Origin of the sequence: Xanthobacter autotrophicus ATCC 700552, assembly GCF_043194565.1 — a bacterium.
Lineage (GTDB): Bacteria > Pseudomonadota > Alphaproteobacteria > Rhizobiales > Xanthobacteraceae > Xanthobacter > Xanthobacter autotrophicus_F.
Map to the genome: position 1 here is coordinate 1 of NZ_JBAFVS010000001.1, position 110,711 is coordinate 110,711.

The 110,711-nt window shown below is 68.1% G+C and carries 107 protein-coding genes, 1 tRNA gene and 1 riboswitch (1 of these 109 running past the window's edge); of the genes, 45 read left to right on the plus strand and 63 right to left on the minus strand.

Features of this window, described 5'->3' with window-relative positions; genetic code table 11:
* Window positions 1-543: 543 nt before the first annotated feature.
* Window positions 544-1,269, plus strand: a complete 726-nt coding sequence (locus tag V5F48_RS00005) for a type 1 glutamine amidotransferase (protein ID WP_394038810.1) — start codon at window positions 544-546, stop codon at window positions 1,267-1,269.
* A gap of 72 nt (window positions 1,270-1,341) precedes the next feature.
* Here the strand turns inward: V5F48_RS00005 and V5F48_RS00010 are convergent, their stop codons facing one another.
* The 7 genes from V5F48_RS00010 to V5F48_RS00040 all read right to left on the minus strand — a co-directional run bounded on the left by V5F48_RS00010 (window position 1,342) and on the right by V5F48_RS00040 (window position 9,291).
* The gene (locus V5F48_RS00010; RefSeq protein ID WP_394038812.1) at window positions 1,342-3,579 is read right to left on the minus strand and encodes a TonB-dependent receptor; all 2,238 of its coding nucleotides are present in this window, start codon (window positions 3,577-3,579) and stop codon (window positions 1,342-1,344) included.
* Between the two features lie 131 nt (window positions 3,580-3,710).
* A complete protein-coding gene (locus tag V5F48_RS00015) occupies window positions 3,711-4,112 on the minus strand; it encodes a DUF2946 family protein (RefSeq protein ID WP_394038814.1) in 402 nt (133 codons plus the stop codon).
* Window positions 4,113-4,336: 224 nt separating this feature from the next.
* Window positions 4,337-5,014 (minus strand): energy-coupling factor ABC transporter permease, encoded by a 678-nt coding sequence (locus tag V5F48_RS00020; protein ID WP_394038816.1) that lies wholly within the window; start codon window positions 5,012-5,014, stop codon window positions 4,337-4,339.
* A gap of 36 nt (window positions 5,015-5,050) precedes the next feature.
* Window positions 5,051-5,281, minus strand: a riboswitch (cobalamin riboswitch).
* 169 nt (window positions 5,282-5,450) lie between these two features.
* Window positions 5,451-6,008, minus strand: coding sequence for a copper chaperone PCu(A)C (locus V5F48_RS00025; protein ID WP_394038818.1), 558 nt, complete (start codon window positions 6,006-6,008; stop codon window positions 5,451-5,453).
* A 695-nt stretch (window positions 6,009-6,703) separates the two neighbouring features.
* The gene (locus tag V5F48_RS00030; protein WP_394038820.1) at window positions 6,704-7,366 is read right to left on the minus strand and encodes a response regulator; all 663 of its coding nucleotides are present in this window, start codon (window positions 7,364-7,366) and stop codon (window positions 6,704-6,706) included.
* A 6-nt stretch (window positions 7,367-7,372) separates the two neighbouring features.
* On the minus strand, window positions 7,373-8,911 hold the full coding sequence (locus tag V5F48_RS00035; protein WP_394038822.1) for an ATP-binding protein: 1,539 nt from the start codon (window positions 8,909-8,911) through the stop codon (window positions 7,373-7,375).
* Window positions 8,908-9,291 (minus strand): hypothetical protein, encoded by a 384-nt coding sequence (locus V5F48_RS00040; RefSeq protein ID WP_394038824.1) that lies wholly within the window; start codon window positions 9,289-9,291, stop codon window positions 8,908-8,910. The genes V5F48_RS00035 and V5F48_RS00040 overlap by 4 nt, the downstream gene beginning before the upstream one ends.
* Window positions 9,292-10,168: 877 nt before the next feature.
* Between V5F48_RS00040 and V5F48_RS00045 the strand changes: the two genes are divergently transcribed.
* The 13 genes from V5F48_RS00045 (at window position 10,169) to V5F48_RS00105 (ending at window position 22,005) form a co-directional block, all read left to right on the plus strand.
* Window positions 10,169-12,055: a methanol/ethanol family PQQ-dependent dehydrogenase gene (locus tag V5F48_RS00045; protein ID WP_394038825.1), complete on the plus strand. Its 1,887-nt coding sequence runs from the start codon at window positions 10,169-10,171 to the stop codon at window positions 12,053-12,055.
* A gap of 189 nt (window positions 12,056-12,244) precedes the next feature.
* Window positions 12,245-13,192: a methanol oxidation system protein MoxJ gene (moxJ, locus tag V5F48_RS00050; protein WP_394038827.1), complete on the plus strand. Its 948-nt coding sequence runs from the start codon at window positions 12,245-12,247 to the stop codon at window positions 13,190-13,192.
* Between the two features lie 50 nt (window positions 13,193-13,242).
* Window positions 13,243-13,845: a cytochrome c(L), periplasmic gene (moxG, locus tag V5F48_RS00055; RefSeq protein WP_394038829.1), complete on the plus strand. Its 603-nt coding sequence runs from the start codon at window positions 13,243-13,245 to the stop codon at window positions 13,843-13,845.
* 17 nt (window positions 13,846-13,862) lie between these two features.
* The gene (locus V5F48_RS00060) at window positions 13,863-14,183 is read left to right on the plus strand and encodes a methanol dehydrogenase (RefSeq protein ID WP_394038831.1); all 321 of its coding nucleotides are present in this window, start codon (window positions 13,863-13,865) and stop codon (window positions 14,181-14,183) included.
* A 187-nt stretch (window positions 14,184-14,370) separates the two neighbouring features.
* Complete coding sequence (locus tag V5F48_RS00065; protein ID WP_394038833.1) at window positions 14,371-15,414, plus strand: AAA family ATPase; 1,044 nt, start codon at window positions 14,371-14,373, stop codon at window positions 15,412-15,414.
* Window positions 15,411-16,280, plus strand: a complete 870-nt coding sequence (locus tag V5F48_RS00070) for a DUF58 domain-containing protein (RefSeq protein WP_394038835.1) — start codon at window positions 15,411-15,413, stop codon at window positions 16,278-16,280. The genes V5F48_RS00065 and V5F48_RS00070 overlap by 4 nt, the downstream gene beginning before the upstream one ends.
* Window positions 16,249-17,229, plus strand: coding sequence for a nonribosomal peptide synthetase MxaA (locus V5F48_RS00075; protein ID WP_394038837.1), 981 nt, complete (start codon window positions 16,249-16,251; stop codon window positions 17,227-17,229). The genes V5F48_RS00070 and V5F48_RS00075 overlap by 32 nt, the downstream gene beginning before the upstream one ends.
* Window positions 17,226-18,284, plus strand: a complete 1,059-nt coding sequence (locus V5F48_RS00080) for a vWA domain-containing protein (protein WP_394038839.1) — start codon at window positions 17,226-17,228, stop codon at window positions 18,282-18,284. The genes V5F48_RS00075 and V5F48_RS00080 overlap by 4 nt, the downstream gene beginning before the upstream one ends.
* On the plus strand, window positions 18,281-18,874 hold the full coding sequence (locus tag V5F48_RS00085) for a hypothetical protein (RefSeq protein ID WP_394038841.1): 594 nt from the start codon (window positions 18,281-18,283) through the stop codon (window positions 18,872-18,874). The genes V5F48_RS00080 and V5F48_RS00085 overlap by 4 nt, the downstream gene beginning before the upstream one ends.
* Window positions 18,874-19,851, plus strand: coding sequence for a vWA domain-containing protein (locus tag V5F48_RS00090; RefSeq protein ID WP_394038843.1), 978 nt, complete (start codon window positions 18,874-18,876; stop codon window positions 19,849-19,851). Before V5F48_RS00085 ends, V5F48_RS00090 begins: the two co-directional genes overlap by 1 nt.
* The gene (locus V5F48_RS00095; RefSeq protein ID WP_394038845.1) at window positions 19,848-20,405 is read left to right on the plus strand and encodes an SRPBCC family protein; all 558 of its coding nucleotides are present in this window, start codon (window positions 19,848-19,850) and stop codon (window positions 20,403-20,405) included. Before V5F48_RS00090 ends, V5F48_RS00095 begins: the two co-directional genes overlap by 4 nt.
* Window positions 20,402-21,391: a YncE family protein gene (locus V5F48_RS00100; RefSeq protein WP_394038847.1), complete on the plus strand. Its 990-nt coding sequence runs from the start codon at window positions 20,402-20,404 to the stop codon at window positions 21,389-21,391. The genes V5F48_RS00095 and V5F48_RS00100 overlap by 4 nt, the downstream gene beginning before the upstream one ends.
* Before the next feature lie 203 nt (window positions 21,392-21,594).
* On the plus strand, window positions 21,595-22,005 hold the full coding sequence (locus V5F48_RS00105) for a DUF983 domain-containing protein (RefSeq protein WP_394038849.1): 411 nt from the start codon (window positions 21,595-21,597) through the stop codon (window positions 22,003-22,005).
* 63 nt (window positions 22,006-22,068) lie between these two features.
* Here V5F48_RS00105 and V5F48_RS00110 read toward each other — a convergent pair whose 3' ends face one another.
* A complete protein-coding gene (locus tag V5F48_RS00110) occupies window positions 22,069-23,451 on the minus strand; it encodes an aminotransferase-like domain-containing protein (protein ID WP_394038851.1) in 1,383 nt (460 codons plus the stop codon).
* A 627-nt stretch (window positions 23,452-24,078) separates the two neighbouring features.
* Between V5F48_RS00110 and V5F48_RS00115 the strand changes: the two genes are divergently transcribed.
* The gene (locus tag V5F48_RS00115; RefSeq protein WP_394038853.1) at window positions 24,079-25,752 is read left to right on the plus strand and encodes an ankyrin repeat domain-containing protein; all 1,674 of its coding nucleotides are present in this window, start codon (window positions 24,079-24,081) and stop codon (window positions 25,750-25,752) included.
* Window positions 25,749-26,039: a hypothetical protein gene (locus tag V5F48_RS00120; protein WP_394039504.1), complete on the plus strand. Its 291-nt coding sequence runs from the start codon at window positions 25,749-25,751 to the stop codon at window positions 26,037-26,039. The genes V5F48_RS00115 and V5F48_RS00120 overlap by 4 nt, the downstream gene beginning before the upstream one ends.
* A gap of 145 nt (window positions 26,040-26,184) precedes the next feature.
* On the opposite strand, the gene V5F48_RS00125 is transcribed toward V5F48_RS00120, so the two are convergent.
* The 3 genes from V5F48_RS00125 to V5F48_RS00135 form a co-directional block, all read right to left on the minus strand.
* Window positions 26,185-26,274 (minus strand) — tRNA-Ser (locus V5F48_RS00125).
* 462 nt (window positions 26,275-26,736) lie between these two features.
* Window positions 26,737-27,594, minus strand: coding sequence for a 2,3,4,5-tetrahydropyridine-2,6-dicarboxylate N-succinyltransferase (gene dapD / locus V5F48_RS00130; protein ID WP_394038855.1), 858 nt, complete (start codon window positions 27,592-27,594; stop codon window positions 26,737-26,739).
* A 67-nt stretch (window positions 27,595-27,661) separates the two neighbouring features.
* Entirely contained in the window at window positions 27,662-29,266 is a 1,605-nt protein-coding gene (locus V5F48_RS00135) for a peptide chain release factor 3 (RefSeq protein WP_394038857.1), read from the minus strand.
* A gap of 57 nt (window positions 29,267-29,323) precedes the next feature.
* Between V5F48_RS00135 and V5F48_RS00140 the strand changes: the two genes are divergently transcribed.
* Entirely contained in the window at window positions 29,324-29,773 is a 450-nt protein-coding gene (locus V5F48_RS00140) for a hypothetical protein (protein WP_394038859.1), read from the plus strand.
* Window positions 29,774-29,941: 168 nt separating this feature from the next.
* Window positions 29,942-31,030 carry a hypothetical protein gene (locus V5F48_RS00145; protein ID WP_394038861.1) on the plus strand — a complete coding sequence of 363 codons (1,089 nt, stop codon included), beginning with the start codon at window positions 29,942-29,944 and terminating at the stop codon, window positions 31,028-31,030.
* Between the two features lie 196 nt (window positions 31,031-31,226).
* On the opposite strand, the gene fdxA is transcribed toward V5F48_RS00145, so the two are convergent.
* The 3 genes from fdxA to V5F48_RS00160 all read right to left on the minus strand — a co-directional run bounded on the left by fdxA (window position 31,227) and on the right by V5F48_RS00160 (window position 35,365).
* Window positions 31,227-31,562 (minus strand): ferredoxin FdxA, encoded by a 336-nt coding sequence (fdxA, locus tag V5F48_RS00150; RefSeq protein WP_394038863.1) that lies wholly within the window; start codon window positions 31,560-31,562, stop codon window positions 31,227-31,229.
* An 82-nt stretch (window positions 31,563-31,644) separates the two neighbouring features.
* Window positions 31,645-31,932 carry an RNA-binding S4 domain-containing protein gene (locus tag V5F48_RS00155; protein ID WP_394038865.1) on the minus strand — a complete coding sequence of 96 codons (288 nt, stop codon included), beginning with the start codon at window positions 31,930-31,932 and terminating at the stop codon, window positions 31,645-31,647.
* A 31-nt stretch (window positions 31,933-31,963) separates the two neighbouring features.
* A complete protein-coding gene (locus tag V5F48_RS00160; protein ID WP_394038867.1) occupies window positions 31,964-35,365 on the minus strand; it encodes a helicase-related protein in 3,402 nt (1,133 codons plus the stop codon).
* A 479-nt stretch (window positions 35,366-35,844) separates the two neighbouring features.
* Here V5F48_RS00160 and V5F48_RS00165 point away from each other — a divergent pair, with 479 nt between their 5' ends.
* Entirely contained in the window at window positions 35,845-36,639 is a 795-nt protein-coding gene (locus V5F48_RS00165; RefSeq protein ID WP_394038869.1) for a creatininase family protein, read from the plus strand.
* 171 nt (window positions 36,640-36,810) lie between these two features.
* Here the strand turns inward: V5F48_RS00165 and V5F48_RS00170 are convergent, their stop codons facing one another.
* From V5F48_RS00170 to V5F48_RS00210, 9 genes are all read right to left on the minus strand, one after another.
* Window positions 36,811-37,461 (minus strand): NUDIX domain-containing protein, encoded by a 651-nt coding sequence (locus V5F48_RS00170; RefSeq protein WP_394038871.1) that lies wholly within the window; start codon window positions 37,459-37,461, stop codon window positions 36,811-36,813.
* The gene (locus tag V5F48_RS00175) at window positions 37,458-39,101 is read right to left on the minus strand and encodes an ABC transporter ATP-binding protein (protein WP_394038873.1); all 1,644 of its coding nucleotides are present in this window, start codon (window positions 39,099-39,101) and stop codon (window positions 37,458-37,460) included. The genes V5F48_RS00170 and V5F48_RS00175 overlap by 4 nt, the downstream gene beginning before the upstream one ends.
* Entirely contained in the window at window positions 39,098-39,547 is a 450-nt protein-coding gene (locus V5F48_RS00180) for a type II toxin-antitoxin system VapC family toxin (protein WP_394038875.1), read from the minus strand. Before V5F48_RS00180 ends, V5F48_RS00175 begins: the two co-directional genes overlap by 4 nt.
* A 6-nt stretch (window positions 39,548-39,553) precedes the next feature.
* A complete protein-coding gene (locus tag V5F48_RS00185) occupies window positions 39,554-39,820 on the minus strand; it encodes a hypothetical protein (RefSeq protein WP_394038877.1) in 267 nt (88 codons plus the stop codon).
* A 39-nt stretch (window positions 39,821-39,859) separates the two neighbouring features.
* On the minus strand, window positions 39,860-41,068 hold the full coding sequence (locus V5F48_RS00190) for an ABC transporter permease (RefSeq protein WP_394038879.1): 1,209 nt from the start codon (window positions 41,066-41,068) through the stop codon (window positions 39,860-39,862).
* A 3-nt stretch (window positions 41,069-41,071) separates the two neighbouring features.
* Window positions 41,072-42,187, minus strand: a complete 1,116-nt coding sequence (locus V5F48_RS00195; RefSeq protein WP_394038881.1) for a microcin C ABC transporter permease YejB — start codon at window positions 42,185-42,187, stop codon at window positions 41,072-41,074.
* Window positions 42,188-42,276: 89 nt separating this feature from the next.
* Window positions 42,277-44,166, minus strand: a complete 1,890-nt coding sequence (locus tag V5F48_RS00200; RefSeq protein WP_394038883.1) for an extracellular solute-binding protein — start codon at window positions 44,164-44,166, stop codon at window positions 42,277-42,279.
* Window positions 44,163-46,085: an extracellular solute-binding protein gene (locus V5F48_RS00205; RefSeq protein ID WP_394038885.1), complete on the minus strand. Its 1,923-nt coding sequence runs from the start codon at window positions 46,083-46,085 to the stop codon at window positions 44,163-44,165. Before V5F48_RS00205 ends, V5F48_RS00200 begins: the two co-directional genes overlap by 4 nt.
* 287 nt (window positions 46,086-46,372) lie before the next feature.
* Complete coding sequence (locus V5F48_RS00210; protein WP_394038887.1) at window positions 46,373-46,918, minus strand: c-type cytochrome; 546 nt, start codon at window positions 46,916-46,918, stop codon at window positions 46,373-46,375.
* Between the two features lie 224 nt (window positions 46,919-47,142).
* Between V5F48_RS00210 and V5F48_RS00215 the strand changes: the two genes are divergently transcribed.
* Both V5F48_RS00215 and V5F48_RS00220 read left to right on the plus strand, forming a co-directional pair.
* Entirely contained in the window at window positions 47,143-47,946 is an 804-nt protein-coding gene (locus V5F48_RS00215) for a 3-deoxy-manno-octulosonate cytidylyltransferase (protein WP_394038889.1), read from the plus strand.
* The gene (locus tag V5F48_RS00220; RefSeq protein ID WP_394038891.1) at window positions 47,943-48,803 is read left to right on the plus strand and encodes a prephenate dehydratase; all 861 of its coding nucleotides are present in this window, start codon (window positions 47,943-47,945) and stop codon (window positions 48,801-48,803) included. Before V5F48_RS00215 ends, V5F48_RS00220 begins: the two co-directional genes overlap by 4 nt.
* Before the next feature lie 36 nt (window positions 48,804-48,839).
* Here the strand turns inward: V5F48_RS00220 and V5F48_RS00225 are convergent, their stop codons facing one another.
* The 3 genes from V5F48_RS00225 to V5F48_RS00235 form a co-directional block, all read right to left on the minus strand.
* On the minus strand, window positions 48,840-50,636 hold the full coding sequence (locus V5F48_RS00225; RefSeq protein WP_394038893.1) for a solute carrier family 23 protein: 1,797 nt from the start codon (window positions 50,634-50,636) through the stop codon (window positions 48,840-48,842).
* Entirely contained in the window at window positions 50,629-51,576 is a 948-nt protein-coding gene (gene nudC, locus V5F48_RS00230) for an NAD(+) diphosphatase (protein WP_394038895.1), read from the minus strand. Before nudC ends, V5F48_RS00225 begins: the two co-directional genes overlap by 8 nt.
* A 104-nt stretch (window positions 51,577-51,680) precedes the next feature.
* The gene (locus V5F48_RS00235) at window positions 51,681-52,103 is read right to left on the minus strand and encodes an HIT domain-containing protein (protein WP_394038897.1); all 423 of its coding nucleotides are present in this window, start codon (window positions 52,101-52,103) and stop codon (window positions 51,681-51,683) included.
* 471 nt (window positions 52,104-52,574) lie between these two features.
* On the opposite strand from V5F48_RS00235, the gene V5F48_RS00240 reads away from it, so the two are divergent.
* The 5 genes from V5F48_RS00240 (at window position 52,575) to V5F48_RS00260 (ending at window position 60,295) form a co-directional block, all read left to right on the plus strand.
* Window positions 52,575-53,834, plus strand: a complete 1,260-nt coding sequence (locus tag V5F48_RS00240) for an aspartate kinase (RefSeq protein ID WP_394038899.1) — start codon at window positions 52,575-52,577, stop codon at window positions 53,832-53,834.
* Window positions 53,835-53,914: 80 nt separating this feature from the next.
* Entirely contained in the window at window positions 53,915-56,182 is a 2,268-nt protein-coding gene (ptsP, locus tag V5F48_RS00245) for a phosphoenolpyruvate--protein phosphotransferase (RefSeq protein WP_394038901.1), read from the plus strand.
* A 179-nt stretch (window positions 56,183-56,361) separates the two neighbouring features.
* Complete coding sequence (gene prfA / locus V5F48_RS00250; protein WP_394038903.1) at window positions 56,362-57,444, plus strand: peptide chain release factor 1; 1,083 nt, start codon at window positions 56,362-56,364, stop codon at window positions 57,442-57,444.
* Window positions 57,445-57,511: 67 nt separating this feature from the next.
* Entirely contained in the window at window positions 57,512-58,372 is an 861-nt protein-coding gene (prmC, locus tag V5F48_RS00255) for a peptide chain release factor N(5)-glutamine methyltransferase (RefSeq protein ID WP_394038905.1), read from the plus strand.
* A gap of 666 nt (window positions 58,373-59,038) precedes the next feature.
* Window positions 59,039-60,295: a DUF4167 domain-containing protein gene (locus tag V5F48_RS00260; RefSeq protein ID WP_394038907.1), complete on the plus strand. Its 1,257-nt coding sequence runs from the start codon at window positions 59,039-59,041 to the stop codon at window positions 60,293-60,295.
* A gap of 122 nt (window positions 60,296-60,417) precedes the next feature.
* Here the strand turns inward: V5F48_RS00260 and cynS are convergent, their stop codons facing one another.
* The 9 genes from cynS to V5F48_RS00305 all read right to left on the minus strand — a co-directional run bounded on the left by cynS (window position 60,418) and on the right by V5F48_RS00305 (window position 68,788).
* The gene (cynS, locus tag V5F48_RS00265) at window positions 60,418-60,906 is read right to left on the minus strand and encodes a cyanase (RefSeq protein ID WP_394038909.1); all 489 of its coding nucleotides are present in this window, start codon (window positions 60,904-60,906) and stop codon (window positions 60,418-60,420) included.
* Window positions 60,907-60,949: 43 nt separating this feature from the next.
* A complete protein-coding gene (locus V5F48_RS00270; protein ID WP_394038911.1) occupies window positions 60,950-61,885 on the minus strand; it encodes an ABC transporter ATP-binding protein in 936 nt (311 codons plus the stop codon).
* Between the two features lie 5 nt (window positions 61,886-61,890).
* A complete protein-coding gene (gene ntrB, locus V5F48_RS00275; RefSeq protein ID WP_394038913.1) occupies window positions 61,891-62,730 on the minus strand; it encodes a nitrate ABC transporter permease in 840 nt (279 codons plus the stop codon).
* 3 nt (window positions 62,731-62,733) lie between these two features.
* Entirely contained in the window at window positions 62,734-64,098 is a 1,365-nt protein-coding gene (locus V5F48_RS00280) for a CmpA/NrtA family ABC transporter substrate-binding protein (RefSeq protein WP_394038915.1), read from the minus strand.
* Window positions 64,099-64,203: 105 nt separating this feature from the next.
* A complete protein-coding gene (locus tag V5F48_RS00285) occupies window positions 64,204-65,382 on the minus strand; it encodes an NAD(P)/FAD-dependent oxidoreductase (RefSeq protein ID WP_394038917.1) in 1,179 nt (392 codons plus the stop codon).
* A complete protein-coding gene (locus V5F48_RS00290) occupies window positions 65,379-65,993 on the minus strand; it encodes a 2-hydroxychromene-2-carboxylate isomerase (protein ID WP_394038919.1) in 615 nt (204 codons plus the stop codon). The genes V5F48_RS00285 and V5F48_RS00290 overlap by 4 nt, the downstream gene beginning before the upstream one ends.
* Window positions 65,994-66,011: 18 nt before the next feature.
* Window positions 66,012-66,875 (minus strand): sulfurtransferase, encoded by an 864-nt coding sequence (locus V5F48_RS00295; RefSeq protein WP_394038921.1) that lies wholly within the window; start codon window positions 66,873-66,875, stop codon window positions 66,012-66,014.
* Between the two features lie 142 nt (window positions 66,876-67,017).
* Window positions 67,018-68,139 (minus strand): acyl-CoA dehydrogenase, encoded by a 1,122-nt coding sequence (locus tag V5F48_RS00300; RefSeq protein ID WP_394038923.1) that lies wholly within the window; start codon window positions 68,137-68,139, stop codon window positions 67,018-67,020.
* 82 nt (window positions 68,140-68,221) lie between these two features.
* Entirely contained in the window at window positions 68,222-68,788 is a 567-nt protein-coding gene (locus V5F48_RS00305) for an OsmC family protein (protein WP_394038925.1), read from the minus strand.
* A gap of 219 nt (window positions 68,789-69,007) precedes the next feature.
* On the opposite strand from V5F48_RS00305, the gene V5F48_RS00310 reads away from it, so the two are divergent.
* The 3 genes from V5F48_RS00310 to V5F48_RS00320 all read left to right on the plus strand — a co-directional run bounded on the left by V5F48_RS00310 (window position 69,008) and on the right by V5F48_RS00320 (window position 71,314).
* Window positions 69,008-69,727, plus strand: coding sequence for a TetR/AcrR family transcriptional regulator (locus tag V5F48_RS00310; protein ID WP_394038927.1), 720 nt, complete (start codon window positions 69,008-69,010; stop codon window positions 69,725-69,727).
* Between the two features lie 201 nt (window positions 69,728-69,928).
* Window positions 69,929-71,056, plus strand: coding sequence for a zinc-dependent alcohol dehydrogenase family protein (locus V5F48_RS00315; protein WP_394038929.1), 1,128 nt, complete (start codon window positions 69,929-69,931; stop codon window positions 71,054-71,056).
* Between the two features lie 132 nt (window positions 71,057-71,188).
* Window positions 71,189-71,314: a hypothetical protein gene (locus V5F48_RS00320; RefSeq protein ID WP_269149865.1), complete on the plus strand. Its 126-nt coding sequence runs from the start codon at window positions 71,189-71,191 to the stop codon at window positions 71,312-71,314.
* 42 nt (window positions 71,315-71,356) lie between these two features.
* Here V5F48_RS00320 and V5F48_RS00325 read toward each other — a convergent pair whose 3' ends face one another.
* A complete protein-coding gene (locus V5F48_RS00325) occupies window positions 71,357-72,424 on the minus strand; it encodes a c-type cytochrome (protein ID WP_394038931.1) in 1,068 nt (355 codons plus the stop codon).
* A gap of 201 nt (window positions 72,425-72,625) precedes the next feature.
* Between V5F48_RS00325 and V5F48_RS00330 the strand changes: the two genes are divergently transcribed.
* From V5F48_RS00330 to V5F48_RS00355, 6 genes are all read left to right on the plus strand, one after another.
* Window positions 72,626-73,237 (plus strand): 50S ribosomal protein L25/general stress protein Ctc, encoded by a 612-nt coding sequence (locus tag V5F48_RS00330; RefSeq protein ID WP_394038933.1) that lies wholly within the window; start codon window positions 72,626-72,628, stop codon window positions 73,235-73,237.
* 141 nt (window positions 73,238-73,378) lie between these two features.
* Window positions 73,379-73,987 carry an aminoacyl-tRNA hydrolase gene (pth, locus tag V5F48_RS00335; RefSeq protein ID WP_394038935.1) on the plus strand — a complete coding sequence of 203 codons (609 nt, stop codon included), beginning with the start codon at window positions 73,379-73,381 and terminating at the stop codon, window positions 73,985-73,987.
* 154 nt (window positions 73,988-74,141) lie between these two features.
* The gene (gene ychF, locus V5F48_RS00340; protein ID WP_394038937.1) at window positions 74,142-75,239 is read left to right on the plus strand and encodes a redox-regulated ATPase YchF; all 1,098 of its coding nucleotides are present in this window, start codon (window positions 74,142-74,144) and stop codon (window positions 75,237-75,239) included.
* Between the two features lie 147 nt (window positions 75,240-75,386).
* Entirely contained in the window at window positions 75,387-75,842 is a 456-nt protein-coding gene (locus V5F48_RS00345; protein WP_394038939.1) for a MaoC/PaaZ C-terminal domain-containing protein, read from the plus strand.
* Between the two features lie 111 nt (window positions 75,843-75,953).
* Entirely contained in the window at window positions 75,954-76,418 is a 465-nt protein-coding gene (locus V5F48_RS00350; protein WP_394038941.1) for a MaoC family dehydratase, read from the plus strand.
* The gene (locus V5F48_RS00355; protein ID WP_394038943.1) at window positions 76,415-76,888 is read left to right on the plus strand and encodes a MaoC family dehydratase; all 474 of its coding nucleotides are present in this window, start codon (window positions 76,415-76,417) and stop codon (window positions 76,886-76,888) included. Before V5F48_RS00350 ends, V5F48_RS00355 begins: the two co-directional genes overlap by 4 nt.
* Before the next feature lie 158 nt (window positions 76,889-77,046).
* On the opposite strand, the gene V5F48_RS00360 is transcribed toward V5F48_RS00355, so the two are convergent.
* Both V5F48_RS00360 and V5F48_RS00365 read right to left on the minus strand, forming a co-directional pair.
* Window positions 77,047-78,879, minus strand: a complete 1,833-nt coding sequence (locus V5F48_RS00360) for an ABC-F family ATP-binding cassette domain-containing protein (protein WP_394038945.1) — start codon at window positions 78,877-78,879, stop codon at window positions 77,047-77,049.
* 133 nt (window positions 78,880-79,012) lie between these two features.
* On the minus strand, window positions 79,013-79,192 hold the full coding sequence (locus tag V5F48_RS00365) for a YdcH family protein (RefSeq protein WP_012114619.1): 180 nt from the start codon (window positions 79,190-79,192) through the stop codon (window positions 79,013-79,015).
* A 303-nt stretch (window positions 79,193-79,495) separates the two neighbouring features.
* Between V5F48_RS00365 and V5F48_RS00370 the strand changes: the two genes are divergently transcribed.
* Window positions 79,496-79,702: a YdcH family protein gene (locus V5F48_RS00370; RefSeq protein WP_394038947.1), complete on the plus strand. Its 207-nt coding sequence runs from the start codon at window positions 79,496-79,498 to the stop codon at window positions 79,700-79,702.
* 96 nt (window positions 79,703-79,798) lie between these two features.
* Here the strand turns inward: V5F48_RS00370 and V5F48_RS00375 are convergent, their stop codons facing one another.
* A complete protein-coding gene (locus V5F48_RS00375) occupies window positions 79,799-80,284 on the minus strand; it encodes a peroxiredoxin (protein WP_394038949.1) in 486 nt (161 codons plus the stop codon).
* A 117-nt stretch (window positions 80,285-80,401) separates the two neighbouring features.
* Window positions 80,402-81,223, minus strand: a complete 822-nt coding sequence (locus V5F48_RS00380; RefSeq protein WP_394038951.1) for a protein-disulfide reductase DsbD domain-containing protein — start codon at window positions 81,221-81,223, stop codon at window positions 80,402-80,404.
* Between the two features lie 194 nt (window positions 81,224-81,417).
* On the opposite strand from V5F48_RS00380, the gene V5F48_RS00385 reads away from it, so the two are divergent.
* Complete coding sequence (locus V5F48_RS00385; protein WP_394039486.1) at window positions 81,418-82,035, plus strand: YqgE/AlgH family protein; 618 nt, start codon at window positions 81,418-81,420, stop codon at window positions 82,033-82,035.
* A gap of 100 nt (window positions 82,036-82,135) precedes the next feature.
* Here the strand turns inward: V5F48_RS00385 and V5F48_RS00390 are convergent, their stop codons facing one another.
* From V5F48_RS00390 to V5F48_RS00400, 3 genes are all read right to left on the minus strand, one after another.
* Window positions 82,136-83,434 carry a cell wall hydrolase gene (locus V5F48_RS00390; protein ID WP_394038953.1) on the minus strand — a complete coding sequence of 433 codons (1,299 nt, stop codon included), beginning with the start codon at window positions 83,432-83,434 and terminating at the stop codon, window positions 82,136-82,138.
* A gap of 83 nt (window positions 83,435-83,517) precedes the next feature.
* Window positions 83,518-84,477 (minus strand): methylmalonyl Co-A mutase-associated GTPase MeaB, encoded by a 960-nt coding sequence (gene meaB / locus V5F48_RS00395; RefSeq protein ID WP_394038955.1) that lies wholly within the window; start codon window positions 84,475-84,477, stop codon window positions 83,518-83,520.
* A 218-nt stretch (window positions 84,478-84,695) separates the two neighbouring features.
* Window positions 84,696-85,010, minus strand: coding sequence for a glycine zipper domain-containing protein (locus tag V5F48_RS00400; protein WP_394038957.1), 315 nt, complete (start codon window positions 85,008-85,010; stop codon window positions 84,696-84,698).
* A 306-nt stretch (window positions 85,011-85,316) separates the two neighbouring features.
* On the opposite strand from V5F48_RS00400, the gene V5F48_RS00405 reads away from it, so the two are divergent.
* Window positions 85,317-85,658 carry a rhodanese-like domain-containing protein gene (locus V5F48_RS00405; protein WP_394038959.1) on the plus strand — a complete coding sequence of 114 codons (342 nt, stop codon included), beginning with the start codon at window positions 85,317-85,319 and terminating at the stop codon, window positions 85,656-85,658.
* Between the two features lie 90 nt (window positions 85,659-85,748).
* Here the strand turns inward: V5F48_RS00405 and leuB are convergent, their stop codons facing one another.
* From leuB to argJ, 7 genes are all read right to left on the minus strand, one after another.
* Entirely contained in the window at window positions 85,749-86,861 is a 1,113-nt protein-coding gene (gene leuB, locus V5F48_RS00410) for a 3-isopropylmalate dehydrogenase (RefSeq protein ID WP_394038961.1), read from the minus strand.
* A gap of 180 nt (window positions 86,862-87,041) precedes the next feature.
* Window positions 87,042-87,893 (minus strand): SDR family NAD(P)-dependent oxidoreductase, encoded by an 852-nt coding sequence (locus V5F48_RS00415; RefSeq protein WP_394039488.1) that lies wholly within the window; start codon window positions 87,891-87,893, stop codon window positions 87,042-87,044.
* 44 nt (window positions 87,894-87,937) lie between these two features.
* Window positions 87,938-88,792 carry an aromatic amino acid exporter YddG gene (yddG, locus tag V5F48_RS00420; protein ID WP_394038963.1) on the minus strand — a complete coding sequence of 285 codons (855 nt, stop codon included), beginning with the start codon at window positions 88,790-88,792 and terminating at the stop codon, window positions 87,938-87,940.
* Between the two features lie 24 nt (window positions 88,793-88,816).
* A complete protein-coding gene (locus tag V5F48_RS00425) occupies window positions 88,817-89,254 on the minus strand; it encodes a (deoxy)nucleoside triphosphate pyrophosphohydrolase (RefSeq protein ID WP_394038965.1) in 438 nt (145 codons plus the stop codon).
* A complete protein-coding gene (locus tag V5F48_RS00430) occupies window positions 89,251-89,583 on the minus strand; it encodes a type II toxin-antitoxin system PemK/MazF family toxin (protein WP_394038967.1) in 333 nt (110 codons plus the stop codon). Before V5F48_RS00430 ends, V5F48_RS00425 begins: the two co-directional genes overlap by 4 nt.
* Window positions 89,583-89,876, minus strand: coding sequence for an AbrB/MazE/SpoVT family DNA-binding domain-containing protein (locus V5F48_RS00435; RefSeq protein WP_394038969.1), 294 nt, complete (start codon window positions 89,874-89,876; stop codon window positions 89,583-89,585). Before V5F48_RS00435 ends, V5F48_RS00430 begins: the two co-directional genes overlap by 1 nt.
* A 53-nt stretch (window positions 89,877-89,929) precedes the next feature.
* Window positions 89,930-91,171, minus strand: a complete 1,242-nt coding sequence (gene argJ / locus V5F48_RS00440; RefSeq protein ID WP_394038971.1) for a bifunctional glutamate N-acetyltransferase/amino-acid acetyltransferase ArgJ — start codon at window positions 91,169-91,171, stop codon at window positions 89,930-89,932.
* Between the two features lie 199 nt (window positions 91,172-91,370).
* Here argJ and V5F48_RS00445 point away from each other — a divergent pair, with 199 nt between their 5' ends.
* Window positions 91,371-91,793 carry a YciI family protein gene (locus V5F48_RS00445; protein ID WP_394038973.1) on the plus strand — a complete coding sequence of 141 codons (423 nt, stop codon included), beginning with the start codon at window positions 91,371-91,373 and terminating at the stop codon, window positions 91,791-91,793.
* 42 nt (window positions 91,794-91,835) lie between these two features.
* On the opposite strand, the gene V5F48_RS00450 is transcribed toward V5F48_RS00445, so the two are convergent.
* On the minus strand, window positions 91,836-92,795 hold the full coding sequence (locus V5F48_RS00450) for a 2-hydroxyacid dehydrogenase (RefSeq protein WP_394038974.1): 960 nt from the start codon (window positions 92,793-92,795) through the stop codon (window positions 91,836-91,838).
* A gap of 253 nt (window positions 92,796-93,048) precedes the next feature.
* Here V5F48_RS00450 and V5F48_RS00455 point away from each other — a divergent pair, with 253 nt between their 5' ends.
* Window positions 93,049-93,447 (plus strand): response regulator, encoded by a 399-nt coding sequence (locus V5F48_RS00455; protein ID WP_394038976.1) that lies wholly within the window; start codon window positions 93,049-93,051, stop codon window positions 93,445-93,447.
* Entirely contained in the window at window positions 93,447-93,854 is a 408-nt protein-coding gene (locus V5F48_RS00460) for a response regulator transcription factor (protein WP_394038978.1), read from the plus strand. Before V5F48_RS00455 ends, V5F48_RS00460 begins: the two co-directional genes overlap by 1 nt.
* A 28-nt stretch (window positions 93,855-93,882) precedes the next feature.
* On the opposite strand, the gene V5F48_RS00465 is transcribed toward V5F48_RS00460, so the two are convergent.
* Window positions 93,883-94,593 carry an outer membrane protein gene (locus V5F48_RS00465; protein ID WP_394038980.1) on the minus strand — a complete coding sequence of 237 codons (711 nt, stop codon included), beginning with the start codon at window positions 94,591-94,593 and terminating at the stop codon, window positions 93,883-93,885.
* A 94-nt stretch (window positions 94,594-94,687) separates the two neighbouring features.
* Window positions 94,688-96,031, minus strand: coding sequence for a phosphoglucosamine mutase (glmM, locus tag V5F48_RS00470; RefSeq protein WP_394038982.1), 1,344 nt, complete (start codon window positions 96,029-96,031; stop codon window positions 94,688-94,690).
* 316 nt (window positions 96,032-96,347) lie between these two features.
* Here glmM and V5F48_RS00475 point away from each other — a divergent pair, with 316 nt between their 5' ends.
* Together V5F48_RS00475 and V5F48_RS00480 are read left to right on the plus strand one after the other, a co-directional pair.
* Window positions 96,348-97,349, plus strand: a complete 1,002-nt coding sequence (locus V5F48_RS00475; protein ID WP_394038984.1) for an adenosine kinase — start codon at window positions 96,348-96,350, stop codon at window positions 97,347-97,349.
* Window positions 97,346-98,650, plus strand: a complete 1,305-nt coding sequence (locus V5F48_RS00480) for an ATP-dependent DNA helicase (RefSeq protein ID WP_394038986.1) — start codon at window positions 97,346-97,348, stop codon at window positions 98,648-98,650. The genes V5F48_RS00475 and V5F48_RS00480 overlap by 4 nt, the downstream gene beginning before the upstream one ends.
* Window positions 98,651-98,716: 66 nt before the next feature.
* Here the strand turns inward: V5F48_RS00480 and V5F48_RS00485 are convergent, their stop codons facing one another.
* From V5F48_RS00485 to V5F48_RS00505, 5 genes are all read right to left on the minus strand, one after another.
* Entirely contained in the window at window positions 98,717-100,054 is a 1,338-nt protein-coding gene (locus tag V5F48_RS00485; RefSeq protein WP_394038988.1) for an anti-phage deoxyguanosine triphosphatase, read from the minus strand.
* Between the two features lie 235 nt (window positions 100,055-100,289).
* Window positions 100,290-101,159 (minus strand): tRNA nucleotidyltransferase, encoded by an 870-nt coding sequence (locus tag V5F48_RS00490; protein ID WP_394038990.1) that lies wholly within the window; start codon window positions 101,157-101,159, stop codon window positions 100,290-100,292.
* Window positions 101,160-101,246: 87 nt separating this feature from the next.
* Window positions 101,247-102,635, minus strand: coding sequence for an ATP-binding protein (locus tag V5F48_RS00495; RefSeq protein WP_394038992.1), 1,389 nt, complete (start codon window positions 102,633-102,635; stop codon window positions 101,247-101,249).
* On the minus strand, window positions 102,632-103,360 hold the full coding sequence (locus V5F48_RS00500; RefSeq protein WP_394038994.1) for a response regulator: 729 nt from the start codon (window positions 103,358-103,360) through the stop codon (window positions 102,632-102,634). Before V5F48_RS00500 ends, V5F48_RS00495 begins: the two co-directional genes overlap by 4 nt.
* A 122-nt stretch (window positions 103,361-103,482) precedes the next feature.
* Entirely contained in the window at window positions 103,483-104,034 is a 552-nt protein-coding gene (locus V5F48_RS00505) for a MarR family winged helix-turn-helix transcriptional regulator (protein ID WP_394038996.1), read from the minus strand.
* 208 nt (window positions 104,035-104,242) lie between these two features.
* Here V5F48_RS00505 and V5F48_RS00510 point away from each other — a divergent pair, with 208 nt between their 5' ends.
* The gene (locus tag V5F48_RS00510; RefSeq protein WP_394038998.1) at window positions 104,243-105,136 is read left to right on the plus strand and encodes a branched-chain amino acid aminotransferase; all 894 of its coding nucleotides are present in this window, start codon (window positions 104,243-104,245) and stop codon (window positions 105,134-105,136) included.
* Window positions 105,137-105,405: 269 nt separating this feature from the next.
* A complete protein-coding gene (locus tag V5F48_RS00515; RefSeq protein WP_394039000.1) occupies window positions 105,406-106,101 on the plus strand; it encodes a phosphatase PAP2 family protein in 696 nt (231 codons plus the stop codon).
* Between the two features lie 222 nt (window positions 106,102-106,323).
* On the opposite strand, the gene V5F48_RS00520 is transcribed toward V5F48_RS00515, so the two are convergent.
* The 5 genes from V5F48_RS00520 to pgeF all read right to left on the minus strand — a co-directional run.
* On the minus strand, window positions 106,324-107,151 hold the full coding sequence (locus V5F48_RS00520; RefSeq protein ID WP_394039001.1) for a class I SAM-dependent methyltransferase: 828 nt from the start codon (window positions 107,149-107,151) through the stop codon (window positions 106,324-106,326).
* A 147-nt stretch (window positions 107,152-107,298) separates the two neighbouring features.
* Window positions 107,299-108,252: a ribose-phosphate pyrophosphokinase gene (locus tag V5F48_RS00525; RefSeq protein WP_282642106.1), complete on the minus strand. Its 954-nt coding sequence runs from the start codon at window positions 108,250-108,252 to the stop codon at window positions 107,299-107,301.
* Window positions 108,253-108,480: 228 nt separating this feature from the next.
* Window positions 108,481-109,206 carry a hypothetical protein gene (locus V5F48_RS00530; protein WP_394039004.1) on the minus strand — a complete coding sequence of 242 codons (726 nt, stop codon included), beginning with the start codon at window positions 109,204-109,206 and terminating at the stop codon, window positions 108,481-108,483.
* Between the two features lie 188 nt (window positions 109,207-109,394).
* Window positions 109,395-109,946, minus strand: coding sequence for an RBBP9/YdeN family alpha/beta hydrolase (locus V5F48_RS00535; protein WP_394039006.1), 552 nt, complete (start codon window positions 109,944-109,946; stop codon window positions 109,395-109,397).
* Between the two features lie 48 nt (window positions 109,947-109,994).
* Window positions 109,995-110,711 carry the 3' portion of a peptidoglycan editing factor PgeF gene (gene pgeF / locus V5F48_RS00540; protein WP_394039008.1) on the minus strand. It continues 51 nt past the right edge of the window, so the window shows 717 of its 768 coding nt (coding positions 52-768); its start codon lies off the right edge, out of view; the stop codon is at window positions 109,995-109,997.

The window sequence follows — 110,711 nt, forward strand, 5'->3', positions numbered from 1 at the left end:
TCAGATCTGTCAACGACGATCTGCGGGAAAAATGAAAATCCGGGTTCGACTGTCATCGGGGCGTTGTGAATCGGCGCCTAAATCGAGTTTTCCAACAATGCTTTAAGCCGAAGCTGGGCTGGGGATAAGCGGTAGCGCCGTCCGCTCCCCTTGGGGCCGATTGGAGCCGCAAGCGATGCTCCCGGCTCCCTGCGACGCGATTTTCTCCTGAACATGCGCCGGGCAAGCCGCCGCGAAGCACCCCCGCTCTCCACCCCGTGCCGGCCAACTCCCTCTCCCGCTCGCGAGGGAGGGTTACCGGACGCATCTGGAGCGTTTTCGAGCGAAGTGGATACCGGTTCGCGTAAAAAAACGTGTAAACTCAATGACCTATAGCATTTCCACGATTCAGTGAAACGGGGAAATGCTCTGGTCGGAGCCGCAGATTTTCAAACCGAGACACCGCGCCGGGGCGGGTTGCGCGGGGAATTTCATGTGTCGCAGTTTCTTTGCGCGCGCCCGTCCCTACCTAAAGGGAGACCTGCGCAAGCTGAGGACCGCGGCATGAAGATCGGCATCCTGCAAACCGGGCGCGCGCCGGATGACCTGCACGAGCGGCACGGCGACTACGACGCCATGTTCCGGCGCCTGCTCGCCGGGCGGGGGTTCGAGTTCGTCACCTATCCGGTGCTCGACGGCGTCTTTCCTGACAGCGTGAATGATGCCGAGGGCTGGCTGATCACCGGCTCGCGGTTCGGCGTCTACGAGCCCCATCCGTGGATCGCGCCCCTGGAAGACTTCCTGCGCCGTGCCTATGCCGCGGGCGTGCCGTTGGTCGGCATCTGCTTCGGCCACCAGATCCTGGCGCAGGCCCTGGGCGGGAAGGTGGAGAAATTCGCCGACGGCTGGTCCGTGGGCGTCGAGCGCTATGCGGTGGAGGGCCTGCTGGACGACGCCCGCCTGGTAGCGTGGCATCAGGATCAGGTGGTGGAAAAGCCGGCCGACGCCGAGGTCATCGCCACCTCGCCCTTCTGCCGGTTCGCGGCGCTCGCCTATGGTGAGAAGGCGCTGTCGTTCCAGCCCCACCCGGAATTCACCCCGGCCTTCGGCGCCGATCTCCTGAAGGCGCGCGGCAAGGCGTTGCCGGAGGATCTCGCGGCAAGGGCGGCGCAGAGCCTTGAGGGCGACACCTCCGCGCCGGCCATCGCCGACATGATCGAATCCTTCCTGCGGCGCGGACAGGCCGGCAAGGCCGCGCCGCCCGAGCCTGCCGCGCAGACCAACGGCTGACGCGCTTGCCTCAACGGCCGTTGGTCTGAAGCGCCTCCCGCCGGTTCGCGAACAGGACCGGAGGGATGCGCTCTAGAATTTCACCGTCACCCGCGTGTTGAAGGAGCGGCCCACGCCGGCCACCGGGTAGCCCCACGCGGCGGACGATCCCATCATGCTGGTCACCTGGTAGTTCACCAGATTGGCGCCGCCCAGGGGCAGGTCGTAGTTGGTGTCGAAAATGTTATCGACGCCGAAATCCACCTTGACCATATCCAGCTCATAGCTGGTGCGGAAGTTGAGCAAGGCATAGGCCGAGGTCTCAAGCTCGTTGCGCACCTGGCTCACCAGCGTCTTCGACGACACCAGCTGCAGTTCGAGGCTGGAGGACCAGTGGCCGAGCGTATGGTCGATGGCCACGACGCCGTTCAGCGGCATCATGTGGTAGAGGTTGACGCCATCGGTCCTCTGGCCCTGCACGAAGTTCAGGCTGCCGCGGAACGCACCCTGGCCGTAGGTGATGTCATCCCACAGCGCCAGCTTGCCGTCCATGTTGACGCCGTAGAGCCAGGCGTCGTGATTGGCGAACTGCAGATAGACGAAATTGTTGGTGGTGGTCAGGTTGCCGGGCAGGTTGGGGCAGGTGGACAGCGCGCAGCGGTCGGCATCGATATAGTCCAGCACATAGCTGTAATAGGGCGAGACCCGCAGCTCCCACACCTTCTTCGCCGGATCGTGCCAGGTGGCGGTGAAGCTCACCGTATGCGCCGCCTCCGGCACCAGGTCGAGATTGCCCACGTAGCCGTTGCCGTCGCCGAACCAGCCGATCATGCTCATGGCCATGGCGTTGGTGGACCAGGCATAGCGCTCGTAGAAGTTGGGCGAGCGCGTCTTGCGGGCAAGGCCCAGCTCGTAGAGGCTGGAGGCGTTGGCCTCGTAGCGCAGGATCGCCGAGGCATCCACATTGAAATCCGTACGGGCGTGGTCCTGCGCGTTGAAGAGCGCGGCGTTCTGCCCGTACATCATGTCATTGTAGCCCTGCACGTCGCCGGTGTTCATCCAGACGATGTCGTTGCGCAGGCCGAACACCGCCGTCCACTTGTCATCGATGTGGCGTTCCCACTCGCCGAAGGTGCCGAGGCGCAGCCGCTGGCCATTGTTGATGTTGATGAAGGTGTCCGGCCCCATCATCATGGACCCGTCCACCGGCGGCCACCAGTCGTCGAGGTTGTTGTAGTAAAGCTCGTTGCCGAGGCGGACGATATCGTGGGCCGACACCCCGAACGTCCCCTTCAGCGCATAGCCGAGGTCGGTGCTGCGGGTGTCCATGGGCATGTCGCCGTCCTTGTCCGGCTCGATGAAACCCATGGTGTGCCGCACGCGGTTGGCGAACACGGTCGCCTCCAGCTTGCCCCAGTCGAACAGGCCCTCGTAGCGAGCGTTGCCGAAGATGCTCTTGTTCTCCACCAGGTCCATGTACTGGTTGACATAGCCCTCCGAGGGGATGAACTGCCCACCGATCTGGAAGGTGAAAAGCTGTTCCTGCACCTTTTTCGAGATGCTCAGGGCATGGTTCTGCGTCTCATACATGGTGGACTTGATGGTGGTGCCATCGCCCGCCGTATAGTCGTTGGCGCGCGCCCAGCCGCCGGTATAGGTGACGCTGGTGTCCTCGTTGGACACGGTCACGTTGGCATCGACGCCGTAGCCCTCGCCGTTGCTGCGGTAGAAGCCGGAGACGCTGCCGTGGGTGGTCAGGGCCTGCCCCGGCGTGAACTGCGCCGGCGCCACCACCACATCCACCTTCGCGCCCGTGTAGTCGCCGCCGACGCTCACCGGCGCGGTCCCCATGTAGACCCGCGCGCTGGCGATCATCGCCGGGTTGACGAAGGACATGGGCGGATTCATCTCGTTCGGGCAGGCGAGGCCGAACAGCATGCCGTTGATGGAGACCTGGACCCGGTCCGCCCCCATGCCGTTGACCGCCGGCAGGCTCGACACGCCGCCGGCGCCCCAGGCCGCGCCGCCCGGAATCCGGCTGATCAGCGATCCGGAATCGCTGGTGGAGAGGGTCGCGCCCTGCGCCTGCGCCCCCGAGATGGTGGCGGTGTCGGCCGGGGTGAACGGGCCGTCGGCGAGGCCGCTGACGGTTGTAGACGGAATCGCGGGACGGACCACGACGGTGGGCAGTTCTACCGCGGTCTGTGCGGCGGCGGGCAGGTGCGGTGCCAGGCACAAGGGAGCCACGCACAAGACGGCGAACGAGGGCCGCACCAGCGCGCTGGTCAGATTGAGGGCGCGGCGCAGGATGTTTCGGGAGTGAATCGGCATGATCGTGTCCAGGTGCCGACGGTCGGACGTGCGCCGCACCGGCTGCAATGAGCCGCGCACGCGCAACCGTCTTCAGACGTCTTCGGCGATACAGGGATGAGGGTGTTTTGCGCGCGGCGCGCGCGGCGTTCCTAAGCCAGCGCCGGTGGCGCGCGGGGCTGGAACGGGTGGGCGAAATACAGGCCCTGAAGCGAACTGCGCAGAACCGCCCGGAAGTGCAGCTCGATGGCGACGCGATCAATCACCGCCGCCATGACCGGAGGCGGCAGCACCGCGACATCCGCCCGGGACAGGCAGAGCGGACAGTGAACGATGGATTTCGAGGTGTCGCCGCCGTCGTCCGATTGCGCGCCGGATGAGGCGCTGGGAAGGCAGAGCGGGGTCATGGCAAGCGGGGTCATGGCATCGGCGCCCGCGGGCGAGAAAGATGCCATCAGGGCACTGGTCAGGACAATCTGGAAGACAAGCGCATAGGCCGCCGCAAACGCAGCGATCCAGCCGATCCCCCATCTATGATCCCGCCGCCCGACCATGAGTCCCTTCCCCAATGGGAAGATCTAACATGACACCTGCGGAAAGGAAACGACGAGACCCGCGACCGATGCGCAGCCCATGGCCAATCTCACGACGGTGGCGGGATGGTCCACCCCTTTCGAGCATCGCGTTTTCCACGCGCCATCGGGCATCGGCCGCCCCTGAAAACGCAAGGCGGCGGCATCCCGGAAGATGCCGCCGCCCCATGGGATAACAAAAGCGATCAGGCCGCCTCGAAGAGCCGGCGCTCGAACAGGGCGCTGCCCTTCCAGCGATTGAGCGCCTTGGCCGCCGCCAGCACGGCGAGATCCACCAGCGGCTCGATGATGATCACGAGGAGGTAGGCGCCGCCGAACGCGCTGATCGAGGCGGCATTCTCGGCGGTGAAGCCCTGGCCGTAGAACGCCCAGAACGCCACCCAGGCGACGATGCCGGCCTGGTAGGTGGTGGAGAGCGCGAGGGCCTGGCGATACTTCAGGTCCACATAGGGCGTGTTCGGCGCGATGACCCGGGGTGCAAGCGCCGTGAGCGCGAACAGCGGCACCAGCAGGGTGGTCACGTTCATGCCGAACTGCGGCAGGTCGAAGGGCGCGAAGAACAGGCCCTGCACCAGCAGGCCGAGGGCAAGGCCGATGGCGGCGGGCGCGGCCCCGAGGATCAGGAACAGCGTCGAGCCCAGGATGAGGTGCACTTCCGAGACACCCACCGGATAATGCGGCAGGACCTCGAAGAAGGAGAAGACCAGAGCGGTCGCGGCGGCACTGCGCGACAGCAGGGACACAGCGCCGCGCTCGCGCAGGGCGTCGAAGGCGAGCTTGAACGTGTAGCCGCCGGCACCGGCGGCCGTCACATAGCTCAGCCAGATCTTTCCGCTGTCCACAAGGCCAGGTTCGATATGCATGGAAGACTCCGGTGCCGTCTCACCCGACGGCGTGAGGGTGAACACATGCCCATGGTCGGTCTCCTGACTTGCGGGTCGTCGCAACCATCCGCCTTCCCGGACCCCGCCTCGATTGAGGCGTTGATCCAGTGGCATCGTGGAAGGCCACTCGCCGCTCACAGTCGCGGGGGCGGTCGGGGCTTCGGGCGGTCAGGCCCTTCCCCATTCCCAATTCCACCGGAACGCGTCGCCGCGCGCCGATGGAAAACCATGTGCAAGTGCAGCAGCGGGCAATCGGTGGTTCCTGTCAAGGGCGATCGCAGCTTCGGACCCGCTCGCGCGGCCCTCCGCGCCCGCTGCCGGAGCACGCGCCGATCAGCCTGCAGGGCAAGCTGATCGGATAACGCGGTCTCGCTTTTTCACGCACATCGTCGCACTCGGCTGCACATTTGGCCGGTCATTTGGCCGGGTGGGAATGGTCGGGGCCGCTGCCCGCGGCAGCGATGGCGTCCACATTGTATTTCACCGCGACGGTTCCGGCCTTCTCGAAGGTCAGGGTGCCGTCGATCACCGCCCCTTGCTTCAGCGGCTGCTTCAGGCCGAGGAACATGATGTGATACGAGCCCGGCTTGAGCGCGACGCTGCCCCCGGCGGGGATGGCGAGGCCGTCCGGCAGGGGACGCATGGTCATGACGCCGTTGGTTACGGCCATCTCGTGGATCTCCACGCGCGCGGCCACATCGGACGTCGCCGAAACCAGGCGATCCGGGGCGGCGCCGGTGTTCTTCAACGTGAAATAGCCGGCTCCCACCGTGGCGCCGCCCGGTGTCGCCCGCGACCACGGGTGGTCGATCTCGATGGCGCCGGCCTTGAACTCGTGCGCCATCAGAGACTGCACCGAAAGCACCAGGACCAGGACGGCGAAGGCCGATGCGGCGAGAATTTCCTCCCCATAGGGACGATAGGGCGTGCGCGGACGGGCGCTACCCTTGAAAAAGCGCGTGAGGCTGAACATGGCAAAGCTCCATTGGACGACGCCGCCTCCCGGGGACCGGGAGCGGAAATGCGGACGGGAAACGGATTGAAAGCCTGCCGGGGCAGGAGGTTCAGATCGTGCCGGGTGGCGCCCTGGGAAGACCGGGCGACGACCCGTGCACCGACCGCCGGACCGCGCCGGGCCAGACGGGGACTGTCCCGGCCACCCTATTCACGGCATGCCGCACGATGCTCCAGGGCACCGGCGGCGGAGCGGCCCCCGGTCCGAACATGGGGCATCCGAGCACGCAGCACCCCGGACTCGGGAGCGATGACGGATGGCCATCGTCCGGCAGCGCCGTTCCACCCGGGACGGACGGACCGCAAATGACCGTGGTGGCAAGATCGGGGGTGATCGGAGCGGCATGGGCGCCGGCAGCCATCCCCGTGACCAGTACCTGCAAGGCGAGCAGATAGGCCGCGGCGACAGCGGTCCAGGCTCTCCAGGCAGAATACCGCATAATCACGAACCCATGGCCCTCATGCGCGGGGCGGCACGCCATCCTGCCACCGACGGCGCACCTTGCAGGGCGCGCGCACACCATCTTGCGATGCGCCGCGCAGCCACACAAGAGTGCGCTGACACGCTGCGGAACAGTCGGCTACGGGCGGCCACGGGCGGCGCTGTCCCCGCCCCCTTCGGCGCGCCGGCGGCAGCGCGCCGCGCCCGGCGGCCTATGCGATGCCGCTGTTCTTGCCTGCGGCGGGAGACCCGGCCACATACTGGATCGCGCGATGGATCAGCTCGGCAAGGGTGGTGGCGCCGAGCTTGGTCTTGAGATGGGAACAGGTGTTCGCCACCGTCTTGTAGCTCACGCCCAGCTCTTCGGCGATCTGGCCGTAGGCCTTCCCCTCGGCCAGGAGCGCCAGCGCTTGCAGCTCGCGCTGGGTCAGGTCGGCGAGCATGCCGGTCCGCCCGCGCGTGCCCAGAAGCGCCACCTCCAGCGCCAGGTCGTGGCTGATGTAGGACTGGCCGCGCCGCACTTTCTCGAAGGCATCGATGAGATCGGCCGCCGACGTGTCCTTGACCAGATAGCCGGTGGCGCCGGCCTCCAGGGCACGGCTCGCGATCACCGGATCGGCATGCATGCTGAACACCAGGATCGGCATGGGCGTGGCATGCACCCGCAGCCGCCGCACCAGCGAGAGGCCGGCCAGCCCGTTGCCGTTCAGCGCCAGGTCCACGATCACCATATCCGGCCGTTGGCGGCGGAACTGCCGATAGCCTGCGACGGCGGTCTGCGCTTCGATCAGTTCGCACGCCCCCGTGTCCTCCAGCAGGTGCCGGCAGCCCTGGAGCACGATGGGGTGATCGTCGATGATGAGGACACGGGTCATTCTTCTCTATTCACCTTCCTGCAAGATGGGGGGCGGCACGGGAATCTCCGCCACGAAGCGGCCCCCACCCTCGGGACCACGCTCGAAGCGGCAGGTGCCGCCGAGGGCCCGCACCCGCTCGCGCATGCCGGCGAGGCCCAGCCCCTCGACGATGCGATCCGGCGGACCGCGGCCATCATCGGTGACGCCGAGGCGCAGCATCCTCGCCCCTTCATACGCAGGCCCCGTCCCTTCGCGCGCAGCCCCCGGGTCGACCTCGCCGATTTCGACCCGGATGGTGCGCGCATCTCCATGCTTCAGGGCATTGGTAACCGCCTCCTGGATGCAGCGGTAGAGCGTCGCGTCGCGGGCGACGCAATAATGGGCGGCAAGGGGGCCGGCAGCCAGCAGGAATGTGCGCGCCGGATCGTGCTGGCGGAAATCGGCGAGGAGGCTCGAAATGGCGTCCCCGAGCGACAGCAGATCGAGGGCGGCGGGGCGGATGCGCCGCAGGAGCCGGCGGTTCGTCGCCTGCATCCGCTCGACGATGCCGACGAGGCCCTGGGTCCGCTCGGCGATCCGCGCCCTGGCCGGCCCTTCCGCCTCCGCGGCGGCGCGAGCCAGCGATTCGGCACCGGCCTTGAGGCCGAACATCAGCGGCCCGAGTTCGTCATGCAGTTCGCTCGCGATCTGCCGCCGCTCGTCCTCCTGCAGGGTGACGAGGTGGGCGTTGAGCCGGTTGTTCTCGGCGCGGGCGGCGGCCAGCGCCGCCGCAAGCTCATTGAAGCGTTCCGCCACTTCCGCCAGTTCGCGGGTGCGCGGCAGGTCCACCCGGCATGAGAAACGGCTCTGTTCCAGTTCACCGAGCGCACTGTGGAAGCCGGCAAGGTCGGAGCGCACGCGGCCCAGAGCAAGATAAAGCGCAAGCAGGATGGCCGCGTTCACCGCGATGGCGACGACGGCGAAATCGCTCACGTCCTCCCAGACTTCATCCACCTCATCGTCGGGCACGCCGGCGATGCGCACGCGCCCGAACAGCGCGCCGTTGGTGTGCACCTCCACGTCCCGCGCCACCTCCTTCACGCCCACGAGATGGGCGAACCACAAGGGTGCCCCGCCGTCGGCGTCCTTTTGCTCCGTCGACCGGGGGGGCTTGAGCGGGACCGGGCGCCCCTGCGCGTCTTCAATGACGATACGCACATGGCGCAGGTGCCGCAGGTGCACCGGCCACCCGGCCGGATCGCTGGCCGGATCGCCGGCCGAGTCGCCGGCCGCGGCGCCTGCGGTCCCGGAAGTCTCCGCCATCCGCTCCGCGGTTTCCTGCACCATGCGCTCGGCCATCTCCACGGAGGCCATCATCTCCCGTTCGGCCGCCACCCGCGCGTTGTGGACCACCACCGCGCCGGCCACCACCGCCGCCGCCGCATTGATGGCGAGGACGACACCGAGCACCCGGAGCCGCAGCGACGCCCGCCGCCCGATGGCCGAACGCGGTTGCAGCGGCAGCCCGTGGCGCGGCACCGGACGGGGCTGGAGCGAGGACGGCAGTGCACCCGGCAAGCTCATGGCGCGCGGCTCCCCTGACCGGCCCGCGCCAACGCCAGCGCCTCCAGCGCGGCGACACGGCCGAGCCCCGACGCCCTGAGGTTGAAATAATGCTGGCAGAGGTCGCCGAAACCGAATCGGCCACGGGTGCCGCCATCTTCGCGGGCGAGGCGGATGAAGTCTTCGAGCAGGTCCTGCGGCGGTTCCGCCACGCCCTTCTCGGCCAGCATGCCCTGGAGCTGTGCGGTGCGGTTGGCCAGCATGCGCGGGGTTTCGTCGAACAGGGCGTCGGCCTCCTTCAGGAGCCCCGCCATGCGCGCGGGATCTGCCGGCGGAACGGAACGGGCCGCGAGCCACACCTCGGGCGGCACCGTATCGGTCCGCTCCAGCCAGTCGCGCATGGGCCGGGCCGGGCCGGGCGGACCCGCCGGAGCCGATGCTCCTGGCGTGCTTTCCACCGCTGCCACGGGCTTGCGCGCGGGCGCATCGTCTTCTCCGCAGGCACAAAGCACGACGAGGCTGGAGCCAAGGAGCGCGATGGCGCCGCGCCCACGGCGCCATCGCCGCGCCAGACCGCACTGCACACCTTGGCCTGCGCCCGGTCTGCGCCCTGAGAAACTTCTTATGGTCTTTTGCATGTGGCGCCCTGAACTCTCTACGCGCCGATTATACGTCGCGAAATCTAGATCAGAACCTGCAGTCCGAGCGCTGACCGACATCTCCCCGACCTCCGTCAAAAATCTCTTTTATTGTTTTTATCCAACAACATAGGACTATCTCCCGGGCAATTTTACCAAAAGTTCCCGCATCAAATTGCACAAATACCGCGAGACAAGACACACCGAAAGCCGTCATCTGTATAAACCAAGATCAATGATCTTATAGAAAAATAAGAATTACGGCATTCAGGTCGCTATCGGAGGACGACCGGCACCATCCATTTGATCACCGACGCGCGGGCGCGCGCGCCTTCTTGTCAGCCGCAAGAGTACGCGCCGACCAGATTGTTTCAATCTGATCGGATCGCGCTCTTGAGCGCGGCCGGCTGAAGGCCACGCCCGACGGGATCCCCCGTCGGCCGCCCGACGCACGCCGGTCAGCCCCCATCGGGGCGGCGCGGCGGCCGGCGCCGGGACCCCCATGAGAGCGGGAACACCGCTCCGAAGGTGCGCGGACATCCGCGCCACCTCGGCGAAAGGGTCCGCCGAACCTCGTCCAAGACCAAAGCTTTGCAAGACCAAAGCCTTGAACGTGAGGAAAACCCCGAGGAAGCGCCAAATGACAAGACTGTTTTCTTCCGTGTCCCTGTGTGCCGTGACCCTCGCCCTGGCAGCGGGTTCCGCCGCCTTGTCCGTGCCGGCCAACGCCAACGACAAGCTCGTCGAAATCGCCAAGAGCGATGAAAACTGGCCCATGACGGGCAAGAACTACGACGCAAACAACTTCAGCCCGCAAAAGCAGATCAACAAGCAGAACGTCAAAGACCTGAAGGCTGCCTGGTCGTTCTCCACCGGCGTGCTTTCGGGCCACGAGGGCACCCCCCTCGTCGTCAACAACGTCATGTATATCCACTCGCCGTTCCCCAACACCACCTTCGCCGTCGGGCTGGACGACCCCGGCCGCATCCTGTGGCAGCACAAGCCCAAGCAGAACCCCACCGCCCGCTCGGTGGCGTGCTGCGACGTGGTCAACCGCGGCCTTGCCTACTGGCCCGGCGACGGCAAGACCCCGCCCCTTATCCTCAAGACCCAGCTCGACGGCCACATCGTCGCGCTGAAGGCGGATAGCGGCGAGGAACTCTGGAAGCTCGAGAATTCCGACATCAAGGTCGGCTCCACCCTCACCATCGCCCCCTATGTGGTGAAGGACACGGTGCTGGTGGGCTCCTCGGGCGCCGAGCTGGGCGTGCGCGGCTACGTGACCGCCTACGACGTGAAGACCGGCGTCCAGAAGTGGCGCGCCTACGCCACCGGTCCCGACGACCAGGTGAAGCTCGCCGACGACTTCAACAAGGCCAACCCGCACTACGGCCAGAAGGGCCTCGGCACCCAGACCTGGGAAGGCGACGCCTGGAAGATCGGCGGCGGCACCAACTGGGGCTGGTACGCCTTCGATCCGACCACCAACATGGTCTATTACGGCTCCGGCAACCCGGCGCCGTGGAACGAGACCATGCGTCCCGGCGACAACAAGTGGACCATGACCATCTGGGGTCGCGACATCGACACCGGCGAGGCCAAGTTCGGCTATCAGAAGACCCCCCATGACGAATGGGACTATGCCGGCGTCAACGTGATGATGCTGTCCGAACAGGTGGACAAGACGGGCAAGATGCGCAAGCTTCTGACCCATCCGGACCGCAACGGCATCGTCTACTCCCTCGATCGCACCGACGGCACCCTGGTCTCCGCCGACAAGATCGACGACACGGTCAACTGGGTGAAGCAGGTGGACCTGAAGACCGGTCTGCCGCGGCGCGATCCGGAATTCGGCACCCGCATGGATCACGTCGGCCGCGACATCTGTCCCTCGGCCATGGGCTACCACAACCAGGGCCACGACAGCTACGACCCGGAGCGCAAGTCGTTCTTCATGGGCATCAACCACATCTGCATGGATTGGGAGCCCTTCATGCTGCCCTACCGGGCAGGTCAGTTCTTCGTTGGTGCGACGCTGAACATGTATCCCGGCCCCAAGGGTGACCGGCAGAACTATGTCGGCCTCGGCCAGGTGAAGGCCTATGACGCCATCAACAACAAGTTCAAGTGGGAAGTGATGGAGCGTTTCGCGGCCTGGGGCGGCACGCTTGCCACCGCCGGCGGCGTGATGTTCTACGGAACGCTGGACGGCTTTATCAAGGCCCGCGACAGCGACACTGGCCAGTTACTCTGGAAGTTCAAGCTGCCGTCCGGCGTCATCGGCCATCCCATGACCTATACCCACAAGGGCGTGCAGTACGTCGCCATCTACTATGGCGTCGGCGGCTGGCCGGGCGTGGGCCTGGTGTTCGACCTGAATGATCCCACCGCCGGCCTCGGTGCCGTGGGCGCGTTCAAGCAGCTCCAGCACTACACCCAGCAGGGCGGCGGCGTGATGGTCTTCTCCCTCGACGGGAAGGGTCCTTACGAAGATCCCAACGTGGGCGAATTCGCCTCGGGCGGCTGATCGCCCTCTAAACTTAAAGAAAGAGAACGCGTTATCCGATCATCTTGCGATGCAATCTGATCGGCGCGTGCTCCAGCCTGGGGCGGATGACCTCCGACACTCGCCCCCCACCGGCCGCCGCACTACCGCGCGGCGGCCGGCCCTTTCCCGCATCGCCCGCAGCGCGGGCCTTCCCATCGGGAGCGCAGGATGACCCATTCCGGACCCACCACCCGCCGGCTGCTTCTCGCCAGCCTCCTCCTGTCGCTTGGCGCCGTGCCGGCCATGGCCCAGACGCCCGCCGCGCAGGCTAAGGACGCGGCCCAGAACACGGCCCCGAACACGGCCCAAGGCGCGGCAACCACAGCCGCAGCGCCGGCCGACCCCGGCGTGCTGCGCGTGTGCGCCTCCGAGGTGGAAGCACCCTTCTCCCAGAAGCCGGGCAAGCCGGGCGAAAAGGCCGGCTTCGAAAACCGCATCGCCAAGGTGCTCGCGGACGCCATGGGCCGCAAGGTGCAGTTCGTCTGGACCTCCAAGCCCGCCATCTACCAGGTGCGCGACCAGCTTGACCCCAAGCTCTGCGACGTGGTCATGGGCGTTGATACGGGGGATGCGCGCCTGCTCACCTCCAGGCCCTATTACCGCACGTCCTACGTGCTGGTGACGCGGGCCGACCGCAATATCACCGCTGCCGACTGGCAGGACCCCCAGGTGGCCGCGCTCGGCCGCTTCGCCATCCGCTTCTATTCCCCCGGCGAGACCATGCTGAAACGGCTCGGCAAGTATGAGGACAATGCGTCCTATCTCTATGGTCTCGTGAACTTCAAGTCGCCGCGCAACCAGTATGTGCAGATCCCCGGCGAGCGCATCGTTGCCGAGGTGGCCAACGGGGAGGCGGACATCGCCTTCGCCTTCGCGCCGGAAGTCGCGCGCTATGTGAAGGCCTCGCAGGTGCCGCTGCGCATGTCGCTGGCCGGAACCTCCATCACCCGCTTCGACGGCACGGTCGTGCCGCTGCATTACGACCAGTCGGTGGGCGTGCGCCGCGACGATGCCGCCCTGCTCGCCGAAGTCGACACGGCGCTCGTGAAGGCACGGCCGCAGATCGACGAGATCCTCGTCGAGGAAGGCATTCCCCTCCTCAAGCCCAACAGCTGAGCCCCGCGCATTCGCGCTTTATTGCCAAACGAACATTCCGGCAGGTCCTGATGAAGAAGAGTTTCCGTTCGCGCGCCCTGAAGGGTCTCGCCGCCATTGCCCTCGCTTCCAGCTTCGCGCTGGCGGCCCATGCGGCGCTGACCTTCACGAACACCGTTACGGGCCAGCCGCTCGACCTGTCCGAGGCCATGGAAGAGGGGCGCGACACCGAGGCGGTGAAGAAGTTCCTCGCCACCGGGGTCAACCTCTACGTGGAAAATCCCACCTGCCTGCCCAAGGGCATGGACCTGTTCATGTCCATGTGCTCGGGCTGCCACGGCCATTACGGCGAGGGCAAGATCGGCCCCGGCCTCAACGACTCCTACTGGACCTACCCGAAGAACATGACCGACCAGGGCCTGTTCGAGACCATCTTCGGCGGCGCGCAGGGGCAGATGGGGCCCATGTACAGCGCCCTCACCCTCGACGACATGCTCCTCGTGATGGCCTGGATCCGCCACATCTACAAGGATGACCCGAAGGACGCCGTGTGGCTGACCCCGGCCCAGCGCGCCGCCTTCAAGCCCTTCCGCGAGAAGGAGGATCACACGCCGCCTGTGGATCAGGCGCCGGTGTGCAAGGTGTCGACCGCCAGTGCGGCCGGCCTCAAGTGAACATGGGAGGAAACCATATGACCCGTTATGACCGCACCCGCCGCCGGATCGCCCCGTTTGCCGCCGCTGCCGTTGCAGCCGCCGGCCTTCTCGCTGCCACCGGCGCCCTCGCCTATGACGGCACCAACTGCCGCGCCCCGGGCAATTGCTGGGAGCCGAAGCCGGGATTCCCGGCCCAGGTGGCCGGCTCCAAGTTCGACCCGAAGCACAATCCGGCGGAGGTCGCCAAACAGTCCCTGTCCATCACCGCGATGGAAGAGCGCAACCAGAAGCGCGTCGCGTATTTCCAGAAGACCGGCCAGTTCGTCTATGACGTGAGCAAGATTCCGTCCAACTGACGACAGCCTCACCCGATCCCACCAGCAGGGCAGAACTCTAAACTTTTCTGCCGGGCAATCCTCCGATGGATGGTGGGCCAACTGGCGCGGCCTGCCGGGATGCGACGGAGCCCTTGCAAAGGCCTCCCTGCACCGGCCGGCTGCGCCCTTCTTCAGCACCATTGGTGCAGAATCAGGACGCCACCCCATGCAGGTCCTCGCCGGCTCGGACCCAATGCTCGCGGACTGGCTCGCGGACTGGCGCACCCGCGCCCGCGTCTTCGAACACGAGGTGGCCAAGGTGGTGCTGGGGCAGGAGCGGGTCATCCGCCTGCTCACCATCGCCGTGTTCGCGCGCGGCCATGTGCTGCTGGAAGGCGACGTGGGCGTGGGCAAGACCACCCTGCTGCGGGCCATGGCCCGCGCCATCGGCGGCACCTACGAGCGGGTGGAGGGCACCATCGACCTGATGCCCACCGACCTCGTCTACGACGCGCGTATCGGCGACGACGGCCGCCCCCGTGTGGACCCCGGCCCGCTGCTGCGGCGCGGCAACGACCTCTCCATCTTCTTCTTCAACGAGATCAACCGCGCGCGCCCTCAGGTCCATGCGCTGCTGCTGCGCCTGATGGCCGAGGGCACCGTCGCCGCCTTCGGGCGCGAGCACCATTTCCCCCATCTCCAGGTGTTCGCGGATCGCAACCGCGTGGAGCGCGAAGAGACCTTCGAACTGCCGGCCGCCGCCCGCGACCGCTTCTTCATGGAAGTGCAGGTGAAGGCGCCCGCCGACGCGGCGAGCCGGCGGGCCCTCATCTTCGATCCGCGCTTCCACCACATGGATCAATTGATCGCGGGCGTCGCCACGGACGTGCTCGATCACACCTGCCTCGATCAGGTCGCCCGCGCCATTCAGAACGGCGTCCATGCGAGCGATGCCATCGCCGCCTACACCGTCGCCTTGTGGGATGCCGTGCGTGCCCCCGACGCCGCCGGCATCGTCCTGCCCGGCGTGCGCATGGATCGGCTGGTGCAGGGCGGGGCGAGCCCGCGCGGCATGTCCTTCCTGGTGCGGGCGGCGCGCGTGCGGGCGTGGCTCGAAGGCCGCGACATGATCGTGCCCGAAGACCTGCGCGCCGTGTTCCCGGAAGTGATGGCCCACCGCATCTTCTTCGATCCGGTCTACGAGATGCGGCGCGAGGAGATCGCCGGCGCCCTCTGCCGCGCCGCCTTCGAGACGGTCCCGGCGCCATGACCGCCCGCGCGGAACCGGAGCTGCCCCCCGACGCACCGGCCGCCCTGCCCTATCGCCTGCGCTGGCGCCCGCGCGGCGAGCGGCCAGGCGCCCATCCGGCGCGCGGCGAAGGTGGGGACGGCACGTTTCGGGGCCTCCTGCCCCTCATCGCCCGGCCCGATCCCCGCCGCATCGACCTGCGGGCGTCCCTGCGCGACCCGTTCGAGGCGATCCATGTGCGCACCTTCGCGCCCCGCCGCGCCATGACCGTGGCGGTGCTGGCGGACGTGTCTGCCTCCATGGCGTTCGACGGCGTGCGCGAGGCCACCGCCGAACTGGCCGCGACCCTGGCCGCGTCCGCGGTGGCCGGCGGAGATGCCTTCGCCCTGCTTGCCGCCGACGCCGAGGCGCGGGACGACATCGACCTGCCCGCGTCGCGCCGCCGGGGCATGGCGCAGGAGGTGCGCGCGCGTCTTCTGTCCGCGCCCTTCACCGGGCGTTCGGCGGGCGGGCTGGGGGATGCGGCCGCACGGCTGCCGCAACGCCGCTGCCTCGTCTTCCTCGTGTCCGACTTCCTGCTGCCGGCCGACGATCTGACCGCGCTGCTCGATACCCTGTGGCGCCACGATGTGGTTCCGGTGGTGCTGCGCGACAGCCGTGCCGAAGGCGATCTGCCCGCCTTCGGGCTGATCGAGGCGCGGGACGCGGAAACCGGCGGGCGCCGCCTCGTTTTCATGCGCCCTTCCCTGCGCGAGCGCTGGCGGGTGGAGGCGCGCAACCGCATCACCACGCTCGAAGATCTGTTCGCCGGGCGCGGCCTCGGCGCCTTTCATCTCTCCGACCGGTTTGATGCCGATGCCCTCGCGGATTTTCTGGCGCACCGTTAGGTGCCGCCTTCTTACGGCGTTCCTGCTCGGCGCGGCCCTGTGCGCCGCCGCGCCGGTGCGGGCGGCGACGGTGGAGCTGTTCGCCCCGCGCCCGTTCGGCTATTTCCTGGGCGACGTGATCACCCTCGAAGCCGTGGTCACCCTCGATCCCGGTTTCCGGCTGGAGCCGGGCAGCCTGCCCCGCCCGCGCCCGGTGACCTACTGGCTCGACCTGCGCCGCGCCGAGCTTGCCGATCTGCCGCAGGTGAATGGCGCCCGGCGTTATCGCCTCACCCTCACCTACCAGACCTTCTACGCGCCGCTGGAGACACGCGGGCTCGATATTCCCTCCGTCGCGCTCACGGCCCGCGACGGCGACCATGTGCTGAACCTCACGGTGCCGGCGTGGAGCTTCGCGTCATCGCCCCTGCGCTCGCTCATCGCCGGCGGCGCCAATCCCATGGCACTCCAGCCGGACATTGTGCCCCGACCCCATCCCCTTCGCGCCGACCTGAGGCGGGCTGGCGGCGCTGCCGCACTGGCTCTGGCGAGCGTCCTGGGCCTTGCGGTCCTGCGCGGCTGGGGGCCATTCGGCCGGCGGCGTCCGCCGTTTTCGGCGGCCGCACGGGATATGAGGCGGATGCTCGCGGTACCGCCGGCAGCGGAGGCCTATTCCAAGGCCCTGCTGCGCCTCCACCGCGCCTTCGATGCCGCCGCAGGCCGCCGCCTGCTCGCCGATGATGTGCCGGATTTCCTGGCCAAGGCCCCCCACCTCGCCACCGAGGCGGACACCATCGCGCACTTCTTCCACGCCTCGCGGGTCGCCTTCTTCGGCCAGGGGCCGGGCTTGGCCATGGGGGAGATGACGCCGGAAGCGCTCCTGTCCCTCGCCCGGCGGCTCGCCGTGGCCGAGCGCAAGGGCGCAGTGCGGCCGGCGGCTGCCTCCGCCCCCCGGGGAGCGACGGCATGAGCATGGATGTCGATCACCCCGCGCTGCTCGCCCTCCTGGTCTTTTGCCTGCTGCCCCTTGTGGCGCGGACGCTATCCGGCACGGCGGTGCCGGCGCTTCTCGCGGTCCCCCGCGATGGCTTCTCCCGCGCCCTCGATGTCGGGCTGAAGACTGCGGGCGTCGTCGCCATCGCGGCGCTGGTGCTCGGCCTCGCGGGCCTCCACCTCACCTCGCAGACCGTGGAGCGCGTGGGCTCCGGCGCGCATCTGGTGCTGCTGTTCGACCGTTCTGCGAGCATGGACAATACGTTTGCCGACCGCCAGCCGGGACAGGGGGAGGAATCCAAATCCGCCGCCGCCAAGCGGCTCGTCACCGATTTCCTGGCCCGCCGGCCGCGCGACCGCATGGGCGTCGCCGCCTTCTCCACCTCGCCCATGCCGGTGCTGCCGCTGACCGACCATCACCATGCAGTGGCGGCGGCGGTAGCGGCCATCGACCGGCCCGGCCTCGCGCTCACCGATGTGGGCCGCGGGCTGGTGCTGGCTTTTTCCACCTTCGACCGGGACGGCACCGGCGCGGCGCGCGCGGTGCTGCTGGTCTCCGACGGGGCGGCGGTCATCGACCTCCGGGTCCAGGCGGCCTTGCGGGACGCGGTGAAGCGCAGCCCGGTGCGGATCTACTGGCTGTTCCTGCGCACCGCCGGGTCGGCCGGCATCTTCGACAAACCGCGCGCGCCGGGCGAGGACACCCCGCAGGCCATGCCGGAGCGCCACCTGAACCTGTTCCTTGCCAGCCTGGGCGTCCCCTACCGCGCCTTCGAGGCGGGGAGCCCGCAGGCGGTGGCCGACGCCATCGCCGAGATCGACCGGCAGGAGACGGCGCCCCTCACCTATCTGGAGCGCATCCCGCGCCGCAATCTCGCGCGCCCCGCCTATGGCATCGCCGCCCTGGCGATGGCGCTGCTCCTCCTTGCCCGCCTCGCCGAGCGCGGGCTCGGGGCGAGGCCGGCTTCCCGCGCGCAGGCCGCCGCCAAGGCCGCCGCGCACGACACCGCCCAGTTCGGGAAAGCAGCATGAGGCCCCGCCCCCATCCGCGGCCCACCATCTGGCCCCTGCGCCGGCTCGCCGATGCGGCGCTGGTGACCCTCGGCATCGCCGCGCTCGGCGTGCTTATCGCCCTCGGCGCCCGCATCGGCTGGCACGCCATGGAGAACCGCACCATCGCCGCCCTCGCCGAAGGTCGCGACGTGCCGGTGGCACAGACCGCGGCGCCCCGGCTGCTGCTGGCGCGGGCGCATTTCCTGATGGTGCGCGACCGCCTCGACGAAGCCCAGCCCCTTGTGGATCGCCTCGCCCGCGTGGACGAGACGGAGCTGGCCGTCGCCGCCCTCTATGATCTGGCCAATGCGCGCCTTGCCCGCGCCATCGGCCATCTGGAGCAGACGCAGATCGATCCCGCCATTCCCCTGGTGCGGCTGGCCAAGGCCGGCTACCGCGCCGCCCTGGTCCGCGATCCGGCATTCTGGGACGCGAAATACAATCTCGACATCGCCATGCGGCTCATCCGCGATTTCCCGCTGATCGAGCAGGAGGAGCAGGACGACGCGCAGGAGACCCCGAAGCGGCTGTGGACCGATCTGCCCGGCCTGCCGAGGGGCCTGCCGTGATGCGCCGTCCCCGTCCGCGCACCCTGCTGCTGGCGGCGGCTTTGGTGCTGGCCCTCGCCGCCGCGCTGGCGCCACGGCTGGCGACGCGCGACACCGCCTTCCGCCTTCTGGCGGTGGTGGATGTGACCGGCTCCATGAATGTGCGCGACTACACGCAAGACGGCCGGCCCGTCTCCCGCCTCGATGAGGTGAAGACGACGCTGCGCGCACTGGCGGCCCGCCTGCCCTGCGGCTCGGAACTCGGCCTCGCCATCTTCACCGAGCGGCGCAGCTTCCTGCTGTTCGAGCCGGTGGCGGTGTGCGCGGATTTCGCCCCCCTCGACGGCGCCATCGCCAATCTCGACTGGCGCATGGCCTGGGAGGGCGACAGCTACATCGCCTTTGGACTTTATTCCGGCATCGCCCTCGCCGGCCCCCTCGGTGCCGACCTCCTCTTCTTCACCGATGGGCAGGAGGCGCCGCCCCTGCCCGCGTCCGGCATCCCGCCCTTCGAGGGCGATGCGGGGGCGGTGCGCGGGCTCATCGTCGGCGTCGGCGGCACCACGCCGGTGCCGATCCCCAAATTCGATCGCGATGGCCGGGAAGTCGGCTTCTACGGCATGGACGACGTGCCCCAGGAGAACCGCCACGGGCTGCCGCCCACGAACTCGGAGCTGCGCGAGGGCTTCCACGCGCGCAATGCGCCGTGGGGCGGCGAGGCCGCCAGCGACGAAGAGCACCTGAGCGCGGTCCGAACCGACCACCTGGAGGCGCTCGCCGCGAAGACCGGCCTTGCCTACGTCCCCCTCGCCGACGCGGCGGCCCTGGCCGGCTCGGTCGCGGCCCACGCCCGCCCGCGCCCCGTGCCGGGCACATGGGACAGCGCCCCCCTCCCCGCCGCCCTCGCCCTGGCGTTGCTCATGGCCTTCTTCGCGGCCGAGGCGCTGCGTGCCCGCCGGCCCCATCCGCATCCCACCACAAGGACCCGCGTTTCATGAGAGTGCATCTCGCCCTTGCCGTCGCCGCCCTTGCCCTCTTCGCCTGCCCGGCCACCGCCCACGGGCCGACGCCGCAGAAGGCCGAGGTGCGCACCACCATCGCCGCGTCCCCCGATGCGGTCTGGAAGCTGGCGGGGGACTTCGCCGGCATCGGCGCCTGGCATCCCCTGGTGAAGGCGGTGAAGGCCACCGGCGGCAACGCACCCGGCGCCGAGCGGGTTCTGGTGCTGGAAAAGGGCGAGATCACCGACGGCCTCGACACCTACGACACGGCGACCCGCAGCCTCAGCTGGCGCCTCAATGCCGAGAATGTGGAGGCGCTGCCGGTGAGCTTCTACACCACCACCCTCACCGTCTCGGGTGCCGGCGCCGGCAGCGAGGTGGTCTGGGATGCCCGCTTCTATCGCGGCGACACCAGCAACTTCCCGCCCGACGAGCTGAATGACGAGGCCGCCGTCGCCGCCATGACCGCTTTCTTCGAAACCGGCCTGAAGGGCCTCAAGGCCAAGGTGGAGGCCCTGAAGGGCCTCAAGGCCAAGGTGGAGGGCAAGTGAAAAGCGGGCCGGCGCAGGGCTGGCCGGGGAGGCTCGCGCGGGCGCTCCTGCCCGGCGCGCTCCTGCCCGGCGCCCTGCTGCTGGCCCAGATGGTTGGCGCGCCGGCTGGTGCGGCGAGCCTGTTCGTGGTCTGCCAGGCCGGCGCCGAGATCAGCGTCGTCGACACGGAACGCGGCACGGTGGAGCGCATCGGCGTGGCCAAGGCGCCCGCTGGCATCGCCCTGTCGCCGGACGGAAGGACGGCCTACGTCACCCATCCCGACGCCAGCCTCCTCACCCGCATCGACACGGCAGCGCGGCGGGTGATCGACACAACGCCGGTGGGCGGCCAGCCGTTCGCCGTGGTGGCGGACCCCGCCGACGGCGCGCTCTATGTGAGCGACTGGTCGGCCGACACGGTCTACCGGCTCGACCCGGCCACGCTGGCACGGACCGGGGCCTTGAAGGTGGGGCGTTCGCCGGCGGGCCTCGCCCTCGATGCTCGCGCGCGCCGGCTCTACAGCGCCGACCGCGAGAGCAACGCCGTCAGCGTCATCGATCTTGCGACCTTCTCCCGCCTTGCCTCGGTGCCGGTGGGACAGGCGCCGTACGCCTTCGACGCCGGCAACGACCCGCGCTTCATCGCCGTGGCGAACGTGCGCAGCGGAGATGTCTCGCTCATCGACAAGGCCGATCACTCGGTTGCGCGCGTCGCCGCCGGGCGGATGCCCTACGGCCTCGCCATCGTGCCCGGCACCGGCGCCATCCTGGTGGCCAACCAGCAGTCGGGCACGGTGAGCCGGCTCGACCCGGCTGCGGGCCGCGAGACCGGCTCCCTCCGCCTCGGCGGCTCGCCGGAGAGCGTGGTCGTCAGCCCCGATGGTCGGCACGCCTACGTCACCGAGTGGTTCGCGGACGCGGTGGCGGTGCTCGACCTTGAGGGGCTGGCGGTGATCGCCCGCATCCCGGTCGGTACCGGTCCGCGCACCATGGCGCTGGTGCCGTGACATGACATGACGTGACGCGCCGTGACGTCGCGGTCCATCGCATGGAGCGCCGGACTGACCCAGCAGCCCACCAGGACCCGCGCCGGACCAGACCATCCCGAGGCAGAGCCAAACGCATACCAGGCATGTACGCATACAATATTGATATTGTATGCGTGACGCGATAGGGTCCGTCGATCCTCATGGACGAAACGAGCCCTGTCATGTCCGGCGCGCCCTGGCCCCCGCTCTCTCCGCTTCAGACCGGCCTTCATGGCCGCTGCCCCCGCTGCGGCCAGGGGCATCTGTTCGACGGCTTCCTCACCCTGCGCCCCTCCTGCGCGGCGTGCGGCCTGGATTACGGCTTTGCCGATCCCGCGGACGGCCCTGCCTTCTTCGTGATGATGTTCGTCTGCATCCCGGCGGTGATCTTCGGCCTGTGGCTGGAAATGGCCTATGAGCCGCCCATGTGGGTGCATTTCGTCACCACCCTGCCGCTCATCCTGCTGAGCTGCATCCCGCCCCTGCGGCCGCTGAAGGGCTGGCTCGTGGCCTCGCAATTCTTCTACAAGGCGGAAGAAGGGCGGCGCGTGACCACCCAGGACGAGGCGGTCGTGCCCCGGCCGCTCGCCTGACAGATTCGTCAGCAGGACAGGCTCAGGCGCTGCGCAAGCTGGGCCGATGGCCGGCGGGAGGCCTCACACCACGTCGTCCGGGTAGCGGGCCTGCATCGCATTCATCAGGGAAGCCAGCTTCTCCAGCGCCGCCGCCAGCCGCGCCCGATCCGGAACGCCGCCGATGGAGATCCGCACCGCATCCGGGGCGGGGGCCGCGACGCTGAAGGCATCCGATGCCGTAACCCCCAGCCCCTCGCGCCGGGCCGCCTCCACCAGGCGGTAGCGGTCCCAGTGCGCCGGCAGGGGCTGCCAGAGGTGCAATCCGTTGCGATGCGACCGGGCCGCGGGAAACAGGCGCCGGGCCAGGTCCTGCCGCGCGGCGGCCTCCTCGCGCACCCCGTTGAGCAGCCGGGCGGCCTCGCCGCTGCGAATCCAGTCCGTCGCCAGCGCCGTCATGAGGGGGGCCGGCATCAGCACATGGGCCCTCAGGGCGCTGACCAAAGCGTCCGGCGCGGTGCCGGACGGCACCACCACGAAGGCCGTGCGCAACCCCGGCGTCAGCACCTTCGACAAGGTGGAGACGTAGAAGGTGCGCTCCGGCGCCAGCGTGGCGATGGGCGGCGGCGCCTCCGGCGCCAGCAGGGCATAGGGGTCGTCCTCGATGATCGTGAGACCGAGCCCGGCCGCCATGCGGGCGAGGGCCATGCGCCGCGCCAGGGGCACGGTCACCGCGGTGGGGTTCTGGATGGTGGGCGTCAGGCACAACAGGCGTGCCCCATGGGTCCGCGCCGCCTGTTCCAGGGCGTCCGGCAGCGGGCCGTCGTCGTCCGTGGCCACCGCAACGGGGCGCACCTGCCAGTGCCGCGCGGCCGCCAGCAGGCCGGGATAGGCGAGCGGTTCCGTCAGGATGACACCCTCCCGCCCGACGAGGCTTCCCATGAGGGCGGAAAGCGCGGACTGGGCGCCGGGGGCGACCACCAGCCGCTGCGGATCCACCGGACCCAGCAGCGGTTCGAGCCACGCGGCGGCGGCCATCCGGTCGGCGAGGGAGCCCGCGCCCACATGATAGCTCATGAGCAGGTTGGAATCGGCGCGCGCGAGCACCGAGGTGATCCCCCGCTGCATGAGGTCCGCAAGCCGGATCCCCTTGGGGGCCGGCGGGATGTTCATGCTGAGGTCCATCAGCGGCCCGCCCGGCTCCCGCCGGACCGCGATGAAGGAGCCGCGCCCGGTCACCGCGTCGATCAGGTTGCGCCGCCGCGCCTCCGCATAGGCGCGCGTGACGGTGGTCAGGTCCACGCCCAGTTGGTCGGCCAGCTTGCGCTGCGGCGGCAGGCGATCGCCCGGCCGCAGCCGTCCGGTCGCCACGGCCTCGGCAACGAGATCGGCGATCTGCAGATAGCGCAGCCCCCCGGCGGGATCGAGCGGCCGGATCCACGGCGCCGTCCTGTCTCCCCCCGCCATGCCGTCCAGCCCTCTCAAGCCATACAATTTGTAATATTGTCCGCAAACAATACCGCCTGCCGACGGGATGGAGCAAGAGTATCCCTCTGCACCGGCACCGCCTTGAGATCAGCCGTGGTTGCGCTGGAGTGTCGGCTCGGGTGGTTGGCCGACCGGCAGCTTTCCAGTTACGGCCAACGACCGCTGCCGTCTTGCCAAGCAAACCCCTATGGCGCTGGCGGGCCTGCGGGCGCTGGGCGAAGCGCAACCCGGCACGCTCGAGATCACCTCCGATCAGGCACGCTTTGGCCGCAGCGCTGGACGGGCGCACCGCCGAACGGCTCGGTCTGCCGCCGGTGGTGGACCTGACCCTGCGCACCGATGTGGACGGCTTGGTGGGCTCTGCGCCATAGCGCTACGATGATTGCCATCGTTGATGGCACCAGAGGGATCTGCGCGCACATCGCCAGCCACATTGACAAGTGGCACCCGCCCGCCAATGGTCGGTATAGAGCGCATCTGGAGCGCCTCCTGTCCGCGGCAAGGGAGATCCTCCCATCCAGTCATAGCGATATGATCTACGATCTTACGAATCCTTCTTCCGGCCTTTCGTAAGCGGACGTCAGGCGATGGGAAGGTAGGTTGAAGATGACCCGCGTCCTCACGCCCCGAACCTCTGTCGAAACCCTCCGCAAGGATGCCAAGCGTTGGCTCAAGGCGCTGCGCGCCGCCGAGCCGGATGCAAAACGCCGTCTGACGGCAGCGTGGTATACCGCACCTGCCGAACCCGGACTGCGTGACGTCCAGCACGCACTTGCCCGCGAATATGGCTGCGAAAACTGGATGGTGCTCAAGGCGGCGATCGCGGAGATGGCGCTGACCGGCAGCAATCGCGCAGACCGCCTCGACCGCCTGCTGCGCCACGGCTGGGACGGCGACACCAGGATCGCCCGGCGCATCCTCGATCTCTACCCCGACATCGCCCGGCACAGCCTGTTCACCGCCGTCACCTGCGGCGACCTGGCCGAAGTCAAGCGGCGGCTCGCGCGCGATCCCAAAGCCGCGACCCGGACCGGGGGGCGGCTCAATTGGACTGCGCTCGCCCATGTCGCCTATGGCCGCCTCGACGCCGACAATGCCGTGGCCATCGCACGCCTGCTGCTCGGCGCCGGCGCCGATCCCAATTTCCAGTTCGACGATGGCTGGGGCAGCCCGTTCAAAATCCTGACCGGCGTAATCTGGCTCGGCGAGCAGCACAGGCCGAGCCATCCCCAGGCCGAGGCGCTCGTCGACGTGCTGGTCGCGGCCGGCGCCGATCCTTTCGATCTTCAGGCCTTGTACAATATCGCCTGCGACCCCGGCGACGCCCGCTGGTACGAAAAGCTCTGGCGCCTGTGCGAGGCGCAGGGCACCGCGCATAAATGGAGCGACCCGGCGGCCGGACGGCCGGGCGGGAATCTGGAAATCAGCACGCTCGATTTCCTGCTCGGCAGCGCGGCGGGCCAGAACCATCTCGCGCGCGCCGAATGGCTGCTCGCCCATGGCGCCAATCCCGACACGATCCAGCCCTATCGCCACCAGTCGGTCCATGCGCTCGCCCAGATGTCGGGCTTTCTGGAGATGCTCGCCCTGCTCGAACGACATGGCGCGCAGCCTGCCGCGCTTGAGGGCATCCAGGCCTTCCAGGCGGCCAGTCTCGCGGGCGACGAAGACAGGGTCCGCGCGATGCTCGCCGCCGATCCGACCTTGATCGAGGATCCGTTGCCGTTGATCGCTGCCGGCGAGTTCGGCAATGCCCGCGCCGTCGCGCTGCTGCTGTCGCTCGGCGCCCCGGTCCACAATCTCGGCGAGGATGGGATCAGCCCGCTTCACCGGGCGGCGCAATCAGGGGCTATAGAGGCAGTCGACCTGCTCGTCGCGGCGGGCGGCGATGTCGATCTGCAGGAGCAGCGCTGGGGCGGGACGCCGCTGAGCTGGGCGGTCATGATGGGCCAGCCGCAGATCGCTGAACGCCTCGCTCCACTCAGCCGCGATCCTCGGACGCTGAGCTATATGGGGCAGACCGAAAGGCTCGAAACGATCCTGCGTGAGGACCCCGCAAGGGCCAACCTTGCCCTGCCCGATCCCGAGGGTCCGACGCCGCTGTTCATCCTTCCGCCCGACGATCCCGATCGCGCGGCCGCGGTCGCCCGCATCCTTCTCGCGCATGGAGCCGACGCTGGCTGGCGTAACGCCAGCGGCCGGACACCGATCGACTTCGCGCGCGATCAGGATTACCACGAGGCGGCAGCGCTGATGGAAGCAAGCATCGCTTCCAGTTGACCGTCGAGATTCGGCCAGCCGAGCGCTCCGTCGCCGGCCTGTGGGACGCAATTGGAAGACTCATCGACCGCTTCACGCCCCAGGAATGCCAAAACCTCTTCCACGCCGCAGGTTACCAACCAATTTGCTCGGATCGCCCTCTAAACTTAAGGAAAGAGAACGCGTTATCCGATCAGATTGCGATGCGATCTGATCGGCGCGTGCTCTCGCCACGGCGGTTGTTCCTGCCGCAGGACAAGGCCGCGCTCGCTGCAAAGATCCTCAACCGGGTGTGGGAGGCGGCCTAACGGTCGCGTCCCACCCGATCCCGCCTGATCCCGGCAAATCGCGCTTCGGTCCACCACGGACCACGACGAGCTAACGCACGTGCTGGGACAAGATCCGCAGCGCGAGGAAAGGTATATGTATTTTCAATTACTTATGCCTGATAGCTGGCGGAGAGAGAGGGATTCGAACCCTCGATACGGTTTCCCGTATACACGCGTTCCAGGCGTGCGCCTTCAACCACTCGGCCACCTCTCCAGCCGCGCGCGCCGAGACGCACGCAGAACCCTTCGCGGAAGGCGACCGCTGAAGGCAGGAGTGCTGCCCCAATCATCGGCCACTTCTCCGCACCGGGAGGGAACCCGGCCGCCGGACCTTGCGTCATCGCTTTCCAGGGGAACTCGAAGACCGGCAACACTTATACAGCGCTGCATACCGGCGAGGCGGCGGAATATAGCCGCTTGTTGCCATCTGGCAAGCCGTTATCGCACCGCTGCCCACAGGCCAGACCGCCGCACGCGGCGGGATACCCCGCGCGGCGCCAGGCCTGCACGCGGCGAAGGCTGAACTTGGCCAAAACGGAACTCGGCCAAGACGGAGCACTGCCAAGCCTGAACGCAATGAAGCCCGAGCGCAACGAAGCCGGAACGCGGTGAAGGCTGGCCGGGCGATCACGCCGCGCCGGAGCGAAGCCGTTCCGAATGCCCGGCCAATCCGCGCTCAATCGCGCAGCAGGTCGTTGATGGAGGTCTTGGAACGGGTCTGCGCGTCCACCCGCTTCACGATCACCGCGCAATAGAGCGAGGGGCCGGGCTGGCCGTTGGGCAGGGGCTTGCCGGGCAGCGCGCCGGGCACCACCACCGAATAGGCCGGCACCTCGCCCACGAAGATCTCGCCGGTCTCCCGGTCCACGATCTTGGTGGAAGCACTGATGAAGACGCCCATGGAGAGCACCGAGCCGGTGCGCACCACCACGCCCTCCACCACTTCCGAGCGGGCGCCGATGAAGCAGTCGTCCTCAATGATCACGGGACCGGCCTGCAGCGGCTCCAGCACGCCGCCGATGCCCACGCCGCCGGACAGGTGCACGTTCCGCCCGATCTGGGCGCAGGAGCCCACGGTCGCCCAGGTGTCCACCATGGTGCCCTCGCCCACATGGGCGCCGAGATTCACGAAGGACGGCATCAGCACCACGTTGGGCGCGATGAAGGCCGAGCGGCGCACGATGGCGCCCGGCACGGCGCGGAAGCCGCTCGCGCGGAAGTCCTTCTCGGTCCAGGACAGGAACTTGGAGGGCACCTTGTCCCACCAGTGGGCGCCGCCGGGGCCGCCGCCGATGGGCTCCATGTCGTTGAGCCGGAAGGAGAGCAGCACCGCCTTCTTCAGCCACTGGTTCACCGTCCAGTCGCCGTCGGCGCCCTTTTCGGCCACGCGGGCGGCGCCGCTGTCGAGGAGGGACAACGCCTCGTCGACGGCGAGACGCACCTCCCCCATGGTGGAGAAACCGATCTCGGCGCGCGCCTCGAAGGCGTCGTCGATAATGCGGGAAAGCGCGGCAAGGCGGGCGGCGTCGGCCATGGGGAGTTCTCCAGGTCGGCCGCACTCCCGCGCGGCCGGGCATGTCAATTCAGGGCGGGTTGAAAGGTCAGCCGCGTTCCTTCACGGCGACGAACTTGAGCTTGGGCCATTCCTCGATGGCGCGGTCCAGCACCCACTGGCTGCGGGCGAGATAGACCGGGGCCTCGTCGCGGTCGCGGGCGGTGGAGGACCGGTTGGCCTCCATGAAGCGCTCCACCTCGGTGCGCTCGCCCACGATCCAGCGGGCGGTGACGAAGGACACCGCCTCGTAGCGGATGGGCACGCCGTATTCCTTCTCCAGCCGGGCCGAGAGCACGTCGAGCTGGAGGGTGCCCACCACACCCACGATGGGCGCCGGATCGGAGACCGGCTTGATGACCTGAACCACGCCCTCCTCCGCCATGTCCTGCAGCGCCTTCTGCAGCTGCTTGGCCTTCATGGGGTCGGAGAGCAGCACCCGGCGCAGGATTTCGGGGGCGAAGTCCGGCAGGCCGTCGAAGCGGATGGTCTCGCCCTCGGAGAGGGTGTCGCCCACCCGCAGCATGCCGTGGTTGGGAATGCCGATGATGTCGCCGGCCACCGCCTCGTCCACCGTCTCGCGCTCCTGGGCGAAGAAGAAGATGGGGTTGGCGATGGCCATCTGGCGCTTCTCGCGCGGGTTGAACAGCTTCATGCCGCGCTTGAAGCGGCCGGAGCACAGGCGCACGAAGGCCACGCGGTCCCGGTGGTTCGGGTCCATGTTGGCCTGCACCTTGAAGACGAAGCCGGAGACGAGATCTTCCGCCGGCTCCACGGTGCGGCCGCGGGCGGAGCGCGGCAGCGGGCTCGGACCCACGTCGGCGAGGCCGAACAGCAGCTCGGCGACCCCCGCCTCCTTCAGCGCGCTGCCGAAATAGACCGGGGACAGGTGGCCCTCGCGGAACGAGGCCAGCTCGAACGGCGGCAGCACGCCGAGCGCCAGGGTCAGGCTTTCCACCGCCTCGTTGATGATGCGCTCCTCCACCCCTTCGAGGTCGATGAGGTCCTCCGGCGTCTCGAACGGCACCTCGCGCACCAGCGGGCCGCCGCGCTCGGTGGCGAGCAGGGCGCGCTTGTTGGCGATGTCGATGAGGCCGCGGAAGTCCACGCCCATGCCGATGGGCCAGGTGAGCGGGGTGAGGTCGAGGGCGAGGGTGGAAGAGACCTCGTCCATCAGGGCGATGGGGTCGAGGCTTTCGCGATCCACCTTGTTGACGAAGGTGAAGATGGGAATGTCGCGCAGGCGGCACACCTCGAACAGCTTGCGTGTCTGGCTCTCGATGCCCTTGGCCGCGTCGATCACCATCACCGCCGCATCCACGGCGGAGAGGGTGCGGTAGGTGTCTTCGGAGAAGTCCGAGTGGCCGGGCGTGTCGAGCAGGTTGAAGACGATGCCGTCGCGCTCGAAGGTCATCACCGAGGAGGTGACCGAGATGCCGCGCTGCTGCTCGATCTCCATCCAGTCGGAGCGGGTGCGGCGGCGCTCGCCGCGCGCCTTCACGTGGCCGGCCATGCGGATGGCGCCGGAGGCAAGCAGCAGCTTTTCCGTCAGCGTCGTCTTACCGGCGTCCGGATGGGAGATGATGGCGAAGGTACGCCGGCGGGCGAAATCCGGCAGGGACGCCGCCGCCGTGGAATGGGTCTCGTCGAGCATCGGGGCTATATAAGGCGAAACCGGATTTCGACAAACCGGGATGGCGGGGAGAGCGCGATGAATGACTGGTCAGGCAGAGGCACGGGCGGTGCCGGCAGTCGGCGGGCACCTCTGCGGGGCGCGGGGCTGCTGGTTGCGGCGCTGGTCGCCGGCTGGTGCGGGCCGGCGATGGCGCTGATGCCGCCTTATGTCTACGAGACGGCGCGGCGCGATGCGGCCAGCGTCATCGTCATCGCGGTCCGGAAGGTGACGCCGCCGCAGGAGAGCTACGGCGCCTGCACGGTCACCGGCACCGTCGCCCGGGTGGAGCGGGGCACGGCCTACAAGGCGGGGCAGGCGGTGTCCATCGCGGTGCCGTGCGCCCGGGCCGGCGCTTCCCCGCCCATCGGCGGCACCATGTGGCAACCGGTGGAGAGCCTCGAAAAAGCGCGGTTCGGCCGCGCCTACCTCGATGCGGCGGGACAGGTGGTGCTCTCCCAGTATGAGCAGCTGGCAGCGGCCCCCTGACGGCGCCGCCCGGCGGCCGGGGCATGCTTTGTGCTTGGTGGGGGGGTGTGAGGACCCTTGGGTGGAAACCCGCCAACAGCACGGCAGTCATGCCGGGGCGGAGGACCGACGACCAGTGATCCGTCCTCTGTGGCGCCACAAAGGCCACAACGCCCGGAGGAACACGACATGACCTCGCTTGCCCCGGAGGTCCGCTGCGACCCGACGCCCGACGTAAGGCCCGACTTCGCCCCCCTCGATTATCCCGCGCTGGACGCGGCCTATGTGTCGCCCACCTATCTCAGGACCCCGCTGCGGGAATTCCTGCTGACCACCGATCGCGGGCTCTACTGGCTCCGGGCGCCCGCCGGCATCGGCAAGACCCTGTTCGTGCGCGGCATCATCGCCCGGCGCCCGGGGCGCGACCCTGCCGTCCTCGAGGGCATCGACAGCACCATTGCCAGCGACATCAAGGCCATCGGCATCCATGTGCAGGGACCGCTGACGCCGCAGGCGCTGGCGGCGGCGCTCAGGGATGCGGTCACGGCGGAATTCGGCGTCGTGCTGGCGGAAGGCTCAGGCGCGGAGCCGACGCAAGCGGATGTTCTCGCCCTGCTGGGCGCGGCGCGCGAGCATGTGACGACCACCGGCGCCAAGCGGCTGCTGGTGGCCATCGACGGCCTGGACATGATCGGGGACGCGGGCGCCATCGCGGTGCTCCCCGCCGCCGCGGCCATGCCGCCGGGGGTGGTCCTGCTCCTGACCTCGCGGCCCGCCGCGGAGTGGCCGCAGGATGTGTTCGCGGCGACCGCGGCGCAGGTGGGCGGCGGGGCGGTGGTCCGGGACGTGGGCTATGAGGACAGCGTCTATACCGACATGCTGCGCGGCTATTTCAAGAACCAGATCCGCCCCCTGATGCGCAGCCGCGCCGTGGCGCACCTCACGCACCTGCTGGAGACCAAGGCCTCCTTCGAGCGCGGCGGGCGGGACAACCGGCTGACCAATGATCCCGTGCTGCGGGATGCCCTGAAGGACGACTGGAAGAAGCTGACCAACAAGTATCCGCGCTATTCCGGTATCCAACTGCCGGTGGTGCCGCTGGCGGAGTTGCTGGACCAGTTCGACCAGCTGTGGGTGGACCTCATGGACCGGTCGGACCACCGCTTCGACGACCTCTCCGCGATGATCCGCGCCCTGGCGGCCGGCTCGCTCCAGGTCGAGGAGGTGGCTGGATTGCCCAAGGGGGTGGACCTGCGCGCCCGCCTCGGGACAGTGTAGGTCCGGTCCGCGTCATGACTCCGCGTCATGACATTTGAGTGTACCGACGGGCGACGAGGCAAGCCTGCGCTGCTCTCGACGCCGGTCAAGACCCTGGCCCGCCGGAATCAACCGGCGCGGGCCAGCTTTACGCGCGGCTTGCCACCTGCAGGCGGAAGGCCCTGCGCCTGCGGGTTCGCAAGCCGCGTCTCGCAGATCAATCGCCCTGGCCGGGCTCCGGCGAAAACAGCTCTTCCTTGCCCGGCTTGCCGTCCCACTCCTTGGCGTCGGCCGGCGGGTCACGCTTGAGCGTGATGTTCGGCCACGCCTGGGCGTATTCGGCGTTGAGCGCGAGCCACTTCTCGAGACCCGGCTCGGCATCCGGCTTGATGGCCTCGGCCGGGCATTCCGGCTCGCAGACCCCGCAGTCGATGCATTCGTCGGGGTGGATGACGAGCATGTTCTCGCCCTCGTAGAAACAGTCCACCGGGCACACGGACACGCAATCCATGTACTTGCAGCGGATGCAGTTCTCGGTGACGACGTAAGTCATGGACAATCCCTTTCGAGGGCCTCGGTTAGCGCAGGCCGGCGCGCCGTTCAAGCGCATGCAAGGCCGCAGCCACCATTACCCGTCACGCTTCTGTTATTTCATCGAAAAGCGCGCGTGCCGATGTAGCATCTCCCCGCCGCTGCGAAAAGCCAGTGATTCGCAACACGCGCACGGTCCGGTCGAGCGCGATGGTGAGCACCTGCCCGGCCCGGGCCTGTTGGGACGGGCTGGTGACCCGCGCGCCGTCGAGCCGGACGTGACCGGCGCGCACCAGATCAGCCGCGGCTTCCCGGGTGCGCACCACGCGGGCATGCCAGATCCAGCGGTCGAGCCTCTGCCGCTCCGCCGGATCCGTCACCTCACCCGTCACCTCACTTGCCCGCGCTTCACTTGCCCGCGCTTCACTTGCCCTTCTTCTCCGCCTCCATGCGCGCCTTCAGCGCGGCCAGGGCGGCAAACGGGCTGTCCGGATCCGCCGGCTTGTCGCGCCGGCGCTCCTGCTGCGGCGGACGCTGGTCCGCACGCTGATCGGCGCGATGCTCGGGACGCGGGCCGCGATTGCCCTCGCCCTCCCGCGGGCCGCGGAAGGGACGGTCGCCCCGGGGCGGACGCGGCGCGCGCTCGCCCTCGACGCTGGGCGCTCCGGCCGGCGCGGCGGGTGCCTCGACAGGACGGCGATGGGGCGGACGGCCGTCGCGCCGCTCGCCGCGGCGCTCATTGTCCTTGCCACCCTCGCGGCGTTCCCCGTCCTTGCGCTCGCCGCCGAAACGGCGACCTTCGCCGGCCGGACGCTCGCGACGGGGCGCGCCCGGCGGACGGCCGGGACGCCACACCTCGATCATCTCGGGCTCGGCAGGCGCGCCTTCCACCGTCTCCGGACCACCGGGCACGGCAGGTGCGCTGACCTCGGCCGCCACCTCGGCGGTGGTGGGGTCGCCGGTTTCCTCAAGGACCTCAACCGCCGCTTCCGCCTCGATCTCGTCGGCGATGACGGCGTCCGCCTCTTCCGGCTCGGAAACATCCGGCTCGGAAACGTCGGATTCGGAAACCGCGGATTCGGAAACGTCGGACTCGGTCACCTCGGGGGCAGCCTCGGCCGCGACCGCCTCGGAGGCCGGGGCCTCCAGCTCGACAGCCTCGATCTCGACTGGCTCAATCTCGACTGGTTCGATCTCGACCGCCTCGACCTCAGCAGCCTCAACCTCGGCCTCCTCCACGGGCGTGGCCTCCGCAGGCGGCGCGTCGAACAGCAGGTCGGCCTCGATGGCCCCTTCCGGCAGGGGCGCGAACTCAACCGGCGCCGGTGCCGCGGCGGGGGCCTCTGCCTCCGGCGGCGGCGGCAGGCGGCGCTCCATGCGGTAGCCCAGCGACTTCAGGATGGAGGCGAAATCCTCCCCCGAGCAGCCGGCCAGCGAGGTCATGCCCACGGTCACGGTGAAGCCGCGCCCGTCCACCGCGCCCGCAGGCTTGGGGCCGGCAGAGCCCGGCCGCCACGCCAGCGCCGGGCGGATGAGGTCGGCCAAACGCTCCAGGATGTCCACGCGCACGGCGCGCTCGCCGCAGACGCGGAAGCCCACGGCGCGGTAGAGCCCCTTCTGGACCTCGTGGTCCACCGGGATGGAGGTGCGCCCGGACGCTGCAAGGTGCGGCAGCTCGTCGAGGCCCTTCTGGGCGAGGCCGCCGTGCTTCAGCGCATAAAGCTCGGCCGCGAGCGAACGCGGGGCGGGCTTCAGCAGCGCCGGCAGATAGATGTGATGGGCGCCGAAGCGCACGCCATAGCCGCGCAGGGTGGCGCGGGCGGCCTGGTCGAGCCCCTTCACCTCCTCGGACACCCGGGCGCGCTCCAGCACGCCGAGGCTCTCGACGATCTGGAAGGCGATGCCACGGGCGATGCCGGTGATGTCCTCCGCCGTGCCGAGCTTGGTCAGAGCGCCGAGCAGCTTTTCGATGTGGGCCGAAAGCCACAGGGCGATGCGCGCATCCACCTGGTCGCGGACCGTGCCGGTGAGATGCTCGTCGGCGATGATCTTGAAGCGCGGCTTCAGCACCTCATCGCCGGGGATGAGCTTGGCCACCGCCTCCCCCGTCCAGCGGACGGTGCCGTCGAACGTGAGCACGAAGGCCTCGTCCACCGCCTGGGCGACGCGGGCGGCGCGCTGCTCGATCTCGCCCGCCAGCGCCTTCTGGGCAGCGGCGCGCAGGGCCTTGGCCTCCTCCCCGCCCGCCGCCGGATCCGGGGCGAACTGGAAGCCATGGAGATGGCCGATGACATGGCCTTCAACGGTAACGTCACCGGTCTTGCTGATTTCAGTTTCGAGCATCGTGTTCTCTCGCAGGCGCCGCATGAGCACGCTGGTTCGCCGGTCCACGAAACGCTGGGCCAGCCTTTCGTGCAGTGCGTCCGACAGCTTGTCTTCGACCCCTCTCGTGACGCCTTGCCAGTGCCCCGGATCCTTGAGCCAGTCGGGCCGGTTGGCCACGAAGGTAAGGGTTCTCACCTGCGCGATCCGGTTCGACAACGTGTCGATGTCGCCTTCTTGGCGATCGGTCAAGGCGATTTGACGCGCGAACCACGTATCGGGGATAAATCCGCCCCCCGAAAGGTGCCCGAAAAGCGTTGCCACCAGCTCCGCATGGGCTCCCGGAGACACCTTGCGATAATCCGGTACCTGGCACGCGTCCCACAGCCTTTCCACATCGGAAGGCGAGGCGAGGCGGGCTGTCACCTCCGTGTCGCGGCTCATGATTTCGAGCACGGCCACGTCGTCGGCGACCGGCGCGCGGGTCAGCCCCTCCTCCCTGGGAAGCAGGGAGAGGCTGGCGAGAAGCGCCGTGGCGGAGCGGAAATCCGGGACGGCGTTGCGCCATTGCAACACCTTCGCGGTGTCGAACACATGCTCTTCCAGCCGGCCCACCAACTCCTCGTCGAAGGGCGGGCAGCGCCCGGTGGTGCCGAAGGTGCCGTCGCGCGTCGCCCGCCCGGCGCGGCCGGCGATCTGCGCCATCTCGGAGGCATTGAGCTTGCGGAACTGCCAGCCGTCGAACTTGCGGTCCGAGGCGAAAGCCACATGGTCCACGTCGAGGTTGAGGCCCATGCCGATGGCATCGGTGGCGACGAGGTAATCCACGTCGCCGCTCTGGTAGAGCTCGACCTGGGCATTGCGGGTGCGGGGCGAGAGTGATCCCATCACCACCGCCGCCCCGCCGCGCTGGCGGCGAATGAATTCGGCGATGGAATAGACCTCCTCCGCCGAGAAGGCGACGATGGCCGAGCGCCGGGGCAGGCGGGAAATCTTCTTCTCGCCGGCGAAGGTGAGGGTGGACAGGCGCGGACGCACCACGATGCTCACGCCCGGCAGCAGCTTCTCGATCAGCGGGCGCATGGTGGCCGAGCCGAGCAGCAGCGTCTCGTGCCGGCCACGCCGGTTCAGCATCCGCTCGGTGAAGACATGGCCGCGGTCCAGGTCGGTGGCGAGCTGGATCTCGTCGATGGCGACGAAGGACACGTCCAGGTCCCGCGGCATGGCCTCCACCGTGGAGACCCAGTAGCGCGGGCTTTTAGGCTTGATCTTCTCTTCGCCGGTGACGAGGGCCACCTTGTCCGCTCCCACCCGCTCGACGATGCGCTGGTAGACCTCACGCGCGAGCAGGCGCAGCGGCAGGCCGATGATGCCGCTCTCGTGGCCCAGCATGCGCTCGATGGCGAGATGGGTCTTGCCCGTATTGGTGGGGCCGAGAACCGCGCTCACCCCCCGCGCCCTCACGTTGCGCGGCAGCACGGCCCATTGGGTGACATCATCCATCGGCTGAATTTCGGTCCACTCGGGTGTCGGGGTTCTGTAGCATATCGGGACAGGGCGACCATGGCGAAAGGGGGGCCGTGAACATTTGCGAACGCAAGGGGAGCGAATCGCCCGCGGCCGCCTGTTCACGCCGCGTTCCCAACCGCTCTGCGTGGCGGCGCGATGGGGTCAGCATGCGCAGGGGCGGCCGGCTGTCCCGGATCGGGACGAGCAGCGTCGCCGGCGCGAACAAAAAGGAAACGAAAGCCGCGCGAATCACAGGCTGTGGAAAAGCCCCTTTTGTTCCACTCCCGGCGACGGCGGGACGGGCCGGCCCACCTGCCTGCCCCAAGGCGGCACGAGCAGGCGGCACGGTCGGCCGGGACCGCCAGCCGGGGGACGGCCACCGCTAAGCTATCGTCAGACCCTTGACTTCATGCGCCTTTTCGGCCCCATGAAAAAACGTCGTAGACGGACGGCGACACCTCAGGAGGCGGCTGGTGTTTCTCACGTGGGCAGAACTTTCCTCCCCGGCCATTGCCGCCCTGGACAAGACGCGCCTCGTCGCCGTCCTGCCTGTGGCTGCCGTTGAGCAGCACGGCCCGCATCTGCCGCTGGGAACCGACCTGTTCATCGCCGAAGGCTATATCGAGCGCATTGCCGCCCAGGTCCCGCGCGATCTGGATGCCGTGTTCCTCCCGGTGCAGGCGGTGGGCAAGTCCGACGAGCACATCACCTTTGCCGGCACCCTCACCCTGTCGCCCGCCACCGCGCTCGCCGCGTGGGTGGAACTGGGAGAGAGCCTTGCGCGCGCCGGGGTGCGGCGGCTGGTGCTCATGAATACCCACGGCGGCAACGTGCCGGTCATCGACCTCGTGGCCCGCACCCTGCGCGTGAAGCATCGCATGCTCGCCGTCACCTGCTCCATGCACCGGTTCGGCTATCCGGTGGGCCTGTTCACCGAGCATGAGCGCGCCCACGGCATCCATGGCGGCGAAATCGAGACCTCGCTCATGCTCGCCTACCGCCCCGAGCTGGTGGACATGACCCATGCGGGCGACTTCACCCCCTACAGCGTGGCCATGGAGAGCGAATTTGCGCGGCTTCGGGCCAACCACCCGGTGGGCTTCGGCTGGCTCGCCGAGGATTTGAGCGCCGATGGCGCCATGGGCGACGCGCGCGGCGCCACCGCCCTCAAGGGCGAGGCGGCAACGGAATTCGGCGCGCGGGCCTTCGTGGAGCTGCTGAAGGACGTGGCAGCCTTCGATCTGGAGCGCTTCGACCACCACGTTTGAGACCAACGGCCCCGGTCTGCGACCGAAGCCGAGAGGGTTTCGCTCAGGCGCCGCGCGGGCTCAACACCAACCGCCCCGGTCTGCGACCGGGGCCGAGAGGGTTTCGCTCAGGCGCCGCGCGGGCTCAACACCAACCGCCCCGGTCTGCGACCGGGGCCGAGAGGGTTTCGCTCAGCGCCGCGCGGGCTCTTCCGCCGCCGCGATCAGCTCCGGCAGGCGGGCGCGGTTCAGCGCCAGCCATTGCAGGGCGATGATGAGGAAGCCGTTGATGCAGCGCCCCTGCGCGATGGCGGCAAGCGCCTCGTCCACCGGCACGGCGAACGGCTGCGTCATCTCCGTCTCGTGCCGTGCCCCGGCCCGCGCCGGCAGCGCCCCGGCATCGAGGATGCCGAGGAACATGAGGGCGAATTCGTCGGTCACGCCCGGCGTCGGCGTGAAGCTGAGCATGGGCAGGACGAGGCGCGGCTCCACGCCCGTCTCCTCGATGCATTCGCGCACCGCCGCCGCTTCCGGGTCCTCGCCCTCTTCCACCAGCCCGGCCACGATCTCCACCATCTCGCCCCGCCCCCGGGACAGATGGGCGGTGAGGCGGAACTGGCGGATCAGCACCACCAGGTCCCGCTCGGGATCATAGCCGAGCACGCCCACCACGCGCCCGCCACGGACGATGTCGCGCACCTGGGCGTCGGACGTGCCGTCGTCATGGTGCAGCACAAGCCGATAGCGCTCATAGGGCCGGAAGCCCTTGGCCAGCAGCTCCGGCCCCTCCACCTCCGCCCGCGCGGGGCGATCCTCCATGAGGAACGGGTCGCGCCCCGTCACTGGCGCACCACGCCCTGGCCGGCGATCTCCAGGTTGAAGGCGGCGGCGAACAGGGCCCGCGTATAGGCTTCCTTCGGCTGCTCGAACACGGTGCGCGCCGGCCCCTCCTCCACCATCTTGCCGTCGCGCATGACGAGGATGCGGCTCGCCAGCGCCGAGACCACACGCAGATCGTGGGAGATGAACATGAAGGTGAGGTCGCGCTTGCGCTGGAGCGCCCGCAACAGGTCCACGATCTGCGCCTGCACGATCATGTCGAGGGCGCTGGTGGGCTCGTCCAGCACCACGAAGGACGGCTCCAGCGCCATGGCGCGGGCGATGGAGACGCGCTGGCGCTGGCCGCCGGAGAACTCGTGCGGGTAGCGGTGCCGGCTTTCGGGATCGAGCCCCACGTCCTCCAGTGCCGCCACCACCCGCGCTTCCCGCGCCTCGGCGGACAGGCCGCGCTGGTGGACCAGAAGCCCCTCCCCCACGATGTCGCTCACCGACATGCGCGGGGACAGCGCGCCATAGGGGTCCTGGAACACGATCTGCATGTCCGAGCGCAACGGCCGCAAGGCCTTGAAGGACAGCCCGTCAATGCGCTGGCCAAGGAAGGCCACCGGCCCCTGGCTGGAAATGAGGCGCAGGATGGCAAGGCCCAGCGTGGTCTTGCCGGAGCCGGATTCCCCCACCACACCCAGCGTCTCGCCGCGGCGGATGGCGACGGAGACGCCGTCCACCGCCTTCACGTAACCCACCGTCTTGCGCAGGATGCCGCGCTTGATGGGGAAGTGCACCTTGAGGTCGGTGGTCTCCACCACGATGGGCGCGTCGGGGACGGTGGGGGCGGGATCGGGTCGCGGCTCGGCCTTCAGCAGCGCCTGGGTGTAGGGGTGGCGCGGATGGAGGAAGGTTTCCTCAGCCCCGCCCTGCTCCACGATCTCGCCCCTTTGCATCACGCACACCCGGTCGGCGATCTTGCGCACGATGTTGAGGTCGTGGGTGATGAACAGCATGGCCATGCCGAGGCGCGACTGAAGCTCTTTCAGCAGCTTCAGGATCTGCGCCTGCACGGTCACGTCGAGGGCGGTGGTGGGCTCGTCGGCGATGAGCAGGTCCGGTTCGTTGGCGAGCGCCATGGCGATCATCACGCGCTGCCGCTGGCCGCCGGAAAGCTGGTGCGGATAGGCGGAAAGCCGCTCCTCCGGCTTGGGGATGCCCACCTCGCCCAGAAGCTCCAGCGTGCGCGCCCGCGCGGCGGCGGCGCCCATGCCGCGGTGGAGGGTGAGCATCTCCACCACCTGCTGCTCGATGGTGTGGAGCGGGTTCAGCGAACTCATGGGCTCCTGGAACACCATGGTGATCTTGTTGCCCCGTACCGCCCGCAGCTCGCGCTCGGGGACGGCCAGCAGGTCGCGCCCCTCGAACAGGATGCGGCCCGAGGGATGGCTGGCTGCGGGATAATTCAGCAGCTTCAGGATGGAGAGCGCCGTGACCGACTTGCCGGAGCCGGATTCGCCCACCAGCGCCAGCGTCTCCCCCTTGGCGAGGGCGAAGGACACATGCTTCACCGCCAGCGCCTGCCCGGTGCCGCTGGGATCATCGGCCCGGCGGAAGGCGACGGAGAGGTCTTCGACGGAAAGGAGGGGCTGGGTCATGGGGCCATCTTTATAAAGGCGGCAAGATCGATTTCATTCGGATCGGTGAGCTTGATCTCGGTCGCTCCGCCCCATCTCTTGTCTGCCGTTACGACCGCGTCGCACCCGGAGAATTCAGCTGTTGCGATATGGATTGCGTCCGGCAGCTTGACGCTCATCCTCTTGTTGCGGACCCGTGCCGCCAGCCCGAGGATCTCTCTTGTGATCGGGATGGTCCGAATCTGACTCGCCGCGCCGCCGGCAAGCAGATTGTTGTAGGCAACGATAAGTTTGAAGTCCTGCTCGCGGAGCGGCTTGACGAGAACTTCCGCAAGGGTGAGCTCGCTTGTCAGGATCGTGGTCCCCACCCCGGACGCGGACACCGCTGCATCGCGAAAATCATCGGCCACGAACGCCTGCGCCTCCACGATCTGGATGATGGTGTTCGCATCGAAATAAAGCCGCACGACCCGTCAGTCCCATTCGTCGCGCAGAGCGCGAATGCGGGTGACGGCCTCCTCCGACGTCACGTTCCGAGGCCCCACCAAAGCCCTGATTTCTCGGAGCGTCATCGGCTGCGGGTGGCTCAAGATGTCCGCGACCTTGGCGTCGAAGCTCTCCGCATCGAGCTTCGCCTCTTCCTCCACCGTGATGGTCACGGTCTGGCCCACGGCAAGGCCCTCCCGCAGATCCTCCGGCAGCTTCTCCACCGGGTAGTGCTCGCGCACGATCCTGTTCATCGCCTTCACCCGATCAAGCCCATTTTATCCTACCACACCTCACGAGAAGGTCTTGCGCGGGTCGAAGGCGTCGCGCACCGCCTCGCCCACGAAGATCAGCAGGCTCAGCATGAGTGCCACGGTGAAGAAGCCGGTGAGGCCCAGCCACGGGGCCTGGATGTTGTTCTTGCCCTGGGACAAAAGCTCGCCCAGCGAGGCCGAGCCCGGGGGCAGGCCGAAGCCGAGGAAGTCCAGCGCCGTCAGCGTCATCACCGACGATGAGAGGATGAAGGGCAGCATGGTGAGCGTCGCCACCATGGCATTGGGCAGCATGTGCCGGGTCATGATGGTGAGGTTGCCCACCCCCAGCGCGCGGGCCGCCTGCACATATTCGAAATTACGCGCGCGCAGGAATTCCGCCCGCACCAGCCCCACCAGCGACACCCACGAGAACAACAGCAGGATGCCCAGCAGCACCCAGAAGCCCGGCACCAGCACCGAGGAGATGATGAGCAGCAGGTAGAGCGAGGGGATCGCCGTCCAGATCTCGATGAAGCGCTGGAACAACAGGTCCATCCAGCCGCCGAAATAGCCCTGCACCGCGCCGGCCGCCACCCCGATCACCGACGAGATGAGGGTGAGCGCGAGCCCGAACAGCACCGAGATGCGGAAGCCGTAGATGAGGCGAGCCACCACGTCGCGGCCCTGGTCGTCGGTGCCGAGCCAATTGTATTCGAGGCCAGAGCAGCCGCTCACCCCCTTTTTCTCCGCCACCGTTTTGCATTGGGCCTCGGTGAGCATCCACGTGGGTGGCGAGGGCGCCGGGGTGGGCAGGTCCAGGTTGTGGGTGGAATAGGAAAAGCGGATGGGCGGCCAGATCATCCAGCCGCCCTTCTCCGCGATCAGCTTCTGCAGGAAGGGATCGCGATAATCGGCGTCGGTCTCGAAGTCGCCGCCGAAGGCGGTCTCCGGATAGGCGCGCACCACGGGGAAGTAATAGCCGCCGTCATAGGAGACGAGGATCGGCTTGTCGTTGGCGATGAATTCGGCGCTGAGGCTGATGACGAACAGCACCATGAACACCACGAACGACCAGTAGCCGCGCCGGTTGGCGCGGAAATTGGCGAGCCGCCTCCGGTTCAGCGGCGAGAGGTCGAAGCGCCCGCGGGGCCTGGCCGCCCCCGGCGGCTGGAGCTGGCCGTGGGGCACGTCGCGGGCGGCGGGCACGTCGGTGGGCTCGCCGGGCTGGAGCAGCGGGACGGCGTCCATGGCTCAGACCTCCCGCGTCTCGAAGTCGATGCGCGGATCGACCAGCATGTAGGTGAGGTCCGAGATCAGGCCGACGATGAGCCCCGCCAGCGAGAAGATGTAGAGGGTGGCGAACACCACCGGATAGTCGCGGTTGAGCACGCTTTCAAAGCCCAGCAGGCCGAGGCCGTCCAGGGAGAAGATGGTCTCGATCAGCAGCGATCCGGAGAAGAAGGCGGCGATGAAGGCGCTGGGGAAGCCCGCGATCACGATCAGCATGGCATTGCGGAAGACGTGGCCGTACAGCACCCGCCCCTCGCTCAGCCCCTTCATCCGCGCGGTGGTGACGTACTGCTTGCGGATCTCCTCCAGGAACGAGTTCTTGGTGAGCAGCGTCATGGTGGCGAACGCCCCGAGCACCATGGAGGTCAGCGGCAGCACCAGGTGCCAGGCGTAGTCGGCGATGCGTTCCGGCCAGCTCATCTGCCAGAAGTTCTCGGAGGTCAGCCCGCGCAGCGGGAACAGGTCGAGGAACGAGCCGCCGGCGAACAGGATGATGAGCAGGATGGCGAACAGGAAGGACGGGATCGCATAGCCGACGATGATCACCGCCGAGGTCCACATGTCGAAGCGCGAGCCGTCCCGCATGGCCTTGGAGATGCCCAGCGGAATGGAGATGAGATAGGTAAGCAGCGTCATCCACAGGCCCAGCGAAATGGAGACGGGCATCTTCTCCCCGATCAGCTGCAGCACGCCGATGTCGCGGAAATAGGAGCGGCCGAAATCGAAGGTGGCATAGTCCTTGATCATCTTCCAGAAGCGCTCGTGCGCCGGCTTGTCGAAGCCGAACTGCTTTTCCAGCTGCTTCACGAAGGCCGGGTCCAGCCCCTGCGCGCCGCGATATTTCGAGCCGGCCCCATCCATGGCCGCGCCGGCCTGGGCAGCGGCGCCGGCGCCCGAGAAGTCCCCGCCCCCGCCGGACACGCGGGAGGTGGCGGACACGTCGTCGCCGGTGAGCTGGGCGATCACCCGCTCCACCGGGCCGCCGGGGGCGAACTGGATGACCACGAACGACACCAGCATGATGCCGAGAATGGTCGGCACCATCAGGGCTATGCGGCGGATGATATAAGCGAGCATCACGTCTCCCGATCCGGTCGGACGGTGCAGCCAAGCCGGCGCACCGTCAACCGCCCACCCTCCAGCCCCCAAGCCTCAGCCACCAAGCCTCACCCGCCGCGCGCCGGCTCCGGGCCCGTGCTCCACCAGGTGTCGAGTGCGCCCAGATCGTAGCGCGGCTTTGTGGCGGGGCGGGCGAACTGGTTCCAGTAGGCGATGCGGTGCTGGCCGGAATACCATTGGGGGATCCAGTAGCGCCCGGCGCGCAGCACCCGGTCCAGCGCCCGGCAGGTGGTGACGAGGGCGGCCGCGTCCGGGGCGGCGAGCGCCGCGTTGATGAGCCCGTCCACCGCCGGGTCGGCGATACCGGCCACGTTGTAGGAGCCGCGGGTGCGCGCCGCCTCGGTGGAGAAATAGGCGCGCAGCTCGTCGCCCGGATAGGGCGCGAAGGAATAGCGCCGCACCACCATGTCGAAGTCGAAGCCTTGCAGGCGCAACTGGAACTGGGCCGGGTCCACGACGCGGAAGGTGGCGTCGATGCCCACCTTCTTCAGGTGGCCAATGAAGCGGGCGGTGTGCCGCTCCATGCCACCGTCATTGTCCAGGAACTCGATGGTGAAGGCTTCGCCCCTGGCATCCACCAGCTTGCCCTGCTGCACGCTCCAGCCGGCTTCCTTCAAGAGGTTCAGGGCCTGCCGGCGCAGGGCGCGGTCCTCGCCGGTGCCGTCGGAGGCGGGCGGCACATAGGGCTCGCCGAACACCTCTTCCGGCAGGCGGTCGCGGAACGGCTCCAGCAGCTTCAGCTCGGCCGGCGAGGGCAGGCCCTGCGCCATCATCTCCGAATTCTGGAAGAAGGAGACGGTACGGGTGTAGCTGTCATACATCAGGTTCTTGCGGGTCCAGTCGAAGTCGAACAGGAGCCCGATGGCCTCGCGCACGCGCCGGTCGAAGAATTTGGGGCGGCGGGTGTTGAAAAACCAGCCCTGCACGCCGGAGAAGGAATTGTCCGGCAGGGTCTCCACCTTCACCCGCCCCTCTCGCACGGCGGGGAAGTCATAGGCGGTGGCCCATTCGCGGGCGGTGAATTCCTCGCGGAACAAATAGGCCTTGGCCTTGAAGCCTTCCAGCCCCGCCACCCGGTCGCGGAAATATTCGTAGCGCACCGTGTCGAAGTTGAAGCGGCCCTTCATCACCGGCAGGTCGCGGCCCCAATAGTCGGGCACCCGCTCATATTCGATGAAGCGGCCCTGCTCGAACCTCTTCACCCGATAGGGTCCCGAGCCCAGCGGCACCTCCAGCGAGGACTGGTTGAACGGGTGTTTGGCGAGGAAGGCCCTGGAAAAGATCGGCAGGCCGGCGGCGGTGAGCGGCACGTCGCGGGCGCGGCCGGGGCGAAAGCGCATCACCACCTCGCCCGGTCCGTCCGCCTCCACCGCGGTGAGGTCGCGCAAGGCCATGCGGATGGTCTCGTAGGCGTCCGCCTTGAACGCCTCGAACGTGGCCACCACGTCCGCCGCCGTCACCGGCGTGCCGTCATGGAAGCGTGCCTCGCGCCGCAGCTTGAACCGATAGGTGAGCCCTTCGTCGGCGATCACCACGGAGCCGGCGAGGCGGCCATACATGGCGCTCTTCTCGTCGCCGGCGGCGGTCATGAGCGTGTCGTAGATCAGCTCGATGCCCTGGGCGCCGTTGCCGCGCTGGTTGTAGGGGTTCAGCGTGTCGAAGGTGTTGAGCGACTGGTTGTAGAAGGTGGCCCGGCCCATCTGGGAGAACGGCCCGCCCTTGGGCGCATCCGGGTCCACATAGTCGAAATGGGTGAAGCCGTCGGGATAGCGCAGGTCGCCGAAGAACGACAGGCCGTGCCGCTCCACCGCGGCGGCGGAGGCCGCCCCCTCGCCCGCCGCCGCGTCCTGCGGCGCGGCCTGCCCGCGCGCCATGGCGGGCAGGAGGGTGACGGCGGAGGCGGCGGACAGCAGCAGCGTGCGGCGCGACAGGCTCATTTGCCGGCCCCGCCGCTGGTCGCCCCGCCGCTGGCCGGGCCGACCGCATTCACCTTGGCCGCCTTGGCCGGATCGAACCACCAGATATCCGGAAAGGCGAAGGAATAGGTGGGCAGGGTCTCGGGATGGGCGAAGCGGTCCCACCGCGCCGTGCGGGTGTAGTTCAGCGTCCAGGCGGGCACGACATATTCGTTCCACAGCAGCACGCGGTCGAGGGCGTGGGTGGCGGCCACGAGGTCGGCCCGGTCGGTGGCGTAGATCACCTTCTCGATGAGGGCATCCACCGCCTTGTCCCGGATGCCGGCGAGGTTGCGGGAGCCTTCCCGGTCGGCGGCCTCCGTGCCCCAGTACTCGCGCTGCTCATTGCCCGGCGAGAGCGACTGGCCCCAGCCGGAGACGATCATGTCGAAGTCCCGCGCCCGCACCCGATTGATATATTGGGAAGAATCCACAAGGCGGATGGTGACGGTGATGCCCAGGCGTTCCAGCGCCGGCTTGTAGAACACCGCCACCCGCTCCATGGCCGGGCTGGAGATGAGCAGTTCCAGGGTGAAGGCCTCGCCCTTGGCATCCACCAGCTTGCGGTTCTTGATGTCGAAGCCGGCGTCCTTCAGCAGGCGGGCGGCCTCGCGCAAATTAGCACGCCGTGAATCTTCCGTTCCACTCTCGGGATTGGTGTAGGCGGTGGTGAACACCTGCGGCGGCACCAGATCCTTCACGCCCTTCAGGATCTCCAGCTCGCGGCCCTGCGGCAGGCCGGAGGAGGCGAGCTCCGTGCCGGAGAAGTAGGAATTGATGCGCTTGTACTGGCCGAAGAAGAGGGTGTGGTTCATGCCCTCGAAATCCAGCGCATAGTTCAGCGCGCGGCGCACCCGCGGATCCTTGAACTTGTCGCGCCGCAGGTTGGGAATGAAGGCCTGCATGATGCCGGAGGCCCGGTTCTCGAACATTTCGAGCACCACCCGTCCATCCACCCGCGCCGGGAAATCATAGGCCGTGGCCCAGTTCTTGGCGGAGGATTCGGTGCGGTAATCATAGGTGTCGGCCTTGAAGGCCTCCAGCATCACCGTGTCGTCGCGGAAATACTCATAGCGGATCTCGTCGAAATTATCCTTGCCCACATTCACATTGAGGTCCTTGGCCCAATAGTCCTTCACCCGCTCGTAGGTGATGGAGCGGCTGGGCACGAAGCTCTTGACCCTGTAGGCGCCGGAGCCCAGCGGCACCTCCAGCGAGCCCTGGGTGATGTCGCGCGGCTTGCCGGAGGCGTCGGTCCCGGTCCACCAGTGCTTCGGCAGGACCGTGAGCTGGCCCACGATCTGCGGCAGCTCGCGGTTGCCGGCCTGATCGAAGGTGAAGGTCACGTCGCGCTCGCCGGTCTTCTCCGCCTTCGCCACGTGGCTGTAATAGAAGCGCTGGTTGGGATTGTTTTTGGTCAGCGCCTCGAAGGAGAACACCACGTCGTCGGGGGTGATGGGGGTGCCGTCGTGCCACTTGGCATCGGCCCTGAGGCGATAGGTGACGGAGGAGAAATCGGCCGGGTGGCTGGCGCCCTCGGCGATGAGGCCATACTCGCTCGACACCTCGTCATAGGAGGAGGTCATGAGCGTGTCGTAGATGAGAGTGATGCCCTCCGCCGGCGTGCCCCTCGGCACCACGAAGTTGAAGGTGTCGAAGGTGCCGTCTTCGGCCAGGCGCAGCAGGCCGCCCTTGGGCGCCGCCGGATTCACATAATCGAAATGGGGAAAGCCGGCGGGATATTTCAGCTGGCCCATGAGGGAGAGGCCGTGGCGGAACACCGGCGCTGCGCTCTCCCCGGCGGCGGGAGCCACCTGCGCCTGCGCTAGGCCGCCCGGGGCGACCGCGGCCCACGCCACGGCTGCGAGGACGGCGAAGCGGCGAACGGACGGCAGGCGCATCGGTATCTCCAGATCGGGAATACAGGTCGGGACTTCAGCGATCCCGGCAATAGCCGATTATGACACCGCGGGCGACGGCAGAAACATGGCGGTGGCCGAACCGGAGGGACACCGCGCACCGCCCGCCCATGGCGGTCCGGGGGCGATCCGAGGGCGATCTGAGCCCTTGGGCACAAAAAAGGCCGATCCCGCGGGGGATCGGCCTTCCATTTCGACACCCGGCGATGCGGATGACAATGGCGTGAAACGGCGGGATACGCCGCCAAAGGCGGCGCGTGCCCGCAGCCCTACTTCGCCGCCGTGGGCAGCGGCTTGGGGGCGTGGGAGAGGCTGTTGAGATAGGCGATGAGGTCCGCCCGCTCGGCTTCCTTCGCGATGCCGGCGAAGGCCATGGCGGTGCCGGGCACCGCGGTCTTCGGGCTGGTGATGAAGGCGTTGAGGAGCTGCGGCGTCCACTCGCCGCCCTTCGCCTTCATGGCGGCGGAATAGGCGAAGCCGGCCGCGGACGCCACCGGGCGACCCACGATGGCGTAGAGGTCCGGACCCACCTTGGCGCCGGCGCCTTCCTGGAAGTTATGGCAGGCCGCGCACTTCTTGGCGACGGACGCGCCCTTCTCGACGGAGGCGGTGGCGAACAGCTGTTCGATCGGCACTTCCGCGGCCTTGGCCGGGGCGGCGCCGCCGGCGGCGCCTTCCTGCACGACGATATCGAAGCCGGGCTTCGCAGGCGCTTCGGGCGCGAACAGGATCTGCGACACGATCCCCAGCCCGATGGTGAGCGTCAGGGTGCCCAGAATCGCACCTAGAATTTTGTTCAATTCAAAAAAGTCCATCGGCGCTTCGCCCCTCGGAGCCCTTGATCCTCGCCGCCGCGGCGCATGGGATGAATGATCCGGCCCGGCGTGCAAGCATGTCGATGAGCGGCGCGCGAAGAACCCCCGCGCACCGCCGGCGACACTAACCACTTTGATCCGAGCGAGGCAACCCGTATAAGGCGCGCCCCAATGCCACTCCCCGCGCCCCCTCGGACGCGGCCCGAAGGGAGCCGCCGCCGACCATGCACCCCTCCACGTCCCCCGCTCTCTCCAGCGAACGCGTGCTCGTGCTGATCCCGGCGCGGATGGCCGCCAGCCGCCTGCCGGGCAAGCCGCTGGCCGACGTGGGCGGGCGCCCCATGATCGTGGAGGTGGCGCGGCGCGCCGCCGCAGCCGCCATCGGGCAGGTGGCGGTGGCCACCGATTCCGAGGAGATCGCCGCCGCCGTCCGGGGCGCCGGCTTCACCGCCGTCCTGACCCGCGCCGACCATCCTTCCGGCTCCGACCGGATCTTCGAGGCGCTGGGCGCGCTCGACCCCGATGGCATGGTGGACGTGGTGGTGAACGTGCAGGGCGACCTGCCCACCATCGCCCCCGACACCATCCGCCGGGCGCTGGCGCCGCTTGCCGAACCGGCGGTGGATATCGCCACCCTCTGCGCGCAGATCGTGGAGGCGGAGGAGCGCACCGACCCGAACGTGGTCAAGGTGGTGGGCTCGCCCCTGGCTAACAACCTGTTGCGCGCACTCTATTTCACCCGTGCCACTGCGCCCTTCGGTGACGGACCACTTTACCACCACATCGGCCTCTACGCCTATCGCCGGCCGGCGCTTGCCCGATTCGTCTCCCTCGCGCCTTCGGTGCTGGAGCAGCGCGAGAAGCTGGAGCAGCTGCGGGCGCTCGAAGCCGGCATGCGCATCGACGTGGCAGTGGTGGACGCGGTGCCGCTGGGGGTGGACACACAAGCCCATCTCGACCGCGCCCGCGCGATTCTCGCCCAGGAAACGGCCGAACGAAATCGCCGAGCAGAAGTGAGGACGTCATGATCCGCCGCATCACCTTCCAGGGCGAGCCGGGCGCCAATTCGCACATCGCCTGCCGCGAGGTGTTTCCGGATTTCGAGGCGGTGCCCTGCGCCACCTTCGAGGACGCCTTCGCGGGGGTCGAGAGCGGGGCGGCCACCTACGCCATGATTCCCATCGAGAATTCGGTGGCGGGCCGGGTGGCGGATATCCACCACCTGATGCCCCAGTCGTCCCTCTCCATCATCGGCGAACATTTCCTGCCGCTGTCGCACCAGCTCATGGCGGTGAAGGGGGCAAGCCTCTCCACCCTCAAGAGCGTGCAGAGCCACGTGATGGCGCTGGGCCAGTGCCGCAAGGCCATCCGTACCCTCAACCTGACGGCGGTCATCGGCGCCGATACCGCCGGCTCCGCCCGCGAGATCGCGGAAGCCGGCGACCTGAGCCGCGCCGCCATCGCCTCGCGCCTCGCCGCCGACATCTACGGGCTCGACATCCTCGCCGAGAACATCGAGGACGAGGCCCACAACACCACGCGCTTCATCATCCTCGCCCGCGGCGGGGAATGGGCAACCGCGGGCAACGGGCCGGTGGTCACCACCTTCGTGTTCCGGGTGCGCAACGTGCCGGCGGCGCTCTACAAGGCGCTGGGGGGCTTTGCCACCAACGGCGTGAACATGACCAAGCTCGAATCCTACCAGCTCGACGGCCGCTTCACCGCCACCCAGTTCTATGCCGACGTGGACGGCCACCCGGATGACCGGCCGGTGAAGCTGGCGCTGGAGGAACTCGCCTTCTTCTCCCGCGAGATGCGCATCCTCGGCGTCTATCCCGCCCATCCCTACCGGGCGCAGTTCGCGGCGGCGCAGGAAACGTTTTGATCCCGGACGCGCCGGTGCGGTCCGGGTCGCCCCACGTCAGTGATCGAAGCGCAGGGCGATGCGGGCCTTGCCGCCGCCGGCGCGGCCGAAATGCACGTGATCGGACAGGCGCTTGAGCATCCAGGCCGCGAACGACGCCTGCTCCTTGGCATCGCCCAGCAGCGCCTCGGGCGAGGGCCGTTCCTTGGGCACTTCCACCACCTCGCCGTCGTAGAGCAGATAAACGTCGAGGTGGGTCTCGTCGAAGCGCGCGCGCAGCTCGATGGGGCCCTCGGCGATGCCCGAATCGATCACCAGCTCAAGCGCCTGCGCCACCGTCGGGATGGCGGCGGCGATCACGTCGCGCCGCGCGCCCCATACATCCCCCTGCCGTTCCAGGAAATCTCGGGCGAAGGGAAAGGCGTGCACCCCGTCCGGCACCGCCTCCCCGGTCTCGCGGGCGATGCCGATGCGGAACAGGAGGTTCAGCAGGATGGCACTGAGCGCCCCCACCGTGAGCGGCGTGGAGAACAGGGGCTGGAGCGCCAGCGGAAGCTGTTCCCGCAGCGGCAGGAGCGCCACCGAAAGCCCCGCCAGCACCGAAAGCCCCACCACGAACACCCGCCGCTCGCTGAGGCGGCGGGAGGTCACAAGATCCATGCCCGCCACCACCAGATAGGCCGAGGTGTAGAGCAGGATGCCGCCGATGACCGGCGAGGGGATGAGGGTGAGCGCCACGATGGCCTTCGGCAGGAAGGCGATGGCGAAGATCATCGCGCCGGCAACGATGCCGATGATGCGCGCCGTGGACTGGGTGGCGAAGGCCAGCCCCACGGACGAGGACGAGAGCCCCGACTGGAAGCCGGAAGTCAGCCCGTTGAGGATATTGCCGATGCCGCAGGCGGTCACGGCCCTCTGGGCGGCCTGCATGTCGGCGCGGCGCCAGTCGGCATCGTTCATCTTCTCCAGCGAGACGGTGACCGAGAGCACGTCCACGAGGTTCATCATCACCAGCAGCGCCATCAGCGGGAACAGCGCCGGGGCGAACTGGAGGCTGGGCAGGGTCAGCGTCGGCCAGGCGACCAGGGGAGCGGCGGCGATGGCCGCGTTCGCCTCCGGATGCCCGGCGCCGAGCACCAGCGCCAGCACCCAGCCGATGCCGGCGCCGGCAAAGACCGCGAACAGCTTCAGCCGCCGCGGCGCGAACACGGTGATGGCGACGATGATGCCCACGGTGGCAAGGCTGGCGAGGCTGGCGTTCTGCGCCACCAGCGGCCCGTGGTCGAGCCCCAGCGCCCGGCGCAACGCCGGCCCCGCCAGCGACACGCCGAGCATGCTCACCGCCACGCCGCACACTTCCGGCGGCAGCAGCACCCGCAGCGGCCGCACCAGCCGCGCCATGAACAGCTGGCAGATGCCCACCAGCAGCGTGGTCATGGCCATGAGCCCGAGCCCGCCCAGCATCAGCGCCTGCGCGGCCAGCGGAATGGCCCCCGGCGCCGGGATATGCACGGCAAGATAGCCCGAGCCGAAGCGCGACCGCAGGCACTGGATGATGGTGGCGATGCCGATGCTCATGGCGCAGGCCGAGAGCATGGCGGACATCTGGTCCGCCGGCAGCCGCGCCTCCGTGGCCGCCAGCACCGGATAGATCAGGAAGGTGACCGCCAGCATGGCGTGCTGGGCGGCCAGCGGCACCAGGGCAACCGGCGGCACCGCATCGTTGAGCCCGTAGACCAGGGATACCGGGCGCCGGGGGATGCGGCTGCCATGCCGGGGATCGGGAAAGACACGATCGAGCACCCGCCGGATCCGGGCACGGGGCGAGCGCGACCGCGCTTTCGTCTCAAGCATCGATGCCTTCGACGAAGGCGCGGATGAGGTGATGGGCGATGGCAATGGGCGGCGGCACGAACAGGCCGTCCGGATGGGTGCGCGCGAGCATCAGCGCCACCTCGTCCCGGTCGAACCAGCGGGCATCCTCCAGCTCGTTGCGGTCGACGGTGATGTCGCGGCTGGTGGCTTGCGCAAGGCAGCCGATCATGAGCGACATGGGGAAGGGCCAGGGCTGGCAGGAGCGATAGGTGACGCGGCCGGTGGCGATCCCCGCCTCCTCCAGCGTCTCGCGGCGGACCGCCTCCTCGATGGTCTCGCCCGGCTCCACGAAGCCGGCGAGGCAGGACCACATGCCCGGCGCGAAATGCGGCTGGCGGCCCAAAAGGCATTGGTCGCCCGCCGCCGTCAGCATGATCACCACCGGATCGGTGCGCGGGAAATGCTGCGCCCCGCAGGAGGGGCAATCGCGCCGCCAGCCGCCATCCAGGATGCGCGAGGCGGTGCCGCAATTGGCGCAGAAACCGTGCCGGCCGTGCCAGCCGAACAGCGCCTTGCCGCAGGCGACGGGAGGAAGGTGGTGCGGCAGCACCAGCCCGCCCACGGCGATGGAGCGCAGGTCCGTGACCTTCAGCCCCTGCCCTTCCAGCTCTTCCCTGAGGCCGGGATCGAAGGCCAGGGCGAAGCGCGGCGCGCCATTGTCGAGGCCGAGGAAGAGCGGCTCGCCCCGCCCTCGTGCCTGCGCCTCGGCGTGGGAAAAGAGCGGATCGAAGACCGGCCCATCGCCCTTCAGCGCCACCAGCTCGCCGCCCAGGAGATAGAAGCCGGCGGCAGAATCGCGAAGGAGATCGCCGGAGGGGTCGCAGGCATGGGGGCGCAGGTGCGCGGCCCGGTCGAGCGTGCTTCCGACATAGCCGAGGTCCGGCCAGGCGCCGAGTTCAGGACGGGAAAGGACGGACATGGACAGGGGCGCGGGCTTCCGGCGGGACGGCCGCCTGTGCGACCGGCGGCGACCGTCGCATGCACGCGGCCTGGAGGCAAGGTCGCACCACCTCTGCCCCTGCGTCAGGACAGGGCCATCCGCTCGCGCAGGGTGGCCAGGCGCCGGTCCCGCTCGGCCGGCGCCAGCGGCACCCGGGTTCCCACGCCGAAGACGGGCCCCGGCCACGCGGCGTCGCCGGGATTTCGGGCCACCACATGCACATGCAGTTGCGAAACCATGTTGCCCAGCGCGGCAACGTTCAGCTTGGCGCAGCCTGTTGCGACCTTCACCGCGGCGCTGACGGCGGCGATCTCCTCCATGAGGATGAGGCGGTCGGCGGCGGGAAGGTCGATGATCTCCACCAGCCCGGCCCGGCGCGGCACCAGCACCACCCAGAAGAAGCGGGCATCGTCCACCAGCCGCAGGTGGCACAGGGGCAGGTCGCCGACCGGGGGACCATCGGCTTCAAGGCGTGGATCGAGCTGGAAGGCGGCGGGTGCGGTCATGGTCGGGATCCACCGAGCCCCTTATCTCGCGCCCTATCCAGCGCGATGTCCGGGACGATGCAGGCAGGATGGCGTTTCGCCGCGAAGAGCATCCTACTTCGGGCGCGCATTCGCGAACCTCTCATGGCCCAGGCGGCCGCGGCCAGCAAGACCGGCGGACGGGACCACCAAGGCCCGCCCTCAACCTCATGCGCCCATTGGAATGCCACCGGACGAGAGCCACCCCGGTTGCCCCCGCCCCCACTTGCCGCTATGGAGGCGCGCAATCACCGCGCGCCCTTGATCGAACCCGCGCGGAAGGACTTTCGGGATGTTTCGCTCGGCCCACCTGACCCGCCTCGACCCGCGCGCCCGCCGGCGCCTCGGTATGGCGCGCCTGCGAAAATGACGCACCCCTGACCCGGCCCGCCGTCGCGCGGGCCGCCCAGAGACGTCTCCCATCCGTTTTCCAGGCGAAGAAAGGCACGAGCGATGGCTCGGCTGGTGATGAAGTTCGGCGGCACGTCAGTCGCCAATATCGAGCGCATCCGCAATGTGGCGCGCCATGTGAAGCGCGAGGTCGAAGCCGGCTACCAGGTGGCGGTGGTGGTCTCCGCCATGTCCGGCAAGACCAACGAACTGGTCGGCTGGTGCAAGGATGCCTCCGCCCTTTACGATCCGCGTGAATATGACGCAGTGGTCGCCTCCGGCGAGCAGGTGACCAGCGGACTGCTGGCCATCGTGCTCCAGGAGATGGGCCTTTCGGCGCGCTCCTGGCAGGGCTGGCAGTTGCCCATTTCCACCGACGACGCCCACGGCTCCGCCCGCATTCTCGACATCGACAGCGACAAGCTCGGCGCCGCCATCGACGGCGGCCAGGTGGCGGTGATCGCCGGTTTCCAGGGCATTCACCTGCCCACGGGACGCCTCACCACCCTGGGCCGCGGCGGCTCGGACACCTCGGCGGTGGCGGTGGCGGCGGCGCTGAAGGCCGAGCGCTGCGACATCTACACCGACGTGGACGGGGTCTACACCACCGACCCGCGCGTGGTGCCCAAGGCCCGGCGCCTCGACCGCATCGCCTTCGAGGAAATGCTGGAAATGGCCTCGCTCGGGGCCAAGGTGCTGCAGGTGCGCTCGGTGGAGCTCGCCATGGTGCATAATGTGCGCACCTTCGTGCGCTCCAGCCTTGTGGATCCCGACGCCCCCGAGATGGCGAACGTGGAAAAGGCCGGAACGCTCATCTGCGACGAGGAGGAGATCGTGGCAAACCAGATGGAATCGCAGGTGGTCACCGGCATCGCCTTCTCCAAGGACGAAGCCCAGGTCTCCATCCGCCGGGTCGCCGACAAGCCGGGCATCGCCGCCGCCGTGTTCGGGCCTCTGGCCAATGCCCACATCAATGTGGACATGATCGTGCAGAACGTGTCCGCCGACGGCTTCACCGACATCACCTTCACCGTTCCCACCGCCGACTTCGAACGCGCCAAGGCGGTGATCGAAAAGGCCAGGGACACCATCGCCCACCAGGTGGTGGAGGGCGCCGCCGACGTCACCAAGGTGTCGGTGATCGGCATCGGCATGCGCTCCCACGCCGGCGTTGCGGCGCAGGCGTTCCAGGCGCTGGCGGGCAAGGGAATCAACATCCGGGCCATCACCACGTCGGAGATCAAGATCTCGTTCCTGATCGATGCGGCCTATACCGAACTTGCGGTTCGGACTCTCCATTCGCTATACGGGCTGGACAGCTGATGGACGGACCCGCGGGGGCGCGCCGTTCAACGCAGAGCCCCGCGGGCACCTGAACCCGCCCACATTTAAGGATGCGGCCGATGCGTGGCACGCTCGGCGGTCCGCGCGTATTGCTCCGCCGCCTCCGCGAGGTGATGGTGGAGCCGGTCAGCGCGCAGGACCGCCTCGACAAGATCGTGGTGCTGATTGCCGCCAACATGGTGGCGGAGGTCTGCTCGGTCTATGTGCTCCGCGTCGACCAGACGCTCGAACTCTATGCCACCGAAGGCCTGAACCGGGATGCGGTCCATCTGACCGTCATGCGGGTGGACGAGGGCCTGGTCGGCCATGTGGCGCGCGAGGCGGAGTCGCTTGCGCTTTCGGACGCCCACGCCCATCCGGAATTCTCCTACCGCCCGGAAACCGGCGAGGAGGTCTACAACTCCTTCCTCGGCGTGCCGATTCTGAGAGCCGGCAACACGCTGGGCGTGCTGGTGGTGCAGAACCGGGCCCGCCGCACCTATACGGAAGAGGAGATCGAGGCGCTCCAGACCACCGCCATGGTGCTGGCGGAGATGATCGCCTCCGGGGAACTGACCGCGCTGGCCAAGCCCGGCGCCGAGCCGGCCGTGCGCCGGCCCCTGCACCTGAAGGGCGTGGCGCTGGCGGACGGGCTGGGGCTCGGCCATGTGGTGCTGCACGAGCCGCGCATCAAGGTCACCAACGTCATCGCCGACGACGTGGTGAAGGAGACCGCCCGCCTCGATGCCGCCATCGGCAAGCTGCGGCACTCCATCGACCTGATGCTGGAGGATGACGGCCTCGCCAAGGCCGGCGAGCACCGCGACATTCTTGAAGCCTACCGCATGTTCGCCCACGACCGCGGCTGGATGCACAAGATGCGTGAGGCCGTGCTCTCCGGCCTCACCGCCGAGGGCGCGGTGGAGCGGGTGCAGTCGGACACCCGCGCCCGCATGATGCGCGCTTCCGACCCCTATCTGCGCGAGCGCCTGCACGACCTCGACGACCTCGCCAACCGCCTGCTGCGCGAGCTGACCGGCCGCAATCGCAGCTCGGAGCGCGAGGCGCTGCCGGAAAACGCCATCCTCGTCGCCCGCAACATGAGCCCGGCGGCGCTGCTCGACTACGACCGCTCGCGCATCCGCGGCCTGGTTCTGGAGGAAGGCGGCACCACCAGCCACGTCACCATTGTCGCCCGGGCGCTGGGCATCGCCGCCGTGGGCCAGGTGGAGAATGCGGCGGGCCTTGCCGATCCCGGCGATCCCGTCATCGTGGACGGGCAGGCGGGTGAAGTGCATCTGCGCCCGCCCGGCGATGTGGAGGAAGCCTATGCGGAGAAGGTGCGCTTCCGCGCCCGCCGCCAGGCCCAGTATGCCGCGCTGCGCACCCGCCCCTCGGTCACCAAGGACGGCGTGCATATCGAATTGCACCTGAATGCCGGCCTGCTGGTGGACCTGCCCCACATAACGGAAACCGGCGCGGCGGGCATCGGCCTGTTCCGCACCGAGCTGCAATTCATGATCGCCTCGGCCTTCCCGCGCATCTCGGAGCAGTTGAAGCTGTATCGCGCGGTGCTGGATGCCGCCGGCGAAAAGCCCGTCACCTTCCGCACCCTCGACATCGGCGGCGACAAGGTGTTGCCGTACATGCGGACCGTCGAGGAGGAAAATCCCGCCCTGGGCTGGCGCGCCATCCGCCTCGGGCTGGACCGGCCCGGCCTGCTGCGCAGCCAGCTGCGCGCGCTGCTGCGAGCCGGCGCGGGGCGCGACCTGCGCATCATGTTCCCCATGGTGGCGGCGGTGGAGGAATTCGACCGCGCCCGCGCCATCGTCGAACGCGAGCTGACCCACCTGCGCAAGCACGGCCACGGCCTGCCGGAGAAGGTGTATGTGGGCGCCATGGTGGAGGTGCCGTCCCTGCTGTTCCAGCTGGACGAGATCCTGTCCCGCGCCGACTTCCTCTCGGTGGGCTCCAACGACCTGGTGCAGTTTCTCTATGCGGCGGACCGCTCCAACGTGCGCGTGGCGGATCGCTTCGATCCGCTGTCGCCGCCGGCGCTGCGGGCCTTCCGCCTGGTGGCGGAAGCCGGCCAGCGCCACGGCAAGCCGGTGACCCTGTGCGGGGAACTGGCGTCGCGGCCGCTGGAGGCCGTGGCCCTCGCCGCACTGGGATACCGGGCGCTCTCTCTCTCACCAGCCTCCATCGGCCCGGTGAAGGCCATGTTGCTGGAGCTGGACGTGTCCGCCGCCCGCAAGGTGCTGCTGCCGCTTTTGGAGGACAAAAGCGGCATGGCCGACCCGCGCGCCGCGCTCTCTGCCTTCGCCAAGGCCTGCGGCCTGCCCATTTAGAGCGTTTTCGAGCGAAGTGGATACCGGTTCGCGTAAAGAAAACGCGTAAACTCAATGGCCTAGAGCATTTCCCCGATTCAGTGAAACGGAGAAATGCTCTAGGCACGCCCCGACGGCTGCCCCCACTGCGTTTTCTGGACGCAAACCGGCTTCACCCTTGCGGAAAACGCTTTAGACCGATGATTTCCCTGCCCACCGCCAAGCTCGACCAATTGGTCGCGCGCCATGCCGAGATCGAGGCCGCCCTGTCGCGCGGTGCGGAGGGCGAGGAATATGTGCGCCTCGGCCGCGAGTTTTCCGAGCTTTCGCCGGTGGTGGAGCAGGTGCGCGCCCTGAAGGACGCCGAGCGCGATCTGGACGGCGCCCACGAACTGCTGGCCGAATCGGCCGGCGACCCCGAGATGCGGGAGATGGCCGAGGCGGAGGTGGAGCGCCTTGAAGGCCGGATCGGCGCGCTGGCCACCGCCGTGCGCCTCGCGCTGCTGCCCAAGGATGCCATGGACGAGCGCGGCATCATCCTGGAGGTGCGCGCCGGCACCGGCGGCGACGAGGCCGCCCTGTTCGCCGGCGACCTCTACCGCATGTACACGCGCTATGCCGCCGAGAAGGGCTGGAGCGTGGAAATCCTCTCCGAGAGCGAGGGGACCATGGGCGGCTACAAGGAAATCGTCGCCGCCCTCCACGGCCGCGGCGCCTATGCGCGGCTCAAGTTCGAGAGCGGGGTCCACCGGGTCCAGCGGGTGCCGGCCACCGAGACCAGCGGGCGCATCCACACCTCCGCCGCCACCGTCGCCGTGCTGCCCGAGGCGGAGGACGTGGACGTGGACATCAACGAGGCCGACCTGCGCATCGACGTCTACCGCGCCCAGGGCGCCGGCGGCCAGCATGTGAACAAGACCGAGAGCGCGGTGCGCATCACCCATCTTCCCACCAACACGGTGGTGGCAGTGCAGGACGAGCGCTCCCAGCATCGCAACAAGGCCCGCGCCATGGCGCTCCTGCGCGCGCGCCTGCTGGACGACGAGCGCCAGAAGAAGGAGGCCGGCCGCGCTGCCGATCGCAAGGGCCAGGTGGGCTCCGGCGACCGCTCCGAGCGCATCCGCACCTACAATTTCCCGCAAGGCCGCGTCACCGACCACCGCATCAACCTCACCCTCTACAAGCTGGACGAGGTGATTGCCGGCCCGGCGCTGGACGAGATCATCGACCCGCTGCTCACCGAGCATCAGGCCGCCCTGCTCGCCGCCGCCGAAGAGGCCTGAGCCGTGGGCAGGAGAGGCGTGGGCAGGAGAGGCGTGGGCAGGAGAGGCGTGGACCCGGGCGCCGCTTGTGGCTGAAGCCCTGACCATCGGCGCCCTGCGCCGGCAGATGGCGGCGGCCCTCGCCGCGGCGGGGGTGGAGACGCCGGACCTCGACGCCCGCGTTTTGCTGGCGCAAGCGCTGGACTGCGCGCCGGGGGACCTGCTGCTGCGCGCCGATGCGCCGGTCCCGCCCGAGGCCGCGGACGCCGCCCGCATGTTGGTGGACCGGCGGGCCGCCGGCGAGCCGGTGGCACGCATTCGCGGCCGGCGGGAGTTCTGGAGCCTCGACCTTCACCTCTCCCCCGAAACCCTGGTGCCCCGTCCCGACACCGAAACCCTGGTGGAGGCGGCCCTTGCCGAACGGCCCGATCGAACCGCGCCGCTCCTGATCCTCGATTTGGGGACGGGCACGGGCGCGATCCTCGCCGCCTTGCTGGTGGAGCTTGCCAACTCCACCGGCATCGCGGTGGACCGCTCCGAGGGCGCGGCCTTGACCGCGCGCGACAATTTCGCGCGCAATGGCCTCGCCGGGCGCGCCCATGTGATGGTCGGCGACTGGGGCAGCGCATTGGCCGGCGGCTTCGACCTCGTGGTCTCCAACCCGCCCTACATCACGGCTTCCGCCATGCTGGACCTGCCCGCCGAGGTCCGCCTGCACGATCCGCATCTGGCGCTTGAGGCCGGGGCGGACGGCCTCGTCGCCTATCGCGCCATCGCCGCCGACCTGCCGCGCCTGCTGCGTCCGGGCGGCGTCGCGGTGCTGGAACTCGGCGCGGGGCAAGAGCCCGCCGTCGCGGAACTGGTTGCTGCGGCGGGACTTGAGATGGCAGGCCCCGCGCGGCGCGACCTTTCGGGAATCCCGAGGGCCCTCGTCGCCCGCCGCAGGTGAGCTATCAGGCGGGCACTGAGTTTCAGGGCGGGCGCCTGCCGGCACTCAAAGCGCGTGCAGTGCGCAAACTGAGAAAAAACCGCTTGGAACCTTGGAGGGAAATGGATAGTGTCTTCTTCAGGAATCGAACCGATGCGTTGGTCCAAGGGGCTGATGCGGGCTTCCGAAATCTCAAGCAGATGTTTCGGGTGCTATGGATGCGGTGGGATGATGCGCGCTCATGCGGCGCACATTCCAGCATCCGGCGGGGAGATCGTTTCACGGTGTTGAGCGCGCGCGGGCTGGATGGCCCGGCAGCGTATCGTGTAACGGCGGCCGTGCTGGGGGGCACGGAACGGGGCTCGATGATCGGATAGATCCGGACTTAACGAACGATCGCACTTTGAGACCAGCGCGAATGCCGGCGCAGGCGGCTCGCGAAGCTGATGTTCATGACCTGCGAACATGACGTGCAAACGTGACTTGCAAAACTGATTTGCAAACAAACGTGGTTTGCAAACGTGACTTGTAGACGTGACTTGCAAACGTGACTTGCGAAAGCGGAACAGCGCGCATCCTGGCGTGCGCCGCCCGGACCAACCATCGGGCGTGTTGCGAAGTTCACCGGCGCATGGCGACCGGGCGCAGACGGCGGCGTGAACGCCGGGCGAGTAGAGATTGATCCACATGAGAAATGGTCAGCAGAAGCAGCGCATGCGCGGCCGCAACAACAACAACAATAACAACGGCAATGGCAACCGGCGCAGCTCGAACCCTCTGACACGGGTCTACGAATCGAACGGCCCGGACACGAAGGTGCGTGGAACGGCCCACCACATCGCGGAGAAATACCAGCAGCTCGCCCGCGACGCCCAGTCGTCCGGAGATCATGTGGCGGCTGAGAATTATTTCCAGCACGCCGAGCATTATCTGCGCCTCATCGCCTCGCTCCAGGGCCAGTTCGCTCCCCCGCCCGGCTTCGGCCGCGACGACGAGATGGACGACGAGGACATGGACGATGTGGCCGCGCTCGATGCGCCCCAGCCGCCCTTCAACCGCGGCGAGCAGCCCTATAATCGTGGCGAGCAGCCCTATCAGCCCCGCGAGGCCCGCGAGAACCGGGACAATCGCAGCGACGATCGCGGCCAGCGGGACAACCGCCAGGGCAATTATCGCCGCAACCGCGACGACGAGGGCGGCGAAGGCTACCAGCCCCAGCCCCAGCGCGAGGCCCGTGACCCCCGCGAGCAGCGGGACCAGCGGGACCCCCGTGAAGAACGCGCGCCCCGCGAGCAGCGTGAGGCCCGCGATCAGCGCGAGGATCGTGCCCCGCGTGAGCAGCGTGAGGATCGCGCGCCGCGGGACCAGCGAGATCCCCGTGAAGAGCGCGCGCCCCGGGAGCCCCGTGAACAGCGCGAAGAGCGCGCCCCCCGGGAGCAGCGGGAACCCCGCGAGGATCGCGCACCGCGCGAGTTCCGCCGTCGCAACCGCGACGAGGCCGGCGAGGGCTTCACGCCGCGCGCCGCCCGCGTCCCCCGCAGCGAGGAGGCCGAGGCGCCCCGCCCGCCCCGCGCCCCGCGCGAGGAAGAGCAGGATCTCGGCCTGCCCTCCTTCATCACCGGTTCGCCGGCCATCATCAAGGACCGCGCCGAAGCGCCTCGAGTGGAAGCCCCGCGCGTGGAAGCCCCGCGCGCCGAGCCGCCCCGCCCCGAGCCCGTCCGCGCCGAACCTGCACGCACCGAGCCCGCACTGGTCGAGGCTGCACGGGTCGAGCCGCCCCGCGAGGAGGCCGCGGAAGCCCCTGAGGCCGCCGAGGCGACCGAAGGCACGGATGCCCGTCGTGGTCGTCGTCGCCGCTTCCGCACCCGCGCCGAGGGTACGACCGAGCAGGCGGCAGGCGGCGAGGCCCCTGCCCCCGAGCAGACCGCGCTCTTCAACGATTGAAGCTGGCCCTGCAGTCTACGTGAAATGAAAAACCCCGCCGGTCACCCGGCGGGGTTTTTCATTTGCGACGCCCACATCCCGCGCGGGCCGGCGATCCGCCCGGCGCGGGCCGCGAACGCCCCTCAGCTTTCCTTGAAGCCGTAGTCGGGGATGCCCTGCTCGTTGCCATAATATTTGTACGGCAGGAACTTGCCGGACATGGTGATCTGCACCCGGTCGCCCTTGGGGTTGGGCTCGCGCACCATTTCCATGTTGAAGTCGATGGCGGACATGATGCCGTCGCCGAACTCCTCCTCGATGAGCGCCTTCCACGCCGGGCCGTTCACCATCACCAGCTCGTAGAAGCGGTAGATGAGCGGGTCGGTGGGGGGCATGGGCGTGCCGGCGCCGCGCAGGGGCACCTCGTTCAGCATGCGCTCCTCCACCTCGGAGAGGCCGAACAGCACGGCTGCCTTGCTGGCCAGCGGCTTCACCAGCTTCATCTGGCCCAGCAGCGCGCCCACCACGAGGAACGGCGACATGCCGCCGATTTCCTCGCAGATGTATTTCCAGGTCCAGCCCTTCTCGCGCTTGATGTCGAGGATCTTCTCGGTGAGTTGCTCGCGCTTCATGGGTCTTGTCTCTCCACTCGTGTCTGTTTCCCAAAGGCCGGCGTCACTCGCGACCCTTGGCAAGGGCGGGAAAGGGGATGGTGTTGGCGGGCGGCGGCTCCGGCGCCAGGCCGAGGCGCACCACGGGCGGATGGCGCGGGTCGTAGCCCTTAGGCTTCTCGTCCCTGAAGGTGCGGCTGCGGGCGACGAGGAAATCCACCAAATGGTTGCGCACCGTGTAGAAGTCCGGCTCGCGGTGGATGGTGTCGCGGCGGCGGTCGGCCGGCAGCGGGTTCTCCACCACCTCGGCCACCATGGCCTGCGGGCCGTTGGTCATGAGCACGATCTTGTCGGCGAGGTAGATGGCCTCGTCCACGTCGTGGGTGATCATCACCACGGTCTGTCCGGTGGACTTGCAGATGCGCCGCACCTCGTCCTGCAGCGTGCCGCGGGTGAGCGCGTCCAGCGCCGAGAACGGTTCGTCCATGAGCATGATCTTGGGCTCGATGGAGAGCGCCCGGGCGATGCCCACGCGCTGGCGCATGCCGCCGGACAGCTCCGCCGGCTTCTTGGCCTCGTTGCCCTTGAGGCCCACGAGATCGATGAAGCGCTTCGCCCGCTCCTCCACCTCGGCCCGCTTCGCCTTGCGCCAGCGGGAGGAGACGGCATAGGCCACGTTGCCCATCACGCTCCGCCACGGCAGCAGGGCATGGCCCTGGAAGATGACGGCGCGGTCGAGGCTCGGCCCCGCGATGGCCTGCCCGTCCACCACCACCACGCCGTCGGAGGGGGTCTCCAGCCCGGCGAGGATGTTGAGCACGCTGGTCTTGCCGCATCCCGAATGGCCGATGATGCAGACGAACTCGCCGCGCGGCACCTGCAGCCACAGGTCCTCGAAGATGGTGGTGAAGCCGCCCCCCGCCGCCGGATAGCGCCGGGCGATGCCCTCGATGGAGATGAAGCGTTCGGCGTTCACGGTCGCCGCGAATGTCCTGGTCATGGCGCTCACTCCGGAAAGGTCACGCGCTTCTGCAAGCGCGCCAGGATCAGGTCGAGCACCATGCCCACGACGCCGATGAGCAGGATGCCCACGATGACATTGGCGATGGAGAGGTTGTTCCACTCGTTCCACACGAAGTAGCCGATGCCGGTGCCGCCCACGAGCATCTCCGCCGCCACGATCACCAGCCAGGCGATGCCGATGGAGATGCGCATGCCGGTGAGGATGGTGGGCGCCGCCGCCGGCAGGATCACCGTGAAGGCCCGCCGCCACGGCCCCACTTCCAGGGTGCGGGCGACGTTCAGCCACTCCTTGCGCACCGCCCCCACGCCGAAGGCGGTGTTGAGCAGCATGGGCCACACCGAGCAGATGAAGATGACGAAGATGGCCGAGAGCGCGGAATCCTTGATGGTGTAGAGCGCGAGCGGCATCCAGGCGAGCGGCGAGATGGGTTTCAGCACCTGGATGAAGGGGTCAAGCGCGCGGTAGGCGAGCGGCGACATGCCGATGAGAAAGCCCACCGGCACCGCCACCATCACCGCCAGGCCGTAGCCGATGAACACCCGGCCGATGGAATAGAGCAGCTGGAGGCCCAGCCCCTTGTCGTTCGGCCCGTTGTCGTAGAACGGCCGCTTCAGGTTGTCCCAGAGCTTTTGCGCCACGTCGAGCGGCCCCGGCATGGCCGATTTCGCCCCCTCGGTGGCGATGCCCATGAGCTTGGCATATTCCGGATCGAGCGCCGGCCCCGTGCTTGCGCTCGGGGTGACGGCGATCTGCCAGAGCACGCACAGGGCGACGAACAGCAGCACCGAGAGCAGGCCGGCGCGCACGCCGAGGCTCTTCACGGCTCAGCTCCGCTTGATGGCGAAGGAGGCCACGTATTCGGCCGGTTTCGCCGGATCGAACACCTTGCCCATCACCGAGAACGACTTGGAGGTGGTGGCGGGCGGGGTCAGCCCCATGTCCTTCATCACCTTGGCGGCGTCGGTGGCGAGGAACACCTGGCTGGCGACCGAGGCGTAATCCACCTCGCCCTTGATCTGGCCCCAGCGCTTCATCTGGGTCAGCATCCACACGGCGAAGCTCTCCCACGGGAACGGATCGAAATCGATGCGCTTGGGGTCGTCCTTGATGTTGCCGAGGCCGTCCGCGAACTTGCCCACCAGCACCTGCTCCAGCACCGTCACCGGCGCGTTGAGATAGGCCGGCGGGGCGATGGCCTCGGCCACCGCCTTGCGGTTCTCGGCCTTGGAGGCATAGCCGGTGGCATCGATGATGGCCCGCAGCAGCGCCGCATAGGTGTTGGGCATGGTGGTGATGAACTCCCGGCTCGCCGCGAAGGCGCAGCAGGGGTGCCCATCCCACATGGTCTTGGACAGGGAGTGGATGAAGCCCACGCCGTCGAACACCGCGCGCTGGGCGACGTTGTCGGGGGCGAGGAAGCCGTCGATGTTCTCGGCCCGCAGATTGGCCACCATCTCCGGCGGCGGCACCACGCGCAGCTGCACGTCGGTGTCGGGATCGATGCCGTTCTCCGCCAGCAAATAGCGCAGCAGGTAATTGTGCATGGAGAAGTCGTAGGGGATGGCGAACTTCAGCCCCTTCCACGACTTCACGTCCATCTTGTCCTTGTGCTTGATGCCAAGCGTGAAGGACTGGCCGTTGATGTTCTCGATGGCGGCGGTGACGAAGGGGATGGGGTTGGAGCCGAGGCCCTGGGAGATGGCCAGCGGCATGGGCGCCAGCATGTGCGCGGCGTCATATTCCTTGTTGATGGTCTTGTCGCGGATCACCGCCCAGCCGGCGGTCTTCACCACCTCCACGTTCAGGCCGTGCTTCGTATAGAAACCCATGGGGTGCGCCATGATGATGGGGGTGGCGCAGGTGATGGGGATGAAGCCCACCTTCAGGTCGGTCTTCTCCGGCTTGCCGGTGGCGGCGAATGCCTCGGTGGCGGCGTCCAGCGGGAAGAAGGTGGCCAGCGCCGCCGCGGCGGTGGAGGCGCCCACCGCCTTGAGGAACGCCCGGCGCTTCATGTCGTTGGGAAACAGCGCACGCATGAGGCCGGAGGCCACCACATCGCGATAGCGCGCCTCGTCGCCGAGCCCCGCCGCCCGTTCCGCCGCCGCATGCTCCTCAGGCGTCGCATGGCGCCCGCACAGGCAGCGGCCGAGCTTCGACTTCAGCGAGAACGGGTTCGAGAACATCGACATCAGGGCTCTCCGTGAGGGCGGGTTGCGAGGGTTCGTGGGCAGGTGACGCTGGGCAGGTGACGCTGGACAGGTGACGCTTCGTGATGGCAATGCCCGTGCCATGCCCTAGCCGGGGATGGGCACGGGGGGTGGTGTGGCGAGCGCCTTGCGCGCCAGCATGTGGCTTTTGGGATCGTTGACCGAGCAGACCGCCAGCAGCCTATCGCCCGCGAAATACCGCACGCAGAAGCGTCCGGCGGCCATGTCGCCTTCCGTCTCGGTGCGCTCGAAGCCGTCGAGGAGACCGGCGATCTGGAGCTTCACATCGTATTGATCGGACCAGAACCAGGGGATAGGATCATATGCAACGACACCACCCGTGATCGCTTTTGCAGCAGCCTTGGCCTGATCGATAGCATTCTGCACGGATTCAAGGCGCACGCGCCGGCCATAGAGCCTGCTCGGAAATGAGGCGACGTCGCCGGCGGCATAAATGTCCGGCACGCTGGTGCGGGTCGTCTCGTCCACCCGGATGCCGTTCTCCAGCACCAGCCCCGCCTCGGCCGCCAGTTCCGTATTGGGCACTGCGCCCACGGCGGAGAGCACGAGATCGGCCGGCAGCACCCGCCCGTCGGCCAGCTCAACGCCCGTCACCCGCTCCGGGCCGATCAGCCGGGCCACGCCCACGCCGGTGAGAATGGTGACGCCGTTGCCCTCGTGCAAAGCGCGGGCGAAGTCGGAGATGGTGGAACAGGCGACGCGGGCGAGCAGGCGCGGCAAGCCTTCCACCACGGTCACGTCGAGGCCGAGTTTCCTCGCCTTGGCGGCCACCTCGAGGCCAATATAGCCGCCGCCGATGATGACGAGCTTCGCCCCCGGCGCCGCCGCGGCACGAAAGTGCTTCACGTCGTCGATGGAGCGGATGGAGAAGACCCCGCTAAGTTCCGCCCCCGGCACCGGCAGCGCGCGGGCGCGGGTGCCGGTGGCGATCAGCAGGGCGCCATAGGCGAGGCGGGAGCCGTCCGCCAGTTCCACCGCCTTCTCGGCCGGCAGCAGCCGGGTGACGCGGGTGCCGAGGCGCAGGTCCACGCCGGCATCCGCATAGAATTTGGGCGCCTTCAATTCGAGCCGGTCCTCGGTCATCTCGTCGCCGAGATAGGCCTTGGAGAGCGGCGGGCGCTGGTAGGGCAGATAGGACTCGTCGCCGATCACGACCATGTCGCCGGCATGGCCCTCGGCCTTCAGGGAGGTGACGGCCTGCGCCGCCGCCTGCCCCGCCCCGACGATGACGACGGGGGCGCTCATAGCGCCGCCCCCGCCTCTCCGGCCGCGAGCGCGGCGGCGACGAAGTCCAGCCGGTCCTGGCCGAAATAGAGTTGCCCGTTCAGCACGTAGGAGGGCGAGCCGAACACCCCGGCCTCGATTGCCGCCACCGTGTTGCGCTGGATCTGCTCGGCGGCGGCCACGCTCTCAGACAATTCCACAAGGCGCGCGCCATCCAACCCCACTTCGTCGGCGAGGCGGATGAGGTTGGCGCGGTCGGAAATCTGGATGTCCCGCGCCCACACCGCACCGAGGCAGGCGAAGATGAGGGCTTCGGGGTCGATCCCCTCAGCCTGCGCGGCGGCAATCAGGTGGCAGGCGGGCAGCGTGTTCGTGGGCCAGAAGGCCGGCTCGGTGGTGATGGGGATGCCGCGCAGCCTAGCCCAGCGCACGATATCCTGCTTGCGATAGGCATTGCGGACGGGGGACTGCTTCGCCGGGGCGGTGGAGCCGCCCTCGGCGAAGACTTTCAGGATGTCCACGGGCCGCCAGAGAATGCTGGCGCCGTGCTCGCGCGCGATGGCGACGAGGCGGGGGTGCCCCAGATAGGCATAGCCCGATTGAGGGCTGAAATAGCAGGTGATCTCGGGCACGGTGGTGACTCCTTCGGTTCAGGCCGTGGCCGCCGCCGGATGCCCCTCCTCGATGGGGAGCGCCGGATCGCGCGACCACTCGTTCCAGGAGCCAAAATACATCTTCACGTCCTTTACCCCCGCTTCTTTCAGCGCGAGGAAGGTGTTGGACGCCCGCGCCCCTTTGAAGCAGTAGAGATAGACCGGGGTATCAGGTGAAATACCCACGGTGGCGCACTCGGCCAGGATCTCGGGGGCGGACTTGAAGCGCGGGCCTTCGGCCGTGGGCTTCATCATGCGGTACCATTCGATCCACTTGGCGCCGGGGATGCGGCCCTTGCGCGGGCAGAAGTCCTTGCCATAGGGCGAGGAGCTTTCGCCGATCCACTCGTCCACGTCGCGCACGTCGAGCTTGGCGACAGCGGGGTCCTCCACCGCCGCGAGCATGGCGGCGGCATCGATGATCACCTCGCCTGCGGCCTCGTCCACCGGGAAGGAGGCGGCCTTCGGCTCGGGCACGGCGGTGGTGACCGGCAGGCCGGCGGCCTCCCAGGCGGCGAAGCCGCCGTGCAGCACCTTGATCTTGGGATATCCGAGGAAGGTGAGCAGGAAATAGCCGCGGCAGGACTGGCCGAAGCCCGAATTCATGGACTGCTCGTAGATCACCGCCGTCTCCTTGCCGGAGAGGCCGGCCTTGCCGAAGGCATCGGCGAACCTGGCGCGCAGTTCCGCATAGCCCTCGGGGGTCGAGGTGGCGAGGAAGGTGAAGATCTCGTGGAGGTTCACCGCGCCGGGCACATGCCCGGCGGCGTAGCTCTCGGGATTGCGCGTATCGATGACGACCGTGGGTTCGGACAGGATCAGCGCGGACAGGTCGGGCGGCGAAATCAGGATGGTGCTCATGGTGATCCCCTCTCGCAGGGTGAATGACGAGAAAACCGGAAGGTTTCGGGAGCTTTTCGCCCCTCGCTTGTTGTGAATTTCAGATCTGGCGCCGGCTTGCGCGGCTTCATCACGCAAACCGACGAGCCGCTTTTGGAATCGGCTAGGCCGGCATCTGGTCCAGCATCAGTTTCAACTGCTTGGTGGCCGGCGTGACGATGGCGACGAAATAGGCCTCGCGCAGGCGGCGCTGGCAGCGGCTGGCCCGCACATAGCCGCGGGCGCCGCAATGGAGCATGGCGTTGTGGGCCGCCTCCACGCTCGTCTCGCCGGCGAGAAGGCGGGCCGCCACCACGCGGCGCCAATAGTCCGGGCTGGTGTCGAAGGGGGTCTGCGCCAGCGCGTTCACCTCCGCCTCCATAGTGGCCAGCGTCTCGGCCATGGCGTCCGGCTGCACGTCGAGGAAGCGGTTGACGTGGCCCAGCGGTCCCTCCACCTCCCGCATCATGGCGATGCAGTCGCGGATCAGGCCGATGGCCATGCCCGCCTGCAGCAGGATGAAGCCGGCCCGCATGGTCGTCACGAAGGGCATGGCCTCGTGCGCCAGCACCATGTCGTCGGGCACGAACAGGTCGCGGACCTGCACCCCATAGGTGCCGGTGCCGTCCATGGACAGGAAGGGCTCGCAGGGCTTCAGCGTCACCGCCGGATCGGCGCAGTCGATGAGCGCCATCACCGGCTCGCCGCCGTCCAGAGCGAAGATGGCGCCGAAGAAATGGTCGGGGCCGAGGTTCGACACCCAGGGCAGGATGCCCTTCACCCTGTAGCCGCCGTCCACGCGGGTGCCCTTCAGCTTCAGCGTCTCGATGCCGAAGAAGGACTTCATGGGGTTGGAAAGCGCCGTGCCGCCGAGCACATGGCCGGTGGCGGCGGCGGCGAGATACTTCGACCGGGCGGCGGCATTCTGCGAATTGATGAGATACCAGACCAGGGTGTTCTGGCACCACGCCATGAAGGCGGACGAGGTGCACACCTCGGAGATGCGGCTCATGCCCTCGATGGCGGCGCCAAGCGGGTGGCCGTCGGCCAGATGCAGGCGGAAGGCGCCGGCGTCGGCGAAGCGGTGCAGCAGGGTGGCCGGATAGGTGCCCTCGTCGATGGCTCGGGTCCAGGCGGACAGGTCGGTCACCGCGATCTTGCCGATCTCGGCGAGGGCTGCCCCGGCATCGAGGTCGGAAGCGGACAGGTCATGCGGAGACAAGGCGGTCACGGCGGTCAATGACATGGCAATCCTCTGGCAATCCTCTGGTCCCGGAAGGCGGTGGCATGCCCGGATCGACCGGGCATGCCGTGGAGCGGGGGCGGCCTCAGGCCAGCGCCACCTCAAGATTGACCGGGCGCACGAAGGTGTTGGCCACGGGCGACCACTTGGTGACGTGGGAGATGAGGGCGTCGACCTCTTCCTTCGGCACGCCGTCGCACTCCATCTCCACCTTCACGCGCACGTCGGTGAAGCCCACCGGCTTCTCGCTCACGTCGCCGGTGCCCCACACCGCGGTGATGTTGAGATCGCCTTCCAGCTGGAGTTCCAGCTTGCGCACGGTCCAGCCGCGATGCACCGCATTGGCGTGGAGCCCCACCGCCAGGCAGGAGCCGAGCGCCGCCAGCGACGCCTCGGACGGATTGGGAGCGGTGTCGTCGCCGAGCAGGCCCGGGGGCTCGTCCACAATGTAGGGGGCGAGGTTGCGGATGTAGTTGGCATGCCGGAAGCGCCCCTCGGCCACCGTCTTGCACTTCAGGGTCTTGATGACCTTGGGGTCGGCCTTGCCGGCGGCGATGAGCTTCTCGAGCCCGTCCTTGTCGATGGGGGCGAGACAGCCCGTGGTCGCCTCGGGCATCAGGCAGCCGGTCAGGACGGTGTTGGGTTGAGACATCCGGTTCTCCTGGAGAGTGTAGACAGACCGGTCTGTCTTATGCATGGCGCGTGCCAGATGCAAGGCCGAGGCAGCGCGTCCACCGGGAAACGCTGTTTCCTTTTAAGAAGGTTGGATTTTCCCTCGTTCAACGTCGGGATTGCGCGGCATGATTCCTGCCTGTATTTAACAGACAGGTCTGTCTTTGTGCCCACCAAAGCGGCACAGTGGTGAGAAGCGATGCAGCAGGCAAAAACGGCGCAGGCCCAGACGGGGAAGATGAAGGCCCAGGCGGGGCAGGCTCAGGCGGCGCAGGCCCAGCCGGGGAAGATGAAGGCCCCGCGCTCCTCCAATCCCCACCATGCCCCGGAGCCGGCTCCCGACGCGGAGCCCAAGGCCCGGGAGCGCATCATCGCCGCCGCCACGCGCCTGTTCTGCCAATACGGCATCACCGCCGTGGGCGTGGACGCGGTGGTGGCGGAGGCGGCCACGGCCAAGGCGACGCTCTACAAAGCGTTCGGCTCCAAGGAACGGCTGGTGGAAGCGGTGCTGGAACGCGAGGGCGCGGCCTGGCGCGACTGGTTCCTTGGCGAACTGCTCAAGGGAGAGGCAACGCCCCTCGCCCGCCTGCGCCGCATCTTCCCGGTGCTGCGCGCATGGTTCGGCGACGAGCGTTTCTTCGGCTGCCCGTTCATCAATGCGGTGGCCGAACACGACAAGAGGGACGATCGCATGCGCCAGATCGCCCTTGCCCACAAGAAGGTGGTGCTCGCCACACTCGCCCGCCTCGCCGCCGAGGCCGGCGCCCGGGACCCGGACGGCGCCGCCCATCAGCTAGGACTGCTCATCGACGGGGCCATCGTCGCCGCCATGATCACGCAGGACGAGAATGTCGCCCTCCTCGCCGGAGAGACCGCCGACCTGCTGCTCGCCCGCATGACCGCCGCCGAGGCCGCCTGAGCCAGGTTCGCGCCGGCCTCCGCCCACGCCGGGCCGGCCCCCAAGGACCCATGACGGCCCTGTGCGCGAGGCCGCTGGACGGCCCCGACTTTCCGTCCGCACGACTGAAATTCACCCCTCCCAATTGTGCAGCCGCGCCAGCTTGACGGCCCGCCCCGGCGCCCCCAATACGGTCGGCAAAGCGCCTCGGGAGGAAATATCATGCGTATTCGCGCCGCCATGCTTCGCACGTCCCCTGTGAGCAAGCCCTATGGGCAGACGCGCCCGCTCTCCATTGAAACGGTTGAACTCGCGCCGCCCCAGGCCGGCGAAGTCCTGATCAAGATCGCGGCGGCCGGCCTGTGCCATTCGGACCTGTCGGTGATCAACGGCGACCGTCCCCGCCAGCTGCCCATGGTGCTCGGCCACGAGGCGTCCGGCGTGGTGGTGGAGCCCGGTCCCGGCGTGACCGACCTTAGCCCCGGCGACCATGTGGTGATGAGCTTCGTGCCCACCTGCGGCACCTGCCCCTCCTGCCTCGACGGGCGCGCCCAGATGTGCGGCCCCGGCCAGGCCGCCAACGGCGCCGGCACCCTGCTCGGCGGCGGCCGGCGGCTCACCTGCGACGACGGCACCGATGCCTACCATCTGTGCGGCATTTCCGGCTTCGGCGAATATGCGGTGATCTCGCGCCGCTCCATCATCAAGATCGACCCCGAGATGTCGCTGGTGGATGCCGCCCTGTTCGGCTGCGCGGTGATGACCGGCGTCGGCGCCATCGTGAACACCTGCGGCGTGCGGCCCGGCCAGACCGTCGCCGTGGTGGGCCTCGGCGGCGTCGGCCTCTCGGCGGTGATGGGCGCGGTGGCGGCGGGGGCGGAGCAGATCGTCGCCCTCGACCTGTCGCCGGCCAAGCTCGACATCGCCCGCTCCTTGGGCGCCACCGACACCTTCCTCGCCAGCGATCCCGACATCGTGGACGCCGTGAAGACGGCAACCAAGGGCGGAGTAGACCATGCGGTGGAGATGGCCGGCTCAGCCCCGGCCTTCGAACTGGCCTACAAGATCACCAAGCGCGGCGGTACCACCGCCACCGGCGGCCTCGCCAACCCCAACGCCCGCGTCTCGCTGCCGCCGGTGCACCTGGTGGCGGAGGAGCGCACCATCAAGGGCAGCTACATGGGCAGTTGCGTGCCGCCGCGCGACATTCCGCGCTTCATGGCGCTCTACCAGCGCGGCAGGCTGCCGGTGAACCGCCTGCTCTCCTCCACCGGTCCGCTGGACGAGATCAACGAAGGCTTCGACCGCCTCGACCGCGGCGAGGTGGTGCGGCACGTCATCGTCTATTGATCCGCATGCGGCGGGGACGGACTTCCCTTCCCCGCCGCATGGCACGTGCGTTGACGCGATTTCTTGACGCGAACCGGTATCCACGTCGCTCAAAAACGCTCTAAAGTCGCGCCGCATCGAACAGGAGAAGCCATGCGCGCCGTCATCCGTCTCGCCGTGGTCGCGGCGCTCGCCCTCGGCCTCGGCGGCTGCGACAAATGCGGCAACTGGTTCGGCCAGGGCAAGCCGAACGCCTGCCAGTCCGGCACGCCCAAATAGGCATCCGGATATCCGGAATAGTTTTCGGGACGCCCGGCAGCCTCACCGCACGTTGGGATTGGGCACCCGGCCCTTTTCCGCCTTCAGCCGCGCGATCTCGGCACGGATGGGACCGAACGGCCCGTATTTGTGCTGCGCCTCGGAAAAGCTGTCCGCATAGGGGCCGTAAGGGGCGTCCACGGGCTTGTCGAGAAGGTCCGGAAAGTCCCGGTCCAGCCCTTCGCGATGGGGCCGCTTCTGGCTCGCCACATGGGCGGCCACGTCCCACGCATCTTCCGGCGCCAGCACCGGCATGACCCAGCTGACGCCGTTCGGCATGTTGTCATGGACGAAATTGGCGATGGTGACGAGCCGGTTCATGCCCGCGCCGTCATTGAAGCTGTCCGGCCCCCAGAGCGGCGGAACCCCATAGCCGAAGCTTGCATCCACCGTGTTGCGGCGCAGCCCCTCGCCGCCCGCCCGGTGGCAGGCGACGCACGTCTGCGCATAGACCACCGCCCCCCGCGCGGGATCGGCCGGCCGGTCGAGCACCGCGATGGCGCCTGCCCCCGCCCCTTCGATCTTCCCGTCCTTTGGCAGCGCCGAGGACAGGAGGGTGAGATAGGCGAGAAGGGCGCGCATGGGCCGCGCGTCCCGCGGCATGGTGCGCCCGTTCATGGAGCGGGTCATGCAGCTGTCGATGCGGTCCGCGAGGTCCGCCCGCTCGCCGGTGCGGGTGGAATATTGCGGATAGTCCGCCGCGGCGGCCACCAGCGGCAAGCCGAACTTCTTGCGGCCCGCATTGAGATGGCAGTTGACGCAGGCCAGGTTGTTGCCGGCGAAGCGCTGGGCGGGGTCGGCCGCGTCGGGTCCGATATGGCGCGCGCTTGCCTCCAGCACCGAGCGGCCGTAGCGGACAAGCCGGCCTTCCTCGTCGTCCGGCAGGAGATCGATATCGGGAATATCCCACACCGCAATGCGGGCATTGGCCGAGGCCAGACTGGTGGCGAGATCGGCCGCGGGCGGCGGCGTGCGAGGCGCGGCCTGCTGCCCGCGCGCCGCGCCCGTAAATGCCCCCATCAGGATAAGGCCCGCCACAAGGCTCACCGCCCCCACGCGCCGCTCCGTCATTCTCCGCCGCATCTGTCCCCCCGATTTGCTTTTGCGATGCCCGAAAAGGCCCGTCTTTGTTGCAACGCCGGCATGGCGCGGCTATAAGCGCGCCTTCGTTCGCGGCATGCGCCCCCCTGGAGGCGTGCCGGCGGCCGAAGACGCGTGCCCGGATCGGGACACGCGTTATCGTAGAATCTTATCAATGTTAGGACGAGTGCCATGACTGCCATCAAGGAACTGAAGGCTGTGGCGCGCCCGCGGGCCGGCAAGGGGGCCGCCCGTGCCGAGCGCCGCGCCGGGCGCGTGCCCGCCGTGATCTACGGCGAGAAGCAGGAGCCGGTGACGATTTCGCTGAACTTCCGCGAAATCAACAAGACCATCTACGCCGGCCACTTCCTCACCACGCTGTTCGAGATCGACGTGGACGGGACCAAGCACCGCGTGATCCCCCGCGACTACCAGATGGACGTGGTGAAGGACTTCCCCCTCCATGTGGACTTCCTGCGCGTCTCGCAGGGCGCAACCGTGACGGTGGAAGTGCCGGTGCACTTCGTGAAGCAGGAGGCCTCCCCCGCCCTCAAGGCCGGTGGCACCCTCAACGTCGTGGCCCACACCGTGGAGCTGGACTGCCCCGCCGAGTCGATCCCGGCCTCCGTCGAGGTGGACCTGACCGGTGCCGACTATGGCGACACCTTCCACCTGTCCGGCCTCAAGCTGCCCGCGGGCGTGACCTGGGCCGGCCATGGCGATGACACGCTGGCCACCGTGGTCGCCCCGTCGGGCCAGGCGGATGCCGCGGCCGAAGACGCCGCCGAAGCGGCCAAGGCCTGAGTCTGCGCCCCCTGATCCTGCTGTCGCCCTGACAGCGGGGTCGCTCTGTCGTTCCAACACCTGAGAACGCGTTGTCCGATCCGCTTGCGGTCCAGGCGGATCGGAGCGTGCTCAAGCGCTTTCGGGCCGGAGGAAAGCCACATGTTCCTGTTCGCAGGGCTCGGCAATCCCGGCCCGAAATATGCCGGCAACCGGCACAATATCGGCTTCATGGCGCTCGACGCCATCTGCCGCCGCCACCGCCTCGGCCCGCTGCGCCGCCGCTTCCAGTCCATGGCGGCGGAAGGCGAGATCGCCGGCGAAAAGGTGATCGCGCTGTTCCCCGAAACCTACATGAACGAGAGCGGGCGCGCCGTCTCCGAGGCGCAGCGCTTCTACAAGATCCCGCTCGACCACATCTTCGTCTTCCATGACGAACTGGACCTGCCGCCGGCCAAGCTGCGCATCAAGAAGGGCGGCGGCAATGCGGGGCATAACGGCCTCAGGTCCATCACCGCCCAGTGCGGCAACGATTATTTCCGCATCCGCCTCGGCATCGGCCATCCCGGCGACAAGGCGCTGGTGCATGCCTATGTGCTCAACGACTTCGCCAAGAGCGAGAAGCCGTGGCTCGACGCCATCTGCGACGCCTGCGCCGATTTTGCCGACCTGCTGACCCAGAAGCGGCCGGAGGAGTTCCAGAACCGCGCGCACCTGTTCCTCGACGCGCAGGGCTTCGGCGAGCAGAAGCGGGTGGGCGAGAAGGGCTGAGCCGCGCCGGCGATGCGGCCCGGCATGTTGGTCCCACGGGTTGCGGAGCCACGCCGTGAGGGGATATGCGGAGGGCAAGAGCTGTCCCCGCGACACCCCTCGCCATCTGACACTGCTGCCCCGACACCGGCCGGCGGCCAACCCTGAGCGTTCCATGGGCTTCAAATGTGGCATCGTCGGGCTTCCCAACGTGGGCAAGTCCACCCTTTTCAACGCGCTCACCCAGACCGCGGCGGCGCAGGCGGCGAATTATCCGTTCTGCACCATCGAGCCCAATGTGGGTGACGTGGCGGTGCCCGATCCCCGGCTCGATTCGCTGGCCGCCATCGCCGGCTCGGGGGCGATCATCCCCACCCGGCTCACCTTCGTGGACATTGCCGGCCTGGTGCGCGGCGCCTCCAAGGGCGAGGGCCTGGGCAACCAGTTCCTCGCCAACATCCGCGAGTGCGACGCCATCGCCCATGTAGTGCGCTGCTTCGAGGACGGCGACGTGACCCATGTGGAGGGCAAGATCTCCCCGGTGGACGACATCGAGACCATCGAGACCGAGCTGATGCTCGCCGACCTCGAAAGCCTGGAGAAGCGCGCCAGCGCCATGGAGAAGAAGGCCAAGGGCGCCGACAAGGAGGCCAAGGAAACCCTGGACCTCATGACCCGCGCCCTCGTCCTGCTGCGCGAGGGCAAGCCCGCCCGCCTCGCCCAGGTGAAGCCGGAGGAGGAGAAGATGTTCTCCATGCTCGGCCTCATGACCGCAAAGCCGGTGCTCTACGTGTGCAACGTGGAGGAGGCCTCGGCCAAGGAGGGCAATTCCCTGTCCGCGCAGGTGTTCGAGCGGGCGAAGCTTGAAGGCGCCATGGCGGTGGTGGTCTCGGCCAAGATCGAGAGCGAGATCGCCGTCCTGCCCCCCGAGGAGCAGAAGGACTATCTGGACGCCATCGACCTGGAGGAACCGGGCCTCAACCGGGTGATCCGCGCCGGCTACGAATTGCTCCAGCTCGTCACCTACTTCACCGTGGGGCCGAAGGAGGCGCGGGCCTGGACCATCACCGCCGGCACCAAGGCTCCGGCGGCAGCGGGGGTGATCCATACGGATTTCGAGAAGGGCTTCATCCGCGCAGAGACCGTCGCCTACGACGATTATGTGAAGTTCAAGGGCGAGGGCGGCGCCCGCGAGGCCGGGCGCTTCCGCCTGGAAGGCAAGGAGTATGTGGTCGCCGACGGCGACGTGCTGCACTTCCGCTTCGCCAACTGAAGCCATTGGCTAAGCCCGCGCGGCGCCCGGTTCCGGCTGTTGCCGGAACCGCTCTCAGGATTCGCAACTCGGGGTCTCCCCGAGTTGCGAAGCGTAACTCACTTGGCATCGGTCGAAGACCGAGGCCGATGGTATAGGGAACCGGGCATGGGCGGGCGCGAGGGGCCGGTGGAGATCGGCCGTTTCACCTTCACGAAGGCCGAGATCGTGCGCTTCGCGCTGGCCTTCGATCCCCAGCCCTTCCATGTGGACGAGGCCGCCGCCGCCGCCTCCCCTTTCGGCGGCCTGGTCGCGTCCGGCTGGCACACGGCCTGCGTCTGGATGGGCCTGTTCGTGCGCGCCAACGGCGCCGTGGCCGGCCTGGCGCCGGATCATCCCGCGGTGCTCTCGCCGGTGGGCGTGGGCTTCGGCATGACCGACCTGAAATGGCTCGCGCCGGTGCGGGCGGGCGACACCATCGTCTTCTTCACCGAGGTGCTGGAAGCCCGCCCCAGCGGCAGCCGCCCCGGCTGGACCATCTTTCACCGCCGCAACAGCGCCCGGCGGGAGGACGGCACGCAAGTCCTCACCTTCGAGCTGAAGCACATGGCGCCGGGATCCTGACGCGGGCCATGGGCATTAAATCCGCCCACCGCGCCGCCCGTTATCCCCACCCCACCTTGACGTTTGCGGCATCCTCGCCTTCCATCGCAGTCCAACGACAGGAGGGACGCCTTGCCCGACATCTTCTTCGAAGATTTCATCATCGGTGAGGTGAAGACGTTCGGCTCGCACCAGTTCGGCGAGGAGGAGATCATCGCGTTCGCGCGCGAGTTCGATCCCCAGCCCATGCATCTGGACCAGGCGGCGGGCAAGGCATCCCTGCTCGGCGGCATGGCGGCCTCCGGCTGGCACACCTGCGCCATCATGATGCGGCTCATCTGCGACGGCTTCCTGCTGCGCACCGCCGGCCTGGGCTCGCCCGGCATCACCGAGAACAAGTGGCTCGCCCCGGTGTTTCCCGGCGACGTGCTGACCCTGCGCCGCACCGTGCTGGAAAGCCGCACCTCCAAAAGCAAGCCGGACATGGGCCTCGTGACCTTCCGCTTCGAGCTGGTGAAGGCGGACAAGACCGTGGCCATGTCGCAGGTCGGCGTCATCATGATCAGCCGCCGCAATCCGGGAGCCCGCCTCGCATGACCTATTTCGAGGAACTGGAAATCGGCGACCACGAGGTGCTGGGCCGCCACACCTTCACCGAAGCCGAGATGATCGCCTTCGCCCGGCTCTATGACCCCCAGCCCTTCCATGTGGATCCCGAGGCGGCCAAGCGCAGCCATTTCGGCGCGTTGGTGGCCTCCGGCTGGCACACGGCGTCCATGTGGATGAAATTCTTTATCGCCTTCAACACCGGATCGACCAAGGCCCTGGAGGCCAAGGGCGGGCGGATGCTGGAGGTGGGCCCCTCCCCCGGCTTCACCAACCTGCGCTGGCTTAAGCCGGTCTATGCGGGCGACACCATCACCTACGCCACCGAGGCGCGGGAGAAGATCGCCACCCGTGGGCGCCCCCAATGGGGCCTGCTGAAGGCCTATAATTCCGGCACCAACCAGCACGGTGACCTGGTGATCGATTTCGAAAGCGCGGTGCTGGTGGCCCGCCGCGGCTGAGCAGCCGGTTTGAAAATTAGGCTCGCAGCCCTCTGCGGCGCTTCGGCACTGTCATGGGTAGTCCCGGCCATGACGGGAGTGGTCGCGGCAATGCCCCATTTTTCAACGTCAATGGAGCACGTAAACCGAAGCCCTGCCACCGACGATGGCACCCACCCTCAGCCCTCCAGCTCTTCCTTCAGGATTTCGAGCCGCAGCCATTCTTCTTCCGCCGTGTCCAGCGCGCCCTGTGCCTCGGTGAGCGCCGCGGAGGTCTTCTGGAAGCGGGCGGGGTCGCGGGCGTAGAGGGCGGGGTCCGCCAGTTCAGCCGCGATCTTCTCCACCTTGGCCTTGAGCGTCGCCATGGTCTTGGGCAGGGTTTTCAGCGCATGCTGCTCATGGAAGGACAGCTTGCGCCTGTCCTTGCCCGACGCCGCGGCCTGCGGCGGGGCCGCACCCTTGCCATCCGAGGCGCTGCTTTTGGCCTTCGCCGCCGGCGCGCCCTTGTCCCGCGCCTCCACGCCGCGGCCGCGCTGGGTCACCATGTCCGAATAGCCGCCGGCATATTCGCGGAACACGCCGTCGCCTTCGGCGACAATGACGCTGGAGACCGTGCGGTCGAGGAAGTCACGGTCGTGGCTTACCAGGATCACCGTGCCGGGATAGTCGGCCACCATCTCCTGGAGCAGGTCGAGGGTTTCGAGGTCCAGGTCGTTGGTGGGCTCGTCCAGCACCAGCATGTTGGACGGCAGCGCCAAGGCCCGCGCCAGCATGAGCCGGCCGCGCTCGCCGCCCGACAGCACCGAGAGCGGCGCGTTGGCCTGGTCGGGCGAGAACAGGAAGTCCTTGAGATAGCCGATGACATGCTTGGGCAGGCCGCCCACCATCACCTGGTCCGAGCCGCCGCCGGTGAGCGCATCCTTCAGCGTGGTGGTGGGGTCGAGGGCGGCGCGCTTCTGGTCGAGGCTGGCGATCTCCAGATTGGTGCCGAGCCTCACCGTGCCGCCGTCGGGGGCAAGCTCCCCGGTCAAGAGCTTGATGAGCGTGGTCTTGCCCGCGCCGTTGGGGCCGATGATGCCGATGCGGTCACCGCGCAGGATGCGGGTGGAGAAATCCTTCACCACCGCCCGGTCGCCGTAGGACTTGGAAATGCCCTTGGCCTCGATGACCAGTTTGCCGGAGGTCTCCGCCTCGCTCACCGAGAGCTTCACGTTGCCGACGGCGCGGCGCTCGTCCCGGCGGTCGCTGCGCATGGAATGCAGCAGGCCGAGGCGCCGGACATTGCGCTTGCGCCGCGCGGTGACGCCGTAGCGCAGCCAGTCCAGCTCCGCGACGATCTTGCGATCGAGCTTGTGGCGCTCGGTTTCTTCCTGCTCCAGCACCTCGTCGCGCCAGGCCTCGAAGCCGGAAAAGCCCTGTTCGAGCCGCCGGGTCTGGCCCCGGTCGAGCCACACCGTGGCGCGCGACAGGGTTTCCAGGAAGCGCCGGTCATGGCTGATGAGCACGATGGCCGAGCGCAGCCCCCTCAGCTCGCTTTCCAGCCATTCGATGGCGGGCAGGTCGAGGTGGTTGGTGGGCTCGTCGAGGAGCAGCACGTCCGGCTCGGGGGCGATGACGCGGGCGAGCGCCGCCCGCCGCGCCTCGCCGCCGGAAAGGTTGGAGGGGTCTTCCCGACCGGTCAGGCCGAGTTCGTCGAGCAGGTATTGGGCGCGATACTCCTGATCCCCCGGCCCCATCCCCGCCTCCACATAGGCCAGGGTGGTGGGGTAGCCGGAAAAATCGGGCTCCTGCGGCAGATAGCGCACGGTGGTGCCGGGCTGGAAGAATCGGGTGCCGGAATCCGGCGCCACCATGCCCGCCGCCACCTTCAGCAGCGTCGACTTGCCGGAACCGTTGCGCCCGACAAGGCACACGCGCTCGGAGGCGGAAACGGAAAGTTCCGCCCCGTCGAGCAGGGGTGTCGCGCCGAAGCGCAGATGGATGTCCTGGAGGAGAACGAGGGGAGGAGCCATGGCGCCGGATTAAAGCCCCCGGCGCCGGAACGCAAAGGGGTTGCTGCGGCGCCCGCCGCTCAGCTCGGGTCCAGCGACAGCGAAACGTCCCGCCCGGACACAAAAACCCGGCCGGGAGCGTCCCGTCAAACCATCAATGTAGGGTGGAAGATCCGTTGATCTTGGTCATCTGGTCCTTAAGGACCAGCTTTTTGCGCTTCAATTCGGCAATGCGAACGGGGTCGGAAGCCGGATGGGCAAGTTCGCGATTGAGTTCCTGCTCAATGGCCTGGTGGCGCCGCTTCAACTCCTGAAGGTGCGACTGGATGGACATTCTAAGCCTCTCCCTGTCTGCAACACGACATCAGTTTGTCACGGAGCCGACGAAGAGTCGATTGCCTTTCTCGCTCATCCGGCAAGCTCCCATCTTGCGGTGCGGCAAGCGCGTGCCATAGTCAGTCTCAAATGCGGGGGAAGGCCGGCGGGCCGTTCCAACTTTGGGAAGCAACCGTTTTTCCAGGGCCTCGGCAATGCGGCAGCGGGGTCGCGCGTTTGTTTCCACGGGGGTCTGCCGGCGCCATTCGGCGCGATGCTCCCCTGGATGTGGATGGCGACCCTGCCGGTGACGGATGTGGGAATGACGAGCGACGACGAACGGGAACTCAGGGTCCATCTGGAGCGGCTGAAGCAGGAGCATCGCGACCTCGACAGTGCCATCGATGCGCTGACGGCGGTCGCCGGCTCGGACGTGCTTCAGGTCCAGCGCCTGAAGAAACGCAAGCTGCAGTTGAAGGACCGCATCAGCCAGGTGGAAGACCAGCTGTTCCCGGACATCATCGCCTGAGGCTGCAGCGGACCCCGCGCGGCGACGCTCGCAGACCGGTGCCGTTGGGATGAGACCCTCCGGCCGAGGCCGGAGGGTCATGGGGCGGGGTTGCCCTCAGAGCTGGGCGAGCAGGGCCGCGGCGCTGGAGATATCGGCCTTGGAGGGCACGTCCTCCACGTTGAGGCACGTCACCACGCCGTCCTCCACCACCATGGAATAGCGCTTGGAGCGCACGCCGAGGCCGGCCGCAGAGCCGTCGAAGGTGAGGTCCAGGGCGGTGGCGAACGAGGCATCCGGATCGGCCAGGAACACGATCTTGCCGTCGGCGCCGGAGGCCTTCTCCCAGGCGCCCATGACGAAGGGATCGTTCACCGAAACCACGGCGATGGCATCCACGCCCTTGGCCGTGATGGCGTCCGCCTCGTGCACGTAGCCCGGCAGGTGGTTCTTGTGGCAGGTGGGCGTGAAGGCGCCCGGCACTGCGAACAGCACCACCTTCTTGCCCTTGAAGATCTCGTCGGTGGTCTTCGGCACGGGGCCGTCTTCGGTGAGAACGCGGAAGGTGGCGCTGGGCAGTTTTTCGCCGACCGAAATGGGCATCGTTGTCTCCGAAAGTCGCAGGCCGTTCCGGCCCGCCCCGACAATACGGGGTTCTACGGCGGAGAAAAGCGCGTCGGGAGGTTCATCCGGCCGTCGTTTCGACGCCCGCGCACCGGCTCAGGGCGCCGGCACGGGCACCGGCACCGTGGTGGTGATTGCCTTCGCGCCGTCCACCAGGGTCAAGGTGATGAGCGCCCCCGCCGGGTCCACCCCCGACGGCACGCCTTCGAGCGGCACCACGAAGCGGGCCGCCCCGTCGGGCAGCGCGGTCTTCTGCGGCAACGGCAGGGCCCAATGCGCATCGGGACCCTCGGCGAACAGGTCCGCCTTGGGGCTCGCCGCCTTCACCTCGATGACGAGGCGGCGCGGCAGCGTCGTCGTATCGATGGCCATGGATCGCACCGAGGGTGCATCGCCCGCCCCCAGCGCCTGCGGCGTCGGCACGGTGGCGCGGGCGGCGGCGATGCGCGCCGCATCCGCCCCGCCGGCAGCGTCGATGACCAGGGACAGGTCCACCTTCGCCGGCATGCACAGGGCCTCGCAGACGGCAAAATCGAATGCGATCCGGAGCCGCGCGGGCTGGGCGGGATCGGCAAGCTCAACCTTCAGCGGAAACAGAACCGCGCCCTTGTAGCCGATGGCGAAGCCGCCGCCGCCATCAGCAAAGCGCTTCGGGGCCGGCCACGCGATGGTGACGCCGGCCACGTTCTGCGAGCCCTCGAAGGACAATGCCGGCGGCACGCCGCTGTCGCCGGGATAGCGCCAATAGGTTTTCCAACCGGGCGCGAGGCGCACCTCGATGCCGGCATCCACATGGGCGCCCGATACCGTCCCGGCGATGAGTTCCACCTCGGCGCCGGGAACTCTGGAAAGGGCCTGCGCATCGGCCGCCGGAGCGGCAAGCCACAGGCCCGACAGGGAAAGGGCGGCGAGCCCCATACGGCCGCTTCCGGCAAACTTGTGCAACGAGATCATGCCCCAGCGGGTAGCCTCTCCGCGGCACCGCGCAAAGCCCCCTGCGTGCACAAGCGTGTGACAGCGGAAGACGGGGCAAGCCATTCCGGCACCCGCGCCCGGTGGCGCCGCGCTCAATTCGCATTTCCAAAAGCGCGGATGCGCGGTACCCTTCCGTGATGATTGCGAGCCAGAAACCCAACGTCCCAAGCGGGGGGTCGAGCTTTCTCGACGGGCAGTTGCTCATCGCCATGCCCACCATGCGCGACGAGCAGTTTGCGCGCACCCTCGTCTATCTGTGCGCCCACTCGGCAGAGGGGGCCATGGGCATCGTGGTGAACCAGCCGGCGAGCCACATCGACTTCACCGACCTTTTGGTCCAGCTCGACGTGATCCCCTCGGCCGAGCGCATCCTGCTGCCCAAGAGCGCCGGGGCGGTCAAAGTCCTGCGCGGCGGGCCGGTGGAGACCGGGCGCGGCTTCGTGCTGCACTCGGCCGACTATTTCGTCGAGAACTCCACCCTGCCCATCGACGACGGCATCTGCCTGACGGCGACGCTGGACATCCTGAAGGCCATTGCCGGCGGTCACGGGCCGCGCAGCGCCGTGCTGGCGCTGGGCTATGCCGGATGGGCGCCCGGCCAGCTGGAGACGGAGATCCAGGCCAACGGCTGGCTGAACTGCCCGGCCGATTCGGATCTCATCTTCGGCGAGGGGGTGGACACCAAGTACAACCACGCCCTGCGCAAGCTGGGGATCGATCCCGGCATGCTCTCCAGCGAAGCCGGCCACGCCTGACGCCGGCACGGCCGGCGGCTATGCCAACGGCCCCGGTCTTCGACCGGTGCCGAGAGGGCGACGCCCAGGCGCCGCGCCGGCTTGAACCCATCCTGTGGGATCAGCCCTCGCCCCAGCGGCGGGGGCGGTAGAAGGTGTGCACCCCGATGCGGTCGAGCTTGCGCATCTCCCGCACCCAGCTCGGATGCACCCAATAGGCATGATAATGGGTGGCCCGGCCCACGCTGGTCAGCCACAATTTGCCGTCCAGCATGTCGGCGGCGATATCCTTGGCCTGCACCCACATGTCCGGCTCGCGCACCACGTCGCGCACATTGTCGCAGGCGAAGGTGAACTGGCAGGCCAGATGCCGGTGGGCATTCTGATAGACGGCGCCGCACACGTCGTTGGGGTAGTAGCCCGAGAACACCCGGTTGACGATGACCTGCGCCACCGCGACCTGCCCCCGCTTGGGCTCCCCCCGGCTTTCGAAATAGATGGCTTCCGCCAGGCACTTCCGGGCCCGTGCCAGTTGCTCGCCGGCAAGGCTGAGGCGCTGGGCGGGCGAGGGCCAGATGCCGTCGCGCTCGCCATCCTCCGCCGCGTCCACCGCCTCCGCGTCGGCACTGGTGGCGATCTCAACCTGCCCGTCCGGTCGCGGGGCCGGCAGCGGCACGAGGCCCTGCTCGGCCAGGGCGTGATATTCAAAAGCCAGCGCCGGAAACACGTCGGGATCGCGGCTGAAGACCGCCACCGGATCGTGATGGAGCGCCGGCTGGGCCTCCGCCTCTTGCGGAAGCGGGGCGGGTGCCGCCGCGTCGGCAGGGACGCCCTCGCGCACGGCGCCGAAATCGGGACCGAAGGACGCATCCTCGGCGATGGGGCCGGAATTGTCCTGGATCAGCGGCAATTCCAGCAACAGGTCGAGGGCGAGTTCGAGATGGGGATGGCTCGGCCCGGTGCGCGCGGGCACATCCTCGGCGTCGAGCACCAGCGGCGGGGGATAGGCGAAGGCGTCGTCGTCCGACGCCGTCGCCACCGTGGCACCGGACGAGGGGGCCGGGTGGTCCGCAACCGGCGCGCCGGCGATGATGGCGGCCCTCAACGCCTCGGGCGGCACGGCCACATCGGTGAGCGAGGCGATGACGATGGCCGCCCCCGGCCGAATCACCCGCGGCGCGTCCGATGACGCCGCGCGCGGCTCCGGCAGGCCAGTGCCGATGGGCTGGGGCAGGTCGAGGGTGCTGACCTTCAGCGCCCGCGCCGGCCCGGCCAGCGTGACGAACCCGCTGGCGGGTGAACGGGTATCGGCGCCATCCGCCCCCGCACTTGCGGGCGGCACGGCGGCGAAAGCGGCGGCAAGCAGGACAGGCGACGCGAACCGCCTGATGCGTGTCCCTCGGTCTCGGCGAAACTCCATGGCTCCTGCCCTTGACGTGTCATCATGTCCCTAATGGGGCGCCGAAGCGTTGCCCGGCGGTGACACGCAAGAGCATTGTCCAATCAGCCTTGCCCGGCGGTTAACAGCATCGCGAGTTCCGCCTCGCGGGCGAACGGTGTCCGGCTACTGAGCGCGAGGCGGCGGGCGCGGGCGAGGCCGTGGGTGCCGAAGCGCACGCGGACGGCCTCCTCCACCCATTTTTCCTCCTGCGCCGCCCGGTGCGCGGCGCGCCGGCCGTCCTCGTCCATGAAGGCGAGATGGCGCGAAACCGCATCGTCGAACGCCTCCAGCCCCTCCCCCGTCGCCGCGGACAGGCGGATGACCGGCACTGTCCAGCCCCCTGCCCCGGAGCCGGAAAGCGAAAGCGCACCAGCCACTTCCGAGGCCGCGCGGCGCGCCACTTCCGCCATGTCGGCCTTGGTGACGACGATGATATCCGGCAGTTCCATGACGCCCGCCTTCATGAATTGCAGGCTGTCGCCCGAGGCCGGCTGGATGCACAGCACCACCGTGTCGGCGACGAGGGAGATGTCCGCCTCCGACTGGCCGACCCCCACGGTTTCCACGATGACGAGATCATAGACGGCGCGCAGCAGCACCACCGCCGCCACCGCATCGTCCGACAGGCCGCCGAGCCGGTCGCGTGCGGCCATGGACCGCACGAACACGCCGCGGTCCTCCGGGTCCGTCTTCATGCGGGCGCGGTCGCCCAGCAGGGCGCCACCGGTGCGTCGCGAGGACGGGTCCACCGCCAGGACCGCCACGGTACGGCATGCGGCGCGGGCGCGCTGCACCAGGGCATTGGTGAGTGTGGATTTGCCGACGCCGGGCGGACCGGTCAACCCCAACACATGGGCCTTGCCGGCCTGCGCCGCCTGATCGAGCAGGGCGACGAGGTCCGGCATGCCGCGACGGGTCTCCACCAGCGCGAGCGCCGAGGCCACCGCGCGCTTTCCACCCGTGCGCACGGTGTCGAGATCGAGCATGGGCGGCCGGGCGGCGGTAGTGGGGGCAGACAGCATGACGGCAAGTCTAGAGCGCGATCCGCGCAAATTGAACCAATTTGCAGGGTGAATCCCCCTGAACCCCGAGCCGAGAGCAGGCGTAATCCGCTTGCAATGCAACCGGAGCCATGGGAGCCGCGCAACGGAAAAAGGCGCCGGCCAGGGCCGGCGCCTCTCCCACTGATCGGATCCGTGCGGGGGAACGGAACCGATCAACAGCCGTGGATTCTTTCAGGTCAGCAATTGCCGCGGGACACGCGCACCACCGCGCCATTGCTCTGGCGCAGATAGCAGCGGCCGTCATTGCCCCAGAAGTAGTACGCGCGGTTGCGGTCCTGCTGGTTGCCGATGATGGCGCCGGTGGTACCGCCGATGACGGCGCCGGCCGCAACGCCGCCGGCCGAGCCGGTGACGGCGCCGCCGATGAGCGCGCCCGCCGTGCCGCCGATGAGCGCGCCACCCACCGTGTTGTTCTGCGCCACGGCAGGCGCCACGGTGCCGGCGAAGGTGGCAACGGCCAGGGCCAGGGCGAGGCCAGAACGGATGGTCATGATCTTCCTTTCCGCAGCAACCGGATGCGACCGGTGGCGTGCTGCGATGAATGCTGGTCTAGCAAAGCCTACATGAACACCAGATGAGCAGCACGTTCGGCCGTCATGCAGCTTCGCAACCGTTCTGCATCCACCGTCCGCGGACGTAAAGGGCGGCGCGCACGCTATGATGGCAATCTACCATAATGCCTCCATGCAGACGCGGGCCTGTGCGGGACTGGAATGCTGCACCGCCCGGAACGGCTCTTGCATCGCGAGGTGAGTTCGGTGCAGGCTCCGGCACCCTCGTTCCCAGGACAAACATTCATGAGCGAACGCAACCCCTTCGGCGGGACCATCACGCACCTTTCGCCGGCGGAGGTCCGCCAGGGCCTCGCCGACGGCACCATCCTTCTCGTGGACGTGCGCGAGACGAACGAGATCCAGGCCGAGCGCATCCCGGGCGCCACGCCCTTTCCGCTGAGCAAGTTCGACCCCACCGCCCTGCCCGACCCGGCGGGCAAGCGCCTCGTCTTCTCCTGCCGCTCGGGCCAGCGGTCCCAGCAGGCCGCGGCCTATGCCCAGAAATCGGGACTGGCCTACGAGGAGCACATGAAGGGCGGCATCATCGGCTGGCGCGAAGCCGGTTTTGAGGTCGAGCGCGGCTGAGCTGAAGAGCCCCCGAGACCGATCCGAAACGAAAAACGCGCCGCCCGGCCCCCGGACGGCGCGTTTTCATGTGTCCGGCCCGAAGCCGGATCAAGCGGTGGCGGCGTCCAGCTCGGCGATGATCGCCTTGCCCATGTCCTGCGTGCCGATGGTCTGCGTGCCCGGCCCGGCGATGTCGCCGGTGCGCTTGCCGGAGGCCAGCACGCCGGCGATGGCCTGGTCGATGCGGTCGGCCACCTCGCCCTGGTTGAACGAATAGCGCAGGGCCATGGCCAGCGAGCCGATCATGGCGATGGGGTTGGCGATGCCCTTGCCGGCGATGTCCGGCGCCGAGCCGTGCACCGGCTCGTACAGCGCCGCGCGCTTGCCGGTGGCCGGATCGGCCGCGCCCAGCGAGGCGGAGGGCAGCATGCCCAGCGAGCCGGTGAGCATGGCGGCGATGTCGGAGAGAATGTCGCCGAACAGATTGTCGGTGACGATCACGTCATACTGCTTGGGCCAGCGCACCAGCTGCATGGCCAGCGAATCGGCCAGGTTGTGCTCCAGCTCCACGTCCTTGTAGGCGCGCTCGTGGAGGGCCGTGACCACCTCCTTCCAGAGCACACCGGACTTCATCACATTGTGCTTCTCGGAGGAGGTCACCTTGTTGCGGCGGGTGCGGGCCAGTTCGAAGGCCACGGCGGCGATGCGCTCGATCTCGTAGGTGTCGTAGACCTGCGTGTCGATGGCCCGCTTCTGGGCGTTGCCGAGGTCGATGATGGTCTTCGGCTCGCCGAAATAGACGCCGCCCGTCAGCTCGCGCACGATCAGGATGTCGAGCCCCTCCACCACCTCGCGCTTGAGGGAGGAGGCATCGGCCAGCGCCGGATAGCAGATGGCGGGACGCAGGTTGGCGAACAGCTGCAGGTCCTTGCGCAGGCGCAGCAGGCCCGCCTCGGGGCGCGCCTCATAGGGCACGCTCGCCCACTTGGGGCCGCCCACGGCGCCGAGCAGTATCGCGTCCGCCGCCTTGGCGCTGGCCATGGCAGCCTCGGAAATGGCGACGCCATGCGCCTCATAGGCGCAGCCGCCCACCAGATCCTCTTCGAGGGCGAAGGAGGCAAGGCCCGCCTGGTCGAGCCATGCGGCCACCCGTTTCACCTCGGCCATCACTTCGGGGCCGATGCCGTCGCCGGCGAGGAGGAGCAGCTTGTGGGTGGCCATGGGTGGTGTCCTTGGAGTTCTCTTGGGCGTTCTTCCGGGCCTGCGGCTGTCGAGCCGTCCGGCCTCGATCCGCCTTGCCGCTGTCGCCCCCCTGAAGGCGGCGGTTCCGGCGCGGAGTGCTACGGCCTCGCCTCCTGAAGCGCAAGGGCGCCGGCACAAGATCGTTGCTGCAGTGCGGCGTCAGCCGCCCTTCACGAAGGCGGCGAAAGCGGCCGCGTAGTCCTTGTGCCAGCGCGACAAGGGCGGCCGGTTGGCGATGATGTCGCCCGCGGCCCACGCGATGCGCTTCTGGTCGAGGGCGCGGGTCACGTCATTGTCCGGGCACAGAATGTAGAAATCGCCGGCCTCGAGGCGCTCCAGCATGAAATCCACGGTCTGTTCCGCCGTCCAGGCCCCCGCCGGCTTCTGCGTGCACTCGCCCGCCGCGAGCGGGGTGAACACGAAGCCGGGGATGAACAGATGCGCGGTGACGGCGCAATCCGGCGTGTTGCGCAGCTCATGGGCGAGGGCTTCGGTGAACACCTTCACCCCGGCCTTGGAGACGTTGTAGGCCGGGTCCCCCGGCGGGGTGGTGATGCCCTGCTTGGAGCCGGTATTGACGATGAGCCCCGGCCTGCCGCGGGCGATCATCTTCGGCCCGAACACCCGGGAGCCGAGGATGATGCCCCACAGATTCACCGCGATCACCTTTTCCCAGTTCGCCAGCGGGCCGAACAGCGCGCTGCCGGGCTGGATGCCGGCATTGTTCAGGAGCACGTCCGTGCCGCCGAAGCGCTCCGCCACCTCGGCTTCCAGCCGCTCGATGTCGGACAGTTCGCTCACGTCCGTGGCGACGGCGAGCACATCGGCCGCCCCGCCGGTCGCGATGCCCGCGAGGCGGACGGCGGCGGCCTCCAGCTTTTCCCCCGGCAGGTCGGCGATAGCCACCTTCATGCCCAGCGCGGCGAAGCGGGCGGCGGCGGCAAGGCCGATGCCGGAGGCGCCCCCGGTCACGACCGCCACGGCATCGGGAGCAAGGGCGGGATGGGAGATGGCGGCAGGCGACATGGCTGTTCTCCTTCAGGGGGCGTGCCGTCTCAACGCCGGGTGGCGACGAAGGCTCCCCCGACGATGAGGGCGCAGGCGAGCGCCAGTGACCAGGACGGCGCGGCAAAGCCCGTCGCCACCAGCAGCAGCGTGGACAAAACCGGCGCGGCATAGGAGGCGACGCCCAAAAGGCGCACGTCGCCCCGCTTCATGCCGATGTCCCAGGTGTAGAAGGCCAGCCCCACCGGGCCAATGCCGAGCAGCACCACCGCCGCCCATTCCAGCGCGCCGGACGGCCACACGGTGCGCTCCAGCGCCAGATGGCACAGGCCCGCCAGCACCGCCGTGGCAAGGCAGAAGCCGGCCACCGCCTGGGTGGGCACATCCGCGAAATGGCGCGACGCCACCGAATAGGACGACCAGATGAAGGCGCAGGCGAAGGCGGCCAGATAGCCCGGCGCATAGCGCGCCTCGATGCCGGCAAAGCCGCCTTTCCCCAGCAGCAGCACCACCGTGCCGGCAAAGCCCAGCAGGGCGCCAATGACATGGACGCGCTTCAGCCCGCCGCCGGGCAGGAGGGCCGACAGCAGCACGATGAGCAGCGGCCACAGATAGTTGATGAGGCCGGCTTCCGCCGGCGGCGCCCATTTCAGCGCGGTGAAATAGAGGAAATGGTAGCCGAACAGGCCCCCCACCCCATGCAGATAGGCCAGCGGCCGCTGCACCAGCACGCCCAGCCCCGGCCCGGCCAGCGCCGCCCCCACGCCCACCGCCCCACCGATAGCGAAGGTGAGCGCGGTGAGGAGGAAGGGCGGCACCTGCCCCGTCGCCGCCGTCAGCACGGCAAGGGTCGCCCATAGCAGGATGGCGAGCAGGCCGATGCGGGTGGCGGTGGCGGAGGTCATGACGCGCAGATCACGGCGCGCGGCTCAGGGGCCGAGCAGGTCGATGAGGGCGGGGATCAGCGGCTCGTCGGCGGGGGGCATGGGCACGTCGCGCAGGCGCGCGGGGCGCAGCCATTGCAGCGCCTGGTGCTCCTTGCGCTGGATGGTGCCCTCCCAGCGGCGGCAAATCCACAGGGGCATCAGCAGATGGAAGGTCTCGTAGGCGTGGCTCGCGAAGGTGAGCGGGGCAAGGCAGGCCTCCTTCACCGTGATGCCCAATTCCTCGTCCAGCTCGCGGATGAGCGTCTGTTCCGGCCGCTCCCCCGGCTCCACCTTGCCACCGGGAAACTCCCAAAGGCCGGCCAGCGCCTTGCCCTCCGGCCGCTGGGCCACCAGCACGCGGCCGTCCGCGTCCACCAGGGCGCAGGCGGCGACGAGGGTGATCTTGAGGGGGGGTGCCGGCTTTGGTGCGGATTCTGTCATTCGAGCAGGGTCGATAGCTTGGCGAGGACTTCGTCCACAATATGGGCCGGCGCCGCCTCCACCCGCTGCGCACGCCGCGCCTTGAAATCGAGCGAGCGGGCCTGATCGCACCTCACAATGCCGGTGGTGTCGAGGCCACTGCCCGTAAGCGGAACGGAGAAGCCGATGTTACGGGCAAAGCCGCCTCCGGTGGTGATCGGCACCACGAGCGGCGTCCCGGTGAGGCGGTTGAACTTGCCGGGTGAAACCACGAGGACGCGGCGAAATCCCTGCTGCTCGCGTCCCTCGGTGGGATCCAGCGAAACCTTGTAGATGTCGCCTCGCTCCATCAAATCAGTTCGTCGCCGATGGCGGCGTCGCTCTGCCATGTGTCGTCAGGTTCAAGGCCCTCGCCCGGAACGCGGACCTGCTGCATCTCTTCGCGTGCAGACAACTCCCCCTCCTCCTCGGCCAGCAACTGGTCGAGGGTGTAGCGGGGCCGGCGCAAGCGGACCACCAGCGTCTCGCCCTCAACGGATAGCTCCACGCCCGCGCCTTGGGCGAGGGAGAGTTGATCGAGGATCGTCGGCGGGATCGCAAGCATCACCGATCCGCCGACCTTGCGCAGGTTTGCATATGCCATGACCGGACCTCAGTTATATCCAAATATAACCGCACTCTCCGGACGCGCAAGCCTCACGAGCGATAATCCCCGTTGATCGCCACGTATTCCTTGGTGAGGTCGCAGGTGAGCACCCGGTCGGAGCCGCGGCCGAGGCCGAGGTCCACGAACAGGTCGATCACGTCGTTCCGCATGTAGTGGGAGACCACGGCCTCGTCGTAATCGGGATCGCGCGCGCCTTCATGGGCGACGCGATAGTCGCCGAAGGCGATGGTGAGACGGTCGCGATCGGCGGGCTCGCCGGCCTTGCCCACGGCCATCACCACCCGGCCCCAGTTGGCATCCTCGCCGGCCACGGCGGTCTTCACCAGCGGCGAGTTGGCGATGGACATGGCGATGCGCCGCGCCGACTTTTTCGACACCGCCCCGGTCACCTGGATGCGCAGCAGCTTGCGGGCGCCCTCGCCATCGCGGGCCACCTGTTCGGCGAGGTCGGCGAGCAGGTCCACCAGCGCGCGGCGGAAGGCGCGCAGGTCGGGATCGTCCACGCTCTTCACCACCTTCGCGCCGCGCGCCTTGGCGGCGCCGGTGGCGAACAGCAGCAGCGTGTCGGAGGTGGAGGTGTCGCCATCAATGGTGACGGCGTTGAAGGTATTCCTCACCCCCTTGGAGAGCAGCTCCTGCAGCACGCCGGCGGCAATGGGCGCGTCGGTGAAGACGAAGGAGAGCATGGTCGCCATATCAGGGGCGATCATGCCGGCGCCCTTGGCGATGCCGTTGATGGTCACCGGCACGTCGCCCAGCAGCACCTGGGCGGTGGCAAGCTTGGGGAAGGTGTCGGTGGTCATGATGGCGCGGGCGGCGTCGAGCCACGGCCAGTCCACGAGGCGGCCGGCGGCCTCGGTCAGCGCGCCCTCGAACTTGGTGGCGTCCAGCGGCTCGCCGATGACGCCGGTGGAGGCAAGGAACACCTCCGAGGTCTTGCAGCCCAGCGCGACGGAAGCAATCTCGGCGGTGAGCTGGGTGGCCTCGCGGCCCTTGAGGCCGGTGAAGGCATTGGCATTGCCGGAATTCACCACCAGGGCGCGGGCCTTGCCCTTCTTCAGCAGCTCGCGGCACCACTCCACCGGTGCGGACGGGCACAGGGACTTGGTGGTGACGCCGGCCACCGTGGTGCCGGGCACGAACGACATGACCAGGACGTCGGTGCGCCCAAAATAGCGGATGCCGGCGGCGGCAGTGGTGAAAGTTACCCCGGGCACCGGCAGCAATTCGGGCACGAACTTGGGCGCGAGGGGAGAGATGGTCGACGACATGGCTGTTCCCCGGTGATGGCGCATCTCGTGTGCCGCAGCTTCAGGGTCAAGGCAAGGGCGCCGATGTCGCCGCCGTCACGCCGGGCTATGCGGCCGCATCACCCTGGGTAAATTATGACCGGGATGTCGGGACGGCCGGAGAAGGCCGTCCTTGGAGGGAGCAGGCCGGCCTGGCCCGCGCAAACCCGAGGAGAGCGACATGCGCGTGATGGTGATCGTGAAGGCGACGGCCGACAGCGAAGCGGGCTTCATGCCCTCGTCCGAACTGCTGGAGGCCATGGGCAGGTTCAACGAGGATCTGGCCAATGCGGGCATCATGCTGTCCGGCGACGGCCTGAAGCCGTCCTCGAAGGGCAAGCGCATCGCCTTCGACGGGACGAGCCGCATCGTCATGGACGGCCCCTTCGCTGAAACCAAGGAGCTGATCGCCGGCTATTGGCTGTGGGAGGTCAAGGACATGGAGGAGGCGGTGGCCTGGGTGAAGCGCTGCCCCAACCCCATGCCCGGCCCGAGCGAGATCGAGATCCGCCCGCTCTACGAGATGGCCGACTTCGGCGACGCCGTGACCCCTGAGGCAGTCGCACCCCACGACCGCGCCCGCGAGACCATCGCAAAGCGCTGACGGGACCGGCCGCCCCGCGCGCGAGGGGCATCCCCTCGCGCTTCAATAGCCCCGCTTGCGGTCCACCCGGTTCAAAACCTGCTCGCCCGCCTCGATCCGCCGGATATTCTCCACGATCTGCGGCGCGGCGGTACGCGGGATGGCGATGGAGGCGAGGTGCGGCGTCACCAGCACGTTGTCCATGGCCCAGAGCGGGCTTTCGGCGGGCAGGGGCTCCACCTCGAACACATCGAGGGTCGCCTCGGAAATGTGGCCTGAGCGGAGCGCGTCGATGAGCGCCGCCTCGTCCACCACCGGGCCGCGGGCCACGTTGATGAACTTGGCGCCCTTCGGCAGGTGCGCGAGGCGCGCGGCATTCAGCAGCCCGCGCGTCTGCGGCGTGAGGGGCAGCATCACCACCACGATCTCGCTGCCGGCGAGGAAGCCGGGCAAGGCATCGAGGCCGTGGAAGCAAGAGACGCCCTCCAGCGCCTTGGCGGTGCGCGACCATCCGCGCACGTCAAAACCCTGCCGGGCCAGTTCCAGCGCCGCTGCCGCGCCCAGATCCCCGAGGCCCAGCACGCCCACAGCGATCTCGCCGGCCGTGCGCGGATGCACATAGTGCCAGCGCCCCTCCCGCTGCGCCCGCTCAAAAGTGGGAATCTCGCGGGCGTGGCGCAGCACGCAGAACAGCACGAACGACGCCATCATCTGCGACATGTTCGGGTCGCTGAGGCGGGTGACGGGCACGTCAGGCAAATCGTCCCGCGCCACCAGGGCATCCACACCGGCGCCGAGATTGATGACAAGCTTCAGGTTGGGGAAGCGGGCGAAGAAGCCGTGGGGCGGCTTCCAGGCGAGGGCGTAGCGCACCTCCGCCGGATCGCCTTCCACATGACCGTCCCCCGCCCGCGCGATCCGCACGTCGAGGCCGGGACTGACGGCCTGAAGGGCGCTCTTCCAGTCCTGCCCGATGTCCACGGCGCTGTAGAACACCAGCGCCCCTCTGGCCTGCTCGCTCACGTTCCATCCCCTCCGCCGGCGCCGCGGCCCGCATCGCGGCGGTGCTGACGACCCGTTCGTAGCCCGGCACGCCGACGCCCGCCAAGCGGCAAGGCCTCGTGCTCTTGCTGCGGCCGGGAGGCGTCGGCCCAGCGAGGGTCGGGATGGCGGGCACCGGCTTTCCCGATTTCCCCGCCACTCTTTCAAATCGGGCGGAACCGGAGCGCGACCGCTGCGTTCTCTGGTGCGATGTTGCCGGAAGAACCATCGGATCATGTCAGTTCAAGGTCTTGCGCCAAGTACGGCCCCCGCCGCCCGCACCGTGCTGCTGGTCGAGGACGACGCCCTCGTCCGGCTGGTCACCGCCGCCGAACTGCGGCATTCCGGCCTCACGGTCATCGAGGCGGCCTCGGCGCAGGAGGCCTATGAGGCCATCGTCGCCGGCCTCCATGTGGACGTGGTGTTCACCGACGTGCGCACCGAGGGCAAGCTCGATGGCTACGAGTTTGCCCGTATGCTGAAGGCAGAGCGGCCCGACCTGCCCGTGATCCTCACCTCGGGCCACATGGACGGCGCGGTCGCGGCCATGGTCGCCCCCTTCCTCGCCAAGCCCTACAGCGTGGAAACCGTGATCCAGCTCATCCACGCCCAGTTCGCAGGCGGATCATCCTGATGTCCGAACCCAACGCAACCGAGCCCTGCCCCACCATTCTGGTGGTGGAGACCGATATCCTGGTGCGCCATGTCATCGCCGACTATCTGCGCGGCTGCGGCTACCGGGTGCTGGAGGCGGCGACCGGCGCGGAGGCAGCGTTGATCCTCGACGTGGAGGCGGAGGGCATCGATATCGTGCTCGCCGACGCCGCCGCCACCGGAGACCGGGAAGGCTTCGCCCTGGCCCGCTGGCTGCGGGAGATCCATCCCCACATGGATGTGGTCCTGGCCGGCTCCCCCGCCATGGCCGCCGCCCAGGCCACCGACCTGTGCGAGGACGGACCGGCGGTCGACAAGCCCTATCAGCCCCAGCAGCTCGGTGACCGCATTCGCTGGCTCATGGCCCGCCGCGCGCACAAGCGCTGAAGGCCTTTGCCGGCCTGTGCCGGCGCGCTCACCGCAGCATGTAGCGCACGCCGAAGCGCACCTGATGGGCGACCATGTCGCTCACCGCCAACATCCCCGCGGACGACGGGGAGCCAAGATCGAGGTAACGGTAGCTCAGGTCGAGGCTGAGGTCGGCGCTGAGCCCATAGGACACCCCCGCGCCCGCCGACCACGCGAACTGCCAGTCATTCACCGCCGGACCGAACGCGGCCGGGGCCACATCGAGCGTGGTGATGGAAAAACCAGCCCCGGCGCTGAGATAGGGCGTGAAACCGGCGAGGGTCACCATGTCCCAGTACAGGCTCGCCAGAGCCACCGTCGCATTGGCGGACAGCTCAGCGCCCCCGTTGCGGGCCGAGCCGAGATCGAGATAATCGAGGCTCACCTCGCCGCGCAGGAATGGCAAGAGGCGGTACCCAAGGCCACCACCCACCGACCAGCCCGAGCCGGACAGGTCGAGCCCCGCCGGCACGTCGGCAGTGGTGACGCGCGCGCCGGTGGAGGCCACATAGCCGGCGTCCGCCCGCATGTACCAGCCGGATGGCGCATCGTCCGAAACATCGGGCGGCGCGAGGGAGAAATCGCCGGGGCGGCCAAGCTTGGCCAGCATATCGGCGGTCTCCGGGTCAGCCGCCCGTGCCGCCGTTCCGGCCGACAGCAAGGCCAACGCCGCCGCGCCGACGAGAAGAGAACGCCCCGCACTCCAAAACCGCACCATTGCTTGAACCCGTGCCAAGATCCGCTTTCGAAGCGGACCCTCGCACGGCAAGTTTTAAGGCCGGATTAACCCTGACGAACGGTTAAGCGGGCGCTCAGGCGGCGACCTTCTGGAGCACGTCGATGACGTCGTCGACCACAGTCTCCACCAGGTCGCGGTCGTCGCCCTCGCCCATCACGCGGATCACCGGCTCGGTACCCGAGGGGCGGATGAGCAGGCGCCCGTGATTGGCGAGGCGGCGCTCCGCATCGGCGATCACGATCTTCACCTTCTCGTCCTCCAGCGGGCGGCCGCTGGCGTAGCGCACATTCTTGAGGATCTGCGGCAGCGGATCAAAGCGATGGCACACCTCGGACACCGGCTTGCCCCGCCGCGCCACCACGGCGAGCACCTGCAGCGCGGCCACGAGGCCGTCGCCGGTGGTGGAATAATCCGACAGGATGATATGGCCGGACTGCTCGCCGCCCACATTGTAGCCGTCCGCACGCATGCGTTCGAGCACGTAGCGGTCGCCCACGGCGGTGCGGGCCAGCGAGATGCCCTCCCCCGCCAGATGCCGCTCCAGGCCCAGATTGGACATGACGGTGGCCACCAGCCCGCTGCGGGCGAGGCGGCCGTCTTCCTTGAAGCTCTCGGCCACCACCGCCATCAGCTGGTCGCCGTCCACCACGTGGCCCTTCTCGTCCACGATGATCACCCGGTCGGCGTCACCATCAAGGGCGATGCCGATGTCGGCACGCACTTCCCGCACCTTGGCGGAGAGAGCGGCCGGCGAGGTGGAGCCCACGTCGCGGTTGATGTTCATGCCATCGGGCTCGACGCCGATGGAGACCACGTCGGCACCCAGCTCCCACAGGGCTTCCGGCGCGACCTTGTAGCCGGCGCCATTGGCGCAATCCACCACCACGCGGATGCCGTCGAAGGTCTGGTCGCGCGGCAGGGTGCGCTTGGCATATTCGATATAACGGGCGTGCACGCCTTCCAGCCGCTTGGCCCGGCCGATCTCGGCGGGCTTGGCGAGGCGCTTGGCCATGTCCTCGTCGATCAGTTCCTCGATCTCCCGCTCCACCTCGTCGGAGAGCTTGAAGCCGTCGGGGCCGAACAGCTTGATGCCGTTGTCGTCGAACGGATTGTGCGAGGCCGAGATCATCACGCCGAGGTCGGCGCGCATGGAGCGGGTGAGCATGCCCACCGCAGGCGTCGGCACCGGGCCGAGCAGCAGCACGTCCATGCCCACGGAGGTGAAGCCCGCCACCAGAGCGTTCTCGATCATGTAGCCGGACAGGCGGGTGTCCTTGCCGATGACCACGCGGTGGCGGTATTCGCCCCGCTGGAAGATCAGGCCGGCCGCCATGCCGACCCGCAGCGCCAGATCGGCCGTGAGCGTTGCGTTGGCGCGCCCGCGCACACCGTCCGTTCCGAAATATTTGCGCGACATGTTCCCTCTTGCTCCACGCTGGCGCGGGCACTGATTCCACAGGGTTTATCTGCCTTATCATCCTTCGCGCGCGGCGCGCGATCACTTCTCGTGACCCGTGCGCAATGAAGCAAAGCTCCCCCGCGCCGGGACGACGGCCCGGACGCCTGTTCTCTACGGCTGCAAAAGTGTCAAAAACAATGCCTTGGCCGCAGGGCAAGGCACGACACCCTGCAGAGCCTAGCCTTCAGGCCCAAACGCAGGGTTAAGGCGAAGATTGCGCCGGCCCCGCGCGCAATGCTAGGGCTCCGTTGATTCTTTGCGGAGATTGCCCCTCGTGACCTCAAGCGCCCTCGACGTTCTCGCCATCGGCAATGCCATCGTCGATGTCCTTTCCCGCGCCGAGGAGGATGTGCTGGCCCGGCACGGCATGGTGAAGGGCGGCATGGCCCTCATCGACGAGGCACGGGCGGAGGAGGTCTACGCCGCCATGGGGCCGGGCACCGAGGCCTCCGGCGGCTCGGCGGCCAATACGGCGGCGGGCATCGCCTCCCTCGGCGGACGCGCCGGCTTCGTCGGCCGGGTGAAGGCGGACACCCTCGGCACCGTCTTCGGCCACGACATCCGCGCCGCCGGTGTCGCCTATGCCACGGCCGCCGCCACCGACGGCCCCGCCACCGCGCGCTGCCTGATCCTGGTGACGCCGGATGGCGAGCGCACCATGAACACCTATCTCGGCGCAGCGCAGAACCTCACCACCGCCGACATCCACGCCGTCGAGGTGGAAAGCGCCGCGGTCACCTACCTCGAAGGCTACCTGTGGGACCCGCCCCCCGCCAAGGAGGCCTTCCTCGCCGCCGCGCGGATCGCCCACGGCGCCGGGCGCAAGGTGGCCCTCTCCCTCTCCGACGCCTTCTGCGTGGACCGCTATCGCGCCGAGTTCCTGGACCTGATCCGGGCCGGCACCGTGGACCTCGTGTTCTGCAACGAGGGCGAACTGAAATCCCTCTACGAGACCGCCGATTTCGATGCCGCCCTCGTCGCCCTGCGCGGCGACGCGAGGGAAGCGGTGGTGACGCGCTCGGAGAAGGGTGCCTCCTTCGTCACTTCCGGCGCGGTGGTGAGCGTGCCGGCCCATCCGGTGGAGAAGGTGGTGGACACCACCGGCGCCGGCGACCTCTTCGCCGCCGGCTTCCTCACCGGCTACACCCGCGGGCTGGACCCCGCCACCGCCCTGCGCCTCGGCGCGCTGGCGGCGGGGGAGATCATCGGCCAGATGGGCGCGCGGCCCCAGCGTCCCCTCATCGACCTCGCCCGCGAGGCCGGCCTCCTGTCGTGAGCGATTTGCCGAGCGATTTGCCGGCCGCTCCCGACGCGACCGACGCCGCCGGGCGGGCGCTCGCCGCCATCGACAGCCGCGCCCCGCTGCTGATGGTGCTGGGCGGCGCCGGCACCGGCAAGACCACCTTCCTGCACGCCCTGCGCAAGACCCCGCGCGGGCGGCAGGTGTTCCTCGCCCCCACCGGCGTCGCGGCGCTGCAGGCCGGCGGGCAGACCATCCATTCCTTCTTCGGCATTCCCCCGCGCCTTTTGAACCCCGACGAGGTGAAGCCGCGGGTGCAGGTGCGCCGGCTGCTCAAGAAGCTCGACCGGGTGGTGATCGACGAGGTGTCCATGGTCCGCGCCGACCTCATGGACGCCATCGACATTTCGCTGCGCATCGCCCGCGACACCTCCGAGCCGTTCGGCGGGGTGCAGATGGTGCTGGTGGGGGATTTCCTGCAACTGCCCCCGGTGGTGCCCATGGCCGAGCAGGAGATGCTGGGCCGGATGGGCTATGAGGGTCCCTTCGCCTTCAATGCCAAGGCATTGGCCGACCGCGAGCCGGTCGGCGTGCCGTTCACCCATGTGCACCGGCAGACCGACCGCGCCTTCATCGCCATGCTGGACGCCATCCGGCGCGGACGCGGCGCGCGGGAGGCGGCGGAGGCCCTGAACGCGGCCTGCGTGCGCCCCCATCGCGACGGCGCCCTGCCGGTGCTGCTCACCCCCACCAATGCCCGCGCCGACGCCTATAACGCCCGTGGCCTTGCCACTTTGGCCGACGCCGGCCGCGAATTCTCCGGCCTTTTGAAGGGCGAGTTCGGACTGGAGGGCGACCGCCTGCCGGTGGCGGAACGGCTGGTGCTGAAGCGCGGCGCGCGGGTGATGGCCCTGCGCAACGATCCGGCGCGGCGCTGGGTCAACGGCTCGGTGGGCACGGTGGTGGGGCTGGGCGAGACCTCCGCCATGGTGAAGCTGGATGCCGGGCCGGTGGTGGAGATCGATTCCTTCACCTGGGAGCGCATCCGCTACGGCTGGGACGAGCCCGGCGGCCGCATCGAGGCGCAGGTGGTGGGCACCTACACCCAGCTGCCGCTGGCCCCCGCCTGGGCGCTGACCATGCACAAGGCGCAGGGCCTGACCTTGGAAGACGTGCGCATCGACTTCGGCGACGGCGCCTTCGCCCCGGGCCAGGCCTATGTGGCCCTCTCGCGGGCGCGGTCTTTGGAGGGCCTGTCGCTGGTGCGGGCGATCCGCGGGCAGGATGTGCGCGTGGACCGGCGGGTGGTGGGCTTCATGGAGCGGTTTGAGGGGTGAGGGGCTGGCGAGCCCTAAAACATCGACGTGCGTTGCCTTCTACAATCACAGAGAACAATATCGAGATCAGAGCCTGTCGAAAACGGAGCCCATTCGCGGACTAAACAGGCGCTCGTATGTCCGAAGCAAATACGTATCAGTCATCCCTGCGACGTAATCACTGATCACACGAAGGTCGCCGCCCTCTCTATCAAAGCGACTGAGTGCAGCACGCGGGAGAAGCCGGTAAGGCTCTGCCTGCATGGCCTCAAAGACGGCCACGACCATTTGCTGTCCCTTAAACTCAAGATGCTGAACCTCAGGACTCTTGATAACTGCTTCGAAGACAAACTTCTGAAGAGCATCAAGAAAGACCCTCTGACGCTCCAGAAGTTTGACCCGATAGCGGATTAGCGGCTCATCGAAAATTTCAAGCTCAACAAATTCTACCGCCGTAACAAAGTGATGAACAAGCCGACCAATAAATCGCTTCCGAGAGTCGCTCGATCCAAACAAACCAGAAACCATCGACGAAAATGCATCATTTCCAAACTCATTCGGGTATTTAACCTTGAGAACGTCCAGAAATGAGGAGCAGCTATTTTGAATTTCAACGGAAAAAGACTCCTTCGAAACAAGCCCCATCGCAATGGCATCCTCAAGGTCATGAACCCCGTAGGCAATGTCGTCAGCGACGTCCATGATGCTGCAATCTAAAGATTTGTGCTCCGCCTTCGCATGTCGTTTTTCACTTTTTAAATTACGGATGAATTTATCAACATCATCCTTTGACAACGGCTCAAATATCCATTCAACAACATCCCGCTCCGAATCCATGTAACATTTTGGCGGCTTGCACTTATCGCCATCCAAAACCTTAATAATTGTATTTTTTTCCAAGAGAGACGGCAATATATGCGGATTAAATGCCTCACTGTAAGAAATTGGATACTTGAGAACTCCAAGTAAACTTCGCCTGCAAAGATTAGCTCCCGCATTCGAAGAGAAAGACTCCAGACGCGCCAAGATGCGAAGACTCTGACCATTTCCCTCAAATCCGCCATGAGCGCGCATGCAGTAGTTAAGCGCAACCTCTCCACCGTGACCAAATGGAGGATGGCCAAGATCATGCGTGCACGCAATTGCATGTATCATTGACCGCGGAGGCAATATATTTGTCGCCTTATGATTTTCGAATGTCTTTTTTAACTGCTTTACTATGCCCCCGGCAATTTGCGCAACTTCAAGCGAGTGAGTTAGTCGGGTGCGGTAAAAATCACTATCACCCAAATTGAGAATTTGTGTTTTACCCTGCAGACGCCGGAACGATGCCGAATGAATGACACGCGCATAGTCAATGTCGCCAGTCTCGCGGGCATCCTCGTTCTGCGGATTCCATTTTTCGCGGCGCTTCAGCCAACTCATGTTTTTTCCTACTGCGGGATGGATTGGCAGAGCTTCGCATCCAACATCAATGGAGGCAAGGGGTGCACGTGTTAGGCACAGATATTGCCCTTGCTAAGGACCCGCGCCAGTCGGCTTCCTCTGATAGGTCTTTGTTTGTGCATCGACAGTTAGGACAGCGCGAAAACCGCCTTCGAGCTAGTAGCTGATCCGCCTTTCTATCCCACGCACGAATAGCGACTTAGCTCCGCTCCCCTCAAGCCTCCGCCCAGCGCTCCGACCTGAACGCCACGGCAATCGCCTGGGCCCGCGCGGTGGCGAGATCGTCGTCGTCCAGCCCCTCCGCGTCCACCGTGGCGCAGGCGGTGCGGGCGGCGAGCAGGAGGTCCACCTTGGGGTGGGTGTCGCCTTCCTTGTCGCCATAGCCGAAGTAATCGCAGGTGGAGACCAGCAAAAGCTTGGCGAACAGGTCCGGATCGCTAAAGGCGCCGGTGCGCTCCAGCATGGCGGCCACCGGTCCGGCACGGATGGGCGAGACGCGCCCTACCCGCTCGCATTCCTGAAGCGCCAGCAGGGCGAGGTCCCGGCACACCTCCGGCAGGGCGAAGCGGTCGCAGATGGCGTGGATGCGGGGCAGGCCGCGCTCCATGTGGCGGTAATGCACCGGCAGGTGCTCGCGCGGGGAATCCGACTTGCCCGCATGCATCACCAGCAGCGCGAACCGCACCTCCAGCGGCGCATTGCGCCGGGCCGCCTCGGTGAGCGAATTGAGGATCAGCACGCCGAGGTCGATCTCGTCCGCCGTATCGGTGATGTGCGGCACGCCGAACAGGGACGCCACCTCCGGCAGCACGATCTCCAGCACGCCGCAGTCGCGCAGGGCCTTCACCATGGCGGCGGGGGCCGGCGCCATCAGGCCGCGCTCCAGCTCCGGCCACATGCGGGCGGGGGCGAGGGCATCGAGCGCGCCCACCTCCATCTGCTCGAACATGAGGTCGAGGGTGTCCTCGTCGGCGCTCGCGTCCTGTTGGTTGCTCTCGGCGATGAGGGCCGCGAGGCGCAGCAGCGCGAGACCGGGATGGGTCTCGATCATGTCCTCGATGCGGAAGGGGGGCGTCTTGTCCATCCGGGAATAGGACCATCACCCCAATGGGGAACGCAAGCCCATGAAAAGGGCATGCCTATAACTTAAGCGATTGGGGTTCAGCCCGGCCTATACTGGGATGCGCACGGTGGCCCGCAGCCCGCCCATGGGGCTGTCGGCGAGGATCACCTCCCCGCCATGGGCGCGGGCGATGTCGCGGGCGATGGAAAGGCCGAGGCCCGAGCCGCCGTCATCCTGGTTGCGCGCATCATCCAGCCGCAGGAAGGGGCGGAACACCTCCTCGCGCTTCGCCTCGGGAATGCCCGGCCCGTCGTCGTCCACGCTCACCATCAGCCAGCGGGCATCGCGGGTGCCGGTGATGGCGACGCGGGCGGCGTGGCGCACCGCATTGTTCACGAGGTTGCCGACACAGCGCTTGAGCTGGTCGCCCTTCACCTCCACCAGCGGCGGGCCCATGAAGCTGGCCTGCGCGATGGCGCCATCGCGCTCGGCATTGAGGCGCAGGTCCTCCACCAGCGCCGCCATGTCGGTGAGCACGGCCTGCTCGCCGGGATCGCCGCGGGCGAAGGCGAGATAGGCCTCCAGCATGCCGGCCAGTTCGTCCACGTCCTTCTTCAGCGCCTCGGTCTCCGGCCCCTCCTCCAAAAAGGCCAGCTCCAGCTTGAAGCGGGTGAGGATGGTGCGCATGTCGTGGGAGACGCCGGCGAGCATGGTGGTGCGCTGCTCGATCTGCCGCTCGATGCGCCGCTTCATCTCCAGGAAGGCGATGGCCGCGCGCCGCACCTCGCGGGCGCCGCGGGGGCGGAAATTCTCCACGTCCCGCCCCTTGCCGAAGGCCTCGGCGGCATCCGCAAGGTTCTCGATGGGGCGGATCTGGTTGCGCAGGAACAGGATGGCCACCGTCAACAAAACCAGAGATGTCCCCACCATCCACAGGATGAAGATGTGCGAGTTGGAGGCATAGGCGGCATTGCGCGGGGCGAAGATGCGCAAAACCGCGTCCTCCATCTTGATGCGCACCTCGATGAGGTTGGAGCGCCCCACCGTGTCGATCCATACCGGCTGCTGGATGCGGCGGCCGATCTCCCGCGACAGGGAGCTGTCGAGCACCGAGAAGAAGGGCTTGGGCCCCGGCGGCGGCAGCGGGTCCGGCGGCAGCACGGTGACGTTGAGGGCGAGGTTGCGCCAGGCGACACGGCGCAGCTCGGTGAAGTCCTTGTCCTTGGGCAGCAGATCGTAGAGCGCCACCACCGCCGAGATGTCCTGGCTGACCGCCGCGGACAGGCGGCGCGTGACGGTATTATAATGGCGCTCCATGAAGACGAAGGCCACCACCGACTGCAGGATCACCATGGGGGTGACGATGATGAGCAGCGAGCGCGGATAAAGCCCCTTGGGCGTCACCCGGTTGAACCAGGCGGCAAAGCGCGTGTTGGCGTCCCGCAGCCAGGCGGCGAGCACGCGCAATCCGGACGGCCCGCTCTCGGCCACGCTCAAGGCGTCACCACCAGGCGATAGCCGATGCCGCGCACCGTCTGCAGGAACACCGGATTGGCGGGATCGCGCTCCAGCTTGCGGCGCAGGCGGTTCACCTGCACGTCCACGGCGCGCTCGCTCGCTGCCCCGCCGCCGGCCAGCGCAAGGCGCGGCACGGTCTCGCCCGGCGCCTCGGCCAACGCCCGCAGCATGTCGCGCTCGCGCTCGGTGATGCGCACGATCTCGGTGTTGCGGGTCAGTTCGCCCCGCTCCAGGTGAAAGGCGAACTCGCCGAAGCGCACGCTCTCGATGGCCTTCTGCGCCGGCGGCAGCGCCCGCTTCAGGATGGAGCCGATGCGCAGCAGAAGCTCGCGCGGCTCGAACGGCTTGGCGAGATAATCGTCCACGCCCGCCTCCAGGCCGGTTATGCGGTCGGAGGTCTCCGAACGGGCGGTGAGCATCAGGATGGGCACGGCGGAGGAGCGCCGCAGGTCGCGGGCAAGGTCCAGCCCGCTCTCTCCGGGCATCATCACGTCGAGCACCAGCAGGTCGAAGGCGAGCCCGTCCAGCCGGCTGCGCGCCTCGGCGGCATTGGCGGCGGTGGTCACGCGGTAGCCGTGCTCGGTGAGGAAGCGCGACAAGAGGGTGCGGATGCGGTTGTCGTCGTCCACCACCAGAAGATGGGGCGCATCATCGGCGACGGGCACGGGGGCGGGCGCGGCGGCGCCGGAAGCGGCATCAGACATGGGGGCGCTCGCAAATCACACGCGTGCAAATCACACGCGTGCAGGTCTCGGTCATGCCGGTCTCGGTCATGGCCCGACCGGGCTGTTCGAAGGGGCGGCCGGCCGGACCACCCGGCGTGCCGTCACGCCGGCCGGGCCCGGGCCGCGCGGTCGGCGCGCTCGATAAGGCGCTCCACCGCGGTGCGATCCTCCGGGTCGATCATGGCGAGAAGAAAGCGCTGCACCGCCTCCCGGCCGTCGGGCCCGCTCGCCTCCAGCGCCGTGGCCATGCGCCGGCTCTGCAGGCCGACGAACTGGCGCGCCAGCGCCTCGCCCTTCGCGGTGGGAAACAGCAGGCGCTGGCGACGGTCCGATGACCCCGCCCGGCTTTCCACGAAGCCTTCGTCCACCAGCTCGCGCAGCACGCGGCCCAGGCTCTGCTTGGTGATGCGCAGGATGTCGAGCAGGTCGGTCACCCGCATGCCGGGATGCCGGTTCACGAAATGGACAACACGATGATGCGCCCGGCCGAAGCCGATGGGCGCCAGGATCTGGTCCGGATCGCCCACGAAGTCCCTGTAGGCGAAGAACAAAAGCTCGATGAAATCCACCAGCGGCACGCCGGCCGCCGCGTCCTCGCGCGCCGTGACCGAAGGGGGAAGCGCGGGGTCCATGAGAGAATTTATGTCAGTCATGTTGACTTTTTCGTTCTGATCGTTACTTCAGGAGCCGGTTCTACGAAATGATCGGTCGCCCAGCCTCGACACAAGGTTCGATCATTTCGTGGCTTTGCCGGCTTCTTGAGCAGGCGTAAAGATATCCCCATGCGGCATCGCTGGAAAGCGGCGGTTGTAGCGGGAGAAGCCGCGCGGACGACGCGGTTGGAAAAAGGAGTTCGAGATCATGAGCGCTCAGGGTGTCCCCTTCGACCAACGTGACGGCTGGATCTGGTACGACGGCGTGTTCGTGCCGTGGGCCGATGCCAAGCTGCATGTGCTGTCCCATGGCCTGCACTACGGCAGCACCGTGTTCGAGGGCGAGCGCGCCTATGGCGGCACGATCTTCAAGAGCGCCGAGCATTCCGAGCGCCTGCGCCTGTCCGCCGAGATGCTGGATTTCACCATCCCCTACACCATCGGCGAGATCGACGCGGCCAAGAAGGCGACCCTCGAGAAGAACAATCTCGTGGACGCCTATATCCGCCCCGTGGCCTGGCGCGGCAGCGAGATGATGGGCGTCGCCGCCCAGAAGAACACCATCCACCTCGCCATCGGCGTGTGGGAGTGGCCGAGCTATTTCGATCCCGAGCAGCGCCAGAAGGGCCTGCGGCTCGACCTGTCGCAGTGGCGCCGGCCCGATCCCGCCACCATCCCCTGCAAGGCGAAGGCGGCCGGTCTCTACATGATCTGTACCATCTCCAAGCATCGGGCCGAGCGCCGCGGCTTCGCCGACGCGCTGATGCTCGACTATCGCGGCTATGTGGCCGAATGCACCGGCGCCAACGTCTTCTTCGTGAAGGACGGCGTGATCCACACCCCCACCCCGGACTGCTTCCTCGACGGCCTCACCCGCCGCACGGTGATCGACATCGCCCGCCGCCACGGCATCGAGGTGGTGGAGCGCCACATCATGCCGGAGGAGCTCGCCTCCTTCACCGAATGCTTCATCACCGGCACCGCCGCCGAGGTGACCCCTGTGGGCTCCATCGCCGACTGGCACTTCGCCCCGTCGGGAATCACCCATCAGCTGATGGATTCCTACTCCGCCGAAGTGCGCCCGAAGCAGCAGGCCGCCTGAGGCCACGGACCGGACAGACCTGCGGAAAAGGACCTGCGGAAAGGGCGTCGCTCGCGCGGCGCCTTTTTTGTTTGGCCCGGGGCAAGGCTCCCTTGTCACCGTCCTTGTCACTGAAACGTCATCCGCCACCACAAGGTGTTGACGCTCCAGCCGAAGCACGCCACACCTTGCGGGTGAACGCGCACCCTAGAAACTCCCTCCTCCAGAGCGGCCTGCGCCGTCTCGAAGCCGTACCCGTCATCGGTCCCCTGCTCGCTTCGGTAAGCGGCATGGAACGGGCGACCCTGGCGGTTCTCGGCTTCGTCGCCATTGCCTTCTACGTCTTCATCGAGGTGGCCGACGAGGTGATGGAGGGCGCCACCGGCGGGCTCGACCGCGGCATCCTCCTCGCCCTGCGCAATCCCGCCGACCCGTCCGACCCCCTTGGGCCGCCGTGGCTTGAGGAGGCCATGCGGGACTTCACCGCCCTCGGCGGAACCAGCGTGCTCACCCTGCTCACCCTGCTGGTGGTCGTCTTCCTCATGATGACGCGCAAGCGCCATGCGGCCTGGCTCGTCCTTTTGTCCGTGGCGGGCGGCACCGCCTTGTCCCAGATCCTGAAATGGGGGTTCGATCGCCCCCGGCCGGACCTCGTGCCCCACGGCATGGAGGTCTACAGCCAGAGCTTTCCCTCCGGCCATGCCATGCTCTCGGCAGTGGTCTATCTGACGCTGGGCGCGCTGTTGGCGCGCACGCAGGCGCGGACGCGGGTCAAGGTCTTCTTCCTGGGCTCGGCGGCGGCGCTCACCGTCATCGTCGGCATCAGCCGCATCTATCTCGGTGTGCACTGGCCCACCGACGTGCTCGGCGGCTGGGCCCTGGGCGCGGCCTGGGCCTGTTCCTGCTGGCTGCTGATGCTGTGGCTGCAGCGCCGGGGCGAGGTGGAGGGCGAAAATGGGATGCCCGCCACCGGTGAAGCCGGCTAGAGCGTTTTCGAGCGAAGTGGATACCGGTTCGCGTAAAGAAAACGCGTAAACTCAATAACCTAGAGCATTCCCCTGATTCAGTGAAACGGGGAAATGCTCTAGAGCGTTTTCGAGCGAAGTGGATACCGGCTCGCGTAAAGAAAACGCGTAAACTCAATAACCTAGAGCACGCGCCGATCAGATTGCATCGCAATCTGATCGGATAACGCTCTAACCCCCGCCTCAGGCGCGGAAATACAGGCTGTGGTCGAAACCGTTGAGGATCGCGGAAGTCGGCAGGATCGGCAGCGTCCCATAGAACTCCGCGACCGACTGCAGGGTATTGGGCACCGCGGCAAACTCGTCCACGATGCGGCAATAGTCACGCGACAGGGTTGCGTTGTCCGGATCCAGGTTGGTCACGAAGACGAGGCCGGTGGGTGGTGCATCAAGGCAGATGACCCGGAGATCGGGCCGGTACTTTCGCAGGATCGCCACCACCTTCCAGACATCGCCCGTCCACCAGCCCTCATGGCGCGTGCCCTTGCTCAGCCGCAAGGCATCCGACATTGATCTGGGCAACATGGTGTCGCCGACCGGCAGACAGTCGTGCATCGCGATCAGGGAACGGGGGGCGCACAGCCGCTCGGTATTGTAGAAATCACGCAGAAGATATTCGAACTGGTGCAGCCCATCGAGGAACGCCAAGTCGATGGGTCCACCCAGCGCCTCTTTTACGTCCACCTCGTCGAAGAAGGCATCGCTCGGCATCTGAAAGAGGCGCACGTCCTTTTTCCCGCTCGTCACGTTCTGACCGAGCTGGAAGGCCGGGTCCACGCCGATGGCGCGCTCGCAGGCGATTTGAGAGAAGCAATCGCCTTTGCAGACCCCCACCTCAAGATAGCGCTTCACACTGCGCGTCTTGGCGAGCTTCTTCAGAACGGTGACGTAGTATTCACCGCCAAGTTCGGTGGGATGACCAGCCAAGATGGGAGAGATCACCTCCACCGGATGGACCGGCGCCTCAGGCCGCTCTGCTGCGGTGTCGCGTGCGAGAACCTCGGTGATCATGAGTCCATCCCACCCTTCGCAAGGCATCATTGTCGCGTCGGTCCGGACCGCCGAACGACCTCTTGCCCCGTTTATGCGTTGGGAATCATTTAAGCGATCACAACCGTTCCGCGCAATATCCAGCCCAATCCACTGCAGCAAAACACGTCAGTCGAACAGGCTCGAGACCGATTCCTCGTGGGCCGTGCGGGCGATGGCCTCACCGATGAGGGTGGCGATGGACAGCACGCGGATGTTGCGGGCCACGCGCACCGCCTCGGTGGGCTGGATCGAATCGGTGATCACCAGTTCCTTGAGCTTGGACGCGGTGATGCGCGCCACCGCCCCGCCCGACAGCACCCCGTGGGTGATGTAGGCGTGCACCTCCCTGGCGCCGCGGGCGAGCAGGGCCTCGGCCGCATTCACCAGCGTGCCGCCCGAATCGACGATGTCGTCGACCAGGATGCAGGAGCGGCCTTCCACGTTGCCGATGACGTTCATCACCTCGCTCTCGCCGGGGCGCTCGCGGCGCTTGTCGACGATGGCGAGCTGGGCGTCGATGCGCTTGGCCAGCGCCCGGGCGCGGACCACGCCGCCCACGTCCGGCGACACCACCATGACGTTGGAGAGGTCGAACCGCTCCTTGATGTCGCGCACCATCACCGGGGCCGAATAGAGGTTGTCGGTGGGGATGTCGAAGAAGCCCTGGATCTGGCCGGCATGCAGGTCCAGCGTCATCACCCGGTCGGCGCCGGCATGGGTGATCAGGTTGGCCACCAGCTTGGCGGAGATGGGCGTGCGCGGGCCCGGCTTGCGGTCCTGCCTGGCGTAGCCGAAATAGGGCAGCACCGCGGTGATGCGCTTGGACGAGGCCCGGCGCAGCGCATCGATGATGATGAGCAGTTCCATCAGGTGATCGTTGGCGGGGAAGGCCGTGGACTGCACCACGAACACATCCTGCCCGCGCACGTTCTCCTGGATCTCGACGAAGATTTCCATGTCCGCGAAGCGCCGCACCACCGCTTTGGTCAGCGGGGTGGCGAGATAAGCGGCGATGGCTTCAGCGAGCGCGCGGTTTGAGTTGCCCGCGACGAGCTTCATGGATCCGTTCTCCGCTGACATGGGTCGCTCCGCCCCGGCCGCACCGGGAGCTGGTCGAAAGCTTGAGGCGTTCTGATAGGCGGGCCGTCACAATCTTGTAAAGGCCCCGCGGCATCTGCGACGACGACTGCGCCCGGCCCGAATGCCGGGAACATCGCTCACGCCGGAGCAGTCACCCCTGCGCAACATTGGTGCAAAAGGATTTTCCGGCGCGAGGGCCGATTATTGGTCGATCATGCGCCGCCGGTGTCAGTTGCCCGCGTATGCCAGTGCTGCGGAGGGCGCAGAGAGCGCAGCGACGGGCACGCCCGACGGATCGCGGGGTGCCGGCTCGGCGGCGGGAGACTCGCGCTGCTCCGAAGACGTGGAAGCAGAAGACGTGGAAGCAGAGGAAGCGGAAGCAGAGGACGCAGAAGCCTGGGCCGGCTCGGCCACCGCCTGCGGCGTGCCGCCGACACCGAGGGTCTCGGCAAGGCTTGCCATGGAGCGGTTGGCGACGCGGGAGAGCACGGCATCGTCGCAGGCCGCCCAGCCATTGGCGAGGCCGCCCTTCACCTTGCCGGCCGGCTCCTCGCCGGCGACACGGGCGACGCGGGTCTGGTTCTGGTCGTACACGTCCCAGGCATAGGCGACGGTGGCCTTGCCCTTGTCCACGTGCAGGGCCAGGTAGCCCTTGACCCGATAGGCCGCGCTGTTGGTGCGGGAGACCACGGCCACCTTGCGATCCTGCGCCTCGCTGGTGAGTTGACCCACCAGCTTGTCGAAGGTGGCGGGGGGCGGGCCGTCGATGGTGTCGAAGGCGAGGGCGCGGCTGCCGGAAGAGGCCATGCCGGACCCATCCGTCTGGCAGGCGCCCAGCGCCATGCACAGGGCGAGGCCCGCAACGCGCGCCAGGGTCCGGGACCGGGTGGCGGAAAAGACGAACGGCCGGTGCGCACGCACCTCCGGAACGGCTTCTGCCTCGTATCCCCGCATGGTGGCTCCCGGCGCTTGTCTCGTCACCGAAGGCGTAGCGGGAAACGCGGGCCGGGTCCAGAAAAACGGTTAAGACGCGGTTAATGGCGCGGCGAAATCCAGCACTATCAATGCTCGGCGATGCCCGGGCGGAAGCCCTGCCAGACGCTGGCAACCTTTTAAGGTTTGGTAAACATCCCGCCGCGCGCTCATTTCAGCGACTGGAGCAGGCCGAGCAGGCGCATGGAACCTTCCGGCCACGGCCCGTAGCCGGCATCCGCATTGATGTGGCCGGCATCGCCCGCATCCACGATGGCCGCGCCCCAGTCGAGGGCGAAGCCTTCCGCCCGCGCATAGCTGCAATAGGGGTCGGTGCGGCTTGCCACCAGCACCGAGGGAAACGGCAGCGGCGCCGTGGGCATGGGGCCGAAGGCCGCCACCAGCGGGTCGAGGCCTTCCACATCAAGGTCCGGCGGGGCCACCAGGAACGCGCCCTTCACCTTCCCCTCCGGCAGAAGCGGCGCGGCATGCAGCAGCGTCGGCACGCCGAGGGAATGGGCGACCACCACCACCGGCTTGTCCGCCGCCGCCACCGCCGCGACGAGGCGGCGCGGCCAGTCCTCCCGGTCGGGGCGGTCCCAGTCTGCCTGCTCCACCCGGCGGGCGGTGGAGAGGCTGCGCTCCCACCGGCTCTGCCAGTGGTCGGGGCCGGAGCCCTGCCAGCCGGGAACGATGAGAAGGGCGGCATCGGTGGAGCGCATGCGTCAGTCCGGGCAGGTTCGGTCAAAGGTCACGTCAGGGGAGCCAGATCAGGCCAGGGTGATGGCGGCGATCAGCCGGCCGTAATCGGCTTCCTTGCGGTGGGTGGTGCGGCGATAGGAGAAGAAGCGTGTCTCGTCCGCATAGGTATCAAGGCCGAGATCCTCGATGAAGCCCACGCCGGCCTGTTCCAGCCGCAGCCGGATGAAGCCCGGCAGGTCGAACAGGGCGTGGTGGGCGCGGTCCGCAGGCGCGAAGAAACGGGCGAAGCCCTTGTCCTCGGCGAGCAGGCGGGCGACGAAATCCTCCCCCACCTCGTAGCTCGGCTGGCGGATGAGCGGGCCGATGACGGCGCGGATATTGGCCCGCTTCGCCCCCCGCTGCTCCATCAGCGCCACGGTCGCGCCGATGATGCCGGACACCGCGCCCTTCCAGCCCGAATGGGCGGCGGCCACCACCCGCGCGTCCGGGTCGGCGAACAGGATCGGCCCGCAATCGGCCACGGCCACCGCCGCCCCGAGGCCCGCCGTGGTGGTGACGATGGCGTCGGCCTTGGGCGCGGCGTCGCGGGGCCAGGGCTGCGTGGCCAGCACCGGATCGGCCGAATGCACCTGCCACAGGGCCAGCAGCGCCTCCGGCGCAATGCCGATCTCCTGCGCCATGCGGGCGCGGTTCTGCGCCACGGCGGCCGGGTCGTCATTGGAGCCCATGCCGCCGTTGAGGCTCGCATAAAGGCCGGTCGAGACCCCGCCCTGCCGGGTGAAGAA

What these genes read in the sequence shown, in the direction of transcription:
- V5F48_RS00035 (WP_394038822.1), bottom strand. Translation starts at nt 8,911, where the DNA reads ATGAGCTTGCCGGGTGCACTGCCGTCCTCGCTCCAGCCCCGTCCGGTG.
- V5F48_RS00455 (WP_394038976.1), top strand. Translation starts at nt 93,049, where the DNA reads ATGTCAGTTCAAGGTCTTGCGCCAAGTACGGCCCCCGCCGCCCGCACC.
- V5F48_RS00330 (WP_394038933.1), top strand. Translation starts at nt 72,626, where the DNA reads ATGACTGCCATCAAGGAACTGAAGGCTGTGGCGCGCCCGCGGGCCGGC.
- V5F48_RS00015 (WP_394038814.1), bottom strand. Translation starts at nt 4,112, where the DNA reads ATGGTCGGGCGGCGGGATCATAGATGGGGGATCGGCTGGATCGCTGCG.
- V5F48_RS00060 (WP_394038831.1), top strand. Translation starts at nt 13,863, where the DNA reads ATGACCCGTTATGACCGCACCCGCCGCCGGATCGCCCCGTTTGCCGCC.
- dapD (WP_394038855.1), bottom strand. Translation starts at nt 27,594, where the DNA reads ATGGCCGACGCCGCCCGCCTTGCCGCGCTTTCCCGCATTATCGACGAC.
- meaB (WP_394038955.1), bottom strand. Translation starts at nt 84,477, where the DNA reads ATGCTGTCTGCCCCCACTACCGCCGCCCGGCCGCCCATGCTCGATCTC.
- V5F48_RS00400 (WP_394038957.1), bottom strand. Translation starts at nt 85,010, where the DNA reads ATGACCATCCGTTCTGGCCTCGCCCTGGCCCTGGCCGTTGCCACCTTC.
- V5F48_RS00520 (WP_394039001.1), bottom strand. Translation starts at nt 107,151, where the DNA reads ATGATCACCGAGGTTCTCGCACGCGACACCGCAGCAGAGCGGCCTGAG.
- V5F48_RS00355 (WP_394038943.1), top strand. Translation starts at nt 76,415, where the DNA reads ATGACCTATTTCGAGGAACTGGAAATCGGCGACCACGAGGTGCTGGGC.
- ychF (WP_394038937.1), top strand. Translation starts at nt 74,142, where the DNA reads ATGGGCTTCAAATGTGGCATCGTCGGGCTTCCCAACGTGGGCAAGTCC.
- V5F48_RS00525 (WP_282642106.1), bottom strand. Translation starts at nt 108,252, where the DNA reads ATGTCAGCGGAGAACGGATCCATGAAGCTCGTCGCGGGCAACTCAAAC.
- V5F48_RS00095 (WP_394038845.1), top strand. Translation starts at nt 19,848, where the DNA reads ATGAGAGTGCATCTCGCCCTTGCCGTCGCCGCCCTTGCCCTCTTCGCC.
- yddG (WP_394038963.1), bottom strand. Translation starts at nt 88,792, where the DNA reads ATGACCTCCGCCACCGCCACCCGCATCGGCCTGCTCGCCATCCTGCTA.
- V5F48_RS00370 (WP_394038947.1), top strand. Translation starts at nt 79,496, where the DNA reads ATGACGAGCGACGACGAACGGGAACTCAGGGTCCATCTGGAGCGGCTG.
- V5F48_RS00305 (WP_394038925.1), bottom strand. Translation starts at nt 68,788, where the DNA reads ATGTCTCAACCCAACACCGTCCTGACCGGCTGCCTGATGCCCGAGGCG.
- V5F48_RS00380 (WP_394038951.1), bottom strand. Translation starts at nt 81,223, where the DNA reads ATGGGGCTCGCCGCCCTTTCCCTGTCGGGCCTGTGGCTTGCCGCTCCG.
- V5F48_RS00425 (WP_394038965.1), bottom strand. Translation starts at nt 89,254, where the DNA reads ATGACAGAATCCGCACCAAAGCCGGCACCCCCCCTCAAGATCACCCTC.
- V5F48_RS00030 (WP_394038820.1), bottom strand. Translation starts at nt 7,366, where the DNA reads ATGACCCGTGTCCTCATCATCGACGATCACCCCATCGTGCTCCAGGGC.
- V5F48_RS00025 (WP_394038818.1), bottom strand. Translation starts at nt 6,008, where the DNA reads ATGTTCAGCCTCACGCGCTTTTTCAAGGGTAGCGCCCGTCCGCGCACG.
- V5F48_RS00460 (WP_394038978.1), top strand. Translation starts at nt 93,447, where the DNA reads ATGTCCGAACCCAACGCAACCGAGCCCTGCCCCACCATTCTGGTGGTG.
- V5F48_RS00215 (WP_394038889.1), top strand. Translation starts at nt 47,143, where the DNA reads ATGCACCCCTCCACGTCCCCCGCTCTCTCCAGCGAACGCGTGCTCGTG.
- V5F48_RS00010 (WP_394038812.1), bottom strand. Translation starts at nt 3,579, where the DNA reads ATGCCGATTCACTCCCGAAACATCCTGCGCCGCGCCCTCAATCTGACC.
- V5F48_RS00225 (WP_394038893.1), bottom strand. Translation starts at nt 50,636, where the DNA reads ATGCTTGAGACGAAAGCGCGGTCGCGCTCGCCCCGTGCCCGGATCCGG.
- cynS (WP_394038909.1), bottom strand. Translation starts at nt 60,906, where the DNA reads ATGAAGCGCGAGCAACTCACCGAGAAGATCCTCGACATCAAGCGCGAG.
- V5F48_RS00285 (WP_394038917.1), bottom strand. Translation starts at nt 65,382, where the DNA reads ATGAGCGCCCCCGTCGTCATCGTCGGGGCGGGGCAGGCGGCGGCGCAG.
- V5F48_RS00115 (WP_394038853.1), top strand. Translation starts at nt 24,079, where the DNA reads ATGACCCGCGTCCTCACGCCCCGAACCTCTGTCGAAACCCTCCGCAAG.
- leuB (WP_394038961.1), bottom strand. Translation starts at nt 86,861, where the DNA reads ATGGCCACCCACAAGCTGCTCCTCCTCGCCGGCGACGGCATCGGCCCC.
- V5F48_RS00105 (WP_394038849.1), top strand. Translation starts at nt 21,595, where the DNA reads ATGTCCGGCGCGCCCTGGCCCCCGCTCTCTCCGCTTCAGACCGGCCTT.
- prfA (WP_394038903.1), top strand. Translation starts at nt 56,362, where the DNA reads ATGATTTCCCTGCCCACCGCCAAGCTCGACCAATTGGTCGCGCGCCAT.
- V5F48_RS00045 (WP_394038825.1), top strand. Translation starts at nt 10,169, where the DNA reads ATGACAAGACTGTTTTCTTCCGTGTCCCTGTGTGCCGTGACCCTCGCC.
- V5F48_RS00515 (WP_394039000.1), top strand. Translation starts at nt 105,406, where the DNA reads ATGGAACGGGCGACCCTGGCGGTTCTCGGCTTCGTCGCCATTGCCTTC.
- glmM (WP_394038982.1), bottom strand. Translation starts at nt 96,031, where the DNA reads ATGTCGCGCAAATATTTCGGAACGGACGGTGTGCGCGGGCGCGCCAAC.
- V5F48_RS00390 (WP_394038953.1), bottom strand. Translation starts at nt 83,434, where the DNA reads ATGGAGTTTCGCCGAGACCGAGGGACACGCATCAGGCGGTTCGCGTCG.
- V5F48_RS00220 (WP_394038891.1), top strand. Translation starts at nt 47,943, where the DNA reads ATGATCCGCCGCATCACCTTCCAGGGCGAGCCGGGCGCCAATTCGCAC.
- V5F48_RS00465 (WP_394038980.1), bottom strand. Translation starts at nt 94,593, where the DNA reads ATGGTGCGGTTTTGGAGTGCGGGGCGTTCTCTTCTCGTCGGCGCGGCG.
- V5F48_RS00530 (WP_394039004.1), bottom strand. Translation starts at nt 109,206, where the DNA reads ATGCGGGGATACGAGGCAGAAGCCGTTCCGGAGGTGCGTGCGCACCGG.
- V5F48_RS00360 (WP_394038945.1), bottom strand. Translation starts at nt 78,879, where the DNA reads ATGGCTCCTCCCCTCGTTCTCCTCCAGGACATCCATCTGCGCTTCGGC.
- V5F48_RS00435 (WP_394038969.1), bottom strand. Translation starts at nt 89,876, where the DNA reads ATGGCATATGCAAACCTGCGCAAGGTCGGCGGATCGGTGATGCTTGCG.
- V5F48_RS00430 (WP_394038967.1), bottom strand. Translation starts at nt 89,583, where the DNA reads ATGGAGCGAGGCGACATCTACAAGGTTTCGCTGGATCCCACCGAGGGA.
- nudC (WP_394038895.1), bottom strand. Translation starts at nt 51,576, where the DNA reads ATGTCCGTCCTTTCCCGTCCTGAACTCGGCGCCTGGCCGGACCTCGGC.
- V5F48_RS00490 (WP_394038990.1), bottom strand. Translation starts at nt 101,159, where the DNA reads ATGGACAAGACGCCCCCCTTCCGCATCGAGGACATGATCGAGACCCAT.
- V5F48_RS00240 (WP_394038899.1), top strand. Translation starts at nt 52,575, where the DNA reads ATGGCTCGGCTGGTGATGAAGTTCGGCGGCACGTCAGTCGCCAATATC.
- V5F48_RS00375 (WP_394038949.1), bottom strand. Translation starts at nt 80,284, where the DNA reads ATGCCCATTTCGGTCGGCGAAAAACTGCCCAGCGCCACCTTCCGCGTT.
- V5F48_RS00310 (WP_394038927.1), top strand. Translation starts at nt 69,008, where the DNA reads ATGCAGCAGGCAAAAACGGCGCAGGCCCAGACGGGGAAGATGAAGGCC.
- V5F48_RS00075 (WP_394038837.1), top strand. Translation starts at nt 16,249, where the DNA reads ATGCCCTCGCGGATTTTCTGGCGCACCGTTAGGTGCCGCCTTCTTACG.
- V5F48_RS00195 (WP_394038881.1), bottom strand. Translation starts at nt 42,187, where the DNA reads ATGCTCGCTTATATCATCCGCCGCATAGCCCTGATGGTGCCGACCATT.
- V5F48_RS00135 (WP_394038857.1), bottom strand. Translation starts at nt 29,266, where the DNA reads ATGCTCGACGAGACCCATTCCACGGCGGCGGCGTCCCTGCCGGATTTC.
- V5F48_RS00300 (WP_394038923.1), bottom strand. Translation starts at nt 68,139, where the DNA reads ATGTCATTGACCGCCGTGACCGCCTTGTCTCCGCATGACCTGTCCGCT.
- V5F48_RS00210 (WP_394038887.1), bottom strand. Translation starts at nt 46,918, where the DNA reads ATGGACTTTTTTGAATTGAACAAAATTCTAGGTGCGATTCTGGGCACC.
- V5F48_RS00185 (WP_394038877.1), bottom strand. Translation starts at nt 39,820, where the DNA reads ATGAACAGGATCGTGCGCGAGCACTACCCGGTGGAGAAGCTGCCGGAG.
- V5F48_RS00140 (WP_394038859.1), top strand. Translation starts at nt 29,324, where the DNA reads ATGAATGACTGGTCAGGCAGAGGCACGGGCGGTGCCGGCAGTCGGCGG.
- V5F48_RS00205 (WP_394038885.1), bottom strand. Translation starts at nt 46,085, where the DNA reads ATGCGCCTGCCGTCCGTTCGCCGCTTCGCCGTCCTCGCAGCCGTGGCG.
- V5F48_RS00280 (WP_394038915.1), bottom strand. Translation starts at nt 64,098, where the DNA reads ATGTCGATGTTCTCGAACCCGTTCTCGCTGAAGTCGAAGCTCGGCCGC.
- V5F48_RS00345 (WP_394038939.1), top strand. Translation starts at nt 75,387, where the DNA reads ATGGGCGGGCGCGAGGGGCCGGTGGAGATCGGCCGTTTCACCTTCACG.
- V5F48_RS00320 (WP_269149865.1), top strand. Translation starts at nt 71,189, where the DNA reads ATGCGCGCCGTCATCCGTCTCGCCGTGGTCGCGGCGCTCGCCCTCGGC.
- V5F48_RS00200 (WP_394038883.1), bottom strand. Translation starts at nt 44,166, where the DNA reads ATGAGCCTGTCGCGCCGCACGCTGCTGCTGTCCGCCGCCTCCGCCGTC.
- V5F48_RS00385 (WP_394039486.1), top strand. Translation starts at nt 81,418, where the DNA reads ATGATTGCGAGCCAGAAACCCAACGTCCCAAGCGGGGGGTCGAGCTTT.
- V5F48_RS00040 (WP_394038824.1), bottom strand. Translation starts at nt 9,291, where the DNA reads ATGCGCGACTGGCTGGAGCGGACCGATACGGTGCCGCCCGAGGTGTGG.
- argJ (WP_394038971.1), bottom strand. Translation starts at nt 91,171, where the DNA reads ATGTCGTCGACCATCTCTCCCCTCGCGCCCAAGTTCGTGCCCGAATTG.
- V5F48_RS00260 (WP_394038907.1), top strand. Translation starts at nt 59,039, where the DNA reads ATGAGAAATGGTCAGCAGAAGCAGCGCATGCGCGGCCGCAACAACAAC.
- V5F48_RS00080 (WP_394038839.1), top strand. Translation starts at nt 17,226, where the DNA reads ATGAGCATGGATGTCGATCACCCCGCGCTGCTCGCCCTCCTGGTCTTT.
- fdxA (WP_394038863.1), bottom strand. Translation starts at nt 31,562, where the DNA reads ATGACTTACGTCGTCACCGAGAACTGCATCCGCTGCAAGTACATGGAT.
- V5F48_RS00485 (WP_394038988.1), bottom strand. Translation starts at nt 100,054, where the DNA reads ATGAGTTGGCTGAAGCGCCGCGAAAAATGGAATCCGCAGAACGAGGAT.
- V5F48_RS00500 (WP_394038994.1), bottom strand. Translation starts at nt 103,360, where the DNA reads ATGTCTGATGCCGCTTCCGGCGCCGCCGCGCCCGCCCCCGTGCCCGTC.
- moxJ (WP_394038827.1), top strand. Translation starts at nt 12,245, where the DNA reads ATGACCCATTCCGGACCCACCACCCGCCGGCTGCTTCTCGCCAGCCTC.
- V5F48_RS00020 (WP_394038816.1), bottom strand. Translation starts at nt 5,014, where the DNA reads ATGCATATCGAACCTGGCCTTGTGGACAGCGGAAAGATCTGGCTGAGC.
- moxG (WP_394038829.1), top strand. Translation starts at nt 13,243, where the DNA reads ATGAAGAAGAGTTTCCGTTCGCGCGCCCTGAAGGGTCTCGCCGCCATT.
- V5F48_RS00190 (WP_394038879.1), bottom strand. Translation starts at nt 41,068, where the DNA reads ATGGACGCCGTCCCGCTGCTCCAGCCCGGCGAGCCCACCGACGTGCCC.
- V5F48_RS00110 (WP_394038851.1), bottom strand. Translation starts at nt 23,451, where the DNA reads ATGGCGGGGGGAGACAGGACGGCGCCGTGGATCCGGCCGCTCGATCCC.
- V5F48_RS00160 (WP_394038867.1), bottom strand. Translation starts at nt 35,365, where the DNA reads ATGGATGATGTCACCCAATGGGCCGTGCTGCCGCGCAACGTGAGGGCG.
- V5F48_RS00145 (WP_394038861.1), top strand. Translation starts at nt 29,942, where the DNA reads ATGACCTCGCTTGCCCCGGAGGTCCGCTGCGACCCGACGCCCGACGTA.
- V5F48_RS00085 (WP_394038841.1), top strand. Translation starts at nt 18,281, where the DNA reads ATGAGGCCCCGCCCCCATCCGCGGCCCACCATCTGGCCCCTGCGCCGG.
- V5F48_RS00405 (WP_394038959.1), top strand. Translation starts at nt 85,317, where the DNA reads ATGAGCGAACGCAACCCCTTCGGCGGGACCATCACGCACCTTTCGCCG.
- V5F48_RS00445 (WP_394038973.1), top strand. Translation starts at nt 91,371, where the DNA reads ATGCGCGTGATGGTGATCGTGAAGGCGACGGCCGACAGCGAAGCGGGC.
- V5F48_RS00065 (WP_394038833.1), top strand. Translation starts at nt 14,371, where the DNA reads ATGCAGGTCCTCGCCGGCTCGGACCCAATGCTCGCGGACTGGCTCGCG.
- V5F48_RS00365 (WP_012114619.1), bottom strand. Translation starts at nt 79,192, where the DNA reads ATGTCCATCCAGTCGCACCTTCAGGAGTTGAAGCGGCGCCACCAGGCC.
- V5F48_RS00070 (WP_394038835.1), top strand. Translation starts at nt 15,411, where the DNA reads ATGACCGCCCGCGCGGAACCGGAGCTGCCCCCCGACGCACCGGCCGCC.
- V5F48_RS00315 (WP_394038929.1), top strand. Translation starts at nt 69,929, where the DNA reads ATGCGTATTCGCGCCGCCATGCTTCGCACGTCCCCTGTGAGCAAGCCC.
- pth (WP_394038935.1), top strand. Translation starts at nt 73,379, where the DNA reads ATGTTCCTGTTCGCAGGGCTCGGCAATCCCGGCCCGAAATATGCCGGC.
- V5F48_RS00295 (WP_394038921.1), bottom strand. Translation starts at nt 66,875, where the DNA reads ATGAGCACCATCCTGATTTCGCCGCCCGACCTGTCCGCGCTGATCCTG.
- V5F48_RS00005 (WP_394038810.1), top strand. Translation starts at nt 544, where the DNA reads ATGAAGATCGGCATCCTGCAAACCGGGCGCGCGCCGGATGACCTGCAC.
- V5F48_RS00235 (WP_394038897.1), bottom strand. Translation starts at nt 52,103, where the DNA reads ATGACCGCACCCGCCGCCTTCCAGCTCGATCCACGCCTTGAAGCCGAT.
- V5F48_RS00510 (WP_394038998.1), top strand. Translation starts at nt 104,243, where the DNA reads ATGAGCGCTCAGGGTGTCCCCTTCGACCAACGTGACGGCTGGATCTGG.
- V5F48_RS00175 (WP_394038873.1), bottom strand. Translation starts at nt 39,101, where the DNA reads ATGACCCAGCCCCTCCTTTCCGTCGAAGACCTCTCCGTCGCCTTCCGC.
- ptsP (WP_394038901.1), top strand. Translation starts at nt 53,915, where the DNA reads ATGCGTGGCACGCTCGGCGGTCCGCGCGTATTGCTCCGCCGCCTCCGC.
- V5F48_RS00090 (WP_394038843.1), top strand. Translation starts at nt 18,874, where the DNA reads ATGCGCCGTCCCCGTCCGCGCACCCTGCTGCTGGCGGCGGCTTTGGTG.
- V5F48_RS00505 (WP_394038996.1), bottom strand. Translation starts at nt 104,034, where the DNA reads ATGACTGACATAAATTCTCTCATGGACCCCGCGCTTCCCCCTTCGGTC.
- V5F48_RS00535 (WP_394039006.1), bottom strand. Translation starts at nt 109,946, where the DNA reads ATGCGCTCCACCGATGCCGCCCTTCTCATCGTTCCCGGCTGGCAGGGC.
- V5F48_RS00325 (WP_394038931.1), bottom strand. Translation starts at nt 72,424, where the DNA reads ATGACGGAGCGGCGCGTGGGGGCGGTGAGCCTTGTGGCGGGCCTTATC.
- V5F48_RS00270 (WP_394038911.1), bottom strand. Translation starts at nt 61,885, where the DNA reads ATGACCAGGACATTCGCGGCGACCGTGAACGCCGAACGCTTCATCTCC.